Source organism: Prosthecobacter sp. (genome assembly GCF_044222565.1).
Taxonomy (GTDB): Bacteria; Verrucomicrobiota; Verrucomicrobiia; order Verrucomicrobiales; family Verrucomicrobiaceae; genus Prosthecobacter.
Genome location: NZ_JBGANA010000003.1, coordinates 1 through 113072 on the forward strand (window position 1 = coordinate 1; position 113072 = coordinate 113072).

At 60.1% G+C, this 113072-nt stretch carries 100 protein-coding genes and 2 tRNA genes; 56 read left to right on the forward strand and 46 right to left on the reverse strand.

All coding sequences use genetic code 11. The features are described 5' to 3' along the window. Nucleotides 1-2411, reverse strand: a 2411-nt coding sequence (locus tag ACILSR_RS04480) for an ATP-binding protein (protein ID WP_395748529.1), incomplete at its 3' end; no start/stop codon positions are given. Between the two features lie 203 nt (nt 2412-2614). Here ACILSR_RS04480 and ACILSR_RS04485 point away from each other — a divergent pair. The 4 genes from ACILSR_RS04485 (at nt 2615) to ACILSR_RS04500 (ending at nt 9908) form a co-directional block, all read left to right on the forward strand. Next, nucleotides 2615-4696, forward strand: a complete 2082-nt coding sequence (locus ACILSR_RS04485) for a prolyl oligopeptidase family protein (RefSeq protein ID WP_395748530.1) — start codon at nt 2615-2617, stop codon at nt 4694-4696. Between the two features lie 13 nt (nt 4697-4709). Beyond that, a complete protein-coding gene (locus ACILSR_RS04490) occupies nt 4710-7055 on the forward strand; it encodes an AMP-binding protein (protein ID WP_395748531.1) in 2346 nt (781 codons plus the stop codon). A 178-nt stretch (nt 7056-7233) separates the two neighbouring features. Further along, nucleotides 7234-9279: a VIT and VWA domain-containing protein gene (locus ACILSR_RS04495; protein WP_395748532.1), complete on the forward strand. Its 2046-nt coding sequence runs from the start codon at nt 7234-7236 to the stop codon at nt 9277-9279. After that, a complete protein-coding gene (locus tag ACILSR_RS04500) occupies nt 9279-9908 on the forward strand; it encodes a rhomboid family intramembrane serine protease (RefSeq protein WP_395748533.1) in 630 nt (209 codons plus the stop codon). Before ACILSR_RS04495 ends, ACILSR_RS04500 begins: the two co-directional genes overlap by 1 nt. Before the next feature lie 352 nt (nt 9909-10260). Here ACILSR_RS04500 and ACILSR_RS04505 read toward each other — a convergent pair whose 3' ends face one another. Continuing rightward, a complete protein-coding gene (locus ACILSR_RS04505; protein WP_395748534.1) occupies nt 10261-11454 on the reverse strand; it encodes a DUF1080 domain-containing protein in 1194 nt (397 codons plus the stop codon). 122 nt (nt 11455-11576) lie between these two features. Between ACILSR_RS04505 and ACILSR_RS04510 the strand changes: the two genes are divergently transcribed. Then, nucleotides 11577-13025: a DUF1501 domain-containing protein gene (locus tag ACILSR_RS04510; protein ID WP_395748535.1), complete on the forward strand. Its 1449-nt coding sequence runs from the start codon at nt 11577-11579 to the stop codon at nt 13023-13025. 58 nt (nt 13026-13083) lie between these two features. Here the strand turns inward: ACILSR_RS04510 and ACILSR_RS04515 are convergent, their stop codons facing one another. Continuing rightward, nucleotides 13084-13788, reverse strand: a complete 705-nt coding sequence (locus ACILSR_RS04515) for a zinc ribbon domain-containing protein (RefSeq protein ID WP_395748536.1) — start codon at nt 13786-13788, stop codon at nt 13084-13086. A gap of 192 nt (nt 13789-13980) precedes the next feature. Between ACILSR_RS04515 and ACILSR_RS04520 the strand changes: the two genes are divergently transcribed. Further along, entirely contained in the window at nt 13981-14892 is a 912-nt protein-coding gene (locus tag ACILSR_RS04520) for an NDP-sugar synthase (RefSeq protein WP_395748537.1), read from the forward strand. A 71-nt stretch (nt 14893-14963) separates the two neighbouring features. Here ACILSR_RS04520 and ACILSR_RS04525 read toward each other — a convergent pair whose 3' ends face one another. Together ACILSR_RS04525 and rsmD are read right to left on the reverse strand one after the other, a co-directional pair. Continuing rightward, nucleotides 14964-16292, reverse strand: coding sequence for a 3-deoxy-D-manno-octulosonic acid transferase (locus ACILSR_RS04525; protein ID WP_395748538.1), 1329 nt, complete (start codon nt 16290-16292; stop codon nt 14964-14966). After that, the gene (gene rsmD / locus ACILSR_RS04530; RefSeq protein ID WP_395748539.1) at nt 16273-16854 is read right to left on the reverse strand and encodes a 16S rRNA (guanine(966)-N(2))-methyltransferase RsmD; all 582 of its coding nucleotides are present in this window, start codon (nt 16852-16854) and stop codon (nt 16273-16275) included. Before rsmD ends, ACILSR_RS04525 begins: the two co-directional genes overlap by 20 nt. A 219-nt stretch (nt 16855-17073) precedes the next feature. On the opposite strand from rsmD, the gene ACILSR_RS04535 reads away from it, so the two are divergent. Beyond that, nucleotides 17074-17610 carry a cupin domain-containing protein gene (locus tag ACILSR_RS04535; protein ID WP_395748540.1) on the forward strand — a complete coding sequence of 179 codons (537 nt, stop codon included), beginning with the start codon at nt 17074-17076 and terminating at the stop codon, nt 17608-17610. Nucleotides 17611-17653: 43 nt separating this feature from the next. Here the strand turns inward: ACILSR_RS04535 and ACILSR_RS04540 are convergent, their stop codons facing one another. The 6 genes from ACILSR_RS04540 to ACILSR_RS04565 all read right to left on the reverse strand — a co-directional run bounded on the left by ACILSR_RS04540 (nt 17654) and on the right by ACILSR_RS04565 (nt 24417). Next, entirely contained in the window at nt 17654-18682 is a 1029-nt protein-coding gene (locus tag ACILSR_RS04540) for an alpha/beta hydrolase (RefSeq protein ID WP_395748541.1), read from the reverse strand. A gap of 13 nt (nt 18683-18695) precedes the next feature. Continuing rightward, nucleotides 18696-21011 carry a DUF6797 domain-containing protein gene (locus ACILSR_RS04545; RefSeq protein WP_395748542.1) on the reverse strand — a complete coding sequence of 772 codons (2316 nt, stop codon included), beginning with the start codon at nt 21009-21011 and terminating at the stop codon, nt 18696-18698. Nucleotides 21012-21192: 181 nt separating this feature from the next. Then, a complete protein-coding gene (locus ACILSR_RS04550) occupies nt 21193-22185 on the reverse strand; it encodes a Fic family protein (RefSeq protein WP_395748543.1) in 993 nt (330 codons plus the stop codon). Nucleotides 22186-22224: 39 nt separating this feature from the next. Then, on the reverse strand, nt 22225-22644 hold the full coding sequence (locus tag ACILSR_RS04555; protein ID WP_395748544.1) for a hypothetical protein: 420 nt from the start codon (nt 22642-22644) through the stop codon (nt 22225-22227). Beyond that, nucleotides 22644-23045, reverse strand: coding sequence for a hypothetical protein (locus ACILSR_RS04560; protein WP_395748545.1), 402 nt, complete (start codon nt 23043-23045; stop codon nt 22644-22646). The genes ACILSR_RS04555 and ACILSR_RS04560 overlap by 1 nt, the downstream gene beginning before the upstream one ends. Nucleotides 23046-23283: 238 nt before the next feature. After that, entirely contained in the window at nt 23284-24417 is a 1134-nt protein-coding gene (locus tag ACILSR_RS04565; RefSeq protein WP_395748546.1) for a PQQ-binding-like beta-propeller repeat protein, read from the reverse strand. 27 nt (nt 24418-24444) lie between these two features. Between ACILSR_RS04565 and ACILSR_RS04570 the strand changes: the two genes are divergently transcribed. Next, nucleotides 24445-25017 (forward strand): hypothetical protein, encoded by a 573-nt coding sequence (locus tag ACILSR_RS04570; protein WP_395748547.1) that lies wholly within the window; start codon nt 24445-24447, stop codon nt 25015-25017. A gap of 98 nt (nt 25018-25115) precedes the next feature. On the opposite strand, the gene ACILSR_RS04575 is transcribed toward ACILSR_RS04570, so the two are convergent. Then, the gene (locus ACILSR_RS04575; RefSeq protein ID WP_395748548.1) at nt 25116-26003 is read right to left on the reverse strand and encodes a peptidylprolyl isomerase; all 888 of its coding nucleotides are present in this window, start codon (nt 26001-26003) and stop codon (nt 25116-25118) included. Between the two features lie 142 nt (nt 26004-26145). Between ACILSR_RS04575 and ACILSR_RS04580 the strand changes: the two genes are divergently transcribed. From ACILSR_RS04580 to ACILSR_RS04590, 3 genes are all read left to right on the forward strand, one after another. Further along, nucleotides 26146-27099, forward strand: coding sequence for a D-alanyl-D-alanine carboxypeptidase family protein (locus ACILSR_RS04580; RefSeq protein WP_395748549.1), 954 nt, complete (start codon nt 26146-26148; stop codon nt 27097-27099). Nucleotides 27100-27238: 139 nt separating this feature from the next. Next, the gene (locus tag ACILSR_RS04585) at nt 27239-28396 is read left to right on the forward strand and encodes a hypothetical protein (RefSeq protein WP_395748550.1); all 1158 of its coding nucleotides are present in this window, start codon (nt 27239-27241) and stop codon (nt 28394-28396) included. Between the two features lie 115 nt (nt 28397-28511). Continuing rightward, a complete protein-coding gene (locus tag ACILSR_RS04590) occupies nt 28512-29846 on the forward strand; it encodes a DUF1501 domain-containing protein (RefSeq protein WP_395748551.1) in 1335 nt (444 codons plus the stop codon). A gap of 141 nt (nt 29847-29987) precedes the next feature. Here the strand turns inward: ACILSR_RS04590 and ACILSR_RS04595 are convergent, their stop codons facing one another. Then, nucleotides 29988-30872 carry a prenyltransferase/squalene oxidase repeat-containing protein gene (locus tag ACILSR_RS04595; protein WP_395748552.1) on the reverse strand — a complete coding sequence of 295 codons (885 nt, stop codon included), beginning with the start codon at nt 30870-30872 and terminating at the stop codon, nt 29988-29990. A gap of 112 nt (nt 30873-30984) precedes the next feature. On the opposite strand from ACILSR_RS04595, the gene ACILSR_RS04600 reads away from it, so the two are divergent. The 3 genes from ACILSR_RS04600 to ACILSR_RS04610 all read left to right on the forward strand — a co-directional run bounded on the left by ACILSR_RS04600 (nt 30985) and on the right by ACILSR_RS04610 (nt 32481). Further along, nucleotides 30985-31069 (forward strand) — tRNA-Leu (locus tag ACILSR_RS04600). A 239-nt stretch (nt 31070-31308) separates the two neighbouring features. Next, a complete protein-coding gene (locus ACILSR_RS04605; protein WP_395748553.1) occupies nt 31309-31983 on the forward strand; it encodes a ubiquinone/menaquinone biosynthesis methyltransferase in 675 nt (224 codons plus the stop codon). Nucleotides 31984-32337: 354 nt separating this feature from the next. Continuing rightward, the gene (locus ACILSR_RS04610; RefSeq protein WP_395748554.1) at nt 32338-32481 is read left to right on the forward strand and encodes a lmo0937 family membrane protein; all 144 of its coding nucleotides are present in this window, start codon (nt 32338-32340) and stop codon (nt 32479-32481) included. A 156-nt stretch (nt 32482-32637) separates the two neighbouring features. Here ACILSR_RS04610 and ACILSR_RS04615 read toward each other — a convergent pair whose 3' ends face one another. The 6 genes from ACILSR_RS04615 to ACILSR_RS04640 all read right to left on the reverse strand — a co-directional run bounded on the left by ACILSR_RS04615 (nt 32638) and on the right by ACILSR_RS04640 (nt 39689). Then, nucleotides 32638-34143: an NAD(P)H-hydrate dehydratase gene (locus tag ACILSR_RS04615; protein ID WP_395748555.1), complete on the reverse strand. Its 1506-nt coding sequence runs from the start codon at nt 34141-34143 to the stop codon at nt 32638-32640. Further along, entirely contained in the window at nt 34140-34901 is a 762-nt protein-coding gene (locus tag ACILSR_RS04620; protein WP_395748556.1) for a hypothetical protein, read from the reverse strand. The genes ACILSR_RS04615 and ACILSR_RS04620 overlap by 4 nt, the downstream gene beginning before the upstream one ends. A gap of 54 nt (nt 34902-34955) precedes the next feature. Continuing rightward, nucleotides 34956-35435: a 2-amino-4-hydroxy-6-hydroxymethyldihydropteridine diphosphokinase gene (gene folK, locus ACILSR_RS04625; protein WP_395748557.1), complete on the reverse strand. Its 480-nt coding sequence runs from the start codon at nt 35433-35435 to the stop codon at nt 34956-34958. 83 nt (nt 35436-35518) lie between these two features. Then, nucleotides 35519-36256: a 4-hydroxy-tetrahydrodipicolinate reductase gene (dapB, locus tag ACILSR_RS04630; RefSeq protein WP_395748558.1), complete on the reverse strand. Its 738-nt coding sequence runs from the start codon at nt 36254-36256 to the stop codon at nt 35519-35521. A gap of 32 nt (nt 36257-36288) precedes the next feature. Further along, nucleotides 36289-39180, reverse strand: a complete 2892-nt coding sequence (locus ACILSR_RS04635) for a PD-(D/E)XK nuclease family protein (RefSeq protein WP_395748559.1) — start codon at nt 39178-39180, stop codon at nt 36289-36291. Continuing rightward, entirely contained in the window at nt 39177-39689 is a 513-nt protein-coding gene (locus ACILSR_RS04640) for a gluconokinase (protein ID WP_395748560.1), read from the reverse strand. Before ACILSR_RS04640 ends, ACILSR_RS04635 begins: the two co-directional genes overlap by 4 nt. Nucleotides 39690-39755: 66 nt before the next feature. On the opposite strand from ACILSR_RS04640, the gene ACILSR_RS04645 reads away from it, so the two are divergent. From ACILSR_RS04645 to ptsP, 5 genes are all read left to right on the forward strand, one after another. Continuing rightward, entirely contained in the window at nt 39756-40421 is a 666-nt protein-coding gene (locus ACILSR_RS04645) for a DUF1080 domain-containing protein (protein ID WP_395748561.1), read from the forward strand. A 14-nt stretch (nt 40422-40435) separates the two neighbouring features. Continuing rightward, a complete protein-coding gene (locus tag ACILSR_RS04650; RefSeq protein ID WP_395748562.1) occupies nt 40436-42064 on the forward strand; it encodes an esterase/lipase family protein in 1629 nt (542 codons plus the stop codon). Between the two features lie 154 nt (nt 42065-42218). Continuing rightward, nucleotides 42219-43301: a dienelactone hydrolase family protein gene (locus tag ACILSR_RS04655; protein WP_395748563.1), complete on the forward strand. Its 1083-nt coding sequence runs from the start codon at nt 42219-42221 to the stop codon at nt 43299-43301. Between the two features lie 175 nt (nt 43302-43476). Beyond that, on the forward strand, nt 43477-44325 hold the full coding sequence (locus tag ACILSR_RS04660) for a tetratricopeptide repeat protein (protein ID WP_395748564.1): 849 nt from the start codon (nt 43477-43479) through the stop codon (nt 44323-44325). Nucleotides 44326-44378: 53 nt separating this feature from the next. After that, nucleotides 44379-46139, forward strand: coding sequence for a phosphoenolpyruvate--protein phosphotransferase (gene ptsP, locus ACILSR_RS04665; protein ID WP_395748565.1), 1761 nt, complete (start codon nt 44379-44381; stop codon nt 46137-46139). A gap of 131 nt (nt 46140-46270) precedes the next feature. Here ptsP and ACILSR_RS04670 read toward each other — a convergent pair whose 3' ends face one another. Then, the gene (locus ACILSR_RS04670) at nt 46271-47014 is read right to left on the reverse strand and encodes a hypothetical protein (protein ID WP_395748566.1); all 744 of its coding nucleotides are present in this window, start codon (nt 47012-47014) and stop codon (nt 46271-46273) included. A 291-nt stretch (nt 47015-47305) separates the two neighbouring features. Between ACILSR_RS04670 and ACILSR_RS04675 the strand changes: the two genes are divergently transcribed. Continuing rightward, a tRNA-Gln gene (locus tag ACILSR_RS04675) sits at nt 47306-47379 on the forward strand. Between the two features lie 17 nt (nt 47380-47396). Here ACILSR_RS04675 and ACILSR_RS04680 read toward each other — a convergent pair. Both ACILSR_RS04680 and ACILSR_RS04685 read right to left on the reverse strand, forming a co-directional pair. After that, nucleotides 47397-49208 carry an MbnP family protein gene (locus ACILSR_RS04680; protein ID WP_395748567.1) on the reverse strand — a complete coding sequence of 604 codons (1812 nt, stop codon included), beginning with the start codon at nt 49206-49208 and terminating at the stop codon, nt 47397-47399. A 51-nt stretch (nt 49209-49259) separates the two neighbouring features. Further along, nucleotides 49260-50051 carry a PEP-CTERM sorting domain-containing protein gene (locus tag ACILSR_RS04685; protein WP_395748568.1) on the reverse strand — a complete coding sequence of 264 codons (792 nt, stop codon included), beginning with the start codon at nt 50049-50051 and terminating at the stop codon, nt 49260-49262. Nucleotides 50052-50234: 183 nt separating this feature from the next. Here ACILSR_RS04685 and ACILSR_RS04690 point away from each other — a divergent pair, with 183 nt between their 5' ends. The 6 genes from ACILSR_RS04690 to ACILSR_RS04715 all read left to right on the forward strand — a co-directional run bounded on the left by ACILSR_RS04690 (nt 50235) and on the right by ACILSR_RS04715 (nt 55950). Next, the gene (locus ACILSR_RS04690; RefSeq protein ID WP_395748569.1) at nt 50235-51275 is read left to right on the forward strand and encodes a peptidylprolyl isomerase; all 1041 of its coding nucleotides are present in this window, start codon (nt 50235-50237) and stop codon (nt 51273-51275) included. Between the two features lie 8 nt (nt 51276-51283). Then, entirely contained in the window at nt 51284-52111 is an 828-nt protein-coding gene (locus ACILSR_RS04695; RefSeq protein ID WP_395748570.1) for an NAD(P)-dependent oxidoreductase, read from the forward strand. Between the two features lie 226 nt (nt 52112-52337). Continuing rightward, on the forward strand, nt 52338-52559 hold the full coding sequence (locus ACILSR_RS04700) for a hypothetical protein (protein ID WP_395748571.1): 222 nt from the start codon (nt 52338-52340) through the stop codon (nt 52557-52559). A 108-nt stretch (nt 52560-52667) separates the two neighbouring features. Further along, complete coding sequence (locus tag ACILSR_RS04705) at nt 52668-53960, forward strand: hypothetical protein (RefSeq protein ID WP_395748572.1); 1293 nt, start codon at nt 52668-52670, stop codon at nt 53958-53960. Nucleotides 53961-54011: 51 nt separating this feature from the next. After that, nucleotides 54012-54887 carry a ThuA domain-containing protein gene (locus tag ACILSR_RS04710; protein ID WP_395748573.1) on the forward strand — a complete coding sequence of 292 codons (876 nt, stop codon included), beginning with the start codon at nt 54012-54014 and terminating at the stop codon, nt 54885-54887. A 28-nt stretch (nt 54888-54915) separates the two neighbouring features. Further along, complete coding sequence (locus ACILSR_RS04715; RefSeq protein WP_395748574.1) at nt 54916-55950, forward strand: YbhN family protein; 1035 nt, start codon at nt 54916-54918, stop codon at nt 55948-55950. Between the two features lie 167 nt (nt 55951-56117). Here ACILSR_RS04715 and mgtA read toward each other — a convergent pair whose 3' ends face one another. Continuing rightward, nucleotides 56118-58643, reverse strand: a complete 2526-nt coding sequence (gene mgtA / locus ACILSR_RS04720; protein WP_395748575.1) for a magnesium-translocating P-type ATPase — start codon at nt 58641-58643, stop codon at nt 56118-56120. Nucleotides 58644-58799: 156 nt separating this feature from the next. Here mgtA and ACILSR_RS04725 point away from each other — a divergent pair, with 156 nt between their 5' ends. The 3 genes from ACILSR_RS04725 to ACILSR_RS04735 all read left to right on the forward strand — a co-directional run bounded on the left by ACILSR_RS04725 (nt 58800) and on the right by ACILSR_RS04735 (nt 60961). Next, nucleotides 58800-59057, forward strand: coding sequence for a hypothetical protein (locus ACILSR_RS04725; protein ID WP_395748576.1), 258 nt, complete (start codon nt 58800-58802; stop codon nt 59055-59057). Between the two features lie 267 nt (nt 59058-59324). Further along, a complete protein-coding gene (locus tag ACILSR_RS04730; RefSeq protein WP_395748577.1) occupies nt 59325-60272 on the forward strand; it encodes a sodium:calcium antiporter in 948 nt (315 codons plus the stop codon). A gap of 185 nt (nt 60273-60457) precedes the next feature. After that, nucleotides 60458-60961 (forward strand): hypothetical protein, encoded by a 504-nt coding sequence (locus ACILSR_RS04735; protein ID WP_395748578.1) that lies wholly within the window; start codon nt 60458-60460, stop codon nt 60959-60961. 577 nt (nt 60962-61538) lie between these two features. Here the strand turns inward: ACILSR_RS04735 and ACILSR_RS04740 are convergent. Next, on the reverse strand, nt 61539-62939 hold the full coding sequence (locus ACILSR_RS04740) for a N,N-dimethylformamidase beta subunit family domain-containing protein (RefSeq protein ID WP_395748579.1): 1401 nt from the start codon (nt 62937-62939) through the stop codon (nt 61539-61541). Nucleotides 62940-62976: 37 nt separating this feature from the next. Further along, a complete protein-coding gene (locus tag ACILSR_RS04745) occupies nt 62977-63651 on the reverse strand; it encodes a sigma-70 family RNA polymerase sigma factor (protein WP_395748580.1) in 675 nt (224 codons plus the stop codon). Between the two features lie 145 nt (nt 63652-63796). Here ACILSR_RS04745 and ACILSR_RS04750 point away from each other — a divergent pair, with 145 nt between their 5' ends. The 12 genes from ACILSR_RS04750 (at nt 63797) to ACILSR_RS04805 (ending at nt 73144) form a co-directional block, all read left to right on the forward strand. After that, nucleotides 63797-65485 (forward strand): TolC family protein, encoded by a 1689-nt coding sequence (locus tag ACILSR_RS04750; protein ID WP_395748581.1) that lies wholly within the window; start codon nt 63797-63799, stop codon nt 65483-65485. Next, nucleotides 65482-67290 carry an efflux RND transporter periplasmic adaptor subunit gene (locus ACILSR_RS04755; protein WP_395748582.1) on the forward strand — a complete coding sequence of 603 codons (1809 nt, stop codon included), beginning with the start codon at nt 65482-65484 and terminating at the stop codon, nt 67288-67290. The genes ACILSR_RS04750 and ACILSR_RS04755 overlap by 4 nt, the downstream gene beginning before the upstream one ends. Beyond that, entirely contained in the window at nt 67290-68042 is a 753-nt protein-coding gene (locus ACILSR_RS04760) for an ABC transporter ATP-binding protein (protein ID WP_395748961.1), read from the forward strand. The genes ACILSR_RS04755 and ACILSR_RS04760 overlap by 1 nt, the downstream gene beginning before the upstream one ends. 407 nt (nt 68043-68449) lie before the next feature. Further along, nucleotides 68450-68659 carry a hypothetical protein gene (locus tag ACILSR_RS04765; RefSeq protein ID WP_395748583.1) on the forward strand — a complete coding sequence of 70 codons (210 nt, stop codon included), beginning with the start codon at nt 68450-68452 and terminating at the stop codon, nt 68657-68659. Nucleotides 68660-68924: 265 nt separating this feature from the next. Continuing rightward, nucleotides 68925-69152, forward strand: a complete 228-nt coding sequence (locus ACILSR_RS04770) for a hypothetical protein (RefSeq protein WP_395748584.1) — start codon at nt 68925-68927, stop codon at nt 69150-69152. 21 nt (nt 69153-69173) lie between these two features. Next, a complete protein-coding gene (locus ACILSR_RS04775; protein ID WP_395748585.1) occupies nt 69174-69572 on the forward strand; it encodes a hypothetical protein in 399 nt (132 codons plus the stop codon). A gap of 18 nt (nt 69573-69590) precedes the next feature. Further along, nucleotides 69591-69875: a hypothetical protein gene (locus ACILSR_RS04780; RefSeq protein ID WP_395748586.1), complete on the forward strand. Its 285-nt coding sequence runs from the start codon at nt 69591-69593 to the stop codon at nt 69873-69875. A 642-nt stretch (nt 69876-70517) separates the two neighbouring features. Then, nucleotides 70518-70994, forward strand: a complete 477-nt coding sequence (locus ACILSR_RS04785; protein WP_395748587.1) for a VOC family protein — start codon at nt 70518-70520, stop codon at nt 70992-70994. Nucleotides 70995-71003: 9 nt separating this feature from the next. Continuing rightward, nucleotides 71004-71429, forward strand: coding sequence for a DUF5071 domain-containing protein (locus ACILSR_RS04790; protein WP_395748588.1), 426 nt, complete (start codon nt 71004-71006; stop codon nt 71427-71429). A gap of 196 nt (nt 71430-71625) precedes the next feature. Next, on the forward strand, nt 71626-71910 hold the full coding sequence (locus ACILSR_RS04795; protein WP_395748589.1) for a hypothetical protein: 285 nt from the start codon (nt 71626-71628) through the stop codon (nt 71908-71910). Then, nucleotides 71907-72296, forward strand: coding sequence for a hypothetical protein (locus ACILSR_RS04800; RefSeq protein WP_395748590.1), 390 nt, complete (start codon nt 71907-71909; stop codon nt 72294-72296). The genes ACILSR_RS04795 and ACILSR_RS04800 overlap by 4 nt, the downstream gene beginning before the upstream one ends. Before the next feature lie 188 nt (nt 72297-72484). Further along, entirely contained in the window at nt 72485-73144 is a 660-nt protein-coding gene (locus ACILSR_RS04805) for a LysM peptidoglycan-binding domain-containing protein (RefSeq protein ID WP_395748591.1), read from the forward strand. Nucleotides 73145-73711: 567 nt separating this feature from the next. Here the strand turns inward: ACILSR_RS04805 and ACILSR_RS04810 are convergent. The 7 genes from ACILSR_RS04810 to ACILSR_RS04840 all read right to left on the reverse strand — a co-directional run bounded on the left by ACILSR_RS04810 (nt 73712) and on the right by ACILSR_RS04840 (nt 81605). Then, complete coding sequence (locus tag ACILSR_RS04810) at nt 73712-74782, reverse strand: hypothetical protein (protein WP_395748592.1); 1071 nt, start codon at nt 74780-74782, stop codon at nt 73712-73714. A gap of 76 nt (nt 74783-74858) precedes the next feature. After that, on the reverse strand, nt 74859-77588 hold the full coding sequence (locus ACILSR_RS04815) for a PVC-type heme-binding CxxCH protein (protein WP_395748593.1): 2730 nt from the start codon (nt 77586-77588) through the stop codon (nt 74859-74861). Nucleotides 77589-77684: 96 nt separating this feature from the next. Further along, nucleotides 77685-78185 carry an OmpA family protein gene (locus ACILSR_RS04820; RefSeq protein ID WP_395748594.1) on the reverse strand — a complete coding sequence of 167 codons (501 nt, stop codon included), beginning with the start codon at nt 78183-78185 and terminating at the stop codon, nt 77685-77687. Nucleotides 78186-78209: 24 nt separating this feature from the next. Beyond that, nucleotides 78210-79427, reverse strand: a complete 1218-nt coding sequence (locus ACILSR_RS04825; RefSeq protein WP_395748595.1) for a hypothetical protein — start codon at nt 79425-79427, stop codon at nt 78210-78212. Between the two features lie 7 nt (nt 79428-79434). Continuing rightward, a complete protein-coding gene (locus tag ACILSR_RS04830; RefSeq protein WP_395748596.1) occupies nt 79435-80313 on the reverse strand; it encodes a TonB C-terminal domain-containing protein in 879 nt (292 codons plus the stop codon). A 6-nt stretch (nt 80314-80319) separates the two neighbouring features. Next, nucleotides 80320-80766, reverse strand: a complete 447-nt coding sequence (locus ACILSR_RS04835; protein WP_395748597.1) for an ExbD/TolR family protein — start codon at nt 80764-80766, stop codon at nt 80320-80322. Further along, a complete protein-coding gene (locus ACILSR_RS04840; protein ID WP_395748598.1) occupies nt 80763-81605 on the reverse strand; it encodes a MotA/TolQ/ExbB proton channel family protein in 843 nt (280 codons plus the stop codon). Before ACILSR_RS04840 ends, ACILSR_RS04835 begins: the two co-directional genes overlap by 4 nt. Nucleotides 81606-81840: 235 nt before the next feature. On the opposite strand from ACILSR_RS04840, the gene ACILSR_RS04845 reads away from it, so the two are divergent. From ACILSR_RS04845 to ACILSR_RS04855, 3 genes are all read left to right on the forward strand, one after another. Next, nucleotides 81841-82494, forward strand: coding sequence for a lipid-binding SYLF domain-containing protein (locus ACILSR_RS04845; protein ID WP_395748599.1), 654 nt, complete (start codon nt 81841-81843; stop codon nt 82492-82494). Nucleotides 82495-82635: 141 nt separating this feature from the next. Continuing rightward, nucleotides 82636-83667: a class II fructose-bisphosphate aldolase gene (gene fbaA, locus ACILSR_RS04850; protein ID WP_395748600.1), complete on the forward strand. Its 1032-nt coding sequence runs from the start codon at nt 82636-82638 to the stop codon at nt 83665-83667. An 83-nt stretch (nt 83668-83750) separates the two neighbouring features. After that, nucleotides 83751-84398 (forward strand): histidine phosphatase family protein, encoded by a 648-nt coding sequence (locus ACILSR_RS04855; RefSeq protein ID WP_395748601.1) that lies wholly within the window; start codon nt 83751-83753, stop codon nt 84396-84398. A gap of 120 nt (nt 84399-84518) precedes the next feature. On the opposite strand, the gene ACILSR_RS04860 is transcribed toward ACILSR_RS04855, so the two are convergent. Next, nucleotides 84519-85619, reverse strand: a complete 1101-nt coding sequence (locus ACILSR_RS04860; protein ID WP_395748602.1) for an aminopeptidase — start codon at nt 85617-85619, stop codon at nt 84519-84521. Nucleotides 85620-85710: 91 nt separating this feature from the next. Between ACILSR_RS04860 and ACILSR_RS04865 the strand changes: the two genes are divergently transcribed. Further along, nucleotides 85711-86550, forward strand: coding sequence for a DUF3108 domain-containing protein (locus ACILSR_RS04865; RefSeq protein ID WP_395748603.1), 840 nt, complete (start codon nt 85711-85713; stop codon nt 86548-86550). Nucleotides 86551-86731: 181 nt separating this feature from the next. Here ACILSR_RS04865 and ACILSR_RS04870 read toward each other — a convergent pair whose 3' ends face one another. The 7 genes from ACILSR_RS04870 to ACILSR_RS04900 all read right to left on the reverse strand — a co-directional run bounded on the left by ACILSR_RS04870 (nt 86732) and on the right by ACILSR_RS04900 (nt 94252). Continuing rightward, complete coding sequence (locus tag ACILSR_RS04870; RefSeq protein ID WP_395748604.1) at nt 86732-87379, reverse strand: hypothetical protein; 648 nt, start codon at nt 87377-87379, stop codon at nt 86732-86734. A 22-nt stretch (nt 87380-87401) separates the two neighbouring features. Then, complete coding sequence (locus ACILSR_RS04875) at nt 87402-88196, reverse strand: class I fructose-bisphosphate aldolase (protein WP_395748605.1); 795 nt, start codon at nt 88194-88196, stop codon at nt 87402-87404. An 85-nt stretch (nt 88197-88281) separates the two neighbouring features. Further along, nucleotides 88282-88629: a hypothetical protein gene (locus ACILSR_RS04880; RefSeq protein WP_395748606.1), complete on the reverse strand. Its 348-nt coding sequence runs from the start codon at nt 88627-88629 to the stop codon at nt 88282-88284. Between the two features lie 66 nt (nt 88630-88695). Then, the gene (locus ACILSR_RS04885; protein WP_395748607.1) at nt 88696-89424 is read right to left on the reverse strand and encodes a type II secretion system protein; all 729 of its coding nucleotides are present in this window, start codon (nt 89422-89424) and stop codon (nt 88696-88698) included. A gap of 50 nt (nt 89425-89474) precedes the next feature. After that, nucleotides 89475-90755: a type II secretion system F family protein gene (locus ACILSR_RS04890; protein WP_395748608.1), complete on the reverse strand. Its 1281-nt coding sequence runs from the start codon at nt 90753-90755 to the stop codon at nt 89475-89477. Nucleotides 90756-90886: 131 nt separating this feature from the next. After that, nucleotides 90887-92551: a GspE/PulE family protein gene (locus ACILSR_RS04895; protein WP_395748609.1), complete on the reverse strand. Its 1665-nt coding sequence runs from the start codon at nt 92549-92551 to the stop codon at nt 90887-90889. Nucleotides 92552-92599: 48 nt separating this feature from the next. Then, the gene (locus ACILSR_RS04900) at nt 92600-94252 is read right to left on the reverse strand and encodes a GspE/PulE family protein (RefSeq protein WP_395748610.1); all 1653 of its coding nucleotides are present in this window, start codon (nt 94250-94252) and stop codon (nt 92600-92602) included. 166 nt (nt 94253-94418) lie between these two features. Here ACILSR_RS04900 and ACILSR_RS04905 point away from each other — a divergent pair, with 166 nt between their 5' ends. Together ACILSR_RS04905 and dnaA are read left to right on the forward strand one after the other, a co-directional pair. Continuing rightward, nucleotides 94419-95492: a DUF3500 domain-containing protein gene (locus ACILSR_RS04905; protein ID WP_395748611.1), complete on the forward strand. Its 1074-nt coding sequence runs from the start codon at nt 94419-94421 to the stop codon at nt 95490-95492. 351 nt (nt 95493-95843) lie between these two features. Beyond that, a complete protein-coding gene (gene dnaA, locus ACILSR_RS04910) occupies nt 95844-97277 on the forward strand; it encodes a chromosomal replication initiator protein DnaA (RefSeq protein ID WP_395748612.1) in 1434 nt (477 codons plus the stop codon). Nucleotides 97278-97354: 77 nt separating this feature from the next. Here the strand turns inward: dnaA and ACILSR_RS04915 are convergent, their stop codons facing one another. The 4 genes from ACILSR_RS04915 to ACILSR_RS04930 form a co-directional block, all read right to left on the reverse strand. Next, nucleotides 97355-97741: a type II toxin-antitoxin system VapC family toxin gene (locus ACILSR_RS04915; RefSeq protein WP_395748613.1), complete on the reverse strand. Its 387-nt coding sequence runs from the start codon at nt 97739-97741 to the stop codon at nt 97355-97357. Continuing rightward, on the reverse strand, nt 97738-97977 hold the full coding sequence (locus tag ACILSR_RS04920) for a DUF2281 domain-containing protein (protein ID WP_395748614.1): 240 nt from the start codon (nt 97975-97977) through the stop codon (nt 97738-97740). The genes ACILSR_RS04915 and ACILSR_RS04920 overlap by 4 nt, the downstream gene beginning before the upstream one ends. A 110-nt stretch (nt 97978-98087) precedes the next feature. Continuing rightward, complete coding sequence (locus ACILSR_RS04925; RefSeq protein WP_395748615.1) at nt 98088-99086, reverse strand: hypothetical protein; 999 nt, start codon at nt 99084-99086, stop codon at nt 98088-98090. Nucleotides 99087-99096: 10 nt separating this feature from the next. Beyond that, nucleotides 99097-102291, reverse strand: coding sequence for a c-type cytochrome (locus ACILSR_RS04930; RefSeq protein WP_395748616.1), 3195 nt, complete (start codon nt 102289-102291; stop codon nt 99097-99099). A gap of 132 nt (nt 102292-102423) precedes the next feature. On the opposite strand from ACILSR_RS04930, the gene ACILSR_RS04935 reads away from it, so the two are divergent. The 6 genes from ACILSR_RS04935 (at nt 102424) to ACILSR_RS04960 (ending at nt 106884) form a co-directional block, all read left to right on the forward strand. Next, nucleotides 102424-102666: a hypothetical protein gene (locus tag ACILSR_RS04935; protein WP_395748617.1), complete on the forward strand. Its 243-nt coding sequence runs from the start codon at nt 102424-102426 to the stop codon at nt 102664-102666. Nucleotides 102667-102714: 48 nt separating this feature from the next. Continuing rightward, nucleotides 102715-102987, forward strand: a complete 273-nt coding sequence (locus ACILSR_RS04940) for a hypothetical protein (RefSeq protein ID WP_395748618.1) — start codon at nt 102715-102717, stop codon at nt 102985-102987. Between the two features lie 17 nt (nt 102988-103004). Next, nucleotides 103005-104222, forward strand: coding sequence for a cysteine desulfurase (locus ACILSR_RS04945; RefSeq protein WP_395748619.1), 1218 nt, complete (start codon nt 103005-103007; stop codon nt 104220-104222). Between the two features lie 33 nt (nt 104223-104255). Next, nucleotides 104256-104693 carry a Fe-S cluster assembly sulfur transfer protein SufU gene (gene sufU / locus ACILSR_RS04950; RefSeq protein WP_395748620.1) on the forward strand — a complete coding sequence of 146 codons (438 nt, stop codon included), beginning with the start codon at nt 104256-104258 and terminating at the stop codon, nt 104691-104693. A 3-nt stretch (nt 104694-104696) separates the two neighbouring features. Continuing rightward, nucleotides 104697-105509: a bifunctional DNA-formamidopyrimidine glycosylase/DNA-(apurinic or apyrimidinic site) lyase gene (mutM, locus tag ACILSR_RS04955; protein ID WP_395748621.1), complete on the forward strand. Its 813-nt coding sequence runs from the start codon at nt 104697-104699 to the stop codon at nt 105507-105509. Nucleotides 105510-105834: 325 nt separating this feature from the next. Next, nucleotides 105835-106884, forward strand: a complete 1050-nt coding sequence (locus ACILSR_RS04960) for a fructose-bisphosphatase class II family protein (RefSeq protein WP_395748622.1) — start codon at nt 105835-105837, stop codon at nt 106882-106884. Between the two features lie 60 nt (nt 106885-106944). Here the strand turns inward: ACILSR_RS04960 and ACILSR_RS04965 are convergent, their stop codons facing one another. Both ACILSR_RS04965 and ACILSR_RS04970 read right to left on the reverse strand, forming a co-directional pair. Beyond that, nucleotides 106945-107988, reverse strand: coding sequence for an SAM-dependent methyltransferase (locus ACILSR_RS04965; RefSeq protein ID WP_395748623.1), 1044 nt, complete (start codon nt 107986-107988; stop codon nt 106945-106947). A gap of 230 nt (nt 107989-108218) precedes the next feature. Further along, nucleotides 108219-108653: a c-type cytochrome domain-containing protein gene (locus tag ACILSR_RS04970; RefSeq protein WP_395748624.1), complete on the reverse strand. Its 435-nt coding sequence runs from the start codon at nt 108651-108653 to the stop codon at nt 108219-108221. A gap of 159 nt (nt 108654-108812) precedes the next feature. Between ACILSR_RS04970 and ACILSR_RS04975 the strand changes: the two genes are divergently transcribed. The 3 genes from ACILSR_RS04975 to ACILSR_RS04985 all read left to right on the forward strand — a co-directional run bounded on the left by ACILSR_RS04975 (nt 108813) and on the right by ACILSR_RS04985 (nt 113029). After that, the gene (locus tag ACILSR_RS04975; RefSeq protein ID WP_395748625.1) at nt 108813-111422 is read left to right on the forward strand and encodes a DNA translocase FtsK; all 2610 of its coding nucleotides are present in this window, start codon (nt 108813-108815) and stop codon (nt 111420-111422) included. Between the two features lie 150 nt (nt 111423-111572). Continuing rightward, nucleotides 111573-112562 carry an AAA family ATPase gene (locus tag ACILSR_RS04980; RefSeq protein ID WP_395748626.1) on the forward strand — a complete coding sequence of 330 codons (990 nt, stop codon included), beginning with the start codon at nt 111573-111575 and terminating at the stop codon, nt 112560-112562. Between the two features lie 17 nt (nt 112563-112579). Further along, the gene (locus ACILSR_RS04985; protein WP_395748627.1) at nt 112580-113029 is read left to right on the forward strand and encodes a hypothetical protein; all 450 of its coding nucleotides are present in this window, start codon (nt 112580-112582) and stop codon (nt 113027-113029) included. Nucleotides 113030-113072: the final 43 nt, after the last annotated feature.

Sequence of the window (113072 nt, forward strand, 5' to 3'; positions counted from 1 at the left end):
TTCGCCAACCACAAAATCCCCGTCGCAGTCACCTGGATGTTCTTCTTTACCGGCGTGAGCTTGAAGGTTTCGAAGGACAGCGTGGCCGGATCGTACTGATCACGGATCTTCTGCGTGTCGTCGGCGATCTGCTTTTCCAGCTCGGCAATGTCAGCCTGAATCGATTGCAGTTCCTGCTCGGCTGCTTTCACATCCTGGCCTTCTTTCCAAGCCCGGGAGGCGCTGGTGATGGTGCTTGCTTTGGCGATGCTGCCCTTGCGCCCCATGAACATGCCGAGAAGGCTGCTGCCGATCTGCACGGCGGCGCTCAGCTTGGCACCGCTGGCCTGCGCCTGCTGAGCGTCGATTTTTGACGAGGCTTTTTCGGCTTTTTCCTGCAGCGACTTCATGGCCTTTGCCGTTTTGGTGCGCAGTTCCTCGATGGCGGCGTCGCGCTGCTCGCGCGCGGTTTGCGTGATGCGGGCCTTGAACTCGTCCTGCTTTTCGCCGGGATTGGAATAGGCTTCGAGCAGCGAGGAAAAGAAAACTTCGAGGCTGTGGTTGGCATAGACCCAGTCGGCAAAGTCTTTTTTGATGCTGGTGTAGGTCGTGGTTTTCAGCGCCGCACCGGGCAGATCGGCGTAAGCCGCATTCTCCTTCGGCTCGGAGTCAAACTTGGACAGGTCTTCGTTCTTTGGCACATCCACAAACTTGTCCCACAGCACCTTCTGCTTTTCGATGTCGATCTCATTGACGAGCGTGATGATGCTCCTGCCGCTGATCTTTTTCTTGGCATCGTCAAACACAACCGTAGCGCTGCGCAAGATGGCCGGGGTGTAGGTGAGGCGCTCGCCATCTTCATCACAGGGCTGGAAGAGTTCCGTGGCACCATCGGGCAGCTTGGGACGCAGCGTGTTGCGTTCCGCCGCCGTGTTGCTGCTGGCCCCTGGAGGTGCGAAGCCATCGTCCTCGGCAGCCGCCGCTGCCGCCTTGACTCCTGCTTTCGGGCGCAGCGGATCCATCAATGCCTTGATCTGCGGGCGTGAGAGCGGTCCGCCGAGATAGCTCATGAGCCAGCGCACGGTGAAGACCACGGGGTGGTCCTCATGCACGTTGTTCATGAGGAAGACGCGATTGCCCAGCCCGGCGAGGGTCTGCTCCATTGCCTGGCGGTCAAACTTGCCGCCTGCTGTATTGGCAGCGCCTTCAAGTCCTTCAAGCACGCGCATCTTGTCGCGCTCGGTCTGCAACCGTCCGAGCCACCAGGTGCCGATATTGGCCAGCGCCTTGTAATCCAGGTCGGCGGGATTCTGCGTGGCCAGCAAGATGCCAAGGCCAAAGGCACGCGCTTGTTTGAGCAAAATCATGAGCGGCTTTTTCGAAGGCGGCATCGCCGTCGGTGGGAGGTAGCCGTAAATCTCGTCCATGTAGAAAATGGCGCGCAGGGAGGTAGTGCCCTGCTGCGTGCGCATCCAGCCAAGAAGCTGGTTCATCAGCAGCGAGACGAAGAACATGCGCTCGGTATCGCTGAGATGGGCGATGCAGAAGATGGTGATGCGCGGCTTGCCCTCGGGCGTGTAGTACATGCGCTGGATGTCGAGCGGCTCGCCTTCCAGCCAGGTGCTGAAGCCGGGGGAGGCCAGCAGGTTGTTCAGCTTCATCGCCAGCGCTGTGCGCTTGGCCTCAGGCAGGAAACTGTCGAGATCGACGACACCGATCTTGCGGATCGGCGGCTGTTGAATCTGACGCACGAGATTTTCGAGCGTGCTGTTCTGCCCCTTCTTCCAGCAGAAGGCGACGATATTGCTGAGGAGAATATGCTCGGGCGACTGGACGGGATCGGCATCCACGCCGATGAGCCCGAGCATGGAGGAAACCGTGCTCTCGATGCGGTCTCCGAGCGCTTCAGCATCTTCCATCACCACCGCGGGCGGGCAGTTTAGCGAGCTGAGAATGGAGACTGGCAGACCTGCATTGCTGCCTGGCGTGTAAATCGACATCTCAACTGTCTCGCGCAGTTTTTTGATGCGGTCGGCGCTCTGCCCCCATTCGCCCAACCCCTTCTGCCAAAGGGCCGACTGTGCCGCCGCGTAGTCATCCGGCGACTGGCCTTTGCGGCGAGCTTCGTCTTCATTGATCCACGGACGAAACTCCTGCGGGGAGAGATTGGGAAAGGTGAGCAGCGCATTGCCGATATCACCTTTTGGATCGATGGCGATGACTGGCACCCCATCCATGGCGGCTTCTTCGAGGAGGGCGAGGCAGAGACCGGTCTTGCCGGAGCCGGTCATGCCGAGCACAACGCCGTGAGTCACGAGGTCCTTGGAATCGTAGAGGATGAGGCCGTCCTGAATCTGCTTTGATTTGAGATCGTATTCGCGACCGAGGTAGAAGGTGCCGAGCTTTTCGTATTGGTCAGGAGAGATGGGCATGGCGGTGATTTGGATGGAGTGCTGAAAGCGTGGAGAGGAAGTCGCTAATGCAACCGGGAAAAGCAGGATTCACAAGCCGGGTACCAGCCGCGACGGCTTTCCCCGCGTTATGCTTCCGGTGGCTGGCTGTCGAATGCCCGTGGGATTGCAAAGTGGAAATTGGCAGGCAGGGTGACGGCATGCGCCTCGCATTCCTGCTACTCATGACCACCGCCTCTCTTTCTGCCGAATCGTTGTCCTATCCCCAGACGCGGAAGGAGGATGTGGTGGACTCGCACCACGGCGTGAGAATTTCGGATCCTTATCGCTGGCTGGAGGATGACAACTCTGAGGAGACCAAGGCCTGGGTGAAGGCGCAGAATGAAGTGACTTTCGCCTACCTGGAGAAGCTGCCACGCCGTGAAGCGATCAAGACGCGGCTGCAAAAGCTGTGGAACTACGAGCGCGTGGGCCAGCCCTTTGAGCGCGGCGGGCGGTGGTTTTTCACGCACAACTCGGGGCTGCAAAATCAGGCGGTACTGATGACGGCGGAAGCTCTGGACGGGGAAGCCAAGGTGTTGCTGGATCCAAACGCCATGTCAAAGGATGGCACGACCTCGCTCTCAGACTATTCACCGACGGAGGACGGTAAACTTATCGCCTACGGCGTGTCGGAGGCCGGAAGCGATTGGAACACCATCCGCGTTCGCGACATCGCCACAGGTCGTGATCTGGACGATGAGGTGAAATGGGTGAAGTTCAGCGGCGTCTCCTGGAAGAAGGACGGCAGCGGCTTCTTTTACTCACGCTACGATGAGCCAAAGGCCGGCGCCGCGCTCACGGCCAAGAACGAATTTCACAAGCTCTACTTCCACACGCTGGGCAAACCGCAGAGCGATGACAAGCTGATTTACGAGCGCAAAGACGAGCCCAGGTGGGGCTTCGGCGGCGGCGTGACTGAGGACGGCGAATACCTCATCATCCAGGTCTGGCTCGGTACAGAGCCGAAAAACCGCGTCTTCTACAAGAAGCTCGTCGGCGATGCACCCGTGGTGGAACTGCTGCATGAAAACGACGCGCGCTATGAGTTCATCGACAATGAAGGTCCCATCTTCTATTTCCGCACGGACCTCAATGCGCCATGCTATCAGGTCATCGCCATCGATGTGCGCAAGCCCCAGCGCGGCAGTTGGAAAATCGTCGTTCCCGAGGTGCCAAAGGTTCTTCTGGAAGGCGTCAGCACGGTGGGAGGCCAGATGTTCTGCGAGTACCTGCGCGATGCGAAGACCGAAGTGAAGTGCTTCGATCTTGAAGGAAAACTCATCCGCGAAGTGAAGCTGCCCGGCATCGGCAGCGCCGGTGGTTTCGGCGGTCACCGCCATGACATCGAGACCTTCTTCACCTTCACCGGCTTCACCTCTCCCGGCACCATCTACCGCATGGATTTGAAAACCGGCGAGAGCAAGCTGTGGCGCAAGCCCCAGGTGGATTTTGACGGCTCCGCGTATGAAACCCAGCAGGTGTTTTATCACAGCAAAGACGGGACGAAGGTGCCCATGTTCATCGTCCACAAAAAAGGCCTCAAGCTCGACGGTTCAAATCCGACGCTGCTGTATGGCTACGGCGGGTTCAACATCAACATGGTCCCCGGCTTCTCCGTCTCACGCGCGGTGTGGCTGGAGATGGGCGGCGTGTTTGCCATGCCCAATCTGCGAGGTGGTGGCGAGTATGGCCGCGCCTGGCACCAGGGTGGTATCAAGCTCGGCAAGCAGAACGTCTTTGATGATTTCATCGCCGCTGCTGAATGGCTCATCAAAAACAAATACACCACCAGCGCGAAACTCGCGATCCAGGGCGGCAGCAATGGCGGCCTGCTCGTCGGTGCGTGCATGACCCAGCGCCCGGAGCTCTACGCTGCGGCTCTCCCCGCAGTCGGCGTCCTCGACATGCTGCGCTTCGAAAAATTTACCATCGGCTGGGGCTGGAGAAGCGACTACGGCAGCGTGGAAAATCCCGCTGAGTTCAATGCCCTGCGCAGTTACTCCCCCTATCACAATCTCAAGCCCGGCACCCGCTACCCCGCCACCCTCGTCCTCACCAGCGACCACGACGACCGCGTGGTGCCCGCCCACAGCTTTAAATTCGGCGCCCGTCTGCAGGCATGCCAGGCCAAGGACGGTCCGCCTACCCTGATCCGCATCGAGACCAGCGCTGGTCATGGCGCTGGCACTGCGTTGAACAAGACGATCGAGAAGACGGCGGACGAGTGGGCCTTTTTGGTGAAGGCGCTGGAGGTGAGGGACTGATTGGTGTCATTTTTTGGCATCAGGAGCCTCCATCGGTTGGGTCAATGGCAGCTCACAAGATATCGATTGGATTAAAACTCGGGTGACTCGAAAGATCGTGAGCATGAATCCAAACTTGCTCATCAATTTCATCGTGTCGGACTTCCTGATTCATCCGCTGCTATGGCTGATCAGTCGCACTCTATATCGTATCAAAGTTGTGGGGCATGAGCACGTTCCTGAGAGCGGAGGTGCGTTGTTTGTGTGCAATCACCTTTCGTTCATGGATGCCTGCTTTCTGATGGCCACGAACAAGAGACGCATTCGCTTCATTCTTTTTAAAGGCATCTATGAAAAATGGTGGGTGAAGCCTTTCGCGCGCGCTCTGAAAGCCATTCCGATCAGTTCCGAGGGAAGGCCACGGGAAATGATCCATTCACTGCAGGCGGCGACAGCCTGGATCAAAGAAGGGCACATTGTGTGCATTTTTGCGGAAGGGCAGATCACAAGAACTGGTCAGCTGCTCCCATTTCGACGGGGCATGAATCGCATCATGAAGGGCGTGGACGCGCCGATCATCCCGGTGCATCTCGACAATGTTTGGGGCAGTATTTTCAGTTTCGAAAAAGGCCGCTTTTACACCAAGGTGCCACGCACGCTGCCTTATCCGGTCACCGTTAGCTATGGCAGTTCTTTGCCTGGCACTGCCAGTCCGCAGGAGGTGAGAAAGGCTGTCGCTGAACTCGGTGCCACAGCATGGGAGTTCCGCAAAGATCGCATGCCAACGATCCATCGCTCCTTCGTCCGGACGGCCCGCCGTCATCCCCTACGCTTTTCGATGACGGACTCCAGTTCAGCACGGATTTGCTTCTTCACGGCGCTGACCAGGGCCATCTTTATCGGGCGCAGGTTCCGAGGGGTGTTGAAGGATCATGAAGTGGCCGGGCTTCTGCTTCCGCCATCGGTTGGGGGTGCTCTTGCCAATTATGCAGCGCTGCTGATGGGCAAGGTGCCTGTGAATTTAAACTACACCCTTTCCGAGGAGGGTATCGCCTCCTGCATCGGTCAGAGCGGAATCCGCACCGTGATTACGTCCCAGAAGTTTCTTTCGCGGCTGAACTTGAAACTTCCTGTGGAAACGGTCTTCCTGGAGGATGTTGCGGCAAAGCCACGCTTGGGGGAGAGAATGGTGGCTTTGGCTCTCGCTTTGTTTTGTCCAGTGTCGCTGATAGAGAAGGCGCTCGGGAGCCGGAGGAAGCGTGAGATTGACGATCTTGCCACTCTCATTTTCTCAAGTGGCAGCACGGGTGAACCAAAGGGGGTGATGCTTTCGCATTACAACATCGTTTCAAATGTGGAGCAGATTGGCCAGGTGTTCTCTTTTGCATCGGACGACCGGATTCTCGGCATCCTGCCCTTCTTCCATTCTTTCGGCTTTACGGGTACCCTTGGGGCGCCGGCGCTGCTTGGCTTGGGAGCCGCTTATCATTTCAATCCCACTGACTCCAAGGCCGTGGGCGAACTCGTGAATAATAATGAGATCACGTTCCTGCTTGCAACGCCCACCTTCCTCCAGCTTTACATGCGCGGCTGCAAGCCGGAGCAGTTCGGGAGTGTGCGCTTTGCCATGGTGGGCGCGGAAAAACTCCCCGAACGCCTTGCAGCGGCTTTTGCCGATCAATTTGGCTTTCGTCCCATGGAGGCCTACGGCTGCACTGAATGCTCACCTGCGGTGAGTGTGAATCGTGAGGACTTCCGTGCTGCGGGATTTAGACAAGTGGGCGGTAAGCGCGGCACGATCGGGCATCCGCTGCCTGGAATGAGCGTGCGCATTGTTGATCCAGAGACCGGTGTGGAATTCCCGGCAGGACAGTCCGGGCTCATGCTGCTGAAGGGACCGAACATCATGTGCGGCTACTTGAACAACGCGGCCAAGACCGCCGAGGTGCTCAAGGACGGCTGGTATTGCACCGGCGACATCGCCTCCGTGGATGAAGACGGTTTCATCACGATCACAGACCGGCTTAGTCGCTTCAGCAAGATCGGCGGAGAAATGGTTCCCCACATCAAGATCGAGGAGAAACTTCAGGAGATCGCCGACACGCCCGCGCAGGTCTTTGCTGTCACCAGTCTGCCTGACGCAAAAAAGGGCGAGAAGCTCATGGTGCTGCATGTCTTGCAAGACGCGCCTTTTGAGGCCGTGCTTGAGGAGTTCGCGAAAGCTGAACTGCCGAACCTGTGGAAACCGAAACGCGACCAGTTTGTTCGGGTGGAATCTCTGCCGATGCTTGGCACCGGCAAAACAGATCTGCGCAAAGTGAAATCGATGGCGGCTGCAGCCGAAATGACCCTCGGCGTGGATTCATCCTCTGCTAATTGATGCGCACAAAAGGAGGTGCGTTTTGAGCTGGTTCGTGGGCGAACGGCTTGATGCATCAGATCATCGAGAGGCTCAATCGAAGGATATGTTATATGAATTACCCGCCGCTTGGCGGGCAGATGAGTGTCGGGGTGCTATGAAAGCACAAACACACATATCGATAACGACGTTCCAACGCATGCGTCATGCCGTCTCCACGCGCTCTATGCAGCGCATTGTCATCACCCTCGGTCTTGTTCTGGGCCTCGCGGCATCCGTCAATGGCGCCGGCACACTCACGCCAAAGACCTCATCGGATCAACCGATCCAGATCCGGGATCATCATCTCGAGGTGACGCTGAACAACGGTTTCGCCCGCTCGGAGGTGACGCAGACTTTCTTCAACCCAAACGACAAGGATCTGGAGGCGGTTTACCGTTTTCCAATTCCCAAAGGCGCGAGTCTTTCTGAGGTGACAATGACTCTGGGCGAAGTCGATATTCACGGCGAGGTCGTGGAGAAGGGGAAGGCGAAGACGATTTATGAAAACGAAAAATATGCGGGCAATGACGCCGGCTTGGCGACAAAGAACGGTTATCAATCCTTCGACTTTCAGGTGCACCCGGTGCGGGCCAGGAGTGAGACGCGCCTGCGCATGGTGTATTACCAACCCCTGGAAATAGACACTGGAGTCGGGCGCTTTGTTTACCCGCTCGAGGAGGGTGGCACGGATGAGGTGGCTGCGAGCTTCTGGAATCCGGTGAACTCTAAAGTGGAGGGCACCTTCTCTGCCGCCTTCGAGCTCAAATCTGCCTGGCCTGTGGCCAATGTTCGGATTCCCGGCTTTGAAAAAGAAACGGTCACAGATAAGCTGGCGGACGGTCACTATAAGGTGCGCGTCGAAAAGAAAGATCATGCGCTCACGGGAGATTTGGTTTTCTACTATCGTCTCGCGGATGACCTCCCAGGGCGTGTGGAACTCATTCCTTTCCGCAAGGGTGAATCTGGGGCCGGCACGTTTATGATGGTGGTGACGCCGGGATTGGATCTGAAGCCATTGACCTCGGGTGCGGACTATGTCTTCGTGCTCGACACTTCAGGCAGCATGCAAGCCAAGCTGCGTGTGCTGACTGACGGGGTCTGCCGTGTTCTGGGCAAGATGCAGCCTCTTGATCGTTACCGCATCGTGACTTTCTCCAACTCCGCTTCGGATCTGACCCAGGGCTGGAAAATAGCTGAGGAGGCGAATTTGCAGGAGACCATGAAACAGATTTCAGCGCTGCGTCCGGGGGGCAGCACCAACCTTTATGAGGGGCTGGCTCTGGCAATGAAAGACTTGGATGCGGATCGTGCCACAAGTGTGATTCTTGTGACCGACGGTGTGACGAACACCGGCGTGGTGGACCCTATCGCTTTTCATAAGCTGACGAAGAGCCACGACATCCGCATCTTCGGCTTTCTTCTCGGCAACAGCGCGAACTGGCCGCTCATGCGCACGGTGTGCGACGCGAGCGGCGGCTTTTACGCGGGCGTTTCAAATGCAGATGACATCCTTGGCCAGATCCTGCAGGCAAAAAGCAAGGTGCTGCATGAATGTCTGCACGATGCAGAACTGAGCATCACAGGCGTGAAGACCTTCAATACCACCGGCTTGCTTCCTGGCAAAATCTATCGCGGCCAGCAGATGGTGATGTTTGGCCAGTATGAAGGCTCGGGCGAGGCGGAACTCCTGCTCAAAGCACGCTTGACCGGCGAGGACAAGATATACCGCACCAAGTTCCGGTTTCCCGACAAGGACGAGGCGAATCCTGAAATCGAACGGCTCTGGGCGATGGATCAGATCGAGCAGTTTGAACTGAAAGCGAACACCGGAGTGATGCCGTCCGGCGAGTCGGAATCCGCCATTGCCGACTTGGGAGTGAAATATCAACTGGTGACCGACCACACCTCAATGTTGGTGTTGGGAGATGACTCCTTCGTCAAGCAGGGGGTCGAGCGGCATAATCAACAACGCGTCGCCACGGAGCGCTCCGCACAGGCTGCGCGTTCAGCAGCTCCAGCGCCGGTGAGTTATCGGGTGGACAATGCATCGCAACCCTTTACTCCGTCGGCCGCACCTGTTGTGAGTAGCAGAGGGAGTGGTTCGGGTGCCGGGGCCTTGTCCCCGTGGGCGGCGCTGTCGATGGCACTATTTGCGGTGGCCGCTCTGGGCGTGACTGGACCCACCAAACGGGAGCAACTCTGATGCATGCAGCCAGGCAGGCCGATCAAACGGGATGCCCGCCTCTGGCGGGCATCCTGCTGGCGCTGGGCATCGTTCTGGTGGCGCTGACGATGCAGGCCCTGCCTTCGCTCGCGGATCATTTTCAGTGGCAGCGCGGAAGAGAGAATGGAGTGACTATGCTTACGTCTCACCTTTGCCACTGGTCTTGGAATCATATCGTCTGGGACCTGCTGGCGTTCGTGGTGTTGTCGCTGTTGAGCCTGCGTCTCATGCCGTCGCGTTATGGGATTTGCATGCTCGTCGCCGCTGTGCTGATCACATTGGAGGTCAAAATGAACCAACCTCTCCTGACGGCGTATCGGGGACTGTCGGGCGTGGATACGGCTCTGCTGGGGTTGGTGATCGCTGCGTTGTGGTGGCAACCCTCAAGTGATCGGACTGGGATGTCTCCCCGGCTGCTGGCCCTGCTGGGCGGATGCGGCTTCATAGCCAAAACCTTGTATGAAATGATCACTGGCGGAAACGTCTTCGTTGAAGTCGGACAAGATCCCTTCGTTCCGGTCGTTTCATCACATCTGGTTGGCTTTATCAGTGGCTTGGCTGTGGGCTCTTTCAGGATGTGGATGCGTCCGGTCTTGAATAAGTCCTGATCGAATACGGGGAGTACGGAGGTTTGGATCTAATGCCAGGCCAAGGATGGTCGCGCTTTTTTGGATTTGTATCGAAACCCACGTTGCATCAGGCGCGGGAAGAGTGTTTCGGCGAGATCCGGGTCTTCAGAAACAGGGAGATGATTATTCTTCTGCGCATGGAAATCGTTTTCGCATCTCATCTTCCATAAAGCTATGGTGAGCCTGTTGGTCTTCAAACACAGTGCAGGAATTGGTGTTCTATTTGTAACTGCCAAGCAGACTCTTCTGGTTGCATCTACGTCGCTATTAAAAACGACTATTGCTCAACAGTCTTCACGTCGAATGCCTGGGGATGCCCCTGATGAGAGCCTTATTTACGCACATAAAAATTAGCGAACGTCACTGCCATCCCAAAATCCGCCACTCCCACCGGTCCTCTCGCGGCTACTTTCAGCTCCGCTTCCTTCACCTGCGGGTTCGCTTCCTGCGTTTCAGTCAGCGTCGCTGTGGCCTTGCTGCCATTGAGCTGGAGGCGAAGGCGATACCATTTTCCGACCTTTACCTGATCAGGACCAAAAACAATCGGTGCCTTGCCGGTGCCGATGAGCACTGCCGGATCCTTTTCCCCACGCACGCAGAAGCCCGCACATGGCGTGTTCAGATTGGAGGTTTTAAGCAGCTGGAAATCGGCGATGAATTCACCATTGGCGATTTCAGCATCGCTCCACAGCGGGGCGGCCTCCGGGCCATCACCGGCCTCCAGCTTGAGATTCCAGTTTGAGGGCTTCCAGCGTGCTGCGGTTCCTTCAGGGACTTTCCAGCCGCGCAAATCGAGACCGTTGTACAGATGCTTCCAGCCTTGATCCAGCGGCGCGGAGTCTGCCTCCGTCGCGCCCGTGCTTGGCAGTTCCTTGATGCGCACATTTCGAAACTCGACCGGTGCGCCTTCGGATTCCAGAGCGAGGTAACCTTTGCGCCAGAAGCACTTGTCCCCGCCGCTGACGACTTTGCCATTCACGGCGAGCGTGAGAGTTCCGTTGTTTCCGGTGATGCGGTAATGGTTCCACTCGGGCGATGGCTTGCTGCGTTCCTCGCTCGGGAAGCTGCGCTGCCCGTTGTGGTCTCCGTGCGGTTCCATCGTGGCACCATGGATGGGAAACACATCGCCATGCGTGGTGAACCAGCGCGGCTTCTTCGGATCGGCGTGCTTCATGTACCCATGGTCCAGCACCTGCACCTCGATGCCGCGCAGAAAGGGCACGCCGGGCGCGGAGATGGGGCTGCCCCAGATGAACACGCCTGAGTTGCCACCACTGCTCAGGTGCCGCCACTCGCACTCCAGAATGAAGTTCTCATACTGCTTCTCCGTTCGCATGGCTCCGGTGGGGATGCCCGTGCAGCTCACCACCCCGTCTTTGATGCTCCACGTTTCCGGGGCGCAGTTCGCGTTCACCCATCCGCTGAGGTCCTTTCCATTGAACATGGGCACAAAGCCCTCCTCCTCCGCGGCATGGCTGAAGAGCGTGGAAAAAGCGAGGGCGCAAAGCAGAGCGGCTGGTTTCATGCAGTCATCATACGCAGAATCTAAGGACGTCCTGCAAGTTCATGCAGCCAAAGTCTCGGGGCGCTTCCCAGTCGTGCGCGCCCCTTGAAACATCCGCACCGCCTCCTTCGTACGCTCGCTTGATGATTTCAGAAAACACAGCGCTCCGCGACCAGACCCGCCGCCACTTTTTCAGCCAGTGCGGCATGGGCATCGGTTCCGTGGCGCTGGCTTCGCTGATGGCGGAGCGCGGCCTGCATGCGGCCAGCGCTGCAGCCGCGGCAGGACCTGGGGTCATGAAGAAGGCGAATGTGACGCCCCGCGCGAAGAGTGTGATCTACCTCTTCATGGCCGGCGGCCCCTCGCAGCTGGAGCTCTATGATTACAAGCCGAAGCTGGTAGAGCTGAACGGCCAGCCCATTCCGCAGAGCTACATCGAGGGCAAGCGCTTTGCTTTCATGGGCACCAGCAACGGGTTCAAACTCCTTGGCACCCGCCGAGAATTCAAGCAGCGCGGCCAGAGCGGCACCTGGGTCAGCGACATGCTTCCTTACACCCAGGGCATTGTCGATGACATCAGCGTCGTCACCACCTGCAAAACCGAGCTCTTCAATCACGCCCCGGCCAAGCTTTTCATGAATACCGGCAGCGGTCAGTTCGGGCGCCCCTCCATGGGCTCCTGGGTCACTTACGGCATCGGCAGTGAGTCCAGTGATCTGCCCGGCTTCGTCGTCCTGCAAAGCGGACCCCGCGGCCCGCGTGGCGGCTCCGTGCTTTGGGGCAGCGGCTTCCTGCCCACTACCTATCAGGGTGTGCCGCTGCGTGGCACCGGAGAGCCGATCCTGAACCTCTCCACGCCCGCGAGTTACAGCGCGGCCAGTCAGCGCCGTGTCATTGATACCGCGCGCGAGCTTAATCTCTCCCGCTTGGTTGAAACCGGCGACGATGAAATCCAAACCCGCATCAATGCCTACGAGATGGCCTGGCGCATGCAGAGCAGCGCGCCCGAACTCATCGACCTGCGGGGTGAATCAAAGGCCACGCTGGATCTCTACGGCGTTGATCCATCGCAACCCTCCTTCGCGCGCAACTGCCTCCTCGCTCGTCGCCTCGTCGAGCGTGGCACCCGCTTCGTGCAGCTCTACCACACAAGCTGGGACAACCACGGCGGCAAAGGCGAGACCCTCGAAGACGACTTCCCCAAGGTCGTCAAAGACGTCGATCAAGCCTGCGCTGCCCTCATTCGCGATCTCAAATCACGCGGCCTCCTCGAAGAAACACTCGTCATCTGGGGCGGCGAATTCGGCCGCACACCCATGGGCGAAAACCGCGACAAGACGGGCCGCAATCACCACATCGACGCCTTCACCATGTGGTTTGCCGGTGGCGGCGTCAAAGCCGGCCAGACCTTCGGCAAAACGGATGAACTCGGCTTCGGTGTTGCTGAAGATCCTGCCCACGTGCACGACATCCACGCCACCATCCTGCATCTCCTCGGCTTGGAGCACGAGAAACTCACCTTCAAATTCCAGGGCCGCGACTTCCGCCTTACGGACGTCCACGGCAAAGTCCTGCACAAGCTGCTGGCGTAGGAGGGGGATCATCCTGATCCCCGTCTGAAATGACAGATCAAAATGATCCTACCACCGCCTACTCCACCAGATACAGAATTCGCCCGCAGCTTTCGCACTGCGTGATCTTCTCGGACTGCCTCAGCGACTGCATGACGCCCGTGACCACCTTCATGTGGCAGCCGCCGCACATCATGTTTTCCATCGGCACGATCGCCGCGTCGCCCTTCTTGTTGAAAATGCGGGTGTAGAGATCCAGCGCATCCGGGTCGATCGGCTCGGCCATCTTGGCACGTTCGGCGTTGAGTTCGTCGAGACGCTTTTTCACGCCCTCGCCACGCTCTTCCAGATTCTTCAGCTCTTCATTCACTCGGGTTTGCGTCCCTGCCAGCTTGGTCTGCGCTTCCTTCAGCTTCGCCTTCGCGGCTTCCAGCGCCTCCATTTGCTCCAGTTCGCCGTCCTCCAGCTTGGTCACATCGGCCTGGTAGCGTTTGATTTCGTGACCAAGGGCGGCGAATTCATCATTTTTGCGCGTCTCAAACTGCTGATCTTGCAGGCGCTTGATGGAGGTCTGGCGCGTCTGCACATCCAGCTGGATGTTTTTGATCTTCACCTCGACTTCCTTCATCGCAAGGTTCGCGGCATCCACGGCGGCCTGATCTCCTGCCAGCTGCATTTTCGCCCGTGTCTGGAGGTTGGGAATATCCTTGAGGTCTTTCTGCAGCGCGCGGATGCGCTGGTCACGTTCCTGAAGCTGGATGAGTTTCGTGAGGTCTTGAAGCATGTGTGTATGATGTAAGCCGAAACGGGGAAAAAGCACAAGTGCTCTGTTTTTAGGTTCTCGGTCCTCCGTGGGGAGTCAAACTTCCCTGCGAGCGGCAAACAGAGAGCGGAGAACCATGAACAGAGAACTTCTTCAACCTTGACGCCCCCACCGCCCGGCGAAAAGGTACGCGCTTTCCATTTCCCTCCTCGAATGAAACCCACCCTTCTTATCCTCGCTGCCGGCATGGGCAGCCGTTACGGCGGCCTGAAACAACTCGATGCCATGGGGCCGTCCGGAGAGGTTGTGCTCGATTATTCCGTCTTTGACGCCATTCGCGCCGGTTTTGGCAAGGTGGTCTTCGTCATCCGCCGCGACTTCGAAGAGCTCTTCCGCACACAAATCGGTTCCAAGTACGCTGGCCGCATCGAGGTGCAGTATGCGTTTCAGGACATCAACGATCTCCCGGCCGGATTCACCGTTCCCGAAGGCCGCACCAAGCCCTGGGGGACGGCCCACGCGCTGCTCTCCGCGGAGAAGGTGGTGAACGAGCCCTTCCTCATGATCAATGCGGACGACTTCTACGGTCAGGATGCCTACACAAAGATCGCCGCAGACCTCACCCAGCCCCGCCCGCAGGATGGCAAGAGCCATTGGTCCATGGTCGGCTTCTACCTGAAAAACACCCTTTCCGATCACGGCAGCGTCTCCCGCGGCGTGTGCACCTGCGATGCGAATGGCATGCTCAAAACCGTGCTGGAAATGACGAAGATCTTCAAGCATGGCGACGAAGCGGAAAACCGCGAGGTGGAGGGATCGTATGTGCCGCTGACGGGCAACGAGGTTGTGTCCATGAACTTCTTCGGCTTCACGCCAGACATCTTCGCGCACCTGAAAAAAGCCTTCGCCGAATTCCTCGCCGAACGCGGCACCGAACTCAAATCCGAGTGCTACGTTCCCGCCCAGGTGGATGCCCTCATCGCCGCCGGCAAAGCGGATGTCCGCGTGCTCGAAACCACCGGAAAATGGTTCGGCGTCACCTATCCCGAAGACAAAGCCGAGGTGGTGGCCAGCATCCGTGCGCTGGTGGATGCGGGGGAATACCCGCAGTCGTTGTGGGGGTGAAAAAAGTAGTCCTGAGCTTTAGCTCGTTCTGGGAAGGGCGAACGATTTCCAATCCGAGCTAAAGCTCTCAACTACTTTCCCAGAAGCCGCTCCACACTTCGCATCGTCGCACCCTCATGAGTCTTCAGCGCCTCATGTCCGGCCTGGGCCATGCGTGAGGCTTTCTCCTTGTCCTGCAGCAGTGCGAGGCAGGCAGACTCCAGCTCCGCAAAACTCGCCACCTGCTGCGCACCGCCTTTTTTGAGCAGCAGATCCACCAGCGGGCTGAAGTTTTCCATGTGGGGGCCGAAGAGGACGGGCTTTTTGGCCAGTGCGGCTTCAGCAGGGTTTTGCCCGCCTTCGGCGAGGAAGCTTTTCCCGATCACGACGATGGAGGCGAAGTGCTGCCAGGCCGCGAGTTCGCCGGTGGTGTCGATGATCATGACAGAGTGGTTTGCCTCAAACAAGGTGCCCCATTGACTGCGCAGGACTGGGGTGATGCCCACTGTTCGCAGAGCCTCGCAGATCTCGGTGCGGCGCTCCACGTGACGCGGGACAATGAGCAATGCCAGGCCGCGCACTTTCTCGCGCAAGCGCAGGAAGACGCGGGCGATTTCGAGCTCTTCCCCGGCATGCGTGCTGGCGGCCAGAAGAATGGGCGTCTCGGGGCTGGAAATGCCGTTGGTCGTGAGGATCATGCGCAGTTCGGCCATTTTCAAATCGGGAACGGCGGCGCCTTCAGGGTCGTATTTGATGCTGCCCGTGAGGTGGATGCGTTCAGGCTCCACTCCGAAGCCCTGCCAGCGCGCCACGTCGTCAGGCTCCTGCACGAGCACCTGCTTCAGCATGCCAAAAATGGGGCCGATGAGGGCGCGGAATTTGTGGTAGCGGCGTGCGCTGCGGGGGGAGAGCCGCGCATTGACGAGGGAAACTGGAATACCCAGGCGATAGGCGGAAGCGGTGAGGTTTGGCCATACCTCTGCCTCGACGAGCACAAGTTGTGTGGGCTGAATGCGCTCAAGCATGAGGCGGCCTACGCCGGGCAGATCGAGCGGGCTGTAAATCGCAACGACGCGTCCAGCATGCAACGCGGCCAGCTCTTCCGCCAGCGCATAGCCCGTAGGAGTGGTGGTGCTGAGCACGATGCCGAGATCGCTCTGTGTTTTGATCAGGCGTGAGATGAGCTTTTTCGCCACGCCCACCTCTCCTACGCTCACCGCGTGCACCCAGAGGCGTTCGCGTTGGGGCAGTGCATTGATGGCTTCCTGCGTCTCGTTTGGGAAAAATCCGATGCGCTGCGCCAGATCCTGCCAGCGTCCATTGCGGCGCCGCATCTTGATGAAGGCGCCGGGCAGCATCAGCACCAGCCCGAGAGGCAGTGCCAGATTGTAGAGGGTGAGGCTAAGCGCTTTCGATGCCATGCGGGATTTTGCGCAGCCAGACAATGCGGGTGGAGCCGTAATTACGGTCGGTCAGCACCTCCCAGTCTGGCCAGCTTTTCGTTTCGCGGTTGAAGTGATGACTTTCGAGAATGAGGTGGCTCTCCGCATGCAGCAGCGCGGGCAGAGATTCTTCGGCTAGCAGTTGGGCCACGAAATCCGTGTCCTTGTCGCTGTGCGTGTAGGGCGGGTCGGCAAAGATGATGTCAAATTGCTTGCCGTCTTTGGCCAGCAGCGGCAGCAGCCGGAAGACATCGCTGTGGCGAACCGTCGCACCCGTCAGCCGGGTCTTGGCGATGTTTTTGCGGATGACCTCGCAGGCGCCTTTGTTTTCATCCACCAAGGTGGCGGAGGCCGCGCCGCGGCTCAGGCATTCCAGCCCCAGGGCCCCCGTGCCGGCAAAAAGGTCCAGCACATGCGCCCCCGGGACGAGCTCTCCCAGCATGGAGAACACAGCCTGCCGCACCCGGTCCTGCGTGGGACGGGTGACGGTTTTGGGCACTTCGAGAGCCAGCCCTCCTGCACTGCCTGAAATGATGCGCACAGGTCTCTTTAGCGGTGGGTTGGAGGGATGCAAGAATGGGCTTCAGCACACGAGCCCAAGCTGCCTGAATCAATACGCGGCATCCAGGAAGTCGCCGGGAAACGCCCCTCGATCTTTAGATGACTAAGACAGTCTCCGAGCTCTTCACAAAGAAATGAGCGATGTGCTGAAATTCGACAATAGGCAAAATGGCTATTATAAGTAAATATGGAAAATACAATGAAGCCACCGTTTGGGTTCGGGGACAGCAACGTCGCCGCCACTTTCCTTCGACCCTCCAGCCATTCGCCGCAGATTCAGACCGGCACTATCCACCATCAGGATTTGCAGCCGTCGCCCATCAACCCAGATTGGATTCTCGAGGGCAGTCCCATCGCCAGGGCCACCACCCTCGCTATCGCTCCGGACGGCACGCTCTCCTGCGCTGTCTGGGAATGCCACGCCGGTAGCTTTAAATGGGTGTTCGGCCTGGATGAGATCATTCAAATTTTGGAAGGCGAGGTGGTGATCGAAGAACAAAATGAAGGCCGCAAGGTCCACACCCTGCGCGCCGGCGACACCGCCTTTTTTCCAGATGGATTGACCACGCACTGGACCGTGACCAACTACGTGAAAAAGTTCGCCATTCATCGCACCATTCCCCGCTCCATCCTCTGGCGCGCCAAACGCAAAATGCGCCACCTGATGGGCAAATATTTCAAGCCAAGCGTGAGTTGCCAGGGTGCCAGTTCGGCGGCGAGACCCGGCAGGGAATAGCTTCTTGCGAAAAGCCCGGCGGTGGTTGCGCAGCAGGGAAGGGTTACTTTGCTTCTGACGATGCCGGAGTCTCCGTGGCTGCACCCGGCACTCCTTGAAGATGCTTGGCGAACCACTCGATTTCCACCTGCGTGGCTTCATCAAATCCTTCTTTGTACACCCCGTAGTGGGTGATGCCTTTGATGACGTGGATCTTGGAAGGCACATGGCGCTCCTGCAGGCTTTTCAGAACAGCTTCCACGGTGGCATTGCTGCTGAGTTCTTCATTCTCCGCCAGCACGAAGAGGGCCGGAGCATTGATCTTCGTGGCTGCTTCGGTGGCGCTGAACCCGATGTTCTTCACCGGGTTAACGCGCATGTTGGCATAGGTCGCCATCTTGCCGGTGAGTTTACCCGTTTCCACGGGTACGGGCTCCACTTCTCCGCGCGCCTGCTGGCTTGCCAGCTCGTAACCACGTTTGATCGCGGCTGGTCCACGTGCCCCCGCCATTCCAGGCACTTGTGCGGCCACGCATTTCACGCGCGGATCATTCCCTGCCACCCAGGTCACCAGCCCGCCGCCGTAGCTGCTGCCCCAAAGCCCGATGCGTTCAGGATCTGCATGCGGCTCGCCCGCCATAAAGCTGATGGCCGCGCGGATGTCCTCCGTCTGATCGGTGTAGTTCATCTGCCAGCGCAGCGCTTTGACTTTGATCGTCATTTCGTTGTTTGCGTCGGGCGCAGGCTGCGGCTCGATGGCCTTGAGCTGGCTTTCGCTCTGCCCCCAGCCACGATAGTCAAAGGCAAGCACGATGTAGCCTTTCTCCGCAAACAGCGGGGCAAGCCGCGCCTGCGTGCCGCCCTTGGTGCCACCAGTCCCGGCGCAGAGCACAATGGCGGGAAGCTTCTCGCCGGATTTCAGGTCCTTGGGCAGATAGAGATCTCCCGCCATGCGGGTGCCATCGCTCCAGATCGAAACAGGCCGCGTTTCTACCTTGTCCGGCAATGGCTGGCGCTGGCGGCCGCCCTTCTTTGGGGTTTGTGCGGCAGCCGCGAGAGTCATCGCGGCTAGAAGGAGGAGTGCAGTTTTCATGGTGGGTGGGAGATTAGGGCCGAGCGAGCACGGGAACGGTGAGGTAGAGCACACGCTCCACCGGCCTGCCGTCGGCGCTGCGCAGCTTCAGATTGAGCTGGAGCTGGTGGCTTTTGCGCATGTCAGCAATGTCGAGCGTAAGTGTGCGGGCATCAGGGGAGAGCCTTGCCGCCTTGATGGCAAGGGCGTCACGCTTGGATTCCTTGGGGTGCGTGACCGAGTAGTCCAGTGAGCCATAGGCACCGCTCCAGAAGTAATTCCAGCGTTCCGCAGTAAAGTTTGTGATATCTGCTGCCGCCTGCGGATGCAGCGGATCAGAAAAACGCAGTTCCACACCGCTCGTTGTCACGGCGAAGTCCACGGGCATATCGGCGGGCTTGCCCGTGTAGCGCACGCGGTAGAGTCCGCCTGCGCGTCGCGCCGTGGTGAGCCACCCGCGCAGGCCCGCCACATACACCTGGCCGTCGCGCGGATGCACGCGGCCCCGCATGATGCCGGAGTCAAACGGCAGGTTCATCGGCACCATCGCGCCCTGTTCCAGATCGCCCACCCTGTGCCGCAGTGTGGCAAACAACGCACAGCGACCGTAGCTGGTGAAAAGGAGCTGGTGGCTCAGCGGTCCCCATTGGTCAGTGACGGCCCAGAATGGCGCGCCGCTGGAGTTGTCCACCGCCCAGGGTATCCAGGCCAGCGGTCGGTCGTAGAGACCTATGGGCACCGGACTCTTCGGACCGTAGCCCGCAAACCCGAGCTCTTTGCGCACAGCGGGATCGCTGGGATTCACGCTGATCGTTTTGCCACCCCATCTCATTTCGATCTCGCGCTGCGCGGAGGGCATCATGCCGTAAAAACCTCCTGGGCGAATGAGGTTCACCTTGCTGGAGGGCTGCCAGTGCCCCTGGTTCTCGCTCACTGCGATCTCTCCGGACGGACTGATGGCCACTCCGTTTGGCACCCGCAGTCCGGTGGCGATGATTTCCAGTTTTGAGCCATCGGGCGGCAGTTTGAAAATCACGCCTTGGTGCGGCGTCGAGATGTCCGGCAGCCATGGCGTGGCCTTGCCAAAGTAGAAATTTCCTGCGCTGTCGGTTTGCAGGTCGAGGTTGTAATCCGCAGGGTTGGTGGAGAGGATCGTGTCGTTGTTGAAGTTTTCGTAGTGGTCCGCTTCACCATCCTTGTTCAGGTCGCTCAGGTGCGTGATCTGGTCTCGTCCAAGCACATACATTTTGCCCTGCACAATCCGCAGACCGAGCGGCTGGAAAAGTCCGCTGGCAAAGCGACGCCACGAGAGCTGTTCCAGTTTGTCATCAATGCCGGACACCACCCAAACCTCTCCCTGCGCGGTGCAGACAGCCGCGCGGCCATCGTCAAAGAAATCAAAGCCACCGAAGAGCGTGTCCGCCTTCCACGGATTCTTGAGCGGTTCCGTGAGGTGGTCCACCACATAAGCCGCGTCGTCTTTCGCACGCTCGCCGACGGTCTGCACCGGCTCCGGCCAAAGCGGAGTGCCGCCTTGCGTGAGGGGACGCAAATCGGCGCTCACCGGCGAAAGGGCGAGCACATCATTCGGAGCTTCGTGAGTCTTGCCCATTGGGGCAATGTCCAGCCGAAACGGCTGATTCGCCGTGACAGCCGCGAGCTTCAAAATCACCGAACCTTCCCGCGCCTCCCACGTCGCTCCCTCTCCACCTTCGCAAGCCACGAGGAAGGTCTCACCATTCGCCGGATTGCGCACGATCCTTCCGGACTCCGCCGGCTCCAGCACCGCTCCTGGCACATGCAGCACCGTCAGCGCGAGGTTCGTCGCATTCTGTGCGGTCTGAAACGTGCGCGTGAATACAGGCCACTGCTCCACCCGCTCAAAGCCGGGCAGTTCCAGCACATCGATCGCGCCCACCGAGTAATGGAGCACCACCTTTTTGCCGTGCACATAAAGCCCCTTGTGATGCGCCCAATCCTTCGGCAGTGGGCCTCGTTTGCCAGCGCGCGGGTCGGCGAATTTCCCCTCTTTTCCCCATCCCGGTATCGCTGCCGTGCCAAATCTCACATTGCCAGCCACCGTCGGCGGCGGCGCATTGAAGCGCGGCACCGTCAGCCCATAGCGCTTTCCCTTCATCACCCATCCCAACGACAGGCGCACCAGTTCCGAATCATAGCAGACATACGCATCCTCATCCTTGCCGAGCGTGATCACCATCCCTTTGTAAGCGATGACCTCCTCCTCGCTGCGCCATCGAATGCACCCCGAGTAAAACGGCCCCCGCTGCTTCTGCGTCGGATCCTCCTCTGGCGGCGCCTCGATGGCGTAAGAACACACGGCGGCAGCCATGAAGAGAGCAATAACAAAGCGGGGCATCACTGGATCGGGAAAAGAACATCCAACCCTCCGAAGTGAAATAGTTTCAATTCGAAATAAATTAGCTTCGTCCACTCAGTGGGCTTTTCGCCTACCTGTCTCAGGCCACTCCACCCTGCTCTCCGAAGCGGATCTTTCCTGCCCCCGTATCGCGTCAGCCTTTGGCGGTGAGACGATACTTCTGCTGGCTGCTGTTCGGCTTGTCCGGCAGCGTTCGCTCAATAAGGCGGGCTTCGAGGGCGGGCTGGAGGTAGTTCTTGCGAAAGGTAGGCCGGTGGGAAAGCCCCAGCTTTTTCATGCAGTCCAGCGCACTCAGCGGCCCATTCGCCAGACACTTGAACAGCGCCTTGACTTGGTCGGTCACTTGGTCGCTGACTTGGTCGGTGGTGGTGACTTCTTCCAGGCTTTGCAGCAGGGTAGAAAGCATGAATTCGATGAACACCGTGGACTGTCCAGCCTTGTCTGCGGCCGCGAGAGCTCTGTAATAACCAGCCTGCTGCTCGCGGATGACGCTTTCCACCGGCAGGAATGCCAGTTCGGGCTTCCACCGACTGAGAATGAGCGTCTGCCACAGCCGTCCGATGCGGCCGTTTCCATCAGCAAAAGGATGGATGAACTCCAGCTCGTAATGTACCACACAGCTTGTGATGAGAGGATGATGCGGCTTCTGCTTCAGCCAGCCGAGCAGATCCTTCACCAAACCCGGCACGCCTGCAGCGGACGGTGCCAGATGGACAAGCTTGGCTCCCTGCATGATGCCGACGCCTCCTGAGCGGAAGTGCCCCGGACGATCCACGAGGCCCTGCATGAGAATGCCGTGTGCCGCCAGAAAATGCTTGGTCGAGGAAGGGTTCCAGTCATCCAGTTTCTCGTAGGCGGCGAAAGCATTGCGCACTTCCAGGATGTCCTTTGCCGGACCTAGCACTTTCTTTCCTTCTACCACCGCAGTGACCTGGTCGAGCGACAGCGAATTGTTCTCGATCGCCAATGACGAATGAATGGTTCGCAGGCGGCGGCTCCTGCGCAGCTTGGGTGTCATGGCCTCCGGGTTCTGCGCCTCCCAACGTCCCAAGGCCTCGCTGATCAGCGCGACGAGATCGAGCACCCTGGGCGTGATCGTAAAGGGTGGTGCGTAAGCTGCGGACATCTTGGGAAGCGCTATTGTAGCGCGGCCTGCGCGGGAAGTTCAACTTTTGGAGGAGGGGATTTTCGGAAGCAGCTCGGGGCTGTCCCGGTAAATCCTCACCGCTGAGGGGCCGACAAACACATCGTAGTCAAAGTTGTCAGACCTGAAGTGGATCTCCCATTCGGGAGCGTGTTCGGTCACCAGCGTTTGCAAACCACGCAGCAAATCCATCGTGACGATCTTGGAGTTGGTCACTTCGAACCCCATGCCACGTGAGCGCATGATCGTTGGCTCAAGATAGTAATCGCCTTCGCAAAAGGCATTATTTTCACCGTGCAAAGCCATAAGCTCCTCGAGCTTGTCGTAGAGCCGGTAATACTCGGCGGAGAACTCCTCGTCGCTGACGGAAGGAGCTGGAGGATTGTAGGGCGTGTCGAGCCGGGACAAACAATCCTCTTTGGAGAGTTCCAAGTTGATCATCACCATGCCCTCACTTTCGGTTCCAGATATTTCCATGCGCATTGCTCGGCCTGCTCTCTTGCCTGCCGGCCCGAAACGCAGGTCAGACCTGCCCAGTTTGAGGATCCGATCTCTGCGCCTGCCAGCCGGGCATCGGTGACGGCCCACCACCAGTCATCGTCAGCCATCTCCTCGGCTCTCAGGAAAAGGTCGGCCCAGCGCGATGAGCAGTCATCGTCCAAGTCTCCAGTCCAAATCAAGGGGGCTGCAGTGTCGCGATTCACGGTCAGGTCTTTGTGATTGAATGCTATGGTTCCTGGTGGCAGGTCGTCGGCAGAGATCGCTTGCAGTAGCAGTGCGTACTCTTCCTGAGTCTGGGTGCGGGCGTATTCGATGGCGTGAATGGTGGCTGTTTTTGCCATCCAAGGGGAGTGGAAGACCAATGTATCTCCGAGAGTAAAAGGGCAGAGTTGGTTGGTTGGGATGCCTGTCATCACGGCCAAACCACGGCCTGAGATCGTGAAGGCTGCCTGTCTCAGTTTGAAAAGTGGAGGCTGCATCGGAGTTGATCCGGTTTGTCTGGCGTTGTGATCTACGAGAGGGCTGTGTTTTTGCGTGAGCGCTGATCGACAGATAAGAGTGTTTATCGTTCACTCCTCTTCACTTCCCATTCTTAAACACATACAGCACCCCGTCATCCGCGCCAAAGATCACATACTCTCCTGCCACGGCAGGTGAAGTCTTCACCGGCGCACCGATTTCATTGTGCCAGACTTCTTTGCCGGTCTTCAAATCGAGCGCGTAGATGTAGCCGTCGTCGGCACCGAAGATGGCGACCTTTCCTGCACAGACTACGGCGCTGCTGTCGATGCGATCTCTCGCACGAAACTCCCAAAGCTGCGCCCCGGTGGCGCGATCGATCGCATGGAAGCGCTTGTCCCGGCCGCCCACATACACGCCCTTCTCCCAGATCGCCGGCGCGGCGTAGTATTCAAAGTCTCGCTCGCCGTATTCCCAGAGCTTCGCGCCATCGGCGATCTTGTACGCTCCCACGCGGTTGCCGTAGTGGCTCACGTAAATGACACCATCTGAGATGGCGACGTTGTTGCCAATGTACGCCCCCACTTCGATCTGCCGCTCCTCCTTGCCCGTCTTCACATCGTGCACATGCAGCACGCTGTCGCAGCCGCCGAAGACCACCTTGCCCTCGCCCACCGCGGAGCCGCCGTTGATGTAGTAGCCGGTTTCTGCCGCCCACTCCTTCGCCCCGGTTTTGGCATTGAGGCAGTAGATGGAGTAGTCGTAGCTGCCGATGATGATTTTCTGCTCCTTGGAGTCAGGATCCGTCCACACGTTCGCGGCGGCGTGGATCTCGGCCTGCGTTTCAAATTTCCACACTTCTTTGCCGGTGTCTGCATTCCAGGCATACACAAAACCATCCTGACAACCCACGACCACGAGCTCCCCCGCAAACGCCGCCGCCCCGTCAAACGCTCCTTTGGCTTCCGCCTTCCACACTTCCTTGCCCGTGGCCAGATCAAGGCAGAAAAACTTCCCGTCCTTGCAGCCGGCATAGACCTTGCCCCCTCGCACGACGGCGCTGGACACCAGCATCTCCGCCTGCCCCTTCGGCTTGTCCATCAGCTTGAACTGCCAGGCGAGCGTGAGGGGAAATTTCAGCTCCACGGGCGAGGTGCCTGTCATAGCCGCGTTGCCGCGAGAATCCGGCCAGTCCGCCGTTTGGGCATGCAGGGCGGCTGAAAAGAGGAGGCTGAGGAAAAGCAATGTTCTCATGAGTTTGCACTGTGAAACTGCCATGTTGTGCGCTTTGTTGCAAACAAGCCGATGTCAGATCACGATCTCCAACAGCCGCCGCCCATACCGCCCGACTTGCGGTGTGAGTATGAGGAGCGTCCCTTTCAGAACTGCACCCGCTGCGGCGAGTCCCTGCCCGACTTCCCCGGCGGCTTCCAAATCTCCAAGGCCTACAAGCGGGGCGAATGCGTGATGGAGTATGCCCTTTGCGATCACTGCCGCACGCAGATGATGGAGGAATTTTCCCAGGAGTCGAAAAAACGTCTGTCCCAGTTTCAGGACGAGCAGGTCACCCTGGACCGCGGTCTGGATTCCTGCGCCGTCTGCAGCACCCGGCGCGATTCCCCTGGCATGGATGATTTCGTCATCACCGGTGTCTGCGAGGGGCTCTCCCTCCTGCACAGTGTCATGATCTGCGGCAAATGCGGCGACACCGTGCAGGGCTTCATCTCCCAAAAAACCCGCGATACCTGGCGCCGCTTTGTGGATGACAATTTCCCCGGCCCCCCGCCGATGGATGAACTGCCGGAACCCGTGCGGGAGATCCGTACGCCGGTGCCGGTGATCTCGAAGATCTAAGTCCGAGCAGAGGCGAGCAAGAGAGCAGGGCAGGGGCGAGGCAACGCCCCTTTGGCCAACTTGAAACTTTAAACCTCAAACTTGAAACTTCCTTCTGCCTAGTGCCCGCAGTTGTGTCCTTCCGGGTCCGTGTCTTCCACCTTCGCAGTGGCTTTCAGCTCTTCCAGGAAGGCATTGAATTTCTTGTCCCGGTACTCTTCGATGAACCGGTTCCTCACCTCCGCTCTCACATCTTCAAAAGGCAGGGCCACCGACGGCCTGCGCCCCGTGACGGTGCACACATGAAAGCCCAGCTGCGTGGTGAAGACCGGGCTGATCTCCCCCTCGCCCATCGAAAAGGCGATCGTCTCAAACTCCTCCATGAACTCACCGCGCTTGAACCACCCCAGGTCAATCTGCTGCTGTTCGGCATTGCGGTGCTCCTCCGCCAGTTTGGCGAAATCCGCGCCCGCGAGCAGCTGGGAGCGCACATCCCGCATGGCCTGGTAGATTTCCTTGCGGCTCGTGGCGCCCTGCAGGCTCTTGGTGATGTGGGAGGCCTTGATCTCCTCCTCCGTCATGTAGTGCTTCAGGTTTGCCTCATAGCACTCGCGCAGTTCAGCCTCCGTCGGCTCAGGTTCCGGCGCGTAGATCTCCTGCAGCATTTTGTCCAGCCGCACGCCGCCGGACACGTTTTCCCGTACCACGGCCTCGTCCTTCATCGGCATGCCGATGTTCATGTAAAACTGCGTTTCGCCGCCCGCTTCGTCGATCAGCTTGGTCAGGCGCGCGGTGACGTCCGCTTCGGACACCTCTGGGTATCTTCTGCGGCTTTCCTGCCCCAGCAGCGCACGCGAGGTCAGGTTGTCCTTGGCAATGCCGCGAAACTCAGGGTCTCTCTCGCAGCAGGCCACCTGCAGGGTGCGCTCGTAGTGGCTTTTGATATGGCGAAACTCCGCCTCAATGATTTCGTCGTCGATGTGTTCGCCGTTGATGATAAGTGCCATATGGGGCGCGAACATGGAGCGCCGCGCGGCGGGCGCAAGGTTTGACAATAAACTCCCGGTGGCCTAGATGGACCCTGCCACAGATGTTTGTACGGCATGAAAGCTGCGAACCGTTATGGCACTCTCCCACGATGTTGAACGCATGATGACAAGATTGATCCAGCTATTGATGACGGTCACGGCCGCGTGGTCGCTGGCCAGCTGTGCCGAGCAGGGGGTGACCCGGGCCATCCCCGTCGCTCCCAATACCCAGCACATGTATGCCCAGGGAGACTCCGCCCAGATCATGCCCGTCATGCTTCCGGAGCGTCCCATGCTGGTGGCCACCTCCGGTCCGTCCATACGAGCCGCCTCCTACCTCCTTCTGGACGCACGCACGGGGCAGCATCTGGCCGGGCGCAGCTTTGAGACTGCGCGCGGTGTGGCCAGCACTCAGAAGCTCGTGACCGCCATGGTCGTCCTGGACGCTGGAAATCTGGACAAAATGGTCCGCATCCAGGCCTCGGACGTTTCCGTGGAGCCCACCCGCCTCGGCATAAAGCCCGGTGAAGTCTATACCCGCCGCGAGCTCCTCTATGCCTTCCTGGTGAAAAGCGCCAATGACGTCGCCAATGCACTGGCGCGTGACAATGCCGGCAGCATCTCCGCCTTTACGGAAAAAATGAATGCCAAGGCTCGCTCCCTCGGCTGCACCAACTCCCATTTCAGAAACCCCCATGGCCTGACGGTGAGCGGCCAGTACTCCACCGCGCGGGACATGGCCCGCGTGGCCATGGCTGCCTACCGTAACAGCACCATCCGCGACGTGGTCCGGCGGAAATACTTCGCCTTCCGCCGCGCGGACGGGCACGTGGTCACTCTCACAAACACCAATGAACTCCTCGGCAAGATGCCTGAATGCAACGGCATGAAGACCGGATACACCGTGGCCAGCGGACGCTGTTTGATCTCCAGCGCGGCCAGCGGCAGCCGGGAGGTCATCCTGGTGCAGCTTGGCACCAAGACCAAATATATCTGGGAGGATGCCCGGATCATGATGAGCTGGGGCCTGCAGCGCCTGCGCTCCTCCGGCGGGGTGGCCATGTCGGGTTGGTAGGCAAATTGAACAACCACCGGTTGCGGGGCATCCATCCACAAGCCAGATTGTTCGTTACCCCCAAAGTCAGCCCAGAATGCCGGCCACCACCCTCGTTTGTCCTCATTGCGAAAAAACTGTCGAAATCCAGGTTTCCTCAGTGACACGCTCACGCCCCTGTCCCGAATGCGGCCAGATGGTGATGCTTCAGATGGCGGAGAAGACCACCAAGACCAAGCGCCGTGCGCTGCTGATGGGTCAGAACGAACCGGCCCCCGCACCCCCTGTGGCCCAGAGTCGCATGGAGCCTTCCCATGAGCCCCAGCCTCTCCCTGGAGACGCCTTCGAGCGCATGCGCATGGATCCTGAGATCCAGCTGTTTCGTAAGCGCTTGCTGATCGGTGCCGCCGTGGTCGGCGTCCTCGTGCTTCTCCTGGTCGCCTGGAGCATGATTCCATCTGCCGCCGAACCGCAAAAGGCCGCCACCACCCCTCCGGCTGAAAAGGCCGGATCCCCGCCTGCCAGAGAAAACGGCGCCGTGGCTCCGTCCCTGGCCTCCATGCTGCCCCCGGATGAGCCCAAGCCGCAGATAAATTCCGGCAACCTCGTCTTTCGTCCTCCGGGAAGTGAAAACCTCAAGACTGCAACGGCTCTTCCGGTGGCTCCCAGCAATTTGGGTGAAAATCTTGCCAAGCTCGCCGCTGCTGAGGAGGCTCTGGCCAATTTCCTGAAAACACCCACCTGGCAGAAGCGCGCTCTGCTGGTGCGCGACAAGTTGCGTGTGGTCCCCTTGATGAGCATCTACTACGCAAAAAATGCGGATGGCCCCATTGCCTTCGACTCGATTGTTGAAGCCTCCGAAAAGTCTCCCAAGTTTAGCGAGCACGTGGTCGTGTTCGAGGGCGGCGGTCGTCGCGTTGCCACCGTCGAGCACTCCGCCTCCGGCCCCCTGGTGGACTGGGAATCCTTCGTCGGTGCCGGCGAGATGGCCTGGTCTGACTTCCTCGATCTGAAACAGGCCGCCCCCACGCTGTTTCGCGTGCAGGTTTCTCCGGCAGGACACTTTGAAAATCAGTTCGGCGATCCTTCGGTGCTCAATTGCTACAGCCTTCGAAATATCTCCGAACCCGGCGCCAAGGTCGTCTATGGCTACGCTGAAAAATCCAGCGCTCTGGCCAGGGAGCTGGACTTCCGCCTGCAGCAAAGCTCAGACGCCACCGTGCCGATGATTCTAAAGCTCAAGTTTCCCGCGGACGCCCCGGTGGACTTCCAGGTGTGGATCCATCAGTTCGTGCAGGCAGGCTGGGTCACCCCCTGAGACTCCGAATCGCCCCTCATCAGGATTTGTGTAAATTTTCGCAAGATCCGCAAGATCGCTTTGAGCGCCCCGTAATTCCTCACGAATCCAGCAACAACTCCCCCCCTCTTCTCCTATGAAAATGCACTCACTCTGCCAAGGCAATCACCTTGATTTGCGCTCCGGTGTCAGCCGTCGTGACTTCCTCTACGTCGGCATGCTCGGCGGTCTTGGCCTCTCGCTTCCCGAGATGCTTCGCCTCCAGGCGGCTCAGGTCATGCCTGAAGTGGAGTCCTTCAAGGCGGTCGCGGATTCGGTCATTCACATCTACCTTCCCGGCGGCATGGCGCAGCACGAGTCCTGGGATCCCAAGCCCTTTGCCTCTCCAGACTATCGCGGCCCCTTCACTCCCATCAAGACTTCCATCCCTGGCGAATACGTCGGTGAGAAGTTCGCGAACATCGCCAAGATCATGAACAAGCTCACCGTCATCCGCTCGATGACCCACGGTGAAGCCGCCCATGAGCGTGGCACGCACAACATGTTCACCGGCTACCGCCCCAGCCCGGCCATCAAGTTCCCCAGCTTCGGCTCCGTCATCTCTCACGAGCAGGGCAGCCGCAACAACCTGCCTCCCTACGTCGTCGTGCCAAACATGGTCGCTCCTGAGCAGGGCACCGGTTACATGAGCAGCGCCTTCGGCCCCTTCGCCCTCGGCAGCGACCCCGCTGACAAAGGCTTCACCGTTCGCGATCTCCTCACCCCGAAAGACGTCGATGAAAAGCGCTTCGACCGCCGCCGCAATCTCCTCGGCACTGTGGACGAGCACTTCAAGGCCGTCGAAAAAGCCGACTCCATCAGCGCCATGGACAGCTTCTATCAGGCCGCCTACGGCCTCATCAGCAGCGCCAAAGCCCGCGAAGCCTTTGACCTCACCAAGGAATCCGACAAGCTGCGTGACGAATACGGCCGCAACACCGCCGGTCAGCGCTTCCTGCTCGCCCGTCGTCTGGTGGAAGCCGGCGTCCGCATGGTCTCCGTCAACTACGGCGGCTGGGACCACCACTCCAACATCAAGGACGCCTTCAACGGCCAGGCCCCGAACTTCGATCAGGCCTTCGCACGCCTCATCACCGACCTTGCAGACCGTGGCATGCTCAAGCGCACCCTCGTCATGGTCAGTTCCGAATTCGGCCGCACGCCCAAGATCAACGGCACCAATGGCCGTGACCACTGGCCGCGCGTCTTCTCCGTTGCCCTTGCCGGTGGTGGTGTCAAAGAAGGCTACATCCACGGTGCCTCCGACGCCCTCGGTGGTGAGCCAGATCGCGATGCCGTCGGACCCGAAGACCTTGCCCGCACCATGTATCGCCTCCTCGGCATCAACAGCGAGAAGCGCATCATGGCAGACGGCGGTCGCCCCATCGACATCGTCAACGGCGGTCGCATCCTCACGGAAGCCCTCGCTTAATTAATCCAGCACTTCCGAAAACCCGGGCAGCAATGCCCGGGTTTTTTTGCGCCCAAACATCACACCGAACCCACCCAGGAGAGGGATCATCCTGATCCCTCACGCGCACACTCGCCTCATGGCTTTCAGTGCGCTCATCGCCTACGCCAGATGCCCCAGCGCCAGCATTCCATAATACGTATACTCGCAGTCCAGCACATCATCCGTCCAGTTGCCGTGAAATCCGCCCGTGGCATTCCACAACGAATCCACGAAATCCAGGCACGGCTCCTTCACCTTTGAATAATCCGCCTGCACCGCATCCAGCGCATGCAGCGCCACGGCCGTGGAAAGCAGATCAGGAATGGGAGCCGCAGGCAGCGCTAAAAATCCCCCCGCGGGCAGGCATTGCCGCAGCAGCCAGTCCACCGCTTCCGCTGGCGGGGCCATGTCCATGTGCCGGTGCAGCGCTACCATCGCTGCTGTTGCCGTCGTAGATCCCACCGGAATCCCGGGCTCATTCGACCACGCCCCATCCTTCGTCCTCAGTCCGCCCATGCACTCAGCCAGCCGCCATGGTTCCGGCGGTATTCCCCCCAGATCCTGATAAGCGCCCCAGGCCAGCAGGCAGCCATACGCGCTCCCCTTGGCCCGATTCGGCGCCTGATGGTAACCACCATCCGCACAGCGAAACGCCTCGATGCGAGCCGCCAGCGCCTCGCGCGATGCGGTGGAAAAATCCTGCATCCCCGCATTCGCCCAGCAGCGCGCCAGGCAGCACAGATGCACAAAATCCTGCCGCTCTCCCTCACCAAACTGCGCCAGCCACGGCTTCACATCGGGGATCGTGCTCGCATCCACCGAGAGCGCTTGCAGTCCCTCCAGCCCAAAGACGGTGTAGTACAGGTCCGGCTTCTCATTGCGATCCAAAAAACCTCCCTCGGGGGACACCCGCGAACGTAAAAACGCCTCCACCAGCTCCGCCGACTCCCCCAGGAGTTTCGGAGCCAGCCGCGCCACCTGCAGCATCTCAAGACGAAAAGACATGCGCACGCGCCTAACCCCGGCTCTGACGTCTCGCCAGAAGAAAGTCATTTTTCCCGCTTGAGTATTTTCTGGCGTGGTCAAAACTCACGTCCCCAGTCAACCCGACTCCATTGCTCACGTGGCGGAATTGGTAGACGCGCTAGATTCAGGTTCTAGTGAGTAACATCGTGAAGGTTCGAGTCCTTTCGTGAGCACCATCCCCCTCTAACTGAGGGGTTTCCCTCGGAAACGTTGAGGCGGCTGCAGGTGAGAACCGTCGCTGAGAATAGGGCGGTATGTCAAAGGATCGAAGGCATGCGGTGCTGATGCCGCGCGGCTGTTTTTCCACCCTGAAGCCCTCTAAAAAACGGCTCGTCAAACGAGGATAAGGCGGCAATGTGGCCGCCATGCAGTGCGAGAAAAACGGTGACCGGTTACACAGAAAGGTGAAGGAGACATGCAAGACGCAGGATTCGTAAGGCAGGCATTTGCGGGAATCGCGTCGCGGTATGTGCTGGCCAATCACGTCCTCAGCCTCGGCATTGACTGCCTCTGGCGGCGCACCACCTCCCGTCGCATCGCCGAACTCAATCCCCGCCGCATTCTTGACCTTGCCACTGGCAGTGGCGACCTTGCCCAGGCCATTCAAAAAGCCTGCCCTCAGGCCAGAGTTCTTGGTGCCGATTTCTCCGTCCCCATGATGCGTGAGGCTCAGGCCCGCCACTTCCATTCCCTCGTCGCGGCGGACGGCCTCGCGCTGCCTTTTCAGGATGCTGTCTTCGACGTCCTCACCGTCGCCTTCGGTCTGCGCAACATGGCCTCCTGGCCCGCCGCCCTTCAGGAAATGAGCCGCGTCCTCCGCCCTGGCGGCCGCCTTTTCGTTCTCGACTTTTCCATCCCTCGCGTCCCCGGCATTCGTCAGCTCTACCTTTTTTATCTCAAGCAGATCATGCCCCGCATCGCCGGCTGGATCACCGGCAAGCGCGAAGCCTACGTCTATCTCTGCGGCTCCATCGAGCGCTTCCCCTCCGGCAAAGACATGGAGTCCATGATCTGCGCCAACGGCTTCGCCAGCGCCAAAGCCCGCCAGCTCACCTTCGGGATCGCTTCATTGTATGAAGCCGTGAAGTGACCGGGGGAAAAGGTGACTATTCAGGTCCTCAGGGAATCTGGGTATGATGGTTCAGGGAATTGGCGTTGGGACGCTTTAAAACTCAGTCGGAGTAACAACGCAAACCTCCTCTCCCCGCTCCAGACATAGCAGCTCTGAGCCTCCTTCGGGGAGAGGTCGGGTGAGGGGGGGGCCAAAGCCCCAGTGCGCCGCATCTTCCATTCCAATTACCACCAACCTGAATAGTTACGGAAAAAGGAGGTGATGGTGACGCAGAAGCACGCCTTCGTTCCCAACACCCCGCGTCTGTCCACCATAAACAAGGTTCCCGCAGTCTCGCACGCCCAAATCCTCAGCCGGCAGCGATGAGCCGGTATGTACTACACGGTCGCTATCGTTCTCCTCATCCTCTGGCTCGCCAGCTGGCTCAGTTTGCACATCCTTGGCGCGTTCGTTCATCTATTGCTCGTCCTCGCCATAATCACCTTCGTCATGGGACTGTTTAGAAAGCCTGCCTGACTGGAAGGTGTGTAGCCCGCTTTCGCTTTTTCGTATTGGAGTCCCGGCTTTAGCCGGTCCGGTTCGCTGCGCCTATCTGCACTGCAGTCCCGTCTCCACGCAGTGCTCCGCCAACTTGAAACTTGAAACCTTAAACTTGTAACTCCCTCCGCTCCCTCAAAACCGCCCCTCCTTCAAATCCCGCATCGCCGCACCGAGCTTGGCCGCCACATCAGTCGCCCCCACCGCCTCCATCGCCATCCCGCCTTCGCTCACGCACAGCTCCGCCGCACGTCCACTCAGCCACGCTCCCAGCCCCGCGCTATGATGCAGCGTCAGCTGCTGTGCCGCAAAGGCAGCGCACACCCCTGACAGCACATCGCCCATGCCGCCGCTGGCCATGCCGGGATGCCCCGTCGTGTTAAACAGCGTCACCTCACCATGCGCACCAATCACCGTACGCGCTCCCTTGAGCAGCAGCGTGCGTCCCGGTGCATTCTCCGTCAGCGCCTCCACCAGTGCACGGCGGCTCATGCCATGCCAGCCTGGAAAATTGCGCAGAATGCGGTCCATCTCGCCAGGGTGGGGCGTCATCAGCCGCGGCAGCTCGCCCGTCGCATCCAGCACCTCCGGATGCTTCGCCAGCATGGTCAGAGCATCCGCATCCACCACCGTCGGCGTCTTGGTCTCCGCCAGCACTTTCATGATCTCTTTCTCATGTGCAAAGCCCAGCCCGGGCCCGACCACCAGCGCATCAAATCGCATCTCCAGTACCTCGCCATAATCCGTCACTGGCTTCACCATCACCTCTGCCGGCATGCGCGGTGCCAGCAGCGGATACGCCTCCGGCCGCACCAGCAGCGTCACCAGCCCCGCGCCAGTGCGGATCGCCCCACGGCATGCGAGCTCCGCCGCTCCTAGAAACCCCGGCGAACCCGCCAGGATGCCCACGCGCCCCGCCTCACCCTTGTGCATGTCATTCGCGCGCCTTGGCAGCCACTCCCGCAGCAGGCGCGGCGTCAGCACCTCCGCCTGCGCATCACCCTTGGCTTCGTTCAGCTCCGCCACCGGTATCAGAGCCATGCGGCCCACGTAATGATCTGCGCCATCCTCCAGCAGCCCCGCTTTGATCTGCGCCACCACCGCTGTCACATCCGCCTCCACCGCATCCTCGCATGCTTCGCCACGGTCCCCGTCCAGGCCCGAGGGCAGGTCCATCGCAATCGTCATCGCATGCCGTTTGGAGCGCAGCAGGTTCATCTCCCGTGCCAGCATTCGCAGCTCCGGCTTCAGCGGTCCTTGGGCACCGATGCCCACCAGCCCATCCAGGCATACGAGCGGCCCTGCTGGGAAATCAAACGCCATCGCATCATCCAGCACTCGCACAAAATTCCGCAGCCCCGCCAGATGTCCACGTGGCAGCTCCTTCATCGCCTCCGGCGCGCAGCACAGCCGAACATGCACTTTCCACCCGTCCGCCTCCAGATGCCGCGCTGCCACCAGCGCATCTCCCGCGTTGTTCCCTTTGCCGAGATACAGCACCAGCGATCCCGCACGCGGCGCAAACTGCCGCACCACTCCGGCAATGCCCCGCCCGGCCGTCTCCATCAGTGCCGCCGCGCTCACACCGCGTTCGAAGGCGGCTTCCTCGCATTGCTGCATCTGACGGCAGGTCACGATCATGGCAGTTCCGCTGCATCCAGCAGCATGGCTTTGAGAGTGTAGGCGGCCTGCAGCGTATCCTGCGCCGTGCCTGACGCGGGCTGGGAGATGACGCGTGTGCCTTTCGTCGTGGTTTCCAGCACCCGTGAGATGGTGGCGATGCCTTCCGTCTCCGGTCCGCCCAGCACAAACAAATGCATTAGCCGTTCCCCGTCGCGCTTCAGTAGTTTGCTCAGCTCCTCCACTGCGGCAGGTGTGTCTGGAATGAACGCAAAACGCAACGAGCGCACCACCTTCTCGCCCGTGATTTCATGCGCGATGCTCAGGCTCTCAGCGATCGCTTGCGCCGTGCTCTCGGCACGCTCAGGGGCGCCGCCATAAGGTACCAGCACCATCACCACCTCCATCGGCCGCTTGGTCCCCGTCAGCTCTGCGTCGATGACCGACTGCTCGCTGCCGAAGCGCTCACGCCTCACATTGTAGCCCATGTTCTCCGCGCCCATGGTGGACTGCAGATACCCCGGGATGCTCAGGTCCCGGTCCTCCTTGCTCAGCGCCGTGCGCAGAATCCCCACATGCCGTTCAATCCCTTCCGCGCTGATCGTCCGCCGCAGCGCCTGCGCATACTTGAAGGACCGGTCCGCCGCCTGGTCCTTCTTCCACTGCCAGATGCCAAAGGACGCGATGCCAAGAATGATCGTGCCCACGGGCAGCATGACGAGGGCAAAACGAATCCAGCGGCCAGGGTCGGAGTTGGGTGCAGGTTGCGCTTCGGTCATGAGGAGAGGTGACGGTGGTTGGCGTGGATTTTAAAAATCACCGTCAACGATCGTTCAGCCACCGTCAACAACCGTCATCTCCCTCAGCAGGTCCGCCACCGTCTCCTTCTGCCCTGGCAGCACCAACTCCGGCCGGATGTCCGCCAGCGGCTCCAGCACAAAGCGCCGCAGATGCATGCGAGGGTGTGGCAGCGTCAGCACGGGATCATCGCTCACCACATCATCCGCATACAACAGGTCCAGATCCAGCGTACGCGGCGAGTTCCTCTCCCGCTGCTCCGGCCTTCCCAGCGCCTGCTCCACCGCCTTCAAATGCACATGCAGCTCCTCCGGCCTGCACTCCGCAGCCACCTCAATCACCGTATTCAAAAACGCCTGCGTCCCCGGCGCACAATCCACCGGCTCAGTCTCGTACACCCGCGCACTCGCATTCAGCCGGATGCCTGGCACACGCGCCATCAGCAGGTCGATGCCGCGCTGAATGTTGGCAGCGCGATCGCCGAGATTGGAGCCGAGGGCGATGCCGAATTTCATGATTTTCAGTCGTAGGCGAGGGTATGCAGCGGTTTGGAAACCATTGCAAACAACGGCAAACCACTGCCAGCCATCGCAAACTTTTACTTCAGCCCCAGCACATCCTGCATGTCATACAGCCCCGCAGGCTTCCCCTGCAGCCACACCGCAGCGCGCACGGACCCATTGGCAAAAGTATCACGGCTGCTGGCCTTGTGGGTCAGCTCCACGCGTTCGCCGACGTTCGAAAAGATCACCGTGTGATCGCCCACCACATCCCCGCCGCGGATCGCATGCACACCGATCTCCTTCGGAGTCCGAGCGCCCACATCTCCAAAGCGGCCGTGCTTGCAGTCCTTGTCATATTCCAGACCGCGCACATCTGCCAGAATCTCCACCAGCGTGCGCGCCGTTCCGCTCGGCGAATCCTTCTTCATCCGGTGGTGCATCTCCACCACCTCCAGGTCAAAGTCCGGTCCCAGCAGCTCCGTCGCCTTGCGCGTCAGCCAGAAGAGCGTGTTCACACCCACACTGTAGTTGGACGCAAACACCACCGGCAGCGTCTTCGCCGCCTCACGGATGCGTGCCAGCTCCTCATTCGTATGCCCCGTCGTGCCGATCACCAGGCTCTTCTTCTGTTTCAGGCACTCGTCCAGCAGCTCATTGGTGAAAAGGTGGGACGAGAAATCGATCACGCTGTCGGCTTTGTCCAGAGCAGGGGACAGAGCATCGCCCACATCCACGGTGGAGGCGACGGCGACGCCTTGAGCTTCGGCGGCACGAATGATGGCCTGGCCCATGCGGCCCTTGCTGCCAGTGATGAGAAGTTTAAGGTCGGACATAAAGAGCCAGCTTGATAAGCGGGGCCTCGTGATTATGCAAGAGGCGGCTGAACGCTGTACATCGGGTCCCCCAGCAGCATCTCCTCGTAGCTCCCGTTCGCCGCCCGCTCCGCCGGTGGCCAGAACACTCCTTCACGGATCCGCTTCACCGCTTCCGCCGCACACGCCAGCGCCGCCGCCATCAGCTCCTCATCAAAATCCTCCCAGGACAGGATCTCCGTTTCCTGAATGCTCTTGGGAAGCGCAAAATACGCCACCCGGCTTACCGGCTGTCCGCGCTGCTGCAGCGCCGCCGCGTATAGCGGCAGCTGCAGGTCCAGCCACAGGCCCCGCTTGCCATCGGGCAGGTCAAAGCACTTCCATTCATCCGCCTCTGTCAGTTTCGTCCGTGTGGTGATCACTTTGTAGTGAGACTCCTCCGGCGGCCGCGGCTTGTCAGAGCTTTTGAAATCCACGATCCGCAGCGTGCCGTCCACATGCTTCTCCACCCGGTCGATCCGGCCCTTCAGCCGTGCCCCGCCTATCAAAAACGGCAGCGCATCCTCCTCCCCGCCGATCTTCAGCTCCGCTTCAATGCAGCGCCACCCCTGCTGCCGGTTCAGCGCCTCCACTTTCGCCGCCTGCTGCAGCCGTTGCAGAATGCTGTCCAGTTGCAAAGTGATCAGCGGCGCGGGCCGTTCACCGTAGATTTCCCGCACACGCTCTCTTGCCGCCGCCTCCAGGCATTCCGTGATCTGCCCCGGATGCGTGCAGTCCTTCATGCTCGCCTCCAGGCTCAGGCGATGAAACGCATGATGAATCAGATTGCCAAACTCGGCCGCATCCAGCTCACGCTTGCCCGTTTCCACGGCGGCCATGTTTCGGGTATAGGTCAGGTAATAGCGAAACGGACAGCCCAGATACTGCCGCAGCCGCGAAGTCGAGATCGTCTCCACCGCCTTCGGTCTCCAGTCCGGCCGCAGCGGCCACGCCAGCACGCGCTTCGGCTCTGCCTCCGCCTGCTGCTCCTCCTCCTTGGGAAACAAATGCGCCACGCGCTGCGGCAGCACCTTGTTGTCACACAGAAATAGCAGCCGTGAGGGTCTCAGCGCATCGCCCCCGTCGCTCCACTGGCCGCACAGCAGCCGCAGCTTGCCGCGTTCGCCCAGCCGCTGCTGGGCCAGTGCCGCCAGGATGAAGGCATCACGCGCAAACCGTGTGTTCTGGCACGGCAGCCCCAGCGCGTTGCGCAGCCCGTCCGGCAGAAAGGGGTGGCTGATGAAAATGCCTGGCACATGCTCCTCATTCAGTCCTGTCACGATCAGGTTCGGCGACTTCTCCCACAGCAGTTCCAGCCAGCCTTGCAGCACCAGGTCGATCTCCCCGCGCGGCTCCGCCAGCCGGCTCTGCGCGAGGCACTCCAGCGACAGAGAAAAAGTATCCTCCGCATTTGGCTTTAGTCCAAACCGCTGTGCCTCCTGCTCCAGCTCCTCAGTGATCCGCAGCCACTCGCTCGCCAGCTCCGTCCGTTCCCGGTGCCCCGGCGCTTCGGGATTAAACTCACGCTCGCCCAGCAGCCGCAGGATCAGCGTCCGCGCCGCCTGCGTTGGTGTCTGCTTCTTCAATTCATCCAGCAGGTCCATCGTGTGCTTCACCGCGGGCAGCAGGGCAGGGTATCTCGCCAGCGGCAGCTCCTTCGCATGCGCCAACGTCACCGGCAGATGTTCGCTGGTAAAATCATCCGCCGCGCGCAGCAGCGCAGACACGCTTGGTTTTCTCGCTCCATCGCCCTCGTCACCATTTGCGCCATCCATCGGGATCACCTTCGCACCAGCCACTCTCGGAATCACAGCATCCCGAAATTCTTCGATGCGCAGCAGCGCCGCAAACGCCCGCCACGCCCCGGTGCTCAGCAGCACTCGGAAGCACTCCAGCACATGCCACAAACCTTCGCGCTGCACCGGCGTGCCTCCTGGCTCAAAGCTCCGCGCCTCTTCCAGCGCCAGCTTCTCCAGCAGCAGGCTCCCCACCTCCGCGTCGCACACACCCAGCGCCGTTCGTCCCTGCGGCACCAGCTCCCGCATCAGGTCCAGCGTCCGCGTCGCCTGCGTGGAAGGGTCGCGCATGACATCGATCTGCCCGTCATCAAACGGCAGGCTGTTCTCCGCATACTCGCCCCAATAAAGCGGCAAGGGCCTGCCGCAGGCATCAAACGAATGCGCCATCGCTTCCGGTGCCTGCACCGCTACCACCACACCCACGCCACGCTTCGCACATCCCGCGATCCACGCGTCCAGAAGCGGCGGCAGGTCGGGAGACGCCAGCACCACGATCTTCTCCACGCCCTCCGGCAGCACCGGCTCATGCGCATGCCGCCTCTTCAGGGCCTGCCCGTCCGTCACCATCGCATTCGCGAGTTCTTCAAAGTACACCTCTTCGATTTTCGCCAGGTCCTGCCACCGCGCCGCATCGCGCTGCGCCGCCGGCGCACTGGCTGTGTCTGCAAAAGTCAGCCCACCGGTCCCCAGCAGCATTTTCAGCTCACCCAGCATCCGCGCCGTCTCCGCCTCCCAGCCCCAGCCGCGCTCCTTCGGCAGTTTTGGAAACAGCGCCTTCAGTTCCTCCAGTGGCACGCGCTCCAGGGCGCGCTGCCACGCCATCTGCGCCTGCAGTGCGGTCGCCGCTACATGCCGGCGCGTCTGAGGCAGCAGCGCCTGCTCCGGCAGCCACAGGTGCGGCACCAGCGCCGCCGTTCCCGTCTCGTTGGTCGTTTGCGCCAGCGCTTCACGCAGCCGGCGTCCCGCCTCACCGTTCGGCACCAGCAGCAGAGTGCTGCTCAGATCCAGCGCCTGCCTGCCATCCCAGCCGCGGCACAGGTAGGCCACGGCCTTTTCCAGCACCGGCGCATCCCATCCCCAGAACAGACGCTGAACTTTGCCGCTCATGCCTTTTCCAGTCTCTGAATGATGTCGTTCACGATCTCTTCCGGCGTTTGATCGATCGACACTCGCAGGACATCGGGCGTCGGGTCCAGCGTTGCCAGCTGGCTCGTCAGCAGGCTAGGCGGCATGAAGTGCCCCTTCCTCCCCGCCAGCCGGGTGGCGATGAGTTCCTGCGTCCCTTCCAGCAGCACAAACTTCAGCGTCTCCGCGTGATCGTGCGCCCGCAGCTTGTCACGATACTCCGGCTTCAGCGCGGAGCATGCCAGCACATAGATCGGCGTCAGGTGCCGCATGTCCTCGATCCGCTGCCGCAGCTTCGCATACCATGGCCACCGGTCCTCGTCGTTCAGCGGTGTGCCAGCGGACATCTTCGCCTTGTTTGACGCCGGGTGGAAGTCATCGCCATCCTCAAAGACGCCGTCGAGTTTCGCGGTCAGCAGGCTGCCGACGACGGATTTGCCGGAGCCGGAAACTCCCATGATGATGATGGTTTTTAGATCGGGGTTGAGCATGATTGAAGGTGATTTTTGTGAAGCTTGACCGTGGGCCGTGCCACGCTGAGGGTGCGGGCCGAAGCCATGAAATTTTCCATCCTGACCTCTCTTCTGGTGCTCGGCACCGCCTTTGTCACTGCCGAAGACAAGCCCGCCGCCGCCAAACCTGAGGCCGCCGGGGAAGTCGTTCTCTTCAACGGCAAATCACTCGACGACTGGGAGACCGTGGACGTCGGCGGCAGCGGGGTGGTGGAACTGGAGGGTGGCCTCATGATTATCAATCAGGGGGAAAACGTGAGCGGTGCCATTTACAAGAAAGCCGCCGCTCTGCCAACGACCAACTACGAGATCACGCTCGAAGCCAAGCGCATGCAGGGCGTCGATTTCTTCGTCGGCCTCACCTTTCCCGTCGGCGACCTCAAACACTGCGCCACCCTCGTCTGCGGCGGCTGGGGCGGCAGCGTCACCGGCATCTCCTGCATCGATGGCATGGACGCCTCCGACAACAACACCTCCAGCTACCAGCGCTACAAGGACGACGAATGGTACGCCATCAAGCTTCGTGTCACTCCCAAAAATCTCAGCGCCTGGCTCGGCGAAAAGCAGATCATCGATGAAGACATCGAGGGCAAAAAAATCGGCATCCGTCCCGGTCCCATCGAAAGCTACCTGCCGCTCTCTCTCACCACATTCAGCACCACCGCGGCCATCCGCAACATCAAGCTCACACCCATCGTGGAGAAAAAGTGATGCCGCCCGGCAGTGTGCTCCGCTCTCTGGCGCTCGCCACCTGTGGCGTGCTGGTTTCCTGCCACTCGGTGCTCCGCGTGGAGACACCGCGCGCGGAGACCTCGCTGACCGCGCGTGAAAAACGCCGCATGGCCGCTTTGCTGGATCACATGGCTGCGGGCTGGGACGGCATGCATCACGGGCCATCCGCCCAGCGCCGCCGCGCGCAGGATCAGTATGATCAGGCGCTCGCCAGCTTCCTGCATGAGTGGGATGATCACCAAAGCCCCCGCTACTGGCAGAGCGGCACTGTCTTTGCCTCTGGAACTCAGTCTTTCCAGATTGACTTCGACCCCAAGGCCAGCCCGCGTCGTGAAGTCCCACCCGCGCAGATGGACCAGATCATTCTTCCTTCGCGGAAGAAAACGCATTCCGAAGACACGCTCTCGGAGCGTTCTGGTTTGGGGGTGCCCGTTGTCGGACACGTGCTCCGCACCCCCGAAGCCCGCAAGGAGCACCCCTTCATGCCTCCAAACGGTGGGAACCTCACCCTCACCGCCGTCATGGAGGTGGACGATGACGATGCAGACCCCGCCACTCCTCGCCACTGCCGGCTGCATTTGCACAATGCCTTGAATGTCGAATCCGTGAAGGTCCGCCAGGATGAGCGCCCCCTCGCCGCTAACTTTACCGCCGCCAAGGACCGCGCCCTGTCCCCAAAAACAATGCGCCTGTTCTCCTGGCTCGGCCTCCTCTATCCCGAGCGCACTCTGGGAGACTGCCAGCTCTACCGCATGGACTCGTATGATCCCCAGCGCATTCCTGTGGTCTTTGTGCACGGCCTCATGTCAGACCCCCACATCTGGCTGAACACCGTCAATGCCATCAGTTCAGATCCCGAATTGCGGAAAAAATATCAGCCTTGGTACTTCCTCTACCCCACCGGCATGAGCGTGCCTCAGACTTCCGCCCGCCTCCGTGCCTCCCTTCAGCAGGCCCGCGACCACTACGACCCGGATCGCAACGACCCCGGCATGAATCGCATGATCCTCGTCGGCCACAGCATGGGCGGACTCCTCAGCCGCATGCAGGCCATCGATCCCAAGGACAAGCTCTGGAACGCCATCTTCACCAAGCCCCCCGAAAAACTCAATGTTTCCGCTTCTGATCGCGACCGCCTCGTCAGCACGCTCAAGTTCAAGCCGCAGTCTCAGGTGAAGCGCCTGGTCTTCATCACCACTCCACACCACGGCAGCAACATCGCCGGCATGAACATCGTTCGCCGCCTCGCTTCCCTCATCCGTTTGCCCGTGGACACCTTGCTCATTTCCCAGCAGCTCATCACTGGCAACACCGACGCCCTCTCCCCCCAGATCCGTGACTGGGGGTTCTTTGCATTTCTCAGCATCGGCACACTTTCAGACGAGCATCCCTTCTATGACGGTCTGAACTCCGTGCCCATCCCCGTGCCCTACCACTCCATCATCGGCCAGTATGGGCGCAAGCCTCTGCTCGAAAGTTCCGACGGCGCCGTCCCTTACCGGAGTTCCCATCTCGAAGGCGCGCAGTCGGAAAAAGTCCTCCCCTGCTGGCACGGCTGCGTCGAGCGCCCCGAAGTCGTCAAGGAAGTCGTCCGCATCCTTCGCGAACATCTGCGGGAATAAGGCGCGCGCTGAACGCGTCGTCCTCGTCCTTGCTCCTGCAGCGCCGGCGCAGCACTCGCATGCTCGGCACTGCGCACGTGATTCGCGGCGGAAGAAATCAGCGCGCCTGCATGGAATCCGCGCAAACCGCCGTTCATCCCATACCAATCTCTCCATGAAACTTTCGCTCCTCCTCGGCATCCTCGCCTCGGCGCTCTTCACTCACGCAGAAGACCTCCCCTTCACCCAGGTCCCCGCCGAATTCGCCGGCCAGTTCTCTCCCGGCAAATCCCCCCTCATCTTCAACGACGGCTCCCCCGTCAAGACTCCTGCCGACTGGGCCAGGCGCCGCGCCGAGATTCTCGCCGGCTGGCACACCATCATGGGCGCGTGGCCTGCCGTCATCGAGCAGCCAAAGATCGAAGTGCTGGAGACCACCAAGAGGGAAGGGGACGTCACCCAGCGCAAGATCCGCATCGAAATCGCCCCCGGCCAGACCGGCCTCGGCTACCTCCTTCTCCCCGCCACCACCGGCAAACGCCCCGCCGTTTTCGTCCCCTACTACGATCCCGAAACCAGCGCCGGCCTCAGCGAGAAACCCCTGCGCGACTTCGCCTGGCAGCTCGCCCGCCGCGGCTTCGTCACCCTCTGCATCGGCTCCCCCGGTGGAGACGCCCGCAAGCCCGTCCTCAGCACCGTCGCCCACTGCCAGCCGCTTTCCTATCTCGGCTACATCAGCGCCAACATGTACCAGGCTCTTGCCTCCTTGCCCGAGGTCGATCCCGCTCGCGTTGGCATCGTCGGCCACTCCTACGGCGGCAAATGGTCTCTCTTCGGCTCCTGTCTCTGGGACAAATACGCCTGCGCTGTCTGGAGCGATCCCGGCATCATTTTCGACGAAACACGCGGCAGCATCAATTACCAGGAACCCTGGTACCTCGGCCTCGATCCCGCCCTCACTCGCAAGCCCGGCCTTGTCACCCCAGACAGCCCCCGTACCGGCGCCTATAAAACCCTTATCGAAAAAGGCCACGACCTCCAGGAACTCGAAGCTCTCATGGCCCCGCGTCCCTTCCTCGTCTCCGGAGGCGCCGAGGATCCCCCGAAGCGCTGGTCCGTCCTCAATCACTCCATCGCAGTCAATCAACTCCTTGGTACCTCCAGTCGCGTGGCCATGACCAACCGTGAAAAGCACGACCCCAACGAAGAATCGAACGAGCAAATCTACCGCTTCTTCGAATTCTGGCTCAAGCCATGAGAGAAGAGGGGCTCAAGTCGTCCCCCTCCAGAACTTAATACTTGAAACTTAAAACTTTAAACTGGGGCTTCCTCCCCCGAGTTTTGTGCTTTGGGCCAAACGCGGCACTTGACGGGAGGCGCCTCTGTCCACGAAGGTACGCGCCCGACCAACCGTTCCTTTTTTTGCCGAGAACATGCCCGAAACAACACCTTCTTCCGTCTCTGCCGATTCTGCCGTTCAAGCCGCCCTCTCAGCGGTGGAGGCACAGCGTGCTGCGGTGAAGGAGTTTCCTGGCAAGGCTCCCGCCTTCGCTCGGGCCCTGCTCGCTTTGGGCGATGCCCAGCGTGATGCCGGGGACGTTGCCGCCTCCGAAGCCGCCTACCGTGAAGCCCTCGACTTCGCGGCGGGTCACGAACTGCCCGGCGATGTGCTGGCCAGTCTGCGCACCAATCTCGCCACCCTGCTGGACTTCAGTGGCCGGGAGGCCGACTCGCTGCCCTTCTACGAAGAGGCCATCAGCAATCATGAAGCCCTCGGTGGGGAAAACGCCGAGGTCGCCGCGCAGCTCCGCAACAATCTCGCCATGACCTACAAGTGCATGGACAAGTTCGCTCTGGCTGAGCAGCACTACCTCCGTGCGCTGGAGACTCTGGAAAACAAGCGCGGACGCAGGTCCGAATCCGTCGCCTGCGTGTTCAACAATCTCGGCAGCCTCTACTACGCCGCCGGCTTTCCAGATCAGGCCCGCGAGATGTTTGAGGACGGCCTCCAGATCCGTGCGGAAGTCCTCGGAGAAAATCACCGCGATGTCGCCCAGTCCCTGTGCAATCTCGCCACCGCCTGCCATGAGCTGAAGGACAATGCCGCCGCGCAGCAGCACTTTGAAAAGAGCCTTTCCATCTTGGAATCTCAGCTCCCGCAGGAGTCCCGCAGCTATGAGGCCATCGCCACCGACTACATCGCCATGCTCGAGATCATTGGCGAGGAAGCCAAGGCCGAAGCCTTGAAAAAGCGCGTGGACAAAGTGCTTGCCTCAGTTTGATGCATGGTGGCGTTTGCCAAATGCTTTCTCCTCATGAAAGGTAGGCTCGGAAAATGAGTTCCCTCCCCCCGTTGCAAGAAAAAACCTGGACCGGCACCGCAGTGTCGAACGGGGTTGCGCATGCGGTCGTCCACGTCTTGAAGGATCATTTTGACGAGCCGGATGAGGACAGCATCGAGCCGGGAACCGAAGACCACCAGATGCAGCGCCTTCACGCCGCTCTCGCTGTCACCAGCAGGGAGATCGAGGAGCTTCAGCGCGTCATGGCCGGAGAGCAGGGCAGCGCCGAAAGCGAGATCTTCGAAACTCACCTCCTCATCCTTCAGGACACCACCATCCTGAAGCAGACGGAAAAGACCGTCCGCGAGCAGCGCGTCTGTGTGGACTGGGCCTACTACAAGCTCATGTGCAAGCACATGGACGCCCTCCGCGGCCTCTCGGACGCTTATCTGCGTGAGCGCTTTCTGGACGTCAAGGACGTCACCCACCGCGTCATGCGCCATCTCCGTGGCGAGCTTCTTGACCACCCCATGTTTGACGAGCCGGTCATCGTCGTCGCGCATGACCTGACTCCTTCGGACACCGTGCAGCTTGACCGCAGCAAGGTCCTCGGCTTCGCCCTGGAAACAGGCAGCGCCGTCTCCCATGCCGCCATCATCGCCCGCTCGCTCGCGCTCCCCGCCGTTGTCAAAATGCACGGCATCTGCGATGAACTGCACAGCGGCGACACGGTGCTGCTCGATGGAGAGGGCGGCCTTCTCATCAAAAATCCCAACGCCGAGACCCTCGCCCGCTATCGTCTGCGCGAGGAGCAGGCAGAGCGTCGTGAGGACGCCTTCCAGCTGGAGCGTCACAAGCCCTCGCTCACCAAATGCGGCACCGCCATCTGCGTCGGTGCCAATGCCGAGTTCATCGAAGAGATGAAGATCGTCGAGGACAGCGGTGCCGAGGAGGTGGGCCTTTTCCGCACCGAGTTTCTCCATTTGGAAAATCCGGATGCCACGGAGGACGAACTCGCCTCCGCCTACAGCCGTGTCGTTCAGTCCCAGGCCCCCAAGCGCGTCGTCTTCCGCACCCTCGACCTCGGTGGCGACAAGGTGGACGAGCGTCTCGCCGTCGATCCCGAGCCAAACCCTTTCCTCGGCTGGCGTGGCATTCGCCTTTCCCTGGGAAGGCAGGATCTGTTCAAGCGCCAGCTCCGTGCGCTCCTGCGTGCGGCCGTGCACGGTCGTGTCGGCATCATGTTTCCCATGGTTTCCGGTGTTCAGGAGGTCATTGATGCCAAGACCATCCTCAAAGACTGTGCCGAAGAGCTCACCAAAGAGGGCATTTACGTGCCGGAGGAGATTGAAATCGGCGCCATGATCGAGATCCCCAGCGCTGCTCTCTCTGCAGATCTGATCGCTGCCGAGGTGGACTTCCTCAGTCTCGGCACCAATGACCTCACTCAGTACACCATTGCCGTTGACCGCCTCAATGACCGCGTCGCCGCACTCTATCAGCCCGCTCATCCGGCCGTGCTCCGTTTGATCGGCATGTCCGTCAAAGCTGCGCGCGCCGCAGGCATCCGCATCGGCATCTGCGGGGAGATGGCTTCAGATCTCACCCTCACTCCGCTGATGATCGGACTCGGCCTGAACGAACTCAGCGTCGCCACCACTCAGATCGCCCGTGTTAAGCACGCCGTCCGCCGCCTTTCCGTTCCAGACTGCGAAGCCCTCGCCAAAACCGTCCTCAAATGTGCCAGCCCGGCCGAGATACGTGCTCTCAGCCGGGCCGTCGCTAATCGCTGCTACCCTGAATTGTTTGAGTAAAGAAGGCAGAGTTTACGATGGCTGAACAATCGTTGACCATGGTTGACGATTGTTAGCGCTGGATCGGAAATCGGTTTGGAAAACAACCGTCAACCATCGTCAACGACCGTAAACCACCGTCAACTCCGCTCTCACGCGGCCAGCTTCGTCTTCGCCTTCTTGACTGCTTTCACCGGCTTCGGCGCCATTGTGGGGCGGAAGGCATCGCCAAACAGATACTGGCGCGCGCTGTCCACCTGGCCCATCACGCGGCGCTGCCACTTGCTGAATTCCTTGCCCAGCCGCTCTTCGGCGTCTTCGATCTGCAGGGCGGTGTCCAGGCTCATGTGCTCGGTGCTCAGTTCCGCCTGGAAGTTGATCTCTGGAATGTGCAGTTCCACGGCTTCAAACATGTCCATCACCCGCGCTGCGTAGCTGGTGTCCCAGACTTTGTCGTCTTCGTCATAGCAGCTCGTCACCAGGTGGGCGATCAGGTATTCCGCATTGTCGGAATAGACTTCCGCCGCGTCCGTCACTGAGTCAAAGCTCTCGCGATCTGCCGTGACCGGCAGCACCACGGAGACAGCCACGCCCGCTGCCTGCAGCGTCATGTCCATCTCACAGCCTTGGTAGAATTTGTTGAAGTATTCTCCCAGTCCCGTGCTCACGTCCAGGATGGTCAGGGGAGAGGCATCGATGTGGTCAAGAAAGGTTCGCGGTGTCAGCGAACTCGCATCGAGGTTCGTGATCCCTTCCTGCGTCTGGGTGTCCTCTTCGGTCAGGGAGAGGCGTTGGTGGGAGACACCATACTGCTGAAGGTAGCGGTGAAAGCACAGAGCCAGGGTGCTCTTGCCGGTGCCGGGATAGTCGTTCTGGATGAGGATGAGCTTCTTCATAAGTTTATTCTGAATTACTCAACCATTATGTAAATTATAAAATATATTGCAAGAATAAATATTTCATATTTCCATAATTTCAGGAAAATCACACTTTACTGAAATCGGCGCAGCCAAGGAAAATCAAGGCCTCCAGCCTCAATCCTGCCCGGACTCGCAAAAGTCAGAAAAAACTTCCTTTCCCGCCGCTCAACCGGTGAAATAACCCTCAATTCGCCTCATTTCCGTCCGAAGCAGCCCTTGCACACCGCCAAAATGAGGCTCTAATGCACTCGCTCTCGGCGCACCTTCTACCCCGTGGTGTAATGGTAACACAGGAGATTTTGATTCTCTCGTTTAAGGTTCGAGTCCTTACGGGGTAACCATTCGCCGGGCGGTCGTCTCATCGCACGGCGGTGGCGGTGGCGGCGGCGGTGCCGGTAAAACTCTCATCCGTCAGCGTCTTCAAAAAGGCCACCAGATCCGCCTTCTCCTGCGCCGTGAGCTGAATGCCCTCTTCCGGATGCTTCGCCAGATTGGCGTCCAGCGTGCTCGTCTGTTTCACCCCGCGGCTGTAGTGCTCAACCACATCTTCCAGCGTGGCAAAGCGTCCGTCATGCATGTACGGCGCGGTCACCGCCACATTGCGCAGGCTCGGCGTCTTGAATTTTCCACGGTCCGCCTCGATTCCCGTCACCGCCATCCGCCCCAGATCATCCTCGCTCAGCTCCAGGCCATTGTTGGCAAATGGCTGGCTCGCAAACAGGGTGCCCCCGTGGCAGTGAAAGCAGTCCGCTCCCCGCAGCCCGCGCTTCGGGTCAAACTCCGTTACAAACAGTTTCAGCCCGCGCTTCTCGCTCTCCGTCAGCTCCGCCACCTTGCGTGCCGCCCGGTCAAAACGTGACTCCTGGGACACCAGCGTGAGGAGGTGCTGCTCCAGCGCCATCGCCACCCGCTCCGCCGTGATCTCCCGGCTGCCAAAGGCTTTCGCAAACGCCGCCACGCACGCCTCATCCGCGCTCAGTTTAGCGACCACATTTGGCATCGTCTCGTTCATCTCATGCTTGTCCTGGATCGGCATCAGTACCTGCTCGCGCAGTGTGGCCGCCCGCCCGTCCCAGAAGAATGCCTGCTGCCATGCCAGATTAAAAAGGGGCATCGCATTACGTTTCCCCACCTGCTGCTCTGCCCCCACGCTGAACCTTCGTGCATCCGCAAAAGCATGCGTCTGGTCATGGCATGCCGAGCATGACTGCGTGCCGTTGCTGGACAGCCGCTTGTCATGAAACAGCTGCCTTCCCAGCGCCACGCCTTCCTCCGTCAGTGGATTGTCCGCCGGCAGTTTCACCTGCGGAAAGCGCTGCGTCATCGGCGGTGTCAGCGCGTGCGACCCGGAGGGCAGGGGGGCGGGCGCGCTGGTATAGGCTGGTAGTTGATACACGTCATGGCTCACGCTGCGCACCCGAAATGCACGCTCGATGTTCCGCTTCACCTTCGCCGCTGCTTCATCGCCTTCCCGCGAGTGCGTCGAGCTCCCGTCTTTCACAAAGTCCATCCCCGCCAGCACGCGCTCCAGGTCCATTTCCAGCCCCACCGTCAGCGGCCGCCCTCCGCGAAACTCCACCGCCACCTCCACCGTCATCAGCTGCGGCGCATTCGCGATGTGATATGAAAATCCATCTTCCTTTCCCCCATTCATCCAGCGCCCCTCCAGAGCCATAAAAATGTACCCGCCCTGCCACCCCCAGTGCAGCCCGTTCACCTGCGGGTTCAGCGCATCATCCGGCGCATGCTGGTTCGGGTTCGCCTTGTTCGTCGCCTCATCCACTCCAATCCGGAAGCGCAGGCCTCGGTACTCACCTTCCGGCACCCCCGATCCCTTGGCCGTCAGCCTTCCCGCTCCTGCGCTCAGGCAGGCAAACCAGTCGCGAGACTCCACCCACGTCCCGTCCTTCCTCTGCAGCGCCAGTCCCGAAAGCAGACAGTCGATCCGCGTCATCCTTGCCTGAGCTTTCTCGCCTCCGCTCAGCACCGGCACCATCCACTCATCCATCCTCAATCTTTCCCCGTTCACCACAGGTGTGATCTCAAGCCTCATCTCCTGTCCCTTGGCGGCGCCCGCCAGCGCCAGCGCCGCTCCGCACACCGCCAGTACCTTCATCCAAGAGGCCATCCACACCCGAAAAAACAGAGTCGTGGTGGCTTCCAGGTGCATAAAACCATGCTGGGACTGACTCAGCGCCTTGTGCGCTCTTTCAAACTCCAATCAATTCATCCGCCCGCGACGACGCAGCATCAGCGCGATCCCAAAGCAGGCGATCAGCATCGCACTGCCAGGTTCCGGCACCGGGGCAAAGGACCCGATCACCAGTCCGTCCTGCCAGTTGTTTGGGTCGTTCTCTGGCAAAAAGGTGTTCACCGTGAAGTACCCGTGCTCCGCAGTGTACGTGGAGAAATAGCCCGCGCCATCTTTTGCCGCCACGTCGCTCAGGATGCTCTGGAAGATCGCAGACCGGGCGTCACCCACGGCCGTTCCCAGCCCGCTGTTGTAGTCCACGTAGTCGCTCATGTCGGTGAAGTCCGACTTCGGCTCCTTGCCTTCCGTTTCCGCCAGGAAATTCACCACCGCATACATCGCGTTGAAGAACGGGTCGTTGTTGCCAAAGTTATGGTAGTCTCCGCTCTGCTCTGTAAAGCGGCCGGACGCCCCGGACAGCGTGTCCCACGGCAGGTACTTGTCGAGCACGTACTCCATCACAGAGATCTGCTTGGGGATGATGCTCGCGTAGAAAAAGGGATCAGACTGGTAGATGCTGTTGCGCTCGGTGTTCTGCACCGTCCAGCCATCCTGAAACGACAGCGTCTGCGCCGTGATCGTCTGATTGCTCAGCGCGGGCGGCCCAGGCTCGATGCACAGCCACCAGTACGTCTGCCCGTCGATCACATATTCGCCGATGGAGTTCCCATTATTATCCAACCCCTGCACGGTCACCGTGTCAGCCGATGCTGTGGCCAGGGTGGCCACAAAAACCAGAGAGATAAGCTTTGGAAAGGTCATGATGGTATGAAAGTTATGGCTAAGTCTAATTAAATCTAGGTTTAATTTGATGATATACATAAAATTTACAATCCATTCAGTGGGTTGAATATTTAGAGCGCTTAACAATCAAGAACAGTCCCAGCTCCGCTCGCCCTCCGCCTCGACTTGCCTTCCCCGGCGGCGCTCGTACTCTGCCCCCAGATGCCCCGCCTCTCCCAGCGCATTACCCAGCCTTTGGTGGTCTTGCTCTTTCTTCTCGGCTGCTTTCTCGCCGCCCTGATTGTTTTTCAATACCCATCCCGCCCGAACTTCACCTTGGCTGCGGTGGTGAAGGACCAGCCCATCACCCTCCCGGATTTCGAGGCTGCCATCCGCGATCACCTCTGGCGCCACAATCAATCCTGGCCGGAGCACAGTCCTGAATCTCGCCGGCAAATCCGTTCGCAGGTTCTGGAGTCCTTGGTCAACGACCGCCTCATCCGGTCTTTCCGTCTCGCGGACCTCGCGCCCGCCTCTCTTCCGAAGACCGCCTCGAAACGCGAGGCGGACATGCACCAGCGCCAGTTTGTCGATCTAGCAGACCTCTCCAGGCGCCTCGCCGCTCAGCACCTCTCCTCCAAAGCCTTCGACGCCGAGATTGAGCAACGGCTGCTCGATGAGGCCTGGATCACCCGCCAGATCCAGCCCCGCCTCAGGGCCGTCACCCGCTCGGAATCCATCGCCTGGTATGACCGGCACAAGGAATCCCTCCGCATCCCCCGGGCCTTCCATGCCGCGCATCTCTTTCTCACCCGGCACGACTCCGCAAAGAAGGACCGCGAGTCCGAGATTCGCCAGATCTACCGTCAGCTGCTCGCCAAAGAAAAAACCTTTGCCCAGCTCACCGCCCAATATTCAGAGGACGACCGCACCAAAGCCCTCGGCGGCGACCTCGGCTGGTTCACCCATCAGCGCATGCCTGCGGACTTCATCGCCGCCCTGTCAAACCTGCAGCCCGGCCAGATCAGCTCGCCCGTTCAGACCCGCCTCGGCTGGCACATCATTCTCCTCTTGGAACGCCACGAGTCACGTCTGCCATCCTTCGAGGAGGCACAGTCAGAGATCACCGCGCACCTCACCACCTCCCAGCGTGAAGACGCCGTGCGCCTCCTCCTCGCTGACCTCCGCCAGAGCGCAGACACCCCCACACCCTCGGTGATTTATGACGCCGCGGTCATTGACCGCGCCATCCCTGCGCCCTAAATGCCGCCATGAAATCAAACGTTGGCATTCTCGGTCTCGGCATCATCGGCAGTCGTGTGGCGGAAAACCTGCGCAAAGCAGGGCACGAAGTTTTCGTCTGGAGCCGCAGCGCCCGTCCCGTGCCAAACTTCCTCTCCTCCCCTCACGAGGTCGCCGAGGCCGCTGGCATCATTCAGATCTTTGTGCGCGACAGTGCCGCCCTCCTCGAAGCCATCGAGGACATGAAGCCCGCTCTCAAGTCCGGCCACCTCGTCATGAATCACGCCACCGTCAGCAAGGCCGCCACCCTTGAGGCCGCAAAGCTCGTTGAGGAAACCGGTGCCGCCTTTCTCGATGCTCCCTTCACCGGCAGCAAAATGGCCGCTCAAAACGGCAAGCTCAGCTACTACATCGGCGGCAGCGATCTCCTCCTTGAGCGCGCCCGTCCCGTTCTTGAAGCCAGCGCCGCCAAAATCATTCCCCTCGGCGCCGTCGGCGAAGCCATGGTGCTCAAGATCGTTACCAATCTCGTCTCCGCCGTCATCGTCGAAGCCGTCTCCGAAGCCGCTGACATCACCAAGGCCAACGGCATCCCCCTCGAACGCCTTCTCACCGCGTTGGAGTCGAACGCCAACTTCTCCACTCTCATCGGCATGAAGCTCCCCGCCATCATCAAAAGCGAATTCGAGCCCCACTTCGCCCTCGTCAACATGCTCAAGGACGCCGACTTCGCCCGCGAACTCGCCGCCGAATCCAAGCTCAGCACCCCCGCCCTCGACTGCACCGCCGCCGCCATGCGCTCCGCCCTCGAAGCCGGCAAAGGCGACCTCGATTTCAGCGTCATCGGCCAGCGCTAACCAACTCTCGAAAACACCCTTCGTCTTGAAGTCGTCCTCGTCCTCCTACTCGAACTCGTCCTCGATCAAAGCGCTCAGCCTCAAGCTCCAGCTTTAAAGTCACAAGCCCCTCCGCCTTTGCGCAAGCTTCTTCGTGCGTAGTTCGGGCTTCAGCCCGCTCCGGTCTCCGGCTCATCTTCTTCGTATTGTAGTGCCGGCTTTAACCGGTCTCTCCCCACCCAGCCCGATGAGCCCCCGCCTCTATCTCCTCTTCCTCTTCACCGCGCTCACCACCCTCCTGCGCGCCCACGACACCCCATCTCCCTCCACCCCCACCACCGACCGCCTCAAAGTCCTCGTCTTCTCCGCCACCACATCCTCGAAGGCATCCGCTGGGCCGCGTCAGCAAAGTAGCCCAGTTGCTGTGCAACTGGGACCACCTCCCTCACTCCCCACATCGGTTGTTTAAGAAGAGAGGCATCAGGTCATGGCTTCCTGTCTGATTTTTCCGTTTGTTCCGTGTGTGCCGTAGGCCGTCATCTCCGTTTCTTCCCTGCATTTCTCATTCACAAATTTCATGATCTCACCATGCACTCTCCTCGCCGCCCTCCTGCTCTCATTAACCAGCGCTGCATTCGCTACGGATGACTCTGTCCTCTGGGACCTCGCCAAAAACGACATCCCCGCCGCCCAGCAATCCGGTACCATCGAAAAAACAAACGGCACCATCAAGCTCCGCGACGGCTACGCATTCGCCGTCCCAGCGGCTGCCTTTCCCGACCAGAAAAACTTCACCGTGCAGGTCACCCTCTCGCTCGATGCCCTGGTGCAGGACTCCGTCTTCACCCTCATGAACAAACAGGGCACCGCCCAGGACGACGGCTTCGCCATGTTCTTCAACTACAAGGACAAACCCTACTACGCCCGTCAGGTGAACTCCGTCGTGAACAAGATCCTCATGGTCGGCGGTTCACTCAATGGTCGCAACGAGCCTGAGATCAACAAACCCGTCACGTTCACCATGGCCGTCCGCAGCGGCCTCGCGACCTTCTACATCGATGACGCCCCCGTCAAAAAATGCTTCATGGAGCTCGTCCCCAATGGCGAACCCATGTGGATCGGTCGCAACGACAACGCCAAGTCCAAGACCATGCCCGTCACCATCCATGACGTGAAAGTCTTCGGCTCTGCTTACAAATACGTTTCCAAAAAGGAGCAGTTCGGCGAGTTCCCTCGCGGCGCCGTCGCCGGCAAAGGCTGGGCGCTCGATGTCCCGAAAATCGAGCATCCCGAATGGCCCAAGGTGCTGATCTACGGAGACTCCATCTCCGGCGGTTACAGCGGCCATTTCATTCCCGCAATGCTCAAGCAGCACGTCTATGTCTTCCACTGCGTCCACTTCGTCGGTGGCGATGTCCCCGAGCAGGCCCTCACCGAAATGGCCGCCCGCTTCAAGTTCGACGCCATCGTCTTCAACAACGGCCTCCACTCCCTCGGCTGGACTCCCGACAAAGTCCCCGATGCCCTCGTTCTCGACCGCATGCAGAAGCTCACCCGCTGTTTTAAAAACGGCGCGCCGCAGGCCAAAATCTTCTACCTCCTCACCACGCCACACACCGCCGCGCGTCCATCACCTGACAAACCGGTCACCGCCTTCGGCGACAAAAACGAGATCGTCCTCCGCCTCAACACCCTCTCCTCCCAGATCATGAAGCAGGAGAGCGTCGAAATCATCGACGCCTACGCCCTCCTCGCTGCTCACCTCGAACTCGCCGCCGGCGACAACTTCCACTGGCAGACACCAGCCTACCAGCTCCTCAGCCAGCAAATCGCCGACCATGTGCTGCCAGCAGTGGGGAAGGGGAAATAATAGAATCAAAGACCACAAGGAGCACTCACGATGAAATGGATCCTCTTCCTAATGACCGCACTGTTTCTGCCAGCGCTGCAAGCATCAGATCGCATTCGCATCCTGGTCTGGGACGAGCAGCAGCCCGAGCAAAAGCAGGCCTACGGCGAAAAGTTCCTCGGCGAGACCATTGCCGCGCATTTGGAGCAGCTTCCCGATCTCGTGGTGAAAAATGCCCGGCTCGAAGACCCAGACCAAGGCCTGAGCGATGCCACCTTGGACGCAACAGACGTCCTCATCTTCTGGAGTCACCGTCGTGCAAAAGAGCAGAATGACGACCGCATGGAGGCTGTGGTGAAGCGCGTCATGCAGGGCAGGCTCGCTTTGATCAGCCTGCACTCCGCCCATTGGTCCAAGCCCTTCGTTCGTCTCATGCAGGAGCGGGCTAAGGAAGATGCCATCAAATCGCTGCCCGAAAGCGAGCGCGGTTCTGCTCAGTGGGAGTTCAGCAATGCGACCCCCTATTACCAGGGCGTCGGCCGCGCAGCCCGCATCACACCGTTTGTTGAGAAGTTGGATGGCCAGGTTTACAAGCTCACCCTGCCGGCCTGTGTTTTCCCCATGTATCGAAATGACGGCGCTCCCTCCCACGTCACCACGCTGCTGCCCCGTCATCCCATCGCAGCCGGTCTGCCCGCTCAGTGGGACATTCCCCGCACCGAGATGTATGCCGAGCCATTTCACGTCCCCGCGCCAGATGAGGTCGTGTTTGAAGAGAAGTGGGACAAAGGCGAGCACTTCCGCAGCGGATGCGTTTGGAAAGTAGGCCGCGGCCGCGTCTTCTACTTCCGCCCCGGCCACGAGACCTACCCCGTCTTCAAGCATGCCGAGACCCTCCTCGTCTTGGAGAATGCATTGCGCTGGCTGGCACCCGGAGCTGCCAAATAAAACCGCCCGGGGCTAAACGCGATAAAACATGTCTGAACAGCCGTCTCCCGACGATCCTCAAGACTCCCTGCTGGACTCAGAAGTAAAGCCATCCTCCACGCCATGGCTCGTCTGGCTTTTGGGTGCTGCGGCATGCGCGGCACTCATTCTCGTGGTGACTCATCTCACCGAAGAGGAGGAGTTTCTTCAGCTCCTGCGGCAGATCGACATCGTCTGGCTGGGCCTTGCACTGGTGCTGCAATCCCTCACCTACCTCCTCCAGGGCATCGTCTGGCGTGTGGTGGCCGCAGTTCGTGGCCAGCGCTTGTCATTGGGCAAATCCTTCGAGCTCAGCCTGGCCATGCTTTTTGTGGACCAGGCCCTCCCCACCGGCGGCATTAGCGGTGTCGCCGTCGTCTCCGGCGCGCTGTCCCGCATGGGTATGCCACGTGCGGTCGTGGCCTCCGCCGTTCTCGTGGACGTGGCCATGTATCACCTCGCGTATGCCTCCTGCATGGCGCTCGCCCTCGGTGTCACATTATACCACGCCTATTTGCCGCTCTGGGTGGACATCGCCATGCTCGTCTTTGTGCTCGTCGAGTTTGGCGTCTCTGCCTTCCTCATCTTCCTTCCCAGCGGCGGCACCGTGTGGGTGAAGGCAAAGCTGCGCCGCTTCGCTAAACTGACCCGCCTTCTCCAGTGGGTGGAGCACGCTCCATCCGGCTCCTTCCACAATCGCCGCGTGCTCCTCCTCGCCTTCTCCATGCACGCGCTCATCTTCGTGCTGGATGCCGCCACCATCTGGGTTGCGGCACGCGCTCTCGGCTTCGCTGCTTCCTCCAGCGGCGTCTTCTCCTCCTTCATGGCCTCAAACCTCTTTCGCACCATCGGCATCATTCCCGGCGGACTAGGCACCTTTGAGACCGCCTCGGTGATGTCCTTGCGCAGCATTGGCATGCCACTTTCAGTTGGTCTTTCAGCCACGCTTCTCTTCCGTGGCCTCAGTTTCTGGCTGCCCATGATCCCCGGCCTCGTCTGCTCACGTCGTCTTCTAGACCAGGGCTCGAAAAGATTGTCATATTGAACCGGCGAGCGCAGCGGCCCCAGTGGCAAGGCGGGAGCGCCGTCTGCTATTGAAGAATAGCAGGCAAGCGACTAACGCAGCCAATGGGGCCGCTCCGCCGCCCGGGCAATGTGACAAGATTTTTGAGAGTTGGTCTAAAAAAAACAACGTGAGCCATCGGCTTGAACTCAGCGCGCCGGCGCTCCTGCTCGTTCCAGTTTCGCGAACATCACCCTTTTCACCACCTCGCTCGTCAGCAAATACAGCAGCGTGATGCTCACCAGCGTCAGCATGAAATGCCAGGGCAGGGGAACCAGCCCAAACAAAGCTCCCAGCGGCGTGTAAGGCAGCACCACCACGCTTCCCGCCACTGACAGCGTGGCGATTCTGAGGATCCGCCCCGGCCTGCTTTTGAAAATCGAGCGATGCGTGCGTATCACCATCACGATGAACATCTGCGTCAGCACCGATTCAATGAACCATCCCGTCTGAAACTGCGCTTCGCTCGCATGCAGCATCAGCAGCAGCGCCCCGAAGGTGAGATAATCAAACACCGAACTCACCAGCCCAAAGGCGACCATGAAACGCCGGATGAACTTCTGATCCCAGCGCCGTGGCTTCAGCGCCTGCTCAGGATCCACACTGTCCGTGGCAATCGTCAGGGCTGGAAGGTCCGAAAGAAAATTGTTCAGCAAAATCTGCTTCGGCAGCAGTGGCAAAAATGGCAGAAACAGCGAAGCCCCCGCCATGCTGAACATGTTCCCAAAGTTCGCACTCGTGGCGATGAAAATGTACTTCAGCGTGTTCGCAAACGTGATGCGCCCGTTGCGCACCCCGCGCGCCAGCACACCCAGGTCATGCCGCAGCAGCACGATGTCCGCCGCCTCCTTCGCCACATCCACCGCGCCATCCACGGAGATCCCCACATCCGCCGCATGCAGCGCCGAGGCATCATTGATGCCATCGCCCAGATACCCCACCACATGCCCCGCCTTGCGCAGCGCGATCAGGATTCGCTCCTTCTGGTTCGGCTCCGTCTCCGCAAAGATGTCCACCTCGCTCACTCGGTTGATCAGCGCGGCGTCGTTCATCTTGTGCAGATCATCCCCCGTCAGTACCTCCGGCCTCGCAATCCCCATCAGCGTGCCCAGACGTTGGGCTACAAAGCGGTTGTCTCCTGTGATCACCTTGAAGTCCACTCCCAGCTGCCGCAGCTCCTGGATCGCTTCAGCAGCCCCCGCTTTCGGCGGATCTTCAAACAGCAGAAACCCGGTGAAGGTCATGTCCACTTCATCATCTTTGTTGATCACCGGATCATCCGTGACATCACGCGTGGCCAGCCCCAGCACCCGATGCCCCTCATTGCTGTAATCAGCAAACCGCTGCTGCAAGGCCGCATGAAAATCCGCCATCGGCTTGTCCCCTTCAGTCGTCGCCACCTGGGTGCACACCGCCAGCACATTGGCAAACGCACCCTTCGTGATCATTACATGCCGCCGTGCCGCATCTGCATCCTCCACCACCACGCTCAGCCGCTTGCGGATGAAGTCATACGGCACTTCGTCAAATTTCGTGTAGCCTCTCAGCTCAGCATGCGCTTCGGCGCGCAGCGCCGCGTCGATTGGGTTGGTGAATCCGCTCTCAAAAGTTGCATTGAGAATGCCGTGCAGCCTCACCGCATCGCTTTCATTCCCCTTCGCATCATACGCCCCCAGCAGCTTCACCCGGCCTTCCGTCAGCGTTCCCGTCTTGTCAGAGCACAGCACGTTCATGCTGCCAAAATTTTCAATCGAGGACAGCCGGCGCACGATCACCTGGTCCTCCGCCATGCGCTTCGCACCGCGTGCCAGCGTGATGCTCACGATCGCCGGCAGAAGCTCGGGCGTCATGCCCACCGCCAGCGCCAGCGCAAACAGGAACGCATCGAGCACCGGTCGGTGAAAAAACACGTTGATTCCAAAAATGGTGATCACAAAAATCAGCGTCACCTTGATCAGCATCTCGCCAAAGCGCCGCAGCCCGCGCTCAAAATCCGTTTCAGGTGCGCGCAGCTTCAGCCGCTCGGAGATGCTGCCAAACTCCGTTTCCGCTCCCGTGTGCACCACCAGCACCCGCGCCGTGCCGCTGACCACGTGTGTGCCTTCAAACACCGCGTTATAGCGTTCGCTCTGCCTCGCATCCGCTGCCACGACCCCGACCTTTTTCTCTGCCGGATAGCTTTCACCGGTCAGGGCGGATTCATCCACAAACAAGTCCTTGGACTCAATCAGCAGCCCGTCGCCCGGAATCGTATCACCCGCGCTCAGCATCACCACGTCACCCGGAACGATTCGGTTCATCGGCAGCTCGATCTTCTTTCCATCGCGCAGCACGCTGGCCTTTGCCTGGATCACCGCCAGCAGCGCCGCCACCGCATTCGCCGCCCGGTATTCCTGCCAGAAGCCCAGCAGCGTGCTCATCAGCACCACTGTCGAGACGATCACCACATCCATCTTGTCTCCCACAAACGCGGAGATCGTCATCGCCACCAGCAGCAGGATCACCAGCGGACTGCGGAACTGGCTCAGCAGCAGCCGCCATGCTCCACCGCCAGCGCATCGCTTTCTGCCCTGCGCATTCGCCAGCCGTTCGCCCGCTTCGGCGCTCGTAAGCCCTTCGTTCCGTGAGCGGACCTGCTTCATGGCGGCATCGGGAGAGAGCAGGTGAAACTTCATGCCTCATTTCTCCGGCCGGAATGCGTTGTGGCAATATCAATTCAAAACCATTCCTTTCATCGCACTACTGGAATCCAGTAGCTCCGATCGCGAAAGATTGCCCATGGACAGCGGCCCCTGCTCCAACGTGAATGCTGGCTGCACCTCCCTCCGGCGATGAACCCGCACGCCACCAACTTGGAATGCTCCCTGGTCTGTCCCCTGCACGACACCTGCACCTGCCTGCGGCATCTGGTGCACCATAGCGTGCTGTCAGGTGGTCATCTCGGCGGTTCTCAGCTCTCTGGCGTGATGTCCTTGTACTATCCGCAGCCGCTGCCTCCCTGCGTTCATTCAGACGGCACCTTGCATTGGAATGAAGCGGACTCAGACCTCGATGAAGTCCCATGGCAGGGAGACGCCCCCGCTTTGTGACTCCCCGCGAAAATGCCTGTCCTGAAGGGCGCTCGGTCATGCCAGTTTCACTTCGGCATTTCGTCTGAGTACGCAGTTTGGGGTTCGCTTCGCGGCTTCGCAGCAACCCGTTCTGGCAAACGCCCTTCTCTTTCCAAACTCCAGCCGCTTTCAGCTCTTGTGCTCAGCGCCTGCCCGCACCCCGCCATGTCCATTCCAAAAATATGCTCCGATCGCACTTGCTGCGTCCGCTCTGCTGCGGAGGTCTTGGACTGTATCCTCATCCTTATGACTGTAGCAATTCTCTATCTTGTACTCGGTGTCATGCTTGCCTGGTTCGGCGGTGAACTCTTTGTCAGAGGCGGCGTCGGCATCGCCGGCTGGGCTCGCTGGCCTACCGCTGTCATCGGTGTCACCGTGGCTGCCTTCGGGACCTCCGCTCCAGAACTGATGGTGGCCATCCATGCCGCTCGCGATGGCGTGCCGCAGATCTCCCTCGGAGATGTGCTCGGCAGCAATGTCGTCAATGTCTCTCTCGTGCTCGCTCTCGTCCTTTGCTTCTCTGGCATGAAGGCCGAGGACAGCGGCGTGCTCCGCGACTGGTTTGTCTCACTTCTCGTTCCCGGCGTCCTCTATCTTTTGCTCATGGACGGCTGGTTCTCGCGCGCTGACGCCGCCATCATGATGGCCTGCTTCTTCGCCTGGCTCTTTGTGGTCATTTCGCATGCCCGCGCCCACGCCGCCGCGCACAAGGCTCACAATGATGCTCCGGCACAAAAGATCCCTGTGGGCAAAATGATCGGCTGCATTCTGCTCGGTCTTGCTTTGCTCATTGGCTCGGCCCAGTTCGTCGTTCATGGCGGCAGAACCATCGCCACCGCTCTCGGCTGGAGCCCCTTCATCGTCGGCTCCGTGATTGTCGCTGTCGCCACCAGCACTCCGGAGCTGGCCACCACCCTCATCGCCCGCATGCGCGGTCATCATGATGTGGGCCTCGGCAACATTCTCGGCAGCGGCATCTTCAATGCGTTGTTCGTCGCATCCGTCGCCGCATTGATCCAGCCCTACAAAGTCAACCTGCCCGAGATCATGCCCAGCCTCTTCTTTGGCGCCCTCACCACTCTGCTCATCATCCCCGGCCCCGGCGGCTACATCGGCCGCTTCCGTGGCGTCTTGTTGCTGGCCATCTACGCAGCCTATGTGATGCTCTCCATGGGCCAAAACACAGCGCACTGATGAAACACTCCCGTTTAGTAAATCGAATCCTGGTCGTTTCCATGCTTGTCCTCGCCGTGGCCACGGCTGGCACGGCCTTTTTGAGCGGGCGCTTCGGTGTCTTTGTTCTCATTCCGCCCTGGTTCCTTCCTGGAATCCTCTTTCTGCTCTGCTTTCTCGCAGTCACTCTCCTGGCTCTTTGGTCCTTGAGCATTCAGCGCCTTTTGCTCGCCGCCATCGCCTTCTTCATCGTCTTCACCCCCATGCTTTTCCTGGATGACGGCTACTTCGAGATGGGACGAAGGGCGCACATCAGGGCCGTGTTCACCCAGGAACTCATGGATGAAATCGTTGCCGTGGTCAGGAAGAAAGTTGCCACGGGCAAGGGCTTTTTCACTGTGAGCGAGGACGATCTTCCTCGTCAGGTGGGCGAGTTGGAGAGGGATGATCTTCCACGTCAGGTAGCCGAGCTAGGCTGGGGATTTCCCGTACATACCAGTTTCTCGCACGATCCAGCCACCAAACAAATCTCGGTCAGTCTCGTCTGGGGCGGTTCCCTAATCTCTCGTCACGGGCTTGATATCTCCCCGGTCCCCATTCCTTTTCACGGCTATCCTACATACGGTGGAGACGACGATTCCGTGCCCCATTACACCCAAAAATTCTACCCTTGGCTGAAGAACGGCTACATCATGATCGATGAAAACTAGCCTGCATTTCTCACACCACTGGGAATCTGCGAACAGCATGTTGCACTCTTGGTTGTAGCTCCTCGCCGTCAGACAGACGAATGCAATTCCGATAACGAATCGGAACCTTTGCGCGATCGAAATGGCCTTTGGCTGTTTCCGCTCGGGCTCCACGCCACATCGCCGTCCGTGTGATACCACGATCCCTTGAAAACGGGTCTAGCCGCAGAAAGCCCTCTGCGCAGCGACTCTGGCAGGAGTGGGATCATCCTGATCCCACACGCTCCCACTTCATCCACCGCTCCCAAACCGGCGTACCAAGATAGTCCCTTTCCAGTCGGAGCGCTGACGCGGCGTAGAGCCCCGCCCGATGGTCTTTCACACCCAGCACAGACTCCTTTTCACCGGCGCTTGGTAGAACATCAGAAATCTCGGACGATGGCGATGGGCAGTCGCAGAGATCCAGCGCGGCCAAAATAGGCTCTCCCTCTCCCCGCCCCTGAAAATCGCAAAAATCTATTTTCCAGTTCGGGGAGAGGGCGGGGTGAGGGGACGACAAACAGCCTTCTCAGCATTTGCTGCCCCTTTCGCTTTCTTACTACTTCCCCAGCCTCTCCAGCACATTCCGCGTAATCTTCATCACCGCCGCATCTCCGCCCATCAGCCCGTGCGCCCAGTCCGTCGTCGCCGCGGTAAACACCGTGCCGCCTCGTACATACACCCCCAGGCACGCCGCTCCGATGCGGCCCTTCGCCCACTTCTCATACCACTCCGCATCGTCCGGATGCCAGCTCACCGGACAAGTCGCCAGCACCTCAAAGGTCTTCGGTGTCCCGTCTTTATAGGTAGGGAAGGGGAGGCCGTCCTTCCACACCAGCTCGCACCCATCGCACTCATAACCCACGATCGTGTCCTTTCCGCCAAACTTGTCCCCGCGCTTCAATCCCGTTCCTTCCAGCGCCCAGTGCTCAGGCCGGTGCACCTCGTACTCCGCCGGCTCCGTCATGAACTGCCCATGGCTCTTCCGATACCCGCCCCACAGAAACCCCACCCCCGTCATCTCATTCTCCGGCCTCTTCAGCAGATAATGGCTCCACAGCGTGCTCACCGTCTTAAACTCACGCGCCTGATACACCGGATCCAGATGGTAGTTCTGCTTGCAGCATGTAAACGCCCGCCCGCCATCTTCCGCCCTTACCTGCCAGCAGCATGTGTTCCCGCTGAAAAACGCCACGTTCCCGCCCTTGCCAATCCACCCCTCCAGATGATCCCTCATCGGCGTGCTCCAGTATTCATCATGCCCCACGCTCAGCACCAGCTTGTAGCTCTCTAAAATCTCCGGCCGAAATTCCAGATCATCGTTCGCCGCAAACTCCAGCGTGTAACCGTTCTTCTCCGCCCATTGCACAAACGGCAGCTCCCAACGGCTGAACTGCGAAGGCCCCGGCCTCTCAAAGCTCACCCGATGCCCCTGATTGTTTTGCAGGCTGCTGTACGCATACACCGAAAAGCCACCCCAGTTGTTGTACGCGTTATACGTGTTCGTGCATAGCTGCAGCAGGATCTTCGAAGTCCTCCCCGGCTTCGCCTCGCGCACGATGAACCACGCGCTGCTCTCCGCCGTCCGCTTGCCACGGTGCGTAAATTTGCCGCCCATGTCCGCGGCGCGAAATACCACTTCATAGTAGCCGCTCTTCCACTTCTCCCCGCTCGGCACCCGCACACTCTCCGGCCACCGGCACCCATTCGCCGAAGCATCCTCCGGCACCGCATACGCCACCCCCGGCACATCAGATTTCTTCCACACCACCTCCCTTATCGCCCCCAGCCTCGCCACTTCAATCTCATACTTCGCCGCCGTCGTGCTCACATGGATCGGCACCTCCTCCCCCTGCGCAATGCTCCTCAGACCCGCATAGCCTTCGATGAAAAGCGTCACAGGCTCCGCCGCGTGCAAAGATGAGATGGCGAAAAGAAAAGCGAGAGTGCTGTAGCGCATCAGACCGCTACGGCGACCACGCTCTGCAGCTTTCAGCCTACTCCTCCGCTTCCGCCAGCTTCGCCGCTTCTCTCTTCAAGATCCGTCCCACGCGATGCTTCGCCAGATACACCTGTGCCGCATTCACGCCCAGCTCCTTCTTCACGCGCTCCGGGCTCCAGCCCTTCAGCACATAGCATGAAAAAATCTGGAACTGGCGTGGCGATACCAGCGCGCGCACCCTCCTCAGGGCGATGTCCATCACCTTGTCCTGCCATTCCTTTTCCCACAGCTTCTCCAGCGCCACTCCGTTCGGGTCCGCACAGCGCTCGATCGGCGCCGTGCGCCGCTCATCCGTTTCATCCGCATACAGGTTCGCCTCGCGGCTCTGCTGCTTCTTGCGCCGCCGGAACTGGTCCAGAATGCGCCACCGCGCCTGGTTCAGCAGAAACGATTTAAAAGACCCCAGGCTCGTGTCGAACTTCTTCTTCTGCAGGTTCTTCGCCACGCCGATGAACGTCTCCTGCACCACATCATTCGCCTCGTCATCACTCAGGCCCGTCTTGCGCGCCACGTGAAATACAAAGCCCGAATACGTCCGGTAGAATTCATCCCAGCTCGCCCAGTCGTCCCAGTTGTCCAATTTTTCGATAAGCGTTTTCCGGGTCGGGGGCGATCCGGAGGTCTCCTTCAGGAGTTCTTCTGTTTCAGCGACTTTGGGGAGGTCGGACATGCGGGGGGCAAATAGTAACGTCCCCTTGGATGGTGGCAATGATGATTTGTCATCCATTCGATAGATCTGCCGCCAAAAGGGCGTATTGCATGGCCCCCCAAAAACCAACCCCGGCCCAACCACCCAAATGCCGGTCAGCCGACCTATGCCAAATCATCGCCCTTTCCAGCCCGCCATCGCGTTTCTCACGCTGCTGGCCCTGGGACTGAGCGCCTGCAGCACGGGATTTTATAAAAAATGGGCGGACAAGGAAACCTACGGCATTCTGCGCAAGAAGGCCAGCAAGGTGCCAAACGCCGGCCAGTCCTTTTTGGACATCACCGTCCCTCCCCCGGTCCGCATGGAGGAGCTGCGCAAAAACATGACCACCGAGGAGTTCCTCGGAGACCGTGCCTTCCTTGAAAAAGACGCCCGCAAAATCAGCCTCGCCGAGGCCCTGAACTTCGCCGTCCACCGCAACCGGACCTACCTCACTCAAAAGGAGATCGTATACCAGGCCGCCTTGGGCCTCACCCTCACCCGTCAGCAGTACTCCCCCATCTTCGCCGGCACCGCCTCCGGCACCAAGTCCAGCACCGTCGCCCTGGCCGGAGTCAACAACCTGGTCCGCAGTTCCACCCAGACCACCACCAGTGGCCTCGGCGTTTCCGGACTCACCCGCACCGGCGCGCAGATCGCCACCAATCTCACCACCAATTTCATCCGCTTCCTCACCGGCGGCGGCAAGGACAACGGCCTCTCCGCTCTCGGTTTCTCCCTCACCCAGCCCCTCCTCAGCGGCGCCGGTTATCTCTCCGCCTCCGAGGCCCTCACTCAAAACGAGCGCAGCGTCCTCTACGCCATTCGCAATTTCGCCCAGTATCGCAAGGCTTTCTCCGTTGACATCGCCTCCCAATATTTCGGCGTCATCCAGTCCCGCGAGACCGCTCGCAATGCCTATCTCGCCTTCAAAGCCTTCGACTTCGTCGTCGCCCGTGAGACCGCCATGCAAAAGGAGAATGCCCCCGGCAGCACCAAGTCCTCCGTCTATCGTCTCGTTCAGTCACGCATCGTGTTCGAACGTTCCTGGCTCAGCGCCATCCGCGACTACGAGCAGAACCTCGACGACCTCAAGGTCAATCTCGGCATCCCCGTCACCGAGCGCGTTGTCCTCGACTACAAGGACAAGGACGCCCTCCGCATCATCGAATCCCCCGGCAGCCTCGACGAAGCCATCACCGTCATGCTCAACAGCCGCCTCGATATCGTCAATCTCCGGGATCAGGTCGAAGACACCAGCCGAAAGGTCCTCATCGCAAAACAGCAGGCCCTCCCCACCGTCAACGCCCTCGTCAACTACAACATCCTCGACAACCCCGACCGTCAGGAATTCGGCCTCAAGCCCGGCAATCGCAACTCCAGCATGGGCTTCAATGCCGACCTCAATCTCAATCAGAAGCCCGAGCGAAACGTCCTCCGTGCCGCCATCATCGCAGAGCAGCAGGCACGCCGCGCCGTGGACCTCGCCGAAGAAAACGCCCGCAGCGATGTCCGCACCGGCTTCCGCGATCTCCAGCTCGCCCGCAAGCAGTACGAGCTCGCCAAGATCGGCATGGAGATCAGCACCTCCCGTCTTGAAGTCGAAGAATCCTTCAACGCAGAAGGCCTCGGCACCGCCATCAACCTCGTCGATGCCCAGCGCGACATGAACACCACCCGAAACCTCATGGTTTCCACCACCATCAATCACACCCTCGTCCGTCTCCGCCTCTGGCGGGACATGGGAGTTCTCTTCATCGAGAAAGACGGCGGCTGGGTGGACGTATTGAACAAAGAGCAGCCCATAGGAGAATGAAGAAGGGAAAATCCAGCAAAGGACTCATCATCGCAGGCGTCAGCTTACTCGCTGTCATCGGCTTGTGGAGCATGTCCGGCAGCAGCACCACTGCGGAGAAGGTGCCCACCTTCATCGTCCAGCGCGGCCCGCTTGAGATCAATGTGCTCCAGGGCGGTGAAATCCGCGCCCTCCAGAATCATGAGGTGAAAAGCGAGATCGAGATCCCCACCAAGATCCTCAGCCTCATCCCCGAAGGCTACCTCATCACTGAGAACGACGTCAAAGACGGCAAGGTCCTCATCGAACTCGACAGCACCGATCTCAAAACCAAGATCGAAACCCACGAGATCGAGTTCCAGACCACTGTCTCCAATTACATCGACGCAGACGAAAACCGCGAGATCCAGAAGAGCGAAAACCAGACCTTGGTGCGCGATGTCAAGCAGGTCGCCATCTTCGCCCTAATGGACTTCGAAAAATACCTCGGTCGTGAGGTCACCGGTGCCATCCTCACCGCAGCCCATCTCCCTTCGGATGTCGAAGCCTTCGAGAAATACGCCGACGTCCTCGAGACCCAGGCCAATGCGCAAGTCACCACTGAGGCTGCCATCGCCAAGCGCGGCTCCGCTGCCAAGCCCGGCACCGCCAGCAAAAAAGCCGCCGCCCCCGCTCCCGAAAGCGAGATGATCGACTTCGCCCCCTTCCTTGAGCAGAAAGGCCAGAGCGATGGCGAGGCCCAGCAAAAGCTCCGCCAGCTTGAGGACGATCTTCTCCTCCACCGCTCGGAGCTCGCCCTCGCCAAGCAGAAGGCCGAATCCTCCAAGCGCCTCGCGGAAAAGAAATTCGTCACCGCCGCCCTTCTGGAAAATGACCTCGTCAGCTATGACAAAGTGCAGCTCTCCGTGAAGACCTCGGAAACCGCGCTCGGCCTTTATAAAAAGTACGAGTTCAGCAAGCAGTGCGCCACCTACCTCGCCGCCTACCGCGAGGCTCTCAACAAGCTCCAGCGCACCATCCGCGCCAACCGCTCCCGCATGGCCCAGGCGGAGACCAGGTTCAGCACCGCAAAGCGCCGCTATGAAATGGAGCTCGCCCAGCGTGAAAACCTCGAGCTCCAGCTCAAAGCCTGCGTCATCAAGGCTCCCCAGGCCGGCCTCGTCGCCTATGGAGATCTCAACGCCAGTTCCTCCTACAATTACAACAACAGCATCGAAGAAGGTGCCACCGTCCGCCTCCGCCAGACCCTGCTCACCATTCCGGACATGAGCCAGATGGGCGTGCGCGTAAACGTGCATGAATCCCAGATCAAAAAAGTCCGCATCGGCCAGCCCGTCAAAGTCCGCGTCGATGCAGAGCCCGGCAAAGAGCTTGATGGCCGCGTCGCCGAGCTCGCCGTTCTCCCGGACTCCAGCAGCAGCCGTTACACCCCCAATTTGAAGGTCTATCCCTGCACCATTCACATCAATGGCTACCATCCCTGGATGAAGCCCGGCATGAACGCCAAAGTCGAGATCATCGTGGATCAGCTCGCGGACGTCCTCTACGTCCCCGTCCAGTCCATCGAAGTCGAGCAGGACCACCATTTCTGCTACATCAGCAACAACGGCGCCCTCGAGCGCCGCCAGATCAGCACCGGGCTTTTCAATGACGAGTTCATCGAAGTCCGTGACGGCTTGAATGGCGGTGAAGCCGTTGCCCTCGCACTGCCCAAGAAAGCCGAGGCCGAAATGGGCGCCCCCAGCAGGCCTGAGCCAGAGGGCGGCGCTCCCAAGACCAAACCTTCCAAGCCCAAGGAAAAAGCCGTGGCTGTCGCCAAACCGTGATGCCGCCGGACACCGAGCCTATTATCAAGCTGGTGGAGATCTGCAAAAGCTACCAGATGGGGGAGACCCTCCAGCACGTCCTTCAGGGCGTCTCCCTCTCCATCTATCCCGGCGAGTACGTCTGCATCATGGGCCCCTCCGGCTGCGGCAAGTCCACCCTCCTCAATGTCCTCGGCTGCCTCGATCAGCCCACCTCTGGAGACTACTACCTCGGTGGCCTCAATGTCGCCCACCTGGAAGACGACGACCTCTCCGCCGCTCGAAACAAAAATCTCGGCTTCATCTTCCAGAGCTACAATCTCATCCAGCAGCTCTCCGTCATCGAAAACATCGCCATCCCCATGTACTACGGCGGCGCCAAAGAATCGGACATGCTCGAGACCGGCACCCGCCTCGCCACCCAGGTCGGCCTGGAGCACCGCCTCCATCACAAGCCCACAGAACTCTCCGGCGGCCAGCAGCAGCGCGTCGCTATCGCCCGCGCCCTTTCAAACAGCCCCCTCGTCATCCTCGCGGACGAAGCCACCGGAAATCTCGACTCCAAATCCGGCAAAGAAATCCTCGATCTCTTCGACGAACTCAATCAGCAGGGCAAGACCCTCGTCTTCGTCACCCATGACGAGCGCATGGTCCAGCGCTGCACCCGCATCATCCGTCTCCGTGACGGCGTCATCGAGCACGACCAGGCCGGCGCCAAAGCCGACCGCCTCCGCGGCAAAGTCATCGGCCAGCACTACGGCCTCGCCGCCTGAGTACAGTAGCCATCTCGCTCCGCGAGATGCGCCCAGCGCCATCGCGTTCCCCGTGGAAACTCCACGGACGACCATCGTGCATCCCTTCCTCTTCAGCGCATCGCGTTCCATAGGGCTGGTAGGGCACCGCTGCGTCGGGGCCGAATTTTCGGGTCTGTGCCATCGCAGGCACCCAGAAAGGTCCGCCGTCCTCGGGGCGTGGAAAGGCAGAAACGGGTCCGTATCCTTCGCTCATGGAGTTCAGTATTGCGATACCCAGTCAGCACTTTCCGCACGACAACACCATCGGCTGTCAATGTTTGAAGTGCCAGTGGTGAAGGCTTTCCCTGAAATATTTCTACCCCTAATATTTCTACCTTCGTCCGTCGTTTCAAGCAGACGGCATTCCCAGCCTCACATCACCCCCCATGCCACAAACCGACCAAACCCTCGCCGCTGCAGCCTATGATCTCGCCGAAGAATATCGCAGCGGCCTCTGGAATCACGTCTCGGATATGAAGCGCCTCCCCGCTCCGTTGTGCCCCGAACTCATCGCCGAGCTGCAGCGCCGCTGTCCCGGCCGTTCAGCATCCGCCTGCCAGCAGGCCATAGCAGACGGCCTGTTTGCATCGAGATAACCATGGCAGTCGCCTGACCACGCGGCGTAGCGACACAATCCGTGCTTGGCAGTCACCGTTAGGAATTTGTCTTGAAAGGACAAATCAGTGGCTGATTTTTGAAACCTGATGCTTTGCCATCAGGTCTATGGAAACACCGCCACCGCTACCATCTTCGAGCGCGATCCCTCCGTCGCAGTCATCCCCTCCACCACTGCCGGAGTTTCGCGCGAGCACGACGGTCACAAAAACCCGGAGACCATTTCTCAAAGCCTACGCTTGCGGAGTGGTCCTCTTTGCAGCCATCGTTCCTTTCATCGTGCTCAGCGGGACGGACAATCTCACCTATCGCTGCACTTATGTTTTCACCAGGTGCTTCATGGCGGCTGTGCCCGCTGCCATCTGGTGCTACAAGGACAAGCAGGCATGGCCGTGGTGGCGGCTCATGGTTACAGTGCTCGGATTTTATGTCGCCCTGGTCGTCATCCAGATGCGAGGAAGCCACCCACCTTGAGTTCGCAGCCTTTGTGGAAGCATGACCACAGCTCTGAAACACCTTCAATGGGCATTGCAGGCGTTGGCGTCTCCTGCTGAGGTGCAGCTTCGACTCCATCCGCCGTTTGTGTCCATTTTGGACGAGTTGGTGCTCGACTTCGATTGTTGGTTTCACGTGGCGGCCAGCGAAACGGAGTTCACTTTAGAACAGCAGGCGGCGCTCTCCGCTCTCGAGAAGTGCATCGTCGAATGGAGCGGTCCTCCGCATGCAGATGTTTGGATGGAGGCTGCCTTAAAATCACACCCGGTTTGGTTCGACTTCCGCATGCTCGCCGCAGAAGCTCTGGTTGCACTCGGCTGGCCGGTTGAGCATCCACCCATCGACCCAGCCGTCAGAGGCACGACTTTTCTCCAAGCCAGTTTTGACCCTGCTCGGTAAAGGCCACTCCTCACGCCCATGAAAAAATTCGAACTCTTCCCCAAGGAGTGGACCGCGACCCACGCCGGACACAAAATCCGTGTTCGCAACTCCTGGAGCCACGGCATGAGGCTTTTCGTGGATGGCGAATGTCTTGCTGAGACCGGCCGCCTCTTTGCACTTTCCCGTTCCGAGCCAGTTCTCTCCCACCGTGTGGCAGTCGATGGCGCCTCTTTTCTGATCGAGATTTTTTGCTACGCGCTGCTGACCGTCAAAGCCAAGATCGTCGTGGATGGTCAGCAAATCGCCGGAGATGAATTCTGATGGAACACAAGAACGAGTTCCTTTGTCCCGAATGCGGCGGCATAGAAGCCGGCGAGCGGATGCACGTTAGGCCGTCGTCATCAGACACGACTCCGTGGAGTCGTGCATTCTCACGCACAGTTTGCCTGCGCTGCCATAGAGTCATTCCCACGGGACTTGCCGAGCGTTGGAATGGCGAGTCTGTTGAGGCAGCACAAGAAATCTGGATACGACTCTTTCGAGAACACAGGCAGAGTGGCAAACATGATGCCTGACAATTCGCATCAGGCAACGCAAGCAGCACTCCGGTCGTAGGTCGGCCGTGTTTGGCGTCGAAGTCATGCGTGTGCTCCATACCATCCTCCGCCAAACCGCCCGACTGCGAGGACCTCCGCACGCCACAAAGCATCCCTCATGCTGACAGCCAGCCCCCCCTGGGAGCGCGGCACTCCGATGCCGCACTGCTCCGCACCCGCACCACGCACCGCACCTCTCCATGCCTCCCTTCAAAACCTGTCCCCACACAGCCTGGAGATTTTTTTCATACACTTCCAGGACTCACAACAACAACGTAACATCAGCAGCATCACCATCCTGGAGAACGAGGTTTGAGTGTCAGCGGTCATCCTCCACCGCCAGAAAGCCGCTCCCCCATCTTCCGCCTTGCCTCGCCATCCTCTGCCGCCCAGCTTCGTTCCGTTCTATCCTCGTCTGAACCTCCCGACCGAAAACACCGCCCCCACCATGACCCGCCAGATCTTCATCCATCTCTCCACCAAGGACGTCCCCAGAGCCCAGGCCTTCTACACCTCCCTCGGCTTCACCCGCAACGAATCCTTCAGCGGCGAAAACCACGTTTGCATCACCATCAGCGACGCCATCCAGCTCATGCTCTCCGCAGAGTCCGCTTTCGCCACCTTCTCCCCCCGCGCCATCTGCGATACCTCCCAGTTCCTCGAAGTCCTCAACTGCCTCACCTGCTCCAGCCGTGCCGAAGTGGACTCACTCATCCAGAAAGCCCTCCAAGCCGGCGGCACCACCGTCGAAGAAGCCGAAGACCACGGCTTCATGTACCAGCACAGCTTCCTCGATCCCGACGGCCACGCCTGGAACCTGTTTCACACGACCGGGACACCCTGAACGGACCCCATGCCATCAGTGAACGATGCTTCAACACATCAGCTGGTTCCAAAGCACAAGTCCGACAATGAAACGGCTCGTCTCGCGGTGCAAGCCGGTTACCCCGCGGTCCAGCCGGTTCTCTACGATTTGCTGGGATGGATTCAGGACTTCAACTGGCCAGTTGCCCATGAGTTGTTTGATTTTCTCGCGTCAATTGGGGCACCGCTCGCTCCGCACATCAGACGCGTCTTTTCGCGGGAAGATCTCAGTTGGCACTACGGCGCTATCTGGCTCATTCGTCAGTCTTCAGAGCTTTACTCCATTTTCCGCGCAGACATCCATCGCATTGCATCGTTTCCCACAGTGGCCGAGCACGACGAAAGATTGGACGAGCTTTGCTCCGACGTCATTGCGGATTGCGAGCGCCCAAATCCAAACGACCGCTGCAGCTAATACCGTGCTACATCTGAAGCGCCTTTTGGCGCTCCGGATTCCCTGAAATCCAACGATCTTCTTGAGTTAACTGAGCTAGGATTCGCAGAACCCTGGCTGGTGCTCCAACGCCTGACCCTACGAACTTCCTCTTGCGCCCCCGATCACGGTGCTTGAGCCTTGCGCCACTCCCGGCCCCACTCAATGCCGTCCCACCATGATCCCATACATCATGCTAGTTTTGGCTCTCGCCGCCCCCGTGCTCCTTCGTCTTCACGGAAAGCGCTGGCTCGGAAATCAGACCCACCCGGCAGCCATCTTCATTCTCGCCTGGATGGCCTGTGCCTTCTTGCTCGGCTCAGTCGATTTCATCACCATTTCCGGCGGTTCTCTGGCGCTTGTCTGGGTGTCGATGATCTTCGCCGCGTTCGCTCTTGCCGCCAGACTGCGGCAAAAACCGGCTGTCCTGAACACTCCAACTGAAGACTCCAAAGTCCCATGAACAACACCGAACAAATCAAGGTCATACTCGCCTCGTTGCTGTCCCAGCTGCCCATACTCCTTGTTTCCCTGGTGGCTCTCATCATGATTTTTGCCAGATCGAAGGAACTGTCCAAGGCTTCGATGTGGGCGCTTCTCGGCTTCGGGCTGACCTTGCTTCTTTGCATCGTCATTCCAGTCGTGCAGAACATGGTTCAGCGTTGGGCCATCGAAAATCGAGAACTCACCCACGACCAGCGTGCATCGATTTTTACCGGAATTTCGTTCCTCTGGTCCGTGCTGCGTGCCATCTCGTATGCTCTGCTTCTGGTGGCCGTCTTTGCCGGACGCCGCACCCCTCCGCCTGCTTTCTCCTCAGGCGATATCCCGCGCCTGCCAAACCCATAAGGAAGCGCTGAACAAAGCAACCCACCGAATATGAAAACCGCAGAGCCCTCATTCAGAAAGTATTCTCTGCGGTCTTCTAATCTCTGGCGTTGTTACATCAGTGTATCCTCTTCCGTAGGCCATCCCTCCTCGTTGTTAAGCTAAAATCCCCCCTCGCTTTTCCCCCGCCCCCAGCAATCATCCCTCCCATGGCTCAATACTCCGTCCGTCCCGGCGACAACCCATCCAAGATCGCGGCAGCCTTTGGCATGACCCTCGATCAGTTCCAAAACGCCAACCCCAACCTCGTCGAATGGGGCACCGGAAAATGGAAAGTTCTCTTCCCCGGCCAGCTCGTCAACGTGGACGACGCCGGAGCGGCTGGTCCCATCGACCAGGCCCCTGCCGAAAACAACAACGCGCCCGCTGGTTTCGCCGCACCTCCGCCATGGATGCAGATCGCCATCATGGAAGTCGGCGTCCAGGAGTGGGCCAATGGCGACAACCCCCGCATCCTCGAATACCTCCAAAGCTGCGGCATCGGCGGCAATCTCCTCCACGACGAAACCGCCTGGTGCGCTGCCTTCGTCAACTGGTGCGTCCAGCGCGCCGGCTTCAAAGCCCAGCACAGCGCCCGTGTCTCCGACTGGTGGAGCTGGGGCCGCCCCGTCGTCCCCACCTATGGAGCCATCTGCATCCTGCAGCCCCTCACGGTCGATCAGGCCGGCAGCGGCCACATCGGCTTCCTTCATGCCGAAGACGACACCAACGTCTGGCTCCTCAGCGGCAACTCCCACAACCAGGTCCGCATCGCCCCCTACCCCCGCAGCAAGCTCATCGCCAACGCCCCTTACCGCTGGCCTTTCTAGACCAGTTCTCGAAAAGATTGTCACATTGAACCGGTGAGCGCAGCGGCCCCAGTGGCAAGGCGGGAGCGCCGTCTGCTATTGAAGAATAACAGGCAAGCGACTAACGCAGCCAATGGGGCCGCTCCGCCGCCCGGGCAATGTGACAAGATTTTTGAGAGTTGGTCTAAAAGCACGATAGACGCTCCAGTCTCTCGTCCGCTCGCACAACCCGCCGCGATCCCCTTCGCGTAGTGGTCCGCACTCCGGTCGTAGGTCGGCCGTGTTTGGCGTCGAAGTCATCGGTGCGCACCACACCGCCCTCCGCCAAACCGCCCGACTGCGAGCACGTCCGTCCCCCCACAAACCCAGCCTCACGTCCCCAGCCCCCTTGGGAGCGCGGCACTCCGATGCCGCATCGCGCCGCACGCGCACGACACCCCGCACTCCTCCCAATCCCTCTTCCCCAACACCCCGGCAACCACCAAGCCAGAACACCCCACGCCCCCAACCGACAAAATCTTCCTACCCCTAATATTCCTACCTCCACTCCACTCCTCCCTGGCCCACCCAGCGCCGCCATCATCCCCACTACTCCGTCGGCGGCCTCATCAAGTTCAGCAACTGCGCCCGATTCACCCCCGGCCCCTCTTTCGGCTTCGCAGGCGCCTCCGTCTTCGGCTTGGTCACAGCCGAAGCCACCGGCTTGGCCTTAGATTTCGCCTTCGTTGTGGCTGAGCCCGAACTCTTCTTCTTCGTCTCAGCCACCACAACCTTCTTCGGCTCAGCCTTTGCTGCGGCCTCCGCTTGCATCGCCGCATCGCCCTTGGCTTTGTCAGCCTTCGCTTTCTCCGCCAGCGCCTTCGCTTCCTTATCTGCCTTGGCCTTCTCAGCCTTCGCTTTCTCCGCCAGGGCCAGAGCTTTCGCTTCCGCATCGGCCTTGGCCTGCGCCTTCGCCTCAGCCTTCATCCGCGCAGCCTCCTCTTCCTTGGCCTTCGCCTCCGCTTTTGCCAGCGCCTTCGCGTCAGCCTTCGCCTTCGCTTCCTCCTCAGCTTTGAGCCGCGCCTCGGCATCAGCCTTCGCCTTGGCCTCCTTTTCCTGCGCCACCTGGGCGGCAATCACCTTCGCCTCTTCCTCGGCTTTTGCCTTGTCGGCCTCCGCCTTCGCTTTCGCCTCCGCTCGCGCCACCTCCCTGGCTTCCGCCTGCTTCTTCGCTTCCGCCGCCGCAGCCTCATCCAGGATCCCGCGCACAGCTACCGCACCTTCTGGCACGACGGCACCACCATCGATGCGGATCTTCGCCGCATCATTCTGCCCGATGTAGAGCCGGTCGCCCTTCTTCACCGTGCCCTTTCCCAGCACTTCGGAATGTTCTGGCGTGATCGAAATGCGTGGTCCCGTCGCATAGATCGGCGTCGAGGAATCCTTCACCAGCAGCGCTCCGCCGCTCGCCTCATGCGTCTCCCGGCCCCACTCGTCCTTCGTGCTCTGGATCTCCTGGGCATACAGCCGTACCACACCCGTCTTCCGCGTCGCGCGGTACTGCTTGCTCAGCGCCTCGGCGGAAAGCTTGAACTCCGCTGGCTCAGCAACGTTGGAAACAGTGCACTGGCTCAGGCTCAGGGCAGCGGCGGCAAAAAGGCCGAGGCGAAAAAAGGTCATGATAGGATTCAATGAAACGTGGTGCCGCAAAAGCCTTCCATCGGAAAACCTCTCGGCGGGTGAATATGTTCGTCGATTATTTTCCAGAACGCAAATACGCGACGATGTCCGCCACCTCCTGCGCGTTCAGCCCCAGCTGCGTCGCGCTCAGCATCATGCTGTGGTCCAGCTTCCGCCGGCTCTTGATCCGCGACTTGGCCACATACTGATTCTGCCCGCCCATGCTGCGCACGATCATGATGTCCCCTTCCGTCAGCACCATCCCGTGAATGGTCACTCCATCCTTCGTCACGATCTCCATCCCCTCGTACCCGTGCGCAATATCCTTGCTCGGCTCAATCAGCGCCTGCGCGATGATCTCACTCGGCTGGCTGCGGCCCCAGCCCTCCAGATTCGGCCCAAACTCCACTCCCTGGCCATTGATCTGGTGGCACATCACACACCGCGTCACCAGCTGCGCGCCATTCTTGGCGTTGCCCTGCAGCTTCACCACCTCTTCCACCTTCACCGCGCTTGGAATCGCCGCCGGCGTCACGATGGTGATCAGCTTGGCGTTTTCGGGATCAAAGATCCCCTCCTTTTTCAGGTTCTCCGCGATGCCGAATGAAGCCCACTCGTCCGTGCTGCGCTTGATCAGCCACCACAGCACATCAGCATGGATAGGTGACTCCTTGTCCTTCGCCAGCTCCACCACCGCCGCTGCCGCGCTGGCTTCCGGGATGAATGCCAGCGTATCCAGCGCCAGCTTCCGCTGGTCCGCGCTTAGCTGGTTGTCCGCCGCGCGCTTTTGCAGATCCGGCACCGCCGCCGCCGGGTGCAGTCGCCACGTGATATGCGCAAAGTCATCATTCCATGCTCCCACCGGCTTCAGCGCCTTCCACACAGCCTCCTCCTTGCCCTCACAGCCAATGCCCCACGCCTCCAGCAGCGAGCGGTCACCCCCGTCGATGTGATGGCTCAGCTTCACCAGCAGCGGCACGCTCTGCTCCGCCGGCACATCCCGCAGCGCCACCGCCACCTCGCTCCGCACCATGGGCGAGAGATCCGTGGTCAGGTTGCTGTAAATGTCGATGCCATCATTCGTCGCCGCGCGGATCGCACGCAGTCCCACCAGCCGCTTCGTCGCATCCTCAGACTCCAGCCAGATCCGCGCCGTGATCAGCCCCTGCTCACCCAGCTGCGCCAGCAGCCACACCGCACGCGCGGCGATGTAGGGGTTCGCATTCTCTCTCAGCTTCAGCAGCGCCGGCATGTTCACATCTCCCGCCGCCTTCAGCCGCGTGAAGGCCACCTGCCGCACGTTCGTGGCGGGCGACTGCAGCGCCGCGAGCTGCCCCTCCACCGTGTCCAGCTTGTACACCGGAATCTTCGGCTTGAATCCCTTCGGCGCTATCCGGTAAATCGTGCCGCTGCAGCTCTCATCCGTGTCTTGGTGCCCGCCCGTGCGTTTGTCGAACCAGTCGCTCACATAGATCGCCCCGTCCGTCCCCACGCACACATCAGAGGGGCGGAACATCGTGTGCCGCTCATCAGAAAGATTGTTCGCCCCGCCCACAAAATCGCTGCCCTTGAACACGCCCGAGGTGTTCGTCGTGCAGAAATCAAAGCGCTCCAGCTTGAATCCAGCTCCTTCAGGCTTTGGCAGGTAGCCAAACACCACATTCCGTCCCGTCTCACAGCTCAGCAGCAGCCCGTTCCACTTCTCACCCAGCGCCCCGTTTTCATAGAAGCACATCCCGGTCGGCGCACCGCCGCCATACACATCCCCCGCGGGAATGATGCCCGGATCTTCCTGCCGCCACTCCGCAGTCGGAATGTTCTGTCCCGGCCGCTTGTCCGCACGCCACTGCCGCTTCCCATCACGTGAAAAGAACCCAAAGCTGCCCCCTTCAATCAAATGACTCACCCGGCACGCGGGCGGATCATCATTGTCATTCAGAAACATGTCCCCGAAGCTCGTGCGCACCCCTTCAAAGCTGTTGCGGTAGTTGTAGCCCAGGATCTTCGCCTTGTGTCCGTCCGCATCCACGCTCGCCGTAAAGCCGCCCACATACACATGGCCGTCGTCGCTCTTCGCGCCCGCATACGGATTGTTCAGATAAGCCCCGCCAATGCGGAAAGTCGTTCCGCTCTTGTCGCTGAACAGCGCGCCGCAGTTTCCATTGCTGAAATACAGCCGCCCGTCCGGCCCCGCATACACACTGTGCAGGCTGTGGTCATGCTGCGGCTGCTCGAACCCCGTCAGAAAGATCTCCCGCTTGTCCACTGCCGGGTCAAACTTCAAATCCCGGTTCACATCCGTGTACTTGATGATGTTCGGCGTGTTCGAAACAAAGATCACATTGTCAAACACCGCCACCCCCAGCGGGCACTCCAGTTCCTTCTCCCGCACAAACACGTGGCTCTTGTCACACTTGCCATCCCCGTCCGTGTCCTGCAGCACCCGCACGCAGTCACCCTCACGGCTGCGCCCGCTGTGCCGCCGGTAGTTCACCCCCTCCGTCACCCAGATCCTCCCCGCTGCATCCACATCCATGTTGGCCGGATTATACAGCTGCGGTGAAGTCGCCCACACCGTGATCTCAAATTCCTCCGGCACTTTGAACGCACTCGGCACCAGCAGGTCCGCCTTCACTTTCGTCGGATCAAACTCCGGCGTCTCCGGGTCCGGCGTGAAAGCCGGCTTTCCCGCCACAAACGGCCCTTTGTCTTTTTTGGCCTTGGCAGGTTTGTCCGGATTTGCGGCTAGCAAGGCCATCGGCGCGGCCAATGCGAGAACAACAAGAAGGTTGGATCGGTTGAGCATGGTTGGGGGGCGGAAGGAACGAATGAATTGCAATGATCTTGCGCCAGCAGCGCCAGACTTGCCGAATCCGACACACAAGTGTCTCCATTCAGGCGTTTAGTTTTGGCGGTAAATCACCACCACATCTGACGACGGTCCGCTTGGCGAAAAGTCATTCCCAAAGCCCACCGTCTGCAAATTCGCCGCTTCCAGCCCCTGCTCGATCAGCCGCTGCCTTACCGCCAGCGACCTCCGCTCCGAGAGCGACCGCGCATGATCATGCGGCAGATTCGGCGGCGCATAGCCCGCGATCAGCAGCTTCGCCTTCTTGTTCGCCTGCATCTCCTTGGCAAATTCCTGCAAAGCGTGCTGATGAGTGGAAGTCAGGTGAAAATCAGCACTGTCAAACACCAGCGCCGGACAGGCCGGCTTCAGGCTGGCGTTCAGCGGAGACGTGTACCCATCTCTCGGCCCCAGTGCAAAAACGACCGCCTCGGATGCCGGTGTCCTGAAGAACGACGGCATGGGAATGCTGCTGCAGGAAGACGCAAGCAGAGGCAGGAAGACGAATGCCATCGCATTCAGTCTGGCAAAAAGGGGCTGCAAACAGGTGCTCATTCGGGGCATGGGTGGCGGGCGTGCTCAGCGCATCCAGCGTGGTTCGGTGATCCTTCCATAGCCGCGCAGAATGGAACGCCGGTTCCCGCTGCGCAAATCGTGTATAAACAGCTCACCGTGCTGCACATAGGCGATGAAGTGTCCGTTCGGACTCCAGGATGGATGCTCCGCACCCCCGCTCTGCACCACATGCACACTGCCATTTGGGTAGGGCTTGATCGCCACCGCCCACTCTCCGCCGGTTCGCGTGGTAAACGCGATGTGGCGCCCATCCGGAGACCACTCAGGATCAGTGCAAAAGTGATACCCCGTGCGCCACCGGAACAACCGCGAAGACTGCCCTTCCTTCTGCGGCACTTCCACAACATACAATTTCGGTCCGTCCCCGTCATCGCTGGAAAAAACGATCTGCTTGCCGTCCGGATGCCAGGAGGGACTGGAAGGCGCTCCTACTGAATCACTTACGCAGGCCGCAGTGTTCGTGTTGAGATCGCTCACAAAGATCTCGGGATTCCCGATAAAGCTCATGACTGCCGCCAAGTGCGTGCCATCGGGCGAAAATGCCGAGCCAAAACTGCTCCCCGGGGTGTCCGTCACTCCTCGCTCCCAGCCCACATTCAGGTCCAGCAGCCGAATGATCGGAAATCCGCTTCGATAGCTGGTAAAAGCAATCATGGACGAGTCAGGCGAGAGCGAAGGGGCCACTGCGGCATGCTTGTCATGGGTGACCTGATGCACCTCTCCACCCTCGGCATCGCAGACGTAGATCTGGCGTTTACCGGAGACATCGCTCACAAACACGATGCGGCTGGTGGCCAGGCCCGGCCTGCCGGTGATGGTGTAGATCACATCATCCGTGAGCGCCTTGAGGTTTTCATCCAGGCCCGGTGCCGCGTAGCTGCGCTGAAAGAGCTCCTTGCCCTTGGCATCGCGCAGCCTGCCCGTGACACGTCCGCCCACGGAGGTTCCTTCCACGACGAAATCTGCCTTCTCATCCGCTCCGGCCACAAAAAACTCCCGTGAATCAAGCAGCTCCTTCCGGAGCGTCTGCTGGGCGCTGGCGCCCGTGCCGCCTGGAAACGCTCCCACACGGATGTGGGGCATGTTTTTGCGAAACTCCTCCGCCTTACCCCTGCCACCAAGGCCGACCCAGCCGCGGAGGCGGTCAAGGACACCCGCCTCCGTACGCGTGCCGTTGCACACGGCAAGGGTGAGAATGAGCAGAAGCGCGCGCTGGTTCATGCGGAGTTTAGGGCAGCAGGAGGAAGTTCATTTCCAGATCGTAGCTGTCTTTGGAAAAATTAGAAGGCAGTGTCGTGGAAATTTTTTTAACTTTTGCCGCAGCCTCCAGAATGGACTGGTCCAGGGCATGGGAACCGGAGAACTTGTTCATCTGGACTTTGATGAGCGTGCCGTCTTTTCCGATGGAGATTCTCAGGCGTGCTTCGCGCTGGCCTTCCGGCACGCTTTCCAAAGAAGGGGACACCCAGCTGCTGAGGAAGGCGGCATTGACCGCCTCATCCACGGCGTCCAGGTTGACGTCTTCTTCCGTTTCCGCGGTTGCACCGGGGGTGTTGGGAGCAGGTGGAATCGCTGCAGGACGCAGCGCATTGAGGCGCGCCATGTCCATTAGTTTGGGGTTGGTCATCGGGGGCACGGGCGGACCGAACGTGTCCACGGAACGTTTTTCGTGGGCCCTGCGAAGGGTGATGCTGCGGTTGGCGGAAGGTTTTGCAGCCGGTGAAGAGGGGGCAAACAGCGGGGCTGCGGCTGGGTTGGGTACGGGCTCCATGGCATGCTGCTGCGGTGGAGCGGCCACCAGGGTGGCTTTCTGCACCGGTGCCTCCGCGGGGGCGGGGGGCGGCTTGGGAGCTTCGTCTGGGGCTTTTTTGACTAACTTGGGGGCCGCGGCCACGGGTTTGGCCTTGGGCGGCGTGGGGGCGGGTGCCACATCCTTGAAGTCCGCGGGGTTCATCCAGGCGAGCCTCATCTGCTGCGTGGCGCGCTTTGAATTCTGGGTGTTCTGCCACCACCACCAGACGCCGAAGCCTGCCGCGAGGTGCAGCGAAACGATGACAATCGCCGCCGCGGAAATCGGCTCCAGCGTTGTAGGACGTCTGCGTTTCATTTTCGATCAGGGTTCCTCAGCATGGGTCGTGACGGCGGTCTTCTGGATGCCCGCAAGTTCGAGCATCTGCATGGTTTCCGCCAGCTGCTGGACTGGCAGGTCGCGATGGATCCGAATTTCAATGCCAATGTCCGGATTGCGCTGGGCAATCTGTTTGAGGGAGACGGGCAGGTCCGCCCGGGCCAGCATCGCGCCATTCAGAGTGACGGACTGGTCGCGGTTGATCTGCAGCGTCATCGCTTCCTTCGGAGCGTTTGAGCTCGCGGAGGCCGGCGGGGGCGCGGGGACGACCGCCGCGGTGGCTGCAGTCGGAGCAGGCGTTTCTTTGTCCGCCTTGAGCAGCGGGGCGGCCAGCAGGAATACAAACAGCAGGACCAGCACCAGGTCCATCAGCGGGGTGATGCTGATTTCAGTGATGAGCCTGAGCTGATGCCTGTTGGAATGTCGATTCATGCGCGGGCATGCATGGCGTGCATGGGAGTGGGAAGCGGCGAGGAGCTGGAGCCGGAGAAAGCAGGCATGGACGGGCTGCCAAGAGCGCTCATGCTGGGCAGGGCTTCATTGGTGAAGCGGTGGTCCACAAAGGTGCGGTCAAAGCCGGCGTTCAGCTCACTGGCAAAATTGTCCAGCCGCACCACCATGCCGCGGATGCGGTTCACCAGGGCGTTGTAGCCGAACATGCTGGGAACGGCCACCAGCAGGCCCAGCACGGTGGTGACGAGCGCGGTGGTGATGCCGGGCGCCAGCGTGGCCAGCGTCGCGGTACCGCCGGCAGTCGTCATGGTGCTGAAAGTGTCCAGAATTCCCCAAACAGTGCCCAGCAGACCGAGAAACGGTGCTACGCTGAGGGCGGTGGCCACCCAGCTCATGCGCGCTTCCAGCCGCAGGGAGGCTTCCGCCACGCTGCGCTCCATGGCCACCTGCACCGCGTTCATTTGAGAAGGGGTGATGCGCCCAGCGCCCTGCAGCCGCGCGGCAAAGGTGCTGCCCGGCTCATCTTCTCCCAGAAGATACCATGACATCTCACGGCATGCTGCATGGTAGATGTGGTAAAACGAGGAGAACTCATGCGGCTCGCGCTGCTGGTAGAGCTCCAGCGCGTGGTTGCTCTCGCGATACTCGCGCAGGAAGGAGAGGTTGGCCTTGTGCACGCGGGAGAGCAGGAAGTGCTTGCTGAGAATCACCGCCCAGCTGGTGATGGAAAGCAGCGCGAGAATGCCGCAGATAATCCAGCAGGTCAGAGTGCCATGTTCGAGGCCATATTGCAGGCCGGGCGAGAGAAAGGATTCCATGGGCGGCATTGCGAGTGAAAGGTTAGTGCTAGTTAATGTACCTTAATAGTCGGGCGTCAACCTGCGAGTACGGAGAGTGGCAAGGCGGACAGCCTGGGGCAGGGGTGCACTATTCGGACCGTGGGAGAGGTTCGGCGGTATCGATTCCAAACTCCATCCTCAGGGCGTCGAGAGGAAAAAACAGAGCCACTTTCGGAACCTGTTACGAATCAGTGGGAGAAAAGGAGCCTCTACTATGAACAAATCATCAATCGTCCTTATTACCACCCTTCTGGCCCTGGCCGTGCCAGCAGTGTCATTGCAGGCAGGAACCCGGGAAGACTGGGAAGTGCAGCAGGCCAATGCCATCATGCAGCGTTTCAAAGCGATGCCTGAAAAAAGCATCCCAAAGCGTGTGCTGCGTGATGCCAGAGGGCTGGCCATCCTCACCGTGACCAAGGGTGGGTTCATCTGGTCGGTCAAAGGCGGGCACGGCATCGTGATCGCCCGCAACAAAAACGGCTGGTCCGGCCCGGCCTTCATCCGCACCGGCGGTGTGGGCTTCGGTGCCCAGATCGGCGGCGAAGTGACGGAATACGTGCTGGTGCTGAACACCCCGGAAGCCGTGCGTGCCTTCTCCCAGAACGCCAATGTGGAACTGGGCGGAGCGCTCAGTGCAGCAGCCGGCCCTGTGGGTCGGGATGCCGAAGCGGGTGTGATGCCCAAGGCGGCCGTTTACACCTACAGCCGCAGTCAGGGCCTGTTCGCCGGAGCCTCTCTTGAAGGTTCTGTGATTACCGCGAACAAAAAGGCAAACAAGAACTACTACCACTCCAACATCACCCCAGGCCAGATCCTGGCCGGTCAGGGCGGCCACCACTCCTCGGGTCCCATGCTGACCAGCCGTTGATCCCAGCTCTCCATCCATTGCAGAAGGCGGCACCGAGTGGTGCCGCCTTTTTTGCTGCCTGCGGGCCAAAACGAAGCGCTCCTTGCACCCGGCCCGTTTCTTGCTTCCCTCACCGGCTCAACTCCTAAAACACCCCCACAGATGCCCGTAGCCACACCCGCCCAGTACCGTGCCATGATCGATGCCGCCCAGAAGGGTGGTTATGCCTATCCCGCGATCAACGTCACCTCCCTCCCCACGATCAACGGCGCACTGAAGGCCTTCGCGGAGTCCAAGTCTGACGGCATCATCCAGGTGTCCACCGGCGGCGGCGAGTTCGCCTCCGGCACTTCGGTGAAGGACATGGCCCTGGGTGCCATCGTGCTGGCCGAAGCCGTGCACATTCTTGCCGAACGTTACAACGTCCTCGTGGCCCTGCACACGGACCACTGCCATCCGAAAAACGTCGAGAAATTCCTCAAGCCGCTGCTTGCTGCCACCAAGGCGCGCCGTGAAGCCGGCAAAGGCAACCTCTTCAACTCCCACATGTTTGACGGCTCCGAGCTGCCGCTGGAAGAGAACATGAAGGTTTCCAAGGAACTGCTGACGCAGTGTGCTGAGCTGGACATCATCCTCGAAATCGAAGCCGGCGTCGTCGGTGGTGAAGAAGACGGTCACGACACCTCCGGTGTGGCCAATGACAAGCTCTACACCACACCTGAAGACATGCTCACCGTGTACGAGACCCTCAACGGCATCGGCCGTTTCATGTTTGCCGCCACTTTTGGCAACGTCCACGGCGCCTACAAGCCCGGCGCGGTGAAGCTCAAGCCCACCATCTTGCGCGACGGCCAGGCTGCCGTGACCGCTAAATACGGCGCGAAGGCTGAGATGGACCTCGTTTTCCACGGCGGCTCCGGCACCCCGCTGGAAGAAATCCGCGAAACCCTCGGCTACGGAGTCATCAAGATGAACATCGACACTGACACCCAGTACGCCTTCACTCGTCCGATCGTGGGCCACATGCTGAAGAACTACGACGGCGTCCTCAAGATCGACGGCGAAGTGGGTGACAAGAAAGCCTACGACCCCCGCAGCTACCTCAAGAAAGGCGAGCAGGGTCTGTGCGACCGCATGAAGGAAGCCTGCAATGATTTGCTGAGCACTGGGAAGACGATCTTCGGCACCGTCTAAGCCTCTCTGTTTCATCCGCTTTTATTCAGGAAGGCAGCGTTTTAGCGCTGCCTTCCGTTTTTCCACCCTCTTCTTCAGCCATCGTGAAATCTCATCTTCGCAACCACCCCATGCAGATCTACTTCATCCGCCACGGCGAGGTGGAGGAGAAGTACCACAAGGTATTTGGCGGTTCGCGCATTGACATGGGGCTTTCAGCTCTGGGTAAGAAGCATGGTGAGGCAGTGGCGGAGTGGCTGAAGGACACGAAGCTGGATGCACTGTATGCCAGCCCGATGCTGCGGGTGCAGCAGACGCTGGCTCCGCTGGCGGAGCAGCGGGGCATGCAGCCGACTCTGATGCCGGGGCTGCGGGAAATCGATTTCGGTGACTGGACGGGGCACCGCTGGGATGAAGTTCAGAAGAACTTCGGCATGAGCGCGTTTGACTGGCTGGAGATCATTGAGAGCAATGGCATCGCCAATGGCGAGAGCATCGACAGTCTGATGGATCGGGTGCGCGAGAGTTTGCTGCAGATCATTCAGGCGCATCCGCACCAGAAGGTGGCGGTGTTCTGCCATGGCGGGATCATCCGTGCGGCGATCGCCTTGCTGATGGAGATGCCGCTGCGGCACATGGCACATTTCAACATCGAGTACGGCAGCATCAGCGTGGTGGAACTGCTGCCGGAGCGGAAGCATGCCGTGGAGATTGAGCTGCTGAATTTCCAGCCGCCGGTGGTGGGCGCGTAAGAATGCAGAGGAGTGATGCGGGCACTCTTGCCCGCAGCGAGTGTCGCGAGACGTTCGAACTGCGGGCAGGAGTGCCCGCATCACTTTTGAGGGGACCAGTTGCGGCGCAACTGGGCAACTTTAGTAATTCAGCGGCTTGAGCTCTGGCAGGAGGAACTTGCCGTCTTTGCGGATGACTTTGCCATCAAAGCGGATTTCGCCGCCGCCGTATTCGGGGCGCTGGATGTTGACGAGGTCCCAGTGGACCTGGCTGCGGTTGCCGTTGTCGGCGATGCCTTCGTAGGCCTGGCCGGGTGTGAAGTGGAAGCTGCCGGCGATCTTTTCGTCGAAGAGGATGTCGCGCATGGGCTCCTTGATCTCGCGATTGAAGGCGATGGCGAATTCGCCGATGTAGCGGGCGCCTTCGTCGCTGTCGAGGATCTTGTTGATGGCCGGGGTGTTGTTGGCGGTGGCGTTGACGATCTTGCCTTTGTTGAACTCGAGCTTCACAGTGTCGAAGGCGATGCCCTGATAGATGGTGGGGGCGTTGTAGCTGATGACGCCTTCGACGCTGGTCTTAACGGGGGAGGTGAAGACTTCGCCATCGGGGATGTTGTGATTCCCGCCACAGGCGATGGCTTTGAGGCCTTTGAGGCTGAAGGTGAGGTCGGTGCCGGGGCCGATGATGTGGACGTGCTTGGTTTTGTCCATGAGCTGCTTGAGCGCCTTCATGGCGGGCAGGAGGGCGGCGTAGTCGAGAAGGCAGACGCGGAAGAAGAAGTCTTCAAAAGCCTGGGTGCTCATGCCGGCCTGCTGGGCCATGGAGGCGGTGGGCCAGCGGAGGACGACCCAGCGGGTGTTGTTGACGCGCTCGTTCTGCAGGGGGCGGAGCTTGGCCATGACCATCTTCATCTGCTCAGCCGGCACGTCGGCGGCTTCGGTGATGTTGTGGCTGCCGCGCACGGCGATGTAGCAGTCGGTCTGCTTCATCAAAGCGATGTTGTTTTCGGCGATGATGTCGTACTGCTTTTCGCTGGCGTGGATCATCTGCTCGCGGGTGATCACCGCATCATTGATGCGGACCATGGGCATGCCGCCGGCGGCGACGACTTCGCGAATGAGGCTCTGACCGACGTAGCTGGGCACATCAAAGAGATCGATCCAGACGAGGTCGCCTTTTTTGACCTTGGTGGAGTAGCGGACAAGCTGGCGGGAGAGGGCGTCGATACGTGGGTCGTGCATGGTGAAGAGGGAATGTGGCGGAAAAGACACGCGCTGGCAAAAGGGAAAATAGGGGGAATATTGGGGCATGTGCCGTCTGCTTTTTCTCCTCATGGGTTTGCTGGGATGCTCCGTGGCAGGTGCTGATGCGCCGGAATGGGTGAAGGAGCTGACGGTGGGCACGGCCGGAGCGCACCGATATGTGCCGACGTGCAGACTGGTCTTTGACGTGGGCTGGAGCAAGGTGATGACGGCGGGCAAGGCGACGCTGACGGTGCGTGAGGCCGGAGACTTCCTGCGAGCGGACGCCTCGGCTTCGAGCACGGGCCTGGCGAGATCTCTCTGGAAGTACGACTGTGATATGACCTCGATCATGCACCGCAAGGACTTGCGGGCGCACTTTCTGCAGCACCGGGAAACGGACAGTGAGGAGACCTGCAAGTACCGCGTGGCTTTTCAGCGGCAGCAGGTGATCACGGAGACGGAGGTGCAGCCGGTGAAGGGGGGCAAGACGACCTCCACGGCGATGTGTGACTATGGGCCGATGGATGACATCCTTTCGGTGATCCTGTACCTGCGCAGCCAGGATCTGACGAACGGGAAGAAGTACACGCGAGTGGTGCAGCCGTGGGACACCCCCTACCTGACGACGTTTGAGGTGCAGGGCCGGGAAAGCCTGACGTATGCGGGGGAAAAGCGGCCCTGCATCAAACTGAGTCTGAAAATCCGGAAGATCGACCGCACGACGCTGGGGCTGAGCGCCTACAAAAAGATGAAGACGGCAACGATCTGGGTGAGCGATGATGAACTGCGCCTGCCCATCGAAATGCATGCCAATGTCTTCGTGGGCTACATGTTTGCGCGGCTTACGGGGTTTCAGCTCCTGGATGGGAAGGATGCGAAAGGGGCGCTGCCGACGAGCATGGTGGTGAAGCCGCCGGCGAAGCCGTGAGGTGGAGGGAGCGCGGAATTGATGACGCTGAACTCTGTTAGCGCGATGGGTGTGAATTGTTCTGCCGGTCACTCGAAGACGAGAGTCGTCCTGTTTGCGACACGAAGAGTGGGAGACACATGCTTGGCATGAGCGACCTTCTGCGGACTAAAGTCCGCGCTCCGAAGAATTTTTTGCCGCATCAAGGAGTGGCGGGCGCGGCCTCGATGGCGATGTGGATGTCGTCAAAGAAGACGGGTTCGCCGGAGAAGGGGGTGGCCCAGATGGCGCATTTGCCCTGGCCTTTGAGGGACTTTTCCTCGTGCTTGATGAGGGGTTCGGCAGGCTCCGCGGCATCGGCAGGCCAGGCTTTGCCGGTGATGGCCCAGGCGTCTCCTGCGCCCTTTTTGGCCTCGAGTTTGACCTTCACCCAGACTTCGCTGGTCCAGGCAAAGGGTACTGTGGCCAGGGTCTGGTCTCCCTTCATGAGGTCGAGCGATTTTTTGGCGGGATTGACGATGAGGCGGTGGCCGCTCATGCCATGCACGCTGACGCCAAAACGCGGCGTGCTGCGGCCGCGTTTGATGGCGAGCACGCGGGCCTCAATGCTGGCGTTTCCGGCAGCGGAGGTGCCGAGCTGGGCGCTGGCATCGGTGATAGGATTGGGATCGACGACAATGGCCTTGTTGCCATCGCGCGGAGCGATCTTGATGGTGCCATCGACGACGAAGACTTCTTTCGGCGGCTCGCCTTCCGCCCAGTCGTCCGCCTTGAAGTCAAAGGTCTGAAGCTGCTGGGCGTGGAGTGAGGTGGCGGCAAGCAGGCTGGCGGCAAGAAGCAGGCGTTTCATGGTGGGGTGAAACGAAACTGGTTTACCGCACAGGTTCTTTCAGCAGGGCGAGGGCTTCAAGAGCGGAGGCATCCTCATGAACGATGGCGGCGAGGCTGCGGGCGATGGCGGCAGGGTTTTTGTGCTGCCAGACATTGCGGCCGATGGCGATGCCGGCGGCTCCGGCTTCCATGGCGTTTTCCACCATTTTCAGGAGGCCGGCGTCGTCTCCCATGGCGGCACCACCGAGGATGATGACGGGCACAAAGCTCTGGCCCACGATGCGGCGGAAATCTTCGACCGTGCCATTGGTGGGGTAGGGAGTCTTCACGACATCCGAACCGAGCTCGGCGGCGAGGCGGACGGCAAAGCTGACATTTTCGACGGTGTATTTGTCCGGAGCGCCGAGAGCGTAGGGCAGGGACTCAAGGATGACGGGGATGTCCGTGTCCAGGCTGAGGCGGATGAGGTCGGCACACTCCTGGAAATTGGCCTTCTCACAGGCTGAGAAGGGGTAGAGCATGTTCATGACGGCATTGGCGCCGACCATTTCAGCCTCTTCGACGCCGAAGACGCCGATGGAGCCGGCGCCCTCGCCTGTGGTGCGCGTGTTGTAGATGTCCGTGCGCAGGATGATGCCCTTGCCGGCGAGGCTGTCCGCTGCGCGGAGGGCCACGCCAAGATTCATGACATAGCCGTCCACGAACTCATTGACCGAATCGATGAGCTGAAAGGGATTCTCCAGTCCGGGCACAGGAATGGCGCAACCATGATCAATGGGGAGGATGACGGTCTTGTTGTTGCGAAAGAGGGATTCGAGATTTTCCTGGCGGTTCATGGGGTCGGAGGGGATGAACGGTTCCTTCGCAGCGATGGACGCCGGGTGCAAACCAAAAACAGCCCTGAGGGAGGGGCTGGAGGCATCAGCGTTTGATGCTCTGAGGCTGGCTCTGGACCTTCTCGATTTCGCGGTTGGAGCGTTCCACCTCGCGCTCAAAGCGGGTTTTGTCGCGCTTGTATTCGCGCACCTGGTCGACCGTCCAGAAAGCACCGCTGAGGCTGGTGGCGAGCAGAAGCAGGAAAAGCGTGTAGCAGACGAAGGACATCTGGCGCTCCTGCCCGCGGCGCTGCTCGCGGTCCAGGTCCACATCGAGCACGCCAAGCAGGTCCATCCACCACAGACGCCAGACGCTGGGATCGCGCGCGACGTTCAGTGTCCAAAAACTGATGAAGAGCATCAGAATGGAAGCGATGGCAAGGCCAATGGGCATGTGTTATCAATCTTGGCCCAACAACACGCCGTCAATATCGTTTTTAATGGATGGTGCGGATTGGGATCACCAATTTTTGATCCACTTGATCGAGATTGTGGAGTCAGTCAGAGTGTCGATGCTCTTCTTCGTGGTGTTCACCTCATCTTCCGAGTAGGACCAGAGGTCGTAGGTGGAATTGATGGTGGTGGCGGTGGAGGTGGCACCAGAGCCAGAACTGGAACCGGAACTTCCGGCCGCGCCCGAACCGGCAGTGGTCGCAGGAGCAGCGGCCTTGGCGTACTGGAAGGGATGGCCAAAGCCGTCGATCAGGACGTAGGTGGAACCTTTGCGCGTGAAGATGGTCTGCGGCATTTCCACGAACATCTTGTTCTTGATCTCAGCAGTGCCTTCCACCTTGCCATCCGACGCACCGTCGGCGCTGCTGCCACCGCCCGAACTGGTGCTGGAGGAGGTCACGCCTTTGATCTGGTCATAGCCATCTCCCGAGAGAGCCTGGTAGAGGCAGGCCGCACCAGAAACGTCATAGGCGCCGGTTCCGGGGGGGAATTGCACCATTTGATTGCTGGAGGCAGGCTGCGGGAATTCGGCGAACTCGGTATTGTAGCGCTCAAGGGCCAGCTTGATGGTTTCAAACGTGCCGGTGGTGACGCGGCGCTTCGAGGAGCGCATGGCGTAGGTGTAGCCGCCCATGGTGAGGGCGGCGAGCATCGACATGATGGCGACGACGATGAGCAGCTCCACTAGCGTGAAGGCGCGTGAACGAGCATGGGATATGAAGAGGGTTGATTTCATGATGCCAAGGGGGTTGTAGGAACGGAGTGCCGAGGGGCGGGCAGGCAGGCCTAGCCGCCGGAGCCGCCGCTGAGGTTTTTGATGACGTCGATGAGCGGAAGGAAGAGGGCCATGACGATGGTGCCGACGACGACGGCCAGGACAACGATCATCAAAGGCTCCAGCATGGAGGTGAGGGCGGAGACGGAGTTGTCCACTTCGTCTTCGTAAACGTCGGCGATCTTGAGCAGCATTTCAGGCAGCTGGCCGGTTTCTTCACCCACGTCCACCATGGAGATAACCATGGGCGGGAACACGCCGCTGGACTCCAGCGGGGCCACCATGGACTCACCTTCTTTGACGGCATCATGCACTTTGGTGATGGCGTCTGAGACGATCGTGTTGCCGGCGGTGTCCCGAGTGATGTTCAGCGCCTGCAGGATCGGCACACCGGAGGTGACCAGGGTGCCCAGAGTGCGGGTGAAGCGGGAGATGGCGGTTTTGCGCTGCACGTCGCCGAAGAGCGGAAGCTTGAGCTTGGTGCGGTCAATCCAGCGGCGTCCGCCGGCGTTGGAGGCAAGCACCCGCCAGCCGACGATAACGGCGATCACGAAGGCGATCAGGTATATGATATTATCCATCATGCCGCGGCTGAAGCCGATCACGAACTTGGTCAGGGGCGGCAGCTTGTCCTTGCTGCCCAGCATGTCCTGGAAAATGGACTCGAAGCGAGGCACGATGACCATCATGAGGAAGATCATGATGCCGGCGGCGATGAACATGACGATCATCGGGTAAACCATGGCGGCGACGATCTTATTTTTGAGCTTCTGCGCCTTTTCCTGGTATTCAGCGAGACGGTTGAGAACGAGCTCGAGAACACCACCGAGTTCGCCAGCCTTCACCATGTTGATGTAGAGCTTGTTGAAGATGCGCGGGTACTGCTGAAGGCTTTCGGAGAAGGTGCTGCCGGTCTGCACGTTGTCTGCCAGCGTGTTGATGGTGCCTTTCATCACCAGATTCGGCTCCTGACGGCCCAGAACGGTGAGGCCGCGCAGCAGGGGGAGACCCGAGTCAATCAGGGTGGCGAGCTGGCGGGTAAAGATCATGAGGCTCTTGCTCTTGACCTTGGCATTGGCACCGACTTTGACGCTCTTGGTCTTGCCCTTGGTCGCGGTTTTGGCGCGTTTTTTGATGGCGGCAGCCTGCCCCTGGCCTTCTGCGGCGATGTTGGTCAGATACAGCCCGGACTGGCGGATCTGGTTCATGGCGTCTGCCTCGGAGGCGGCCTCAAGATCTCCGGTGGTTTCCTGTCCGTTTTGATCCAGGGCAATGTAATGAAACGTGGGCATAGGGCGTGGCGTTGTCGTGGCTGCGTTTGTTCAGTGTAAAATGAGAATACCGGGACGCCTGGCGTTCTGTCCATCAAATAATGTGCCGGAAGACACTGGAACAGAGCGAACGATGGCGGACCGAGGGGAGATCAGGTGTACTTCAGGACTTCTTCGATGGTGGTGGCGCCATCGTAAATGCTGCGCAGTCCGTCCTCACGAAGGGTGACCATGCCGAGCTCAATGGCCTTCTGCTTGAGCACGATGGAGGGAGCGCGTCCGGTGATGAGCTCGCGGATGGGATCGGTGACGTCCAGGAGCTCGTAGAGTCCTTTACGGCCTTTGTAGCCGCTGTTGCCGCAGACGCCGCAGCCCGTGCCGGTGAAGAAGTGCTTTCCACCGATGTCCTCCGGCGTGAGGTTGAGCTGATTAAGAATGTGCAGGCTGGGCTCATAGGGAGCGCGGCAGCTTTTGCAGATGGTGCGCAGCAGACGCTGGGCGAGCACGCCCTCCAGCGTGGCGGAGACGAGGAAGGGCTCCACGCCCATGTCCACCAGACGGGTGACGGCGCCGGCGGAGTCGTTCGTGTGCAGGGTGCTGAGCACCAAGTGACCGGTGAGTGAGGCCTGGATGGCGATCTGGGCGGTTTCAAGGTCGCGCATTTCTCCCACCATGATGCGGTCCGGATCCTGACGCAGGAAGGAGCGCAGCGCCTTGGCAAAAGTCAGCCCCACGGCATCATTGATGGGCACCTGCATGACGCCATCAAGCTCGTACTCGACCGGGTCTTCGGCGGTGAGCAGCTTGGAGTCCACGGTGTTGATGCGGCGCAGGCAGGCGTAAAGGGTGGTGGTCTTGCCGGCACCCGTGGGGCCGGTGACGATGAAGATGCCGTTGGGCTTGTTGATGGTCTCGACGATGTAGTCCTGAAGGAAGGGCTGCATGCCAAGGGCCTCGAGCTCGATGTTGATGGAGGAGCGGTCGAGAACGCGCATAACCACCGACTCACCGTGCTGGGTGGGCAGGGAGTTCACGCGCATGTCCACCGGCTTGCCGCCCACGTTGGTCATGATGCGTCCGTCCTGAGGGATGCGCCGTTCGGCGATGTTCATGCTCGCCATGACCTTGACGCGGGAGATGATGGAGTTGGCCAGATGGATCGGCGGGGGTGCCATTTCATAGAGGGCACCGTCCACACGGTAGCGGATTTTGAACTCCTTCTCGAACGGCTCGAAGTGAATGTCACTGGCACGCTCCTTGATGGCCTGCTGCATGACGAGATCGACGAACTTGACGATGGGGGCGGAGTTGGCCTCGGCCTCGGCGGTCAGGCCATCTTTGCCAGCTTTGCCGAGCTGGCCAAAAATTTCCTCGATGCTGGGTGCGCCTGCGCCATAAAACTTCTCGATCAGGTTGAGCACCTGGCTGCGGCGGGCGACCACCGGCACGATCGTCTTTTCGAGACCGAAGCGAAGGTCTTCGACCAACTGGGGGTTGAGCGGGTCCGTAAACGCCACGTGAAGACCCTGGGCGTCCAGAGTGATGGGGAAGGCGCCATAGAGGCGTGCCATGCCGGCCGGGATCAATGCAATGACGGAGGGAGGCGGCGTGAAGTTTTCGAGATCGAAATGGTCGGCGCCCAGTTCATCGGCCACCTGCGCCCAGAACTCGTCTTCATTGGAGTAGATGCCGTAGGACAGGAGCACCTGGACGATGTCTTTGCCGTTTTGCACGGAATCCTGCTCAATGTCATAGGCGAGACCCTTGTCGATCACGCCGCGGCTTTTGAGCATCTCTACCACATTATGGGGTGTCATAGTCGTCTGTAAGAAAAGAATTTCGTTGGAGCTTCGGGAGGTGAAAGATCAGTCGGCGTCAGCCATGGTGGCCTCGATGACTTCGTCCGCGGTGGTGAGGCCGGCGAGCACCTTGCGGATGCCGTCCTCACGGAGGGTGCGCATGCCAAGCTCGCGCGCACGTTTGCGGAGCTGCGGAGTGGTGAGCTGCTGGTTGATCATGCCGCGTACTTCATCGTCGATTTTGAAGATTTCGACGATGGACATACGTCCGCGGTAGCCGCGCTGGCGGCATTTGGAGCAGCCGATGGCGTTCATGATGGTGGACTCTGCCATCTGAGCCGCCTCCAGGCCGAGGGAGCGGAGCTCATGAGTGGAGAGCGAGCCGGGCTGCTTGCAGTCCGGGCAGAGCTTGCGGACGAGGCGCTGTGCCTCGATGGCGCGCACGGCGGAAGCCGTGAGGAAGGGCTTCACGCCGATGTCGCTGAGACGTGCCACGGCGCTGGGGGCGTCATTGGTGTGCAGCGTACTGAACACCAAGTGACCGGTGAGCGAGGCCTGGATGGCGATGGACGCTGTTTCAAGGTCTCGAATTTCCCCCAGCATGATGATGTTGGGCGCCTGACGCAGCATGGCGCGCAGGGCGGCGGCGAAGGTCATGCCGACATCCTCTTTCACCATGACTTGGTTGATGCCCGCGAGTTCGTATTCGACCGGGTCTTCCACGGTGATGATCTTGCGGTCGGGCCGGTTGATGAAATTGAGGCAGGCGTAAAGCGTGGTGGTTTTTCCGGAACCCGTCGGGCCCGTGACCAGGATGATGCCGTCCGGGAGGGTGATGAGCTGTTCAAAGCTGGCCTGGTCATCGCTAAGGAAACCGAGGTCTACGAGGCCGAGCTTGAGGCTGCTCTTGTCAAGCACACGCATGACGACGCTCTCGCCGTGGTTGGTAGGGATGATCGACACACGCATGTCGATCTCCTTGTCATTGAAGGACATCTGGATACGACCGTCCTGCGGGATGCGTTTTTCATCCAGCTGCATGCTGCCGGTCATGATCTTGATACGGCCGATGATGGAGGAATGCAGGCGTTTGGGGTGATGTCCCACGTCCACCAGCACGCCGTCCATGCGGTAACGGATGCGGATGTCCTTCTCCAGCGGCTCGATGTGAATGTCAGAGGCCTTCTGCTTGAAGGCTTCCATCAGCAGATTGGTCACCAGTTTGATGACGGGGGCGTCGTCGTCTTTGCTGTCCTGGTTCTTGGTCGTTGCCAGGCCCAGGATTTCCTCATTTCCATAGATGTTGGACTGGACTGTCTTGATGAGGGAAGGGGTGGAGCAGTAGTACTCAATGTCCGGCTGCAGGACGTGCGGCAGCGCGTCCAGCGTTTCAAAATCAAACGGATCCGCCACCGCAATTTGCAGGGTGCTGTTGTTCATCCCCAGCGGTGCGATCTTGTATTTCTTGGCCACGTCCACAGGGACGAGAGATTTGAGGGCGGGACTGGCCTCGAAACCATGCAGATCCACGTACTCCATGCCGGAGTTTACAGCCACCAGGCGCGCGATCTGCTCGTCCGAAACCGTCGCGGATTTGACCAGCACAGCGACGACGCTATCCCCGGGTTTGAGGCCAGTTTTTGCCTGCTGGATGTCGCGCTCGGTCAGCAGTCCGTTTTCGAGGAGCTGTTCGAGGAGGTATGCTTCATTGGAGTACATGAATTCGGATCTGCTTGGCGGGTGGTACGTGGAGACGGTAATTTACGATATTAATCAGACTACAACCTCACGCGGGAAAGTGTCAACGAATCGGCGTCGGCAAGATGAAAAATGATGACAATGAATGACAAACCGAAGTCGAAATGAGCGTTCGACTTGCCCCGCCATGCAATCACGTCGAATCACTCCCATGCACCTCGCTCAGCGACTCTCCATTCCTTTCCTTGGCATTTGCCTTGCATTTTCAAGTTTCTCCGTCCGCAAAGCCGAGGCCCACGATGCCGGTGCGCAGATGTCCGCCATCGCCAAGGTCTTTCTCGCGGCTCTGACGCCGGAGCAGAAGGCGAAGGCGAGTTTTGAGTTCGCAGCAGAGGAGCGTGAAAACTGGCACTTCATTCCGCGTGAACGCAAAGGGCTGCCGCTCAAGGAGATGACGCCCCAGCAGCGGCTGCTGGCGCACGCGCTCCTGAACACGGGCCTGAGTTTTCGCGGCTCCGCCAAGGCTGTCACCATCATGAGCCTGGAAGAAGTGCTCTACCAGATCGAAGGAGCGGATGAATCCAAGCGTGCCGCCACGCGTGAGAAGCGCGACCCGGAGAAGTACTACGTGTCCATCTTTGGCGAGCCCGCGGACAAGGGCGCCTGGGGCTGGCGTGTGGAGGGGCATCACCTGTCCCTGAACTTCACCATTAAAGACGGCCAGATGCTGCGCGCCACGCCCTCATTCATGGGCACCAATCCGGGCGAGATCCGCCAGGGGCCTCTGACCGGGCTGCGTGTGCTCGGAGTGGAAGAAGAACTGGGCCGTGAACTGGTGAAGTCTCTCACACCGGAGCAGTTCAAGACCGCGTTTGTGGACACCGTGGCACCCAAGGAAATGATCACTGCTGCTGAGCATAAGGTGAGCGCGCTTTCACCCGCAGGCCTGGCGGACTCGGCACTCGACGAAAAGCAGAAGGCCATGCTCACACGTTTGATCGACGAGTACATCGAGCGTCTGCGCCCTGAGATCGCTGAAGCAGCGCGTGCGGAGTTCAAGGCCGCCGGAACCATCTTCTTCGCCTGGGCAGGCGGCAAGGAGCGCGGGGAGCCGCATTATTATCGTGTGCAGGGCAAGACCTTCCTGCTGGAGTATGACAACACGCAGAACGATGCCAACCATGTGCACAGCGTCTGGCGCAGCTTTGACGGTGACTTCGGCCGTGATGTGCTGGGCGAGCATGTGAAGCAGGCTCACTGATGCTCCGCTGCGGGCCCGGCGCGATCCATCCCGGGCACTTTCGAATCAGGCGCGCAATTAGCGTGCCTGATTTGTGTTTACACAGCTATTCGCAAACTGTTCACAGCTTGTACACGCAAGATTGAACAGATCTTCACATTCGAGTGGCAATTAATTTTTGAATCTTTCGTGCAATGGCTGCGAAACTTTAAAAATATATCAAGGAAGAGCTTGTTTCACGTGTCGGTTTCGTCATACAAAGCAGTGTCATTTAAAAAGATGTTCAGCGGTCTTCCGATAGTTTCCCTCTGAACGTCTGACATCACAGCTTCTCATTCCAACCTCGACCTCACTCTCCCAGAAAATCTCATCATGGCGCGCAACGATGAAAACTCGAATCACACTTCCCTCAATGGATCGGCACAGCATGCGCACACAGAACTGTTCACGGCCGTTCCCAGCGTGTGGGATCAGGTCTGTGAAGTGCTGGTGAAGCGCCTAGGTGGCGACAATTTTCAGCGCTGCTTTAGCGGCACCTCCGCGCGCCTGGCTGATGACGGCCGTTTTATCATCACTGTCCCGAATCCGATTCATCAGCTGTGGATCGAGAGCAATCATACCGTGGCCGTTGCGGATGCGGTGGCGGAAGTCACGGGTGTGCCGGCCATCATTGAGTTTCACGTGGCCACGGAACCCACACCGGTTTCCTACACGCCGCTGCCAGAACTGAAGGCGGCGCGCATTCATCATGCGGAGCAGCCCCCCATTCGTTTTTTCAGCGAAGCCGGCCTGAACGCCAAGTTCAACTTTGACAGCTACGTCATCGGCACCAACAGCAGTTACTCGGTGGCCGTGGCCAAGGCCGTGGCTGAAAAGCCGGGCCGCATTTACAATCCGCTGTTTTTCTACGGCGCCACGGGCCTGGGCAAGACGCACCTTCTGCAGGCCATCGGCCAGGAAGTGCTGGCGCGCAAACCGCGTGCGAACGTGCGCTACGTCACGTCCGAGCAGTTCACCAATGAGTTCGTGGACGCCATCAAGCGCCAGACTTTCAGCCAGTTCCGCCAGAAATACCGCAAGGTGGACGTGCTGCTGATTGACGACGTGCACTTCTTTGAGGGCAAGGACAGCACGCAGGAGGAGTTCTTCCACACCTTCAACGAGCTCTTCAACAGCCAGAAGCAGATCGTTCTGGCCAGCGACCGCCCGCCGAGCGAGATCAAGAACCTGGAAAGCCGCCTCGTCTCACGCTTTGAGTGGGGCCTTGCCACACAGATCCAGGTGCCGGACTTTGAAACCCGCATCGCCATTCTTCGCCGCAAGCAGAGCGACTTCAACGTCTCGCTCGAACCGTGGATCCTCGACTTCATGGCCCAGCGCATCCGTGCCAACGTGCGCAAGCTGGAAGGCGCGCTCATGCGTGTGGCCGCGCATGTGTCGCTCGAAGGCTCCGTCCCCACGGAATCCGCTCTCGCGGCGATGCTGCATGACGTGATCGACGAAGATCCGTCCAAGACCGTCACAGTGGATCGCATCCAGCGCATCATCGCCACGCATTATGATCTGCGCGTCAGCGACCTCACAGGCCCACGCCGTCCCAAGAACATCGCTGAAGCACGCCAGGTGGCCATGTACCTCACGCGCACGCTGACAAAGCTGCCGCTGGTGCAGATCGGCGATGAATTCGGCGGCCGCGACCACGGCACCGTGATTCACGCCTGCAAGGTTGTCTCGAACCTCATGACCGGCTCGAACGATTTCAAACGCACGCTGGATTCGCTGGCAGGGAAGATCCGGGAGAGCTGAGGGATGGGAAGGGGCAGAGCGCTGCGTATTAAAGCGCTGGGAGCGGAGTGCGTGGAGGTGCTCCGGTCCCCGTGGGCTCACCAGAGCAACGGCACGCCATACGCTGGAAACTGCGTGTCGCAGGTGACGAGCGTCAGACCCTCGATTTGCGCCTGACAAATCATGAGCCGGTCAAAGGGATCGCCGTGATGACGGGGAAGCGTGAGGAGTCCTTGGTAGTGCTCAAATCGGGCTGGCAGGATCTGGAAGCCGTTGGCATCCATCACATGAGGAAAGATCATTTCATAATCAACCTGAAGCTGAAGTTTGCCGAGGGAGAGTTTGATCGCCATTTCCCAAGGCACGGTATGGCTGATGTATCGCTCGTTGGCATCATCTTCCATTGCTAATCGAGCCGCAGGGCTGAGGCTGGGATTTCCTTCACAGAACCAGATCAGAGCGTGCGTGTCGATCAGAAGCCTCATGGCATGTAATCTCTAAAATCTTCGAGTGGCGCATCGAAGTCCTCAGACATTGAAATTTTGCCTTTGAGGCAGCCAAAACCTTTCAAGGCAGGTTTGGGCAAGGCGTCTGATTTGAGTGAAGTCACCGGTTCCATTGTCGCCCGTACGCGGATGGGAAGTTTCTGCCATGCCACAGGCAGGGGAAGATGGAGCGTGCCATCTGGCGCGGGTTCCATGATGCCGGTAATCGTGCTCATAATCAAATTTTAGCGGGAGTTGGCCAAAAAGCAAAGTCTGCTCTCTGGGGCCTTTCCCGGCCAGGGACAGCTAATGTTATTCACCCTCCGACACATGAATGTCGTGCTCTTCAAGGACTGGCAGTCACAGGGGCAAACCTTCCCAAAATGGACATCAAGTATTCGAGACACTGACTGATTGCTTCCGCAAACTCAGCACCACCCCTGACGGATGGCAGGTCCAGCTTCCGCAGATGTGCTGCCACAAAGCGCAACTGGTACAACTTTTCCTCAGGCAGGGAGGCTCCCCACCAACGAGACAGGGACAGGTAGGAGTCAACGATTTGCGCCTCATCCAAATCGAGAGCTTTGGCAGCCTGCGTCAATCGCTCATCGAGCGGACGAAACCGCTCCCTCTCGTCGCTGCTCAGGCGGGACAATGCCATGAGCTGAAGTATGGATTCTGGGCTCATATGGTAAACCGAATCAAGCTGGCCGGACGACTCCCCTTCATCGTATTCACGTTGAATCTCCTGAAACAGAGGGTGCAAGGCTGCCCTGAGCTCTCCGGCGGCTGTTTTACCTTTTGGGAACTGCGTCATTAGCTTCTCTGCATCCAAGCCTGGGCCATTCGATTCCATGGGTCCCCATCCATGATTTAAATGGGTGTCCACACTCCTCAAAAGATGACATTTGACGGTTGGGTTGCAGTCCAACCAGCGGCCATTTTTCCAGGATGACAGCAATCGATCGAGCGTTTCTGCAAATCGATTGCTCCACAGTAGTTGCGCAGATGTGTCCTTGAACGGCTCGATCGCAGAGAAAAACTTTTCTTCGGTGTCACTGCTTATCAAAAGCAAAAAGGTGCGGCGGATGTCTGACATGCAGCCCTTCGGCAGCAGGCCCTTTTCTTCGAGCTGCAAGACAAGTTCGTCCGGCTCCGACAGGGCTCTTAATTTTCGAGCCACCAGCGACCGGCTGGCATGAGTGTCGGTTGGTTGAAACGTGTGGAAATAATCGCGCAAAAAACTCGCGGACAAAGAAGCCGGGTGAGCGGCAAGCCCGGCTTCTTCAGCTGCAAGGATCACGGCATCCAATTTTTTGGTGAGGTCAAATCGGATGCCTTTCATGCCGATGCGCCTACTTCTTCTCCAGAGCGTGCTCTTTTAAGATCTCATCGACCATGTAGAAGATGGCACGGCTCTTGGTTTCTTCGCGGACGCGTTTGACGTCTTCGACTTTGACCATGGGAAGATTGTTGCCGAAGGACTGGTGAACGTAGGAGATGACGGCGGCGACTTCTTCATCCTTGAGCAGGGGGCCAAAGCCCATCATGGGCGGGGTGCCTTTTTCGGGGCCGTATTTTTTGCCCTGGAAGTCGAGCGGGCCGAAGAGGCCTTTGAGCACGATCTTGATCACGCGGTCGCCGTTGCCTTCCAGCCAGTTGCTCTTCACGAGACCGGGATAGATGTTCTCCACGCCTTTGCCGTCGGCCTGATGGCAGGTGACGCAGTGGGCTTCGCGGTTGAAGACTTCCTTGCCCAGGTCGTAGAGCTTTTTATCTGCGGCGGAAAGCTTCTTGTCGGTGGGGCCATAGCTGGCGTCTGGTGTGGCACGCAGACGGGCGGCGAGCAGCGGCTCTTTGCCGAGCACGTCCTTGCCCTCGGGCAGGGAGGTGAGCTGCTTCATGGTCTCGCGGAAGCAATAGTCGATGTAGTAGTCCTTTTCGAGCATGACGAGCTTGGCGAGATCGATGGCTTTCATGACATCGGCACCTTTGACAAAGCTGAGCGCGCGCAAGGCCTCAAGACGGACGCGTGGGGCGCTGTCTTTGATGCCGGCTTCAAAGATGGCGAGGGTGTTGGGTACGCGGTCGCTCCAGTAGCAGGCGACGCGGATGCCCTGGGCGCGTGCGCGTGGCTCGGGGGACTTCAGAACGGACTCAAGCAGGGGGATGTTCACCACGTTGTGCCACTGGTGCACCCACAGGGCTTCGAGGCGGTTGTGCTCGTAGTTTTTGTCCGCCTTGTCGAGAGCGGCCTCCCATTTCTGCACGGCGGCGATGACTTCCTGGGAGTCATGGGTGTCGAGTTCCACCTTGGCAAGCTGGCGGACGCTGTCTTCGTGCTCTTTGAGCAGTTCGAGGAGGTTGGCGATGGATTCGCCGTGAATCTTTTTCGGCGTGAGCAGCGGGCGGGCAGGGTAGGTGAGGCGGTAGATGCGGCCATGCTGATGGTCGCGGTTCGGATCGCGCAGATGGTGCTGCAAATGGCCGATGAGCATCTGCGACCAGTCCATGACGTAGAGCGAGCCATCTGGCGCGACGGCGACGCCGCTGGGGCGGAAGTTGGGATTGGCCTGCACGTCTGTCTGCAGCATGGCGGGCTCGATGGTTTCACCTTTGAGGCCGGAGCCTTCTTCGGTGACCTTCGCGCGGAAGATGCCCTGGAAACCGATGACGTTGGTGTTCAGGAATGTGCCCTGCCAGTCTTCGGGGAAGTGGCGGCTGCTGAGGATGGCGGTGCCGGGGGTGGGGCGTGAGGGGCGGTTCCAGAACTCCTTCATCCTCCCATGGGAGCCGCTGTCCAGATGGCCGCTGAAGGCGGGGGCGAAGTAGTTCGCGTTGCCGGTGGCGTCGGTGATGATGTCATTGCCCCAGTAGTCGAACACGCGGCCGTGGGGATTGGCGAAGCCGTAGGGCACGTAGCGGTCAAAGCGGTAGCTGCGCGGCTCGAAGCGATAGATGGCGCCATTCACATTGCGCACGGGGCCTTTGAGGGTCTCGACATTCGTGCGGTGGAAGACGCCGTCGCTGAAATACAGCGCACCGCCGGGCTCGTAGCAGATGGAGTTGGTCTCGTGGTGGGAGTCCGCGGCGTCGAGGCCGTTGACGATGCGCTCTTTCCAGTCGCCTTTGCCGTCGCCGTCCGTGTCGCGCACGAACCACATGTCGGGGGACTGCATGACGAGCACGCCGTCTTTATAAAGCTGGAAGCCGGTGGGGCAGTTCAGGCCGTCGAGGAAGGTGGTGCATTTGGAAAACTTGCCGGTTTGGGGGTCGATGTCGAAGACGAGGAGCTTGTCGAAGACCTTGGTGGTGGGCGTGGTTTCAGGATAGTTTGGCCAGGCAGCGACCCAGAGACGGCCGCGGGTGTCGAAGTTCATCTGCACCGGATTGACGAGATCTGGGAATTCCACTTCGGAGGCGATGTACTCCACCTTCACACCTTCAGGGGTGGTGAGGTGCTTGAGGGTTTCTTCGCCGGTGAGGTAAGGCACGGGCTCTGGGCGATTTGGGGCCACGGCAGGCACGGGCGGGAGATTGTCGTCCTTCACTTCGTAGCTCTTGCCCTGGGCGGCGGCCCAGACGGCCTTGTCACGGTTGGCGGTCTTCACATCGCGCTGCGCGAGTTCTGCGCCGACGATGGTGGCGTTGTCGATGCCGTTGGTCTTGGTGACGGCATCGGCGTACTTGATGCGGGAGCGCTGGCCGAAGATGTTGAACTGGTCCACCGTGCGGTAGCGGTGGTGCCACTGCACGTTTTTCTCCAGCACGGCCTCGCGGATTTTGGCGATGTAGGGATCGTCCATGCTGGGGGCGTCTTTGCCAAACAGCGCTTTGAATTGCACAGGGGCGAGCACCTTGTCGCCGGCATCGGAAAGATGCGTGCCGTCGATGGTCAGTGGTTTGGAGGCGCTGGCGTAGAGGGACTGCGAAGCGGAGAAGAGATCGACAAAGGGCACACTGTTTGCCATGGCGACTTCCGCCATGGCGGCGGTGTAGGCAGCGATGTTTTTGTTGTTCGCGGAGCCGTCCGGGAAGTCGGCGCTTTTGAGATTTTCGTGCGCGATGGGCGAGAGCAGCACCACGCGGGGCTGGCCTTTGCCGTAGTCGGTGCTGAGCTGCTTTTTGAGGTACTCATCCAGCGCCTTTTTGAAATCTGCGAGTCCGGCTTCACCTTTGAAGGACTCATTGAAGCCCCAGTAGGCAAGGATGACGCTGGCGTGGAAGTCCGCACCGGCGGTGTAGGTCACCTCGGTTTCGCCCACCTTCGTGGTCAGGGTGCCGGGCTTCATGTTGAGGAAGTACTCCGTGGTGGGCACTTCGTCGCTGCGTGGATGGACGTTCACCTCGTCCGCCGCGAAGCCGAGATTGCGCACGGTCAGCTCGAGGTCGGGGTAGGCTTTGTGGATCAAGGACTCCAGCCAGCCGTGATGCTGCTGGCGGTCCGCCAGACCGCTGCCGACGATGGCGATGTGGTCGCCCTTCTTGAGTAAGATCTCAGCTTGGAGCGAGACGGTAAGACAGAGGAGAAGGGATAAAAGTTTCTTCATGAAGGTGGGTCGGAAGGGCTGTGCAATACGGGGCAGCAGGGTCAATGTTTGCCGGAGAAAGCGCAAGTTTCGCCTTTCCTCGGAAAGATCAAAAATGTTTACTCTTTGGGGCGGTTGTGATAAACCAAACAAATGCCCTCGAAATCCCGTCTGTTTTGTGCCGTCGCCGCCTGCCTGTTGCTCAGCAACTGCGGGCTCATCGGCACGGCGCTCAGGCTGGCGCCTTATGCCCTGCTGTTTGCTGACGGAAATGCCAAGGGCACGACTCAGGGTAAAGCGCTGGAAATGCGCGGGAACGAGGTGCAGGCGCGGGGAGCCCGTAGATTCCTGCCAGCGTCTGGCGGAAGCGCCCCCCAGGTCGCTTTCAAGCACTGAGCATCTTGTTGTTTACAGAATCGCAACGTCATGATACACACAACTTTAATGAAATTCGCCCGTACCAGCTTTCTTGTTTTCATTTCTTTTGGCCTGACCAGCTGCCAGACCTGGAATGCTTTGAAAAACTGCTATCCGGTGAAGTTCATGGACCAGACCGGCTCTGCCATGCTGGGCTGGCTGGGTGAAAACAATCTTCCTACCGACGGCAAACCCGCCACCATGCAGGAGCGTGCGCGTGAGATCGAAAGCCGTGGCCATTATGCCGGCAAGACGCCTGCGACCGTGGGTGATGCTGGACAGCACACGGCGGCTCGCTAAGTGTGCTTGCCGCACACATGGACTGGCACCGCATACGCTCTGATTTTCCGATCCTCGATCAGCAGGTAAATGGACACCCGCTGGTCTATCTGGACAATGCCGCCAGCAGCCAGAAGCCGCGTGCGGTCATCCAGACGCTTTCCCACTACTACGAGCGGGACAACTCCAATGTGCACCGCGCTCTGCATGAGCTGAGCAACCGTGCCACGGAGGCCTTCGAGACCGCGCGAAAAAAGGTGGCGCATTTCATCGGCGCCGCCTCAGAGGACGAGATCATTTTCACCCGCGGCACCACCGAGGGCATCAACCTGGTGGCGAACACCTGGGGCACGCAGAATCTGCGGCCCGGGGATGTCATTCTCATCACGGGCATGGAGCACCACAGCAACATCGTTCCGTGGCAGTTGCTGGCGCAGCGCACAGGCGCGACGCTGAAATACATCCCGGTGCTGGATGATGGCACGCTGGATGGCGAGGCCATCAATACGCTGCTCACCGAGCAGGTGAAGCTCTTCGCCTTCGTGCACATTTCCAACTCGCTGGGCACCATCAATCCCGCCAAGGAACTCATCGCCCGCGCAAAGGCTCTGGGCGCGGTGGTGCTGCTGGATGGCGCGCAGAGCGCCGGCCACATGCCCATCAATGTGCAGGACCTCGGCTGCGATTTCTTTGCCTTCTCCGGCCACAAAATGTGCGGCCCCACCGGCATCGGCGTGCTGTATGGCCGCATGGCCCTGCTGGAAACCATGCCGCCCTGGCATGGCGGTGGCGAGATGATCCTGAGCGTGACGATGGAGAGCAGCACCTACAAGGCCCCGCCGCATCGCTTTGAAGCAGGCACGCCGGACATCTCCGGCGTCATCGGCCTCGGCGCTGCCATCGATTATCTGCAGGCCATCGGCCTCGAAAACATCCAGCGCCACGACCACAACCTGTCCAATTACGCGGTGCAGCGCATGGCGGAGGTGCCCGGCATCCGCATGCTCGGCCCGCAGAACGGGCACCGCGGCGCGCTGGTGGCCTTCCACCTCGATTTTGCGCATCCTCACGACCTTGTGGAGTTTGCCAACAGCCACGGCGTGGCCATGCGCGGCGGCCACCACTGCACGCAGCCGCTGATGAAGCGTTTCAAGGTGCCCGGCACCACCCGCGCCAGCTTTTATTTCTACAACACGCTCGAAGAGATCAATCGCCTCGTCGAAGTCCTGCTCCTCGCGCGTAAGTTCTTCACGTGATACAGGCTGCCAGCCTGTTCAGCCCCTCCGACCATGCTCTCTGACGACCTCCGCGACCTCTACCAGCAGGTGATCCTGGATCACTCCCGGAACCCGCGCAATCACGGCGAACTCCCGCCCCCCTGCCTCCACGCCCACGGCGACAACCCCTCCTGCGGCGACGAAATCGACGTCTGGGTCAAAGTGTCCGACACCGGCAACATCGACGACCTCAAGTTCACCGGCCAGGGCTGCGCCATCAGCCAGGCCAGCGCCTCGATGATGACCCAAAAGATCAAAGGCAAATCCAAAGCCGAAGCCGCCGCCGTCCGCGAAGACTTCCGTCGCATCGTCATGGGCGATGGTGCCCCCGCGAATGAGGATGCGCTGGGCGAGCTTATCCTGCTTGAGGGCGTGCAGAAGTTTCCCCAGCGCGTGAAGTGCGCGATGCTGGCGTGGCGAGCGCTGGAGCAGGCGTTGGAGGGGAAGTAGGCCATGCCTGAACTTCCCGAAGTCGAAACCACTCTGCGAGGTGTCTCGCCGCATGTGATTGGCAAGCGGGTGCGGGAGGTGATCGTGCGGGACAAGCGGATGCGCTGGCCGATTCCGGATACGATTCATGAGCTTGAGGGCTGTGTGATCGAATCAGGCACGCGGAGGGCGAAGTACATGCTGTTTGGGACGAAGAAGGGGACGCTGCTGGTGCATCTGGGGATGTCGGGAAATTTGAGGGTGTTGCCGGCGGAGACGGCGTTTAAGAAGCATGATCATCTGGCGATCACGCTGGATGGGGGGAAGCAACTGAGGCTGCACGATCCGCGGCGGTTTGGGGCGGCGTTGTGGATTGAGGGGGATGTGATGGAGCATCCGTTGCTCAAAGAGCTGGGGCCGGAGCCGCTGGGGGATGAGTTTACGGCGGCGCATCTGCAGGCGGCTTGCAAGGGCAAGACGGCGGCGATCAAGCAGGTGATCATGGATGCGCATGTGGTGGTGGGCGTGGGCAACATCTATGCGAGCGAGGCGCTGTTCATGGCGGGGATCAATCCACGGCAAGCGGCGGGGAAGGTGACGAAGGCGAAGCTCGTGAAACTGGTGCAGGCGATTCGCAAGGTGCTGGCGGCTTCGATCAAGATGGGCGGCACCACGCTGCGCGATTTTTTAAACGAGAGCGGCGAGCCCGGGTACTTCAAGCAGACGCTGCGTGTGTATGATCGCGCGGGCGAGCCCTGCCGGGTGTGCCAGACACCGGTGAAGCGCATCGTGCAAGGGCAGCGCTCCACGTTCTTCTGTCCGACGTGCCAGAAGTAGGCATGCTCCCACGCGAATGTTCGCGAATTTGGATGAATGGCGCTGGGTGGGGTTTTTATAGGACGAGTCATTGAAAACGGTTTGGTGCTTCAGCCTTGAGGTGCACCACAGAGTCACGATGAGCACAGAGTTCTGAAACAAACATGAATGCAAATCTCTGTGTCCATCGTGACTCTGTGGTGAAAATAGGCGCCGGCCTATGCAGCCTCGTTTTCAAGCCTTCCACATCCCAATTTTGGTGATGTCACTGGGCTGGCCATGGGGGTAAAAGCCACGATTCTTTCGCTCGTCATTCCGCCAGTCCTCATTCACCATTGCCCCAGCCATGCCTTCGACTCTTCCACCTCTGCGCAGTGCTTATGATCTTGAACGTGTGCTCGAATTTGAATTCGTGCGCGCCACGGAGAATGCGGCCCTTCAGGCGATCCACTGGCTTGGGCGCGGTGAAAAGGAGCTGGCGGATGGTGCGGCCTGCAGCGCGATCTACGGCGTCTTCGACATTCTCGACATCCGTGGCGAGGTCGTCATTGGCGAAGGCATCAAGGACAATGCGCCGGGCATTTTCGTGGGCGAGCATCTCGGCACCTGGCGCGATGGCTCGCCGCGTTTCAACATCGCGCTCGATCCCATCGACGGCACCAGCAACATCGCCAAAGGCTTGCCCAACAGCATTTCAGTTATTGCCGCAGCGCAGATTCCCGATGGGGCGCCGTGCGCGATGAAAAGCATCCCGAGCTTTTACAGCCACAAGATCGCTTACGGACCAGCGGTGAAGAAGGCGCTGGAGGGCAGGGGAGACCGCTGCTTTCTCGACATGCCGCTGGGAGAGGTGATCACCTTCGTGGCCGAGGCTCTGGGCAAGCGCGAGCGGGACCTCGTTGTTTCCACGATGGATCGCCCTCGCCATCAGGAGATCGTGGAGCAGATTCGTAGCTCTGGTGCCGCGCTGCGCATGGTGACGGATGGAGACATCGCTGCGGCAGTGGCACCATCGATGCCAGAATCCGCCTGCGATCTCTACGTCGGCATGGGCGGTTCACCGGAAGGTATTCTGGCGGCGGCTGCGTTGAAATGCCTCGGTGGCGACATGCAGCTGCGCATGTGGTTTCACAATGAAACGCATCGGGCGGAGGTCGCGGCGGAAACGTCTGCCGCCGAAATGAACCGGGTCTTCCGTGTACATGAACTCATCGTGGGAGAGAGCGCCCTGTTCTGCGCCACGGGCATCAGCGATAGTCCTCTGCTTCCGGGCTGCCGGCTGGTGGGGCACCGCGTGGAAACGCACTCCATCCTGATGCGTTCACGCAGCGGCACGGTGCGCCGCATCCATGCCGTGCATGATCTGGATCGCAAAGTGGTGCCGCTGCGGGTGTAGTGGCACGGGCAATCCTGCCCGTAGCTTCCGGATCAGCGGGCACGTCTTGCCCGCACTACCTCAGCCCGCACAAACGCAAATCTCCCGCCGATTCCCCGCCAGCTGCGTGGCAAACACAGGGGCAGGGGCGAAGTCGCGGATGGTGTCGATGAACTCGTGGGCGCGGTCTTCCAGTGCGGGGGTGTTGAGCTTGATGGTGAGGATGAGGCGGCGGGCCTGCACGGCATCCTGAATGCGCTGGAGGTCTGGAAGGATCTCGGGCGGGGCGAGATTGATGTCGCAGAGGAGCAGGGAAACCTCACGGGGAAGGGCGGTGAGATTGAGGCGGCCGGCGGCGGTGCGCCAGTGATCAAAGCGCACGCCTTGTTTCTTGGCCAGATCGAGCACGCGCGGGTCCATCTCGCCAGTATCCACGCCGAGGACGTTCATGCCGCGCTGAATGAGGGCGTAGGTGGCTCCGCCGGGTGCGCAGCCGAGGTCGAGGGCCGTCTGACCGCGAAAATCCAGCTGATCCCATCCACGCCAGGCGAGGGCCTGTTCCAGCTTGAGCCAGGCGCGTGAGGGCACGTCCTCCGGCAGGCCGATGCGTGGCAGGCCGCCGGGATGCGGGTGCATGCCGGGCTGGTGCTCGTGGCAGCCGAGGAAGAGGGGCTCTTCATTCGTCTCGCCTGCGACGACGTCGAGAATGAGGTCGCCGTGGGCCAGCGGGCGCTGGGTTTCGAGGGGAATGCCCGCCTTGGCCAATTCGGCCGTGATCTCTGCGGCGAGGGCATCCATGCGCTGCCAGGTGGCGGGCTCGATGCCATCTTCATTTGTGATTCGCGGAAAGACGTGCAAGTGCAGCGGTTTGGCGGGGGCGAGCTTGCGGGCGTGCTCGACGAGATCGGCAAGCGTCTTGCACAGGCCGAGGGAGGTGCCGCTGACTCGGGCAAAGTGGCTGAGATTTCGCGGCGGGCTGAAGCCGGGAGAGCGCACCTTCCAGGTGATGAACTGCGGCTTCATGAAGGCCGGCGTGAGCTCTCCGGCGAAGTGGCTGGCGATGTCCCGCTTGAGCGTGGCTTCAGATCCGGCGCGGCAGGTGGTGAAACGAAAGGGGGTGTTCATGAAGAAGATGCAGAGGGGGAAAGAGAAGCGGAAATGGCGGCCTAAGGAACACACGGAACAGACAGAAAATCAGGCAATCGCCCCCAAAGTCTGCTGCTTCACTGTTTGAGTGAGGCATGCTGGAGGCTCCTTTCCGTGCATTCCGCAGGCAATGCAGTCTTGTTTCAGCAAAAAAGAAAGGCGGAGCCTAGGCTCCGCCCTCCGTGGTGAGATGTGGTTATGCTGAAAAATTATTCCACGCCTTTCCAGGCTCCGAAGCTCGCGCCTTCGGTGATCCACTTCTTGATCAGGGCGATGTTGGCGGCGCTCACGCGGTCGCCTTTGCCTTCAGGAGGCATGGCCATGTCATCGGTGTCTGGCAGGGCCATGGTCTTGACCAGCCAGCTCGCGTCCGGCTTGCCGGCCACGACGTTTTCTTCCGGGTATTCCTTGCCGCCCTTCATGATGGCTGCGGCGCTGTCCAGGCGGAGACCGCCCTTGGGCTTCTTCATTTTGCCATTGTCTTCGTGCTCCTTCTCGTGGCACTTGAAGCAGCTTTCCTTCAGCACGGGAAGGACCTGCTTTTCAAAGTCCACCTTGCCCGCGTCCTGCGCGCTGGTGGTGGAGGTGACGGAGACGCCGAGGGCGAGCACTGCGGCGAGGGTGAGGGCGAGTGTGGTTTTCATGGGTGTGGTGTGACGAGAGTACGAGCAAAGATGTTCGTGGGAATATCGCGGTCAAGCTGCATCCCGGATGGGATCGAAGCCGAATCATAAAAGTGAAGCAAGGTAAATATTTTGGTAGCCTTAAATAACTTCGTCTGCCAGAATTACCAGATTCTTGTCATGAGCCGTGCCGCCGCAGCCGCCCGTCCCCCTCGCGCCCGATCCACGGACGAGAAGGAAGGCCCATGGAATGACGCCATCGGCATCCTGCTGCTGATGCTGGCTGCCATGATGCTGCTCGCGCTGGTGTCGTATGATCCACGCGACATGCCCTCGGGGTCCTTCCTCGCGCTGTCGGAATCTTCCGGGGAGACGCATAATTTCATCGGCGGGGTGGGTTCGTGGGTGGCGGGCTACTCACTATGGCTCATGGGCTATGCCGTCTATCTGCTGCCGTTCTGCATGACGTGGTTTGGCGTGTGCAAACTGCACTCCAAAGTGAAGATCAAGCTCACGGCCATCCTGGGCGTGGTGCTGCTCATCTTCAGTGGTGCCGGCTTGATGAATGTGCTGGACCTGCTCAGCGAGCGCGACTCCATCACACCGCTGGGCGGTGCTGGCGGGCTGGGCTATGTGATCGGCGGCCTGATTTTGAAAAAACTGCTCGGGACGGTGGGAGCCTCCATGGTGCTGGGCGTGGTTTACATGGGCGGCCTCTTCCTTGTCACCGGTCAGCATCCTCTGACGGTGCTCCAAAACATCCGGGCGGAAATTACACGCTTGAAGACCGAGCGCGAAGCGCAGCGCCTGATCGAAGAAAAGCTGGCGGAAGAAGCCGCGAACACCATTCCCGGCACGCTCACTCCGGTGCCGGAGGGCTTGCGCAAAAAGAAAAAGGACAAGGGCGCCGGGGCGGAACTGCGTGGAGACACACCTGCTCCCGCCACAAACATGGAGCTGCCGCTGCAGTTTGACCCGCCTGCGCCGAAGATCATCGACTCCTCGGTCTCCCGTCCTCACGAGGACAACAGCGACAAGCCAAAGCTGGCCGAGGTTTGGGAAAAGAAGCGCGCGCAGAAGATCGAGCAGGCACCGCATGGCTCGCTGGGAAATCTCACCAAGCTTTTCAAGGACTACAAGCTGCCCTCCATGGAGCTGCTGAAATGGCCTGAAGACACCGGCCGTGCCCCCACAAACAAGAACGAACTCCTGGCCATCCAGGGCACCATCGTCAAGGCGCTGGCCAGTTTCGGCATCACCGTGGAGCCCGGGGACATCACCCGCGGACCTGCGATCACCCGCTACGAAGTGCGCCCTGTGGATGGCCTGCGCGTGAGCCGCATCGCCAATCTGGACGCCGACATCGCCCGAGCCACCCGTGCCGAGCGCATCAACATCCTTGCGCCCATTCCCGGCAAGGACACCGTGGGCATCGAGCTGGCCAATTCAGAGAAGACCATCGTGCCGCTCCGTGAACTGCTGGAGGACGATGTCTTCGTCAATGGCAAGTCCAAGCTGCCTGTCGCCCTCGGCAAGGATGTGTACGGCAAGACCATCATCGGCGACCTCGCCGTCATGCCGCACCTTCTGGTGGCGGGTGCCACCGGCAGCGGCAAAAGCGTGTGCATCAACAGCATCGTCACCAGCCTGATCTGCCGCTTCGCCCCGGATGAGCTGCGCTTCATCATGATCGACCCCAAGGTGGTGGAAATGCAGAGCTACGAAGAGCTGCCGCATCTCGCTCTGCCTGTGGTGACCGATCCGAAGAAAGCCCTGCTGGCCCTGCGCTGGGTGGTCAAGGAGATGGAAAACCGCTACCAGATCTTCGCGCAGGAAGGCTGCCGCAATTTCGAAGCCTTCAACAACCGCAATCGCAAACGCAAGGCCGAGGCGGACGCCGCCCGTGCCGCCAGACAGGCCGCCGCCCCGCAGACGAAGGCCGGCGTGGATGACGCCACGGTCTCCGCCGCCTTTGCCAAGGAAGCCGCCGAAGAAACAGCCGCCGCACCCAAGACCGCCGAGGTCGATACCGTGGATGGAGAGAACAGCGAGCTGCGCGATGCCAGCGGCACCTGGCTGGGAGACTCCCAGGCACCGCCGCCACGCCGCCAGGAGGTCGTCATTCCAGACACCATGCCTTACATCGTCGTCATCGTGGACGAGCTTGCCGATTTGATGCAGACCGCGCCTGCGGACATCGAAGTGGCCATCGCCCGTATCACGCAGATGGCGCGTGCGGCCGGCATCCACCTCATCGTTGCCACCCAGACGCCGCGTGCGGACGTCATCACCGGTGTGATCAAGGCGAACATCCCCACCCGCATTGCCTTCCAGGTTTCCTCCGCGTTGGACAGCCGCGTCATTCTCGACCGCAAAGGCGCCGAGAATCTCGTGGGCAAAGGGGACATGCTTTACGTGCCGCCCGGTGGCGCGCAGCCCGTGCGCAGCCAGGGCGCTCTCGTCACCGATGATGAAATCCACGCGCTGGTGGAGCACTGCGTCGCACAGGGCAAGCCGGTCTTTGATGTCAAAGTCGATGACGAAAGCGGTGAGTTTGGCGATGAAGATGACATGGGGGAAGATGGCGTGAGCTCGGAAGAGCAGGAGTGCCTGGAGAAGTGCCTGGAAGTCATCCGCCAGGAGAAAAAAGCCAGCACCAGCCTCCTGCAGCGCCGTCTGCGCCTCGGGTATGGGAAGGCCGCGCGCATGATCGACATCCTCGAAGATCGCGGGATCATCGGGCCTGGAGAAGGCGCGAAGCCGCGTGAGATTTTGGTGCAGATGGATTAAAGTAGTACAGAGCTTTAGCTCGTTCTGGATCTGTCCAGTTTTTCCAGACCGAGCTAAAGCTCTCGACTACTTTCCGCCCGCGACTTCTGCCGGAAGAGATTCTCGTCCAGAAGCCTTGCGCAAACAGGGTCGCTGGCGAGAGTCCGCCCCATGTCCGACCACGCAGACTTCCGCACCCTGTTCAGCAGCCTCAAGACCGAGATGCAAAAAGCCATCGTCGGTTATGATGAACTCCTTACGGATGTGCTGGTGGCCATTTTCTCCGGCGGGCATGTGCTGCTGGAGGGGGTGCCCGGTCTTGGCAAAACCTACCTCGTGCGCACTCTCTCCCAGGTGGTCGGTTTGGAGCCAGGCCGTGTACAGTGCACGCCGGACCTCATGCCGGCGGACATTCTCGGCACCCACATCGTCGGTGAAGATGAAAAAGGCCACCGCACGCTGCGCTACGAAAAAGGCCCGGTCTTCAAAAACCTGCTGCTCGTGGATGAAATCAACCGCGCCACGCCCAAGACGCAGGCGGCCCTGCTCGAAGTCATGCAGGAGCGCTCGGTGACCACGGGCGGCGAGCGCCACGCCGTGCCGGAGCCGTTTCTCGTGCTGGCCACGCAGAACCCCATGGAGATGGAAGGCACCTACCCGCTGCCGGAAGCGCAGCTGGACCGTTTCATGTTCAAGATCAAGGTGCCCTTCCCGGATCTCGACGCCCTGGTGGAAATCTCCCGCCGTACCACTGGCTTCACCGAGCCAAAACTGGCCACGATGACCGACGGGCCAAAGCTCATCGAGTGGCAGCAGAAGCTCTCGAAAATTCCCGTGGCCGATCCCGTGGCGCACTACGCCTCCCGCCTCGTGCTCAGCAGCCACCCCGAGCAGCCGGACGCGCTGCCGGAAGTAAAGCGCTACGTCAGCTACGGCGCCAGCCCGCGCGGCCTGCAGGCGCTCATCCGCGGCGCACGCGTCTGGGCTGCCATCCAGGGCTCCACCGCCGTCTCCACCGAGGATGTGCGTGCCATTGCGCTCGTGGCACTGCGCCACCGCATCATCCTGAACTTCGAAGGCGAAGCCGGACAGGTCAAAGTGGACGACATCATCACCAAGCTGCTCGACCAGGTGAAAACGCCCGCGCAGCAGGCGGCTTGAGTGAAGCTCAGCGCATCATGAAATGCTCCGTCTGGATCTTTTTCAGCCTGTGCTTTCTGTGCGGCTGTCATCACTCCGGAAGTGAGAAGCTCCGCCTCCCGTCGCTTTACAATGACATCGCGCCGGTGCCTGCGGAAAACTTCAGCCGCGCTTACGTCGGCTTCATGGCATCCACGCCTGAGTGGCAGAAGTCGAAGGACAAAGACGTGATCCTCTGCGGCGCACTTGGCACCAAGATCTTCCAGCCGGGTGTCTCGGTGGACGCGGCGATTCACAGAGTCTGCAAGGAGCCGTTTTATCCCTCTTTTTATCACGTCGCCGTATGGAAGCCCCGGAATGCAGCCTTTTATGGCGTTCGCTTTCCTCCACGTCTTGCCACCCAGCCTTCAGTCAGAACGATTTCTTCCCAAGAGCCTTTGGCTGCGGGAGATGTCATCGTGATCTTTGAGAAGGCGGTCAGTTTTTAAACTGGAGGAAGAAATGACGCTTCCTGGACCGGTTGCGAGTGGT

Excerpts from the sequence above, each read along its gene's own strand:
- ACILSR_RS04485 (WP_395748530.1), top strand. The coding sequence starts at position 2,615 with ATGACCACCGCCTCTCTTTCTGCCGAATCGTTGTCCTATCCCCAGACG.
- ACILSR_RS04495 (WP_395748532.1), top strand. The coding sequence starts at position 7,234 with ATGCGTCATGCCGTCTCCACGCGCTCTATGCAGCGCATTGTCATCACC.
- ACILSR_RS04500 (WP_395748533.1), top strand. The coding sequence starts at position 9,279 with ATGCATGCAGCCAGGCAGGCCGATCAAACGGGATGCCCGCCTCTGGCG.
- ACILSR_RS04505 (WP_395748534.1), bottom strand. The coding sequence starts at position 11,454 with ATGAAACCAGCCGCTCTGCTTTGCGCCCTCGCTTTTTCCACGCTCTTC.
- ACILSR_RS04510 (WP_395748535.1), top strand. The coding sequence starts at position 11,577 with ATGATTTCAGAAAACACAGCGCTCCGCGACCAGACCCGCCGCCACTTT.
- ACILSR_RS04515 (WP_395748536.1), bottom strand. The coding sequence starts at position 13,788 with ATGCTTCAAGACCTCACGAAACTCATCCAGCTTCAGGAACGTGACCAG.
- ACILSR_RS04520 (WP_395748537.1), top strand. The coding sequence starts at position 13,981 with ATGAAACCCACCCTTCTTATCCTCGCTGCCGGCATGGGCAGCCGTTAC.
- ACILSR_RS04525 (WP_395748538.1), bottom strand. The coding sequence starts at position 16,292 with ATGGCATCGAAAGCGCTTAGCCTCACCCTCTACAATCTGGCACTGCCT.
- ACILSR_RS04535 (WP_395748540.1), top strand. The coding sequence starts at position 17,074 with ATGAAGCCACCGTTTGGGTTCGGGGACAGCAACGTCGCCGCCACTTTC.
- ACILSR_RS04540 (WP_395748541.1), bottom strand. The coding sequence starts at position 18,682 with ATGAAAACTGCACTCCTCCTTCTAGCCGCGATGACTCTCGCGGCTGCC.
- ACILSR_RS04545 (WP_395748542.1), bottom strand. The coding sequence starts at position 21,011 with ATGGCTGCCGCCGTGTGTTCTTACGCCATCGAGGCGCCGCCAGAGGAG.
- ACILSR_RS04550 (WP_395748543.1), bottom strand. The coding sequence starts at position 22,185 with ATGTCCGCAGCTTACGCACCACCCTTTACGATCACGCCCAGGGTGCTC.
- ACILSR_RS04555 (WP_395748544.1), bottom strand. The coding sequence starts at position 22,644 with ATGATCAACTTGGAACTCTCCAAAGAGGATTGTTTGTCCCGGCTCGAC.
- ACILSR_RS04560 (WP_395748545.1), bottom strand. The coding sequence starts at position 23,045 with ATGGCAAAAACAGCCACCATTCACGCCATCGAATACGCCCGCACCCAG.
- ACILSR_RS04565 (WP_395748546.1), bottom strand. The coding sequence starts at position 24,417 with ATGAGAACATTGCTTTTCCTCAGCCTCCTCTTTTCAGCCGCCCTGCAT.
- ACILSR_RS04575 (WP_395748548.1), bottom strand. The coding sequence starts at position 26,003 with ATGGCACTTATCATCAACGGCGAACACATCGACGACGAAATCATTGAG.
- ACILSR_RS04580 (WP_395748549.1), top strand. The coding sequence starts at position 26,146 with ATGATGACAAGATTGATCCAGCTATTGATGACGGTCACGGCCGCGTGG.
- ACILSR_RS04590 (WP_395748551.1), top strand. The coding sequence starts at position 28,512 with ATGAAAATGCACTCACTCTGCCAAGGCAATCACCTTGATTTGCGCTCC.
- ACILSR_RS04595 (WP_395748552.1), bottom strand. The coding sequence starts at position 30,872 with ATGTCTTTTCGTCTTGAGATGCTGCAGGTGGCGCGGCTGGCTCCGAAA.
- ACILSR_RS04605 (WP_395748553.1), top strand. The coding sequence starts at position 31,309 with ATGCAAGACGCAGGATTCGTAAGGCAGGCATTTGCGGGAATCGCGTCG.
- ACILSR_RS04610 (WP_395748554.1), top strand. The coding sequence starts at position 32,338 with ATGTACTACACGGTCGCTATCGTTCTCCTCATCCTCTGGCTCGCCAGC.
- ACILSR_RS04615 (WP_395748555.1), bottom strand. The coding sequence starts at position 34,143 with ATGATCGTGACCTGCCGTCAGATGCAGCAATGCGAGGAAGCCGCCTTC.
- ACILSR_RS04620 (WP_395748556.1), bottom strand. The coding sequence starts at position 34,901 with ATGACCGAAGCGCAACCTGCACCCAACTCCGACCCTGGCCGCTGGATT.
- folK (WP_395748557.1), bottom strand. The coding sequence starts at position 35,435 with ATGAAATTCGGCATCGCCCTCGGCTCCAATCTCGGCGATCGCGCTGCC.
- dapB (WP_395748558.1), bottom strand. The coding sequence starts at position 36,256 with ATGTCCGACCTTAAACTTCTCATCACTGGCAGCAAGGGCCGCATGGGC.
- ACILSR_RS04635 (WP_395748559.1), bottom strand. The coding sequence starts at position 39,180 with ATGAGCGGCAAAGTTCAGCGTCTGTTCTGGGGATGGGATGCGCCGGTG.
- ACILSR_RS04640 (WP_395748560.1), bottom strand. The coding sequence starts at position 39,689 with ATGCTCAACCCCGATCTAAAAACCATCATCATCATGGGAGTTTCCGGC.
- ACILSR_RS04645 (WP_395748561.1), top strand. The coding sequence starts at position 39,756 with ATGAAATTTTCCATCCTGACCTCTCTTCTGGTGCTCGGCACCGCCTTT.
- ACILSR_RS04655 (WP_395748563.1), top strand. The coding sequence starts at position 42,219 with ATGAAACTTTCGCTCCTCCTCGGCATCCTCGCCTCGGCGCTCTTCACT.
- ACILSR_RS04660 (WP_395748564.1), top strand. The coding sequence starts at position 43,477 with ATGCCCGAAACAACACCTTCTTCCGTCTCTGCCGATTCTGCCGTTCAA.
- ptsP (WP_395748565.1), top strand. The coding sequence starts at position 44,379 with ATGAGTTCCCTCCCCCCGTTGCAAGAAAAAACCTGGACCGGCACCGCA.
- ACILSR_RS04670 (WP_395748566.1), bottom strand. The coding sequence starts at position 47,014 with ATGAAGAAGCTCATCCTCATCCAGAACGACTATCCCGGCACCGGCAAG.
- ACILSR_RS04680 (WP_395748567.1), bottom strand. The coding sequence starts at position 49,208 with ATGCACCTGGAAGCCACCACGACTCTGTTTTTTCGGGTGTGGATGGCC.
- ACILSR_RS04685 (WP_395748568.1), bottom strand. The coding sequence starts at position 50,051 with ATGACCTTTCCAAAGCTTATCTCTCTGGTTTTTGTGGCCACCCTGGCC.
- ACILSR_RS04690 (WP_395748569.1), top strand. The coding sequence starts at position 50,235 with ATGCCCCGCCTCTCCCAGCGCATTACCCAGCCTTTGGTGGTCTTGCTC.
- ACILSR_RS04695 (WP_395748570.1), top strand. The coding sequence starts at position 51,284 with ATGAAATCAAACGTTGGCATTCTCGGTCTCGGCATCATCGGCAGTCGT.
- ACILSR_RS04700 (WP_395748571.1), top strand. The coding sequence starts at position 52,338 with ATGAGCCCCCGCCTCTATCTCCTCTTCCTCTTCACCGCGCTCACCACC.
- ACILSR_RS04705 (WP_395748572.1), top strand. The coding sequence starts at position 52,668 with ATGATCTCACCATGCACTCTCCTCGCCGCCCTCCTGCTCTCATTAACC.
- ACILSR_RS04710 (WP_395748573.1), top strand. The coding sequence starts at position 54,012 with ATGACCGCACTGTTTCTGCCAGCGCTGCAAGCATCAGATCGCATTCGC.
- ACILSR_RS04715 (WP_395748574.1), top strand. The coding sequence starts at position 54,916 with ATGTCTGAACAGCCGTCTCCCGACGATCCTCAAGACTCCCTGCTGGAC.
- mgtA (WP_395748575.1), bottom strand. The coding sequence starts at position 58,643 with ATGAAGTTTCACCTGCTCTCTCCCGATGCCGCCATGAAGCAGGTCCGC.
- ACILSR_RS04725 (WP_395748576.1), top strand. The coding sequence starts at position 58,800 with ATGAACCCGCACGCCACCAACTTGGAATGCTCCCTGGTCTGTCCCCTG.
- ACILSR_RS04730 (WP_395748577.1), top strand. The coding sequence starts at position 59,325 with ATGACTGTAGCAATTCTCTATCTTGTACTCGGTGTCATGCTTGCCTGG.
- ACILSR_RS04740 (WP_395748579.1), bottom strand. The coding sequence starts at position 62,939 with ATGCGCTACAGCACTCTCGCTTTTCTTTTCGCCATCTCATCTTTGCAC.
- ACILSR_RS04745 (WP_395748580.1), bottom strand. The coding sequence starts at position 63,651 with ATGTCCGACCTCCCCAAAGTCGCTGAAACAGAAGAACTCCTGAAGGAG.
- ACILSR_RS04750 (WP_395748581.1), top strand. The coding sequence starts at position 63,797 with ATGCCAAATCATCGCCCTTTCCAGCCCGCCATCGCGTTTCTCACGCTG.
- ACILSR_RS04755 (WP_395748582.1), top strand. The coding sequence starts at position 65,482 with ATGAAGAAGGGAAAATCCAGCAAAGGACTCATCATCGCAGGCGTCAGC.
- ACILSR_RS04760 (WP_395748961.1), top strand. The coding sequence starts at position 67,290 with ATGCCGCCGGACACCGAGCCTATTATCAAGCTGGTGGAGATCTGCAAA.
- ACILSR_RS04765 (WP_395748583.1), top strand. The coding sequence starts at position 68,450 with ATGCCACAAACCGACCAAACCCTCGCCGCTGCAGCCTATGATCTCGCC.
- ACILSR_RS04775 (WP_395748585.1), top strand. The coding sequence starts at position 69,174 with ATGACCACAGCTCTGAAACACCTTCAATGGGCATTGCAGGCGTTGGCG.
- ACILSR_RS04780 (WP_395748586.1), top strand. The coding sequence starts at position 69,591 with ATGAAAAAATTCGAACTCTTCCCCAAGGAGTGGACCGCGACCCACGCC.
- ACILSR_RS04790 (WP_395748588.1), top strand. The coding sequence starts at position 71,004 with ATGCCATCAGTGAACGATGCTTCAACACATCAGCTGGTTCCAAAGCAC.
- ACILSR_RS04795 (WP_395748589.1), top strand. The coding sequence starts at position 71,626 with ATGATCCCATACATCATGCTAGTTTTGGCTCTCGCCGCCCCCGTGCTC.
- ACILSR_RS04800 (WP_395748590.1), top strand. The coding sequence starts at position 71,907 with ATGAACAACACCGAACAAATCAAGGTCATACTCGCCTCGTTGCTGTCC.
- ACILSR_RS04805 (WP_395748591.1), top strand. The coding sequence starts at position 72,485 with ATGGCTCAATACTCCGTCCGTCCCGGCGACAACCCATCCAAGATCGCG.
- ACILSR_RS04810 (WP_395748592.1), bottom strand. The coding sequence starts at position 74,782 with ATGACCTTTTTTCGCCTCGGCCTTTTTGCCGCCGCTGCCCTGAGCCTG.
- ACILSR_RS04815 (WP_395748593.1), bottom strand. The coding sequence starts at position 77,588 with ATGCTCAACCGATCCAACCTTCTTGTTGTTCTCGCATTGGCCGCGCCG.
- ACILSR_RS04820 (WP_395748594.1), bottom strand. The coding sequence starts at position 78,185 with ATGAGCACCTGTTTGCAGCCCCTTTTTGCCAGACTGAATGCGATGGCA.
- ACILSR_RS04825 (WP_395748595.1), bottom strand. The coding sequence starts at position 79,427 with ATGAACCAGCGCGCGCTTCTGCTCATTCTCACCCTTGCCGTGTGCAAC.
- ACILSR_RS04830 (WP_395748596.1), bottom strand. The coding sequence starts at position 80,313 with ATGAAACGCAGACGTCCTACAACGCTGGAGCCGATTTCCGCGGCGGCG.
- ACILSR_RS04835 (WP_395748597.1), bottom strand. The coding sequence starts at position 80,766 with ATGAATCGACATTCCAACAGGCATCAGCTCAGGCTCATCACTGAAATC.
- ACILSR_RS04840 (WP_395748598.1), bottom strand. The coding sequence starts at position 81,605 with ATGGAATCCTTTCTCTCGCCCGGCCTGCAATATGGCCTCGAACATGGC.
- ACILSR_RS04845 (WP_395748599.1), top strand. The coding sequence starts at position 81,841 with ATGAACAAATCATCAATCGTCCTTATTACCACCCTTCTGGCCCTGGCC.
- fbaA (WP_395748600.1), top strand. The coding sequence starts at position 82,636 with ATGCCCGTAGCCACACCCGCCCAGTACCGTGCCATGATCGATGCCGCC.
- ACILSR_RS04860 (WP_395748602.1), bottom strand. The coding sequence starts at position 85,619 with ATGCACGACCCACGTATCGACGCCCTCTCCCGCCAGCTTGTCCGCTAC.
- ACILSR_RS04865 (WP_395748603.1), top strand. The coding sequence starts at position 85,711 with ATGGGTTTGCTGGGATGCTCCGTGGCAGGTGCTGATGCGCCGGAATGG.
- ACILSR_RS04870 (WP_395748604.1), bottom strand. The coding sequence starts at position 87,379 with ATGAAACGCCTGCTTCTTGCCGCCAGCCTGCTTGCCGCCACCTCACTC.
- ACILSR_RS04875 (WP_395748605.1), bottom strand. The coding sequence starts at position 88,196 with ATGAACCGCCAGGAAAATCTCGAATCCCTCTTTCGCAACAACAAGACC.
- ACILSR_RS04880 (WP_395748606.1), bottom strand. The coding sequence starts at position 88,629 with ATGCCCATTGGCCTTGCCATCGCTTCCATTCTGATGCTCTTCATCAGT.
- ACILSR_RS04885 (WP_395748607.1), bottom strand. The coding sequence starts at position 89,424 with ATGAAATCAACCCTCTTCATATCCCATGCTCGTTCACGCGCCTTCACG.
- ACILSR_RS04890 (WP_395748608.1), bottom strand. The coding sequence starts at position 90,755 with ATGCCCACGTTTCATTACATTGCCCTGGATCAAAACGGACAGGAAACC.
- ACILSR_RS04895 (WP_395748609.1), bottom strand. The coding sequence starts at position 92,551 with ATGACACCCCATAATGTGGTAGAGATGCTCAAAAGCCGCGGCGTGATC.
- ACILSR_RS04900 (WP_395748610.1), bottom strand. The coding sequence starts at position 94,252 with ATGTACTCCAATGAAGCATACCTCCTCGAACAGCTCCTCGAAAACGGA.
- ACILSR_RS04905 (WP_395748611.1), top strand. The coding sequence starts at position 94,419 with ATGCAATCACGTCGAATCACTCCCATGCACCTCGCTCAGCGACTCTCC.
- dnaA (WP_395748612.1), top strand. The coding sequence starts at position 95,844 with ATGGCGCGCAACGATGAAAACTCGAATCACACTTCCCTCAATGGATCG.
- ACILSR_RS04915 (WP_395748613.1), bottom strand. The coding sequence starts at position 97,741 with ATGAGGCTTCTGATCGACACGCACGCTCTGATCTGGTTCTGTGAAGGA.
- ACILSR_RS04920 (WP_395748614.1), bottom strand. The coding sequence starts at position 97,977 with ATGAGCACGATTACCGGCATCATGGAACCCGCGCCAGATGGCACGCTC.
- ACILSR_RS04925 (WP_395748615.1), bottom strand. The coding sequence starts at position 99,086 with ATGAAAGGCATCCGATTTGACCTCACCAAAAAATTGGATGCCGTGATC.
- ACILSR_RS04930 (WP_395748616.1), bottom strand. The coding sequence starts at position 102,291 with ATGAAGAAACTTTTATCCCTTCTCCTCTGTCTTACCGTCTCGCTCCAA.
- ACILSR_RS04935 (WP_395748617.1), top strand. The coding sequence starts at position 102,424 with ATGCCCTCGAAATCCCGTCTGTTTTGTGCCGTCGCCGCCTGCCTGTTG.
- ACILSR_RS04940 (WP_395748618.1), top strand. The coding sequence starts at position 102,715 with ATGAAATTCGCCCGTACCAGCTTTCTTGTTTTCATTTCTTTTGGCCTG.
- ACILSR_RS04945 (WP_395748619.1), top strand. The coding sequence starts at position 103,005 with ATGGACTGGCACCGCATACGCTCTGATTTTCCGATCCTCGATCAGCAG.
- sufU (WP_395748620.1), top strand. The coding sequence starts at position 104,256 with ATGCTCTCTGACGACCTCCGCGACCTCTACCAGCAGGTGATCCTGGAT.
- mutM (WP_395748621.1), top strand. The coding sequence starts at position 104,697 with ATGCCTGAACTTCCCGAAGTCGAAACCACTCTGCGAGGTGTCTCGCCG.
- ACILSR_RS04960 (WP_395748622.1), top strand. The coding sequence starts at position 105,835 with ATGCCTTCGACTCTTCCACCTCTGCGCAGTGCTTATGATCTTGAACGT.
- ACILSR_RS04965 (WP_395748623.1), bottom strand. The coding sequence starts at position 107,988 with ATGAACACCCCCTTTCGTTTCACCACCTGCCGCGCCGGATCTGAAGCC.
- ACILSR_RS04970 (WP_395748624.1), bottom strand. The coding sequence starts at position 108,653 with ATGAAAACCACACTCGCCCTCACCCTCGCCGCAGTGCTCGCCCTCGGC.
- ACILSR_RS04975 (WP_395748625.1), top strand. The coding sequence starts at position 108,813 with ATGAGCCGTGCCGCCGCAGCCGCCCGTCCCCCTCGCGCCCGATCCACG.
- ACILSR_RS04980 (WP_395748626.1), top strand. The coding sequence starts at position 111,573 with ATGTCCGACCACGCAGACTTCCGCACCCTGTTCAGCAGCCTCAAGACC.
- ACILSR_RS04985 (WP_395748627.1), top strand. The coding sequence starts at position 112,580 with ATGAAATGCTCCGTCTGGATCTTTTTCAGCCTGTGCTTTCTGTGCGGC.